Annotated in this window: 94 protein-coding genes, 3 tRNA genes and 2 pseudogenes (1 of these 99 running past the window's edge); 56 read left to right on the top strand and 43 right to left on the bottom strand. The window is 66.0% G+C overall.

What is annotated here, in order from left to right:
* Positions 1-155 precede the first annotated feature (155 nt).
* Positions 156-380: a hypothetical protein gene (locus DVS29_RS03570; protein WP_118179050.1), complete on the bottom strand. Its 225-nt coding sequence runs from the start codon at positions 378-380 to the stop codon at positions 156-158.
* 213 nt (positions 381-593) lie between these two features.
* Here DVS29_RS03570 and DVS29_RS03565 point away from each other — a divergent pair, with 213 nt between their 5' ends.
* The 10 genes from DVS29_RS03565 (at position 594) to DVS29_RS03525 (ending at position 7,847) form a co-directional block, all read left to right on the top strand.
* Positions 594-1,172 carry a hypothetical protein gene (locus DVS29_RS03565; RefSeq protein WP_118179049.1) on the top strand — a complete coding sequence of 193 codons (579 nt, stop codon included), beginning with the start codon at positions 594-596 and terminating at the stop codon, positions 1,170-1,172.
* A complete protein-coding gene (locus tag DVS29_RS03560; protein WP_118179048.1) occupies positions 1,159-1,569 on the top strand; it encodes a hypothetical protein in 411 nt (136 codons plus the stop codon). The genes DVS29_RS03565 and DVS29_RS03560 overlap by 14 nt, the downstream gene beginning before the upstream one ends.
* Before the next feature lie 116 nt (positions 1,570-1,685).
* Positions 1,686-3,806, top strand: a complete 2,121-nt coding sequence (locus DVS29_RS03555; RefSeq protein ID WP_118179047.1) for a phage tail tape measure protein — start codon at positions 1,686-1,688, stop codon at positions 3,804-3,806.
* 2 nt (positions 3,807-3,808) lie between these two features.
* Positions 3,809-4,684, top strand: coding sequence for a baseplate hub protein (locus tag DVS29_RS03550; protein WP_118179046.1), 876 nt, complete (start codon positions 3,809-3,811; stop codon positions 4,682-4,684).
* 136 nt (positions 4,685-4,820) lie between these two features.
* Positions 4,821-4,994 carry a hypothetical protein gene (locus tag DVS29_RS37190; RefSeq protein ID WP_164707838.1) on the top strand — a complete coding sequence of 58 codons (174 nt, stop codon included), beginning with the start codon at positions 4,821-4,823 and terminating at the stop codon, positions 4,992-4,994.
* 10 nt (positions 4,995-5,004) lie between these two features.
* The gene (locus DVS29_RS03545) at positions 5,005-6,024 is read left to right on the top strand and encodes a hypothetical protein (RefSeq protein WP_124800593.1); all 1,020 of its coding nucleotides are present in this window, start codon (positions 5,005-5,007) and stop codon (positions 6,022-6,024) included.
* 55 nt (positions 6,025-6,079) lie between these two features.
* The gene (locus tag DVS29_RS03540; protein ID WP_118179044.1) at positions 6,080-6,595 is read left to right on the top strand and encodes a hypothetical protein; all 516 of its coding nucleotides are present in this window, start codon (positions 6,080-6,082) and stop codon (positions 6,593-6,595) included.
* Positions 6,596-6,710: 115 nt separating this feature from the next.
* Positions 6,711-7,190 (top strand): hypothetical protein, encoded by a 480-nt coding sequence (locus DVS29_RS03535; RefSeq protein ID WP_124800592.1) that lies wholly within the window; start codon positions 6,711-6,713, stop codon positions 7,188-7,190.
* Positions 7,191-7,215: 25 nt separating this feature from the next.
* Positions 7,216-7,407 carry a hypothetical protein gene (locus tag DVS29_RS03530; RefSeq protein WP_118179042.1) on the top strand — a complete coding sequence of 64 codons (192 nt, stop codon included), beginning with the start codon at positions 7,216-7,218 and terminating at the stop codon, positions 7,405-7,407.
* Positions 7,408-7,628: 221 nt separating this feature from the next.
* Positions 7,629-7,847, top strand: a complete 219-nt coding sequence (locus DVS29_RS03525) for a hypothetical protein (protein WP_118179041.1) — start codon at positions 7,629-7,631, stop codon at positions 7,845-7,847.
* A 361-nt stretch (positions 7,848-8,208) separates the two neighbouring features.
* Here DVS29_RS03525 and DVS29_RS03520 read toward each other — a convergent pair whose 3' ends face one another.
* Complete coding sequence (locus DVS29_RS03520) at positions 8,209-9,939, bottom strand: ShlB/FhaC/HecB family hemolysin secretion/activation protein (protein WP_118179040.1); 1,731 nt, start codon at positions 9,937-9,939, stop codon at positions 8,209-8,211.
* A gap of 376 nt (positions 9,940-10,315) precedes the next feature.
* Positions 10,316-11,725 (bottom strand): collagen-like triple helix repeat-containing protein, encoded by a 1,410-nt coding sequence (locus tag DVS29_RS03515; RefSeq protein WP_118179039.1) that lies wholly within the window; start codon positions 11,723-11,725, stop codon positions 10,316-10,318.
* 659 nt (positions 11,726-12,384) lie between these two features.
* Here DVS29_RS03515 and DVS29_RS03510 point away from each other — a divergent pair.
* The 14 genes from DVS29_RS03510 to DVS29_RS03445 all read left to right on the top strand — a co-directional run bounded on the left by DVS29_RS03510 (position 12,385) and on the right by DVS29_RS03445 (position 26,570).
* Positions 12,385-12,597, top strand: coding sequence for a Flp family type IVb pilin (locus DVS29_RS03510; protein ID WP_118179038.1), 213 nt, complete (start codon positions 12,385-12,387; stop codon positions 12,595-12,597).
* Between the two features lie 90 nt (positions 12,598-12,687).
* Complete coding sequence (locus DVS29_RS03505) at positions 12,688-13,227, top strand: A24 family peptidase (RefSeq protein WP_118179037.1); 540 nt, start codon at positions 12,688-12,690, stop codon at positions 13,225-13,227.
* The gene (locus DVS29_RS03500; RefSeq protein WP_118179077.1) at positions 13,224-13,724 is read left to right on the top strand and encodes a TadE/TadG family type IV pilus assembly protein; all 501 of its coding nucleotides are present in this window, start codon (positions 13,224-13,226) and stop codon (positions 13,722-13,724) included. The genes DVS29_RS03505 and DVS29_RS03500 overlap by 4 nt, the downstream gene beginning before the upstream one ends.
* Positions 13,725-13,773: 49 nt before the next feature.
* A complete protein-coding gene (cpaB, locus tag DVS29_RS03495; RefSeq protein ID WP_420816065.1) occupies positions 13,774-14,754 on the top strand; it encodes a Flp pilus assembly protein CpaB in 981 nt (326 codons plus the stop codon).
* A 100-nt stretch (positions 14,755-14,854) separates the two neighbouring features.
* A complete protein-coding gene (locus DVS29_RS03490) occupies positions 14,855-16,243 on the top strand; it encodes a type II and III secretion system protein family protein (RefSeq protein WP_118179035.1) in 1,389 nt (462 codons plus the stop codon).
* 24 nt (positions 16,244-16,267) lie between these two features.
* Entirely contained in the window at positions 16,268-17,539 is a 1,272-nt protein-coding gene (locus DVS29_RS03485; RefSeq protein ID WP_118179034.1) for a fimbrial protein, read from the top strand.
* A 3-nt stretch (positions 17,540-17,542) separates the two neighbouring features.
* A complete protein-coding gene (locus tag DVS29_RS03480; RefSeq protein WP_118179033.1) occupies positions 17,543-18,910 on the top strand; it encodes a TadA family conjugal transfer-associated ATPase in 1,368 nt (455 codons plus the stop codon).
* Positions 18,903-20,003: a type II secretion system F family protein gene (locus DVS29_RS03475; protein ID WP_118179076.1), complete on the top strand. Its 1,101-nt coding sequence runs from the start codon at positions 18,903-18,905 to the stop codon at positions 20,001-20,003. Before DVS29_RS03480 ends, DVS29_RS03475 begins: the two co-directional genes overlap by 8 nt.
* 5 nt (positions 20,004-20,008) lie before the next feature.
* Positions 20,009-21,076 carry a type II secretion system F family protein gene (locus DVS29_RS03470; RefSeq protein WP_118179075.1) on the top strand — a complete coding sequence of 356 codons (1,068 nt, stop codon included), beginning with the start codon at positions 20,009-20,011 and terminating at the stop codon, positions 21,074-21,076.
* Positions 21,077-21,183: 107 nt separating this feature from the next.
* Positions 21,184-22,143, top strand: coding sequence for a tetratricopeptide repeat protein (locus DVS29_RS03465; protein ID WP_420816062.1), 960 nt, complete (start codon positions 21,184-21,186; stop codon positions 22,141-22,143).
* A 27-nt stretch (positions 22,144-22,170) separates the two neighbouring features.
* A complete protein-coding gene (locus DVS29_RS03460; RefSeq protein WP_118179032.1) occupies positions 22,171-22,539 on the top strand; it encodes a DUF3613 domain-containing protein in 369 nt (122 codons plus the stop codon).
* Position 22,540: 1 nt separating this feature from the next.
* A complete protein-coding gene (locus DVS29_RS03455; protein WP_164707837.1) occupies positions 22,541-24,328 on the top strand; it encodes a TadG family pilus assembly protein in 1,788 nt (595 codons plus the stop codon).
* A 24-nt stretch (positions 24,329-24,352) separates the two neighbouring features.
* Positions 24,353-25,741 carry a sigma 54-interacting transcriptional regulator gene (locus DVS29_RS03450; protein ID WP_118179030.1) on the top strand — a complete coding sequence of 463 codons (1,389 nt, stop codon included), beginning with the start codon at positions 24,353-24,355 and terminating at the stop codon, positions 25,739-25,741.
* A 61-nt stretch (positions 25,742-25,802) separates the two neighbouring features.
* Positions 25,803-26,570, top strand: a complete 768-nt coding sequence (locus DVS29_RS03445) for a DUF2968 domain-containing protein (RefSeq protein WP_118179029.1) — start codon at positions 25,803-25,805, stop codon at positions 26,568-26,570.
* Between the two features lie 51 nt (positions 26,571-26,621).
* Here the strand turns inward: DVS29_RS03445 and DVS29_RS03440 are convergent, their stop codons facing one another.
* Positions 26,622-27,842, bottom strand: coding sequence for a low temperature requirement protein A (locus tag DVS29_RS03440; protein ID WP_118179028.1), 1,221 nt, complete (start codon positions 27,840-27,842; stop codon positions 26,622-26,624).
* A 3-nt stretch (positions 27,843-27,845) separates the two neighbouring features.
* Positions 27,846-28,046 carry a hypothetical protein gene (locus DVS29_RS03435; RefSeq protein ID WP_118179027.1) on the bottom strand — a complete coding sequence of 67 codons (201 nt, stop codon included), beginning with the start codon at positions 28,044-28,046 and terminating at the stop codon, positions 27,846-27,848.
* A gap of 279 nt (positions 28,047-28,325) precedes the next feature.
* Here DVS29_RS03435 and DVS29_RS03430 point away from each other — a divergent pair, with 279 nt between their 5' ends.
* The gene (locus DVS29_RS03430; RefSeq protein WP_118179026.1) at positions 28,326-28,556 is read left to right on the top strand and encodes a hypothetical protein; all 231 of its coding nucleotides are present in this window, start codon (positions 28,326-28,328) and stop codon (positions 28,554-28,556) included.
* A gap of 7 nt (positions 28,557-28,563) precedes the next feature.
* Here DVS29_RS03430 and hfq read toward each other — a convergent pair whose 3' ends face one another.
* Positions 28,564-29,049, bottom strand: a complete 486-nt coding sequence (hfq, locus tag DVS29_RS03425; protein WP_118179025.1) for an RNA chaperone Hfq — start codon at positions 29,047-29,049, stop codon at positions 28,564-28,566.
* A 527-nt stretch (positions 29,050-29,576) separates the two neighbouring features.
* On the opposite strand from hfq, the gene DVS29_RS37185 reads away from it, so the two are divergent.
* From DVS29_RS37185 to DVS29_RS03400, 6 genes are all read left to right on the top strand, one after another.
* Entirely contained in the window at positions 29,577-29,741 is a 165-nt protein-coding gene (locus DVS29_RS37185) for a hypothetical protein (RefSeq protein WP_164707824.1), read from the top strand.
* 193 nt (positions 29,742-29,934) lie between these two features.
* Positions 29,935-30,477, top strand: a complete 543-nt coding sequence (locus DVS29_RS03420) for a sigma-70 family RNA polymerase sigma factor (RefSeq protein ID WP_118179024.1) — start codon at positions 29,935-29,937, stop codon at positions 30,475-30,477.
* A complete protein-coding gene (locus DVS29_RS03415; protein ID WP_118179023.1) occupies positions 30,474-31,283 on the top strand; it encodes an anti-sigma factor family protein in 810 nt (269 codons plus the stop codon). Before DVS29_RS03420 ends, DVS29_RS03415 begins: the two co-directional genes overlap by 4 nt.
* 341 nt (positions 31,284-31,624) lie before the next feature.
* Entirely contained in the window at positions 31,625-32,101 is a 477-nt protein-coding gene (locus tag DVS29_RS03410; RefSeq protein ID WP_118179022.1) for a hypothetical protein, read from the top strand.
* Positions 32,101-33,684: an FAD-binding oxidoreductase gene (locus tag DVS29_RS03405; protein ID WP_118179021.1), complete on the top strand. Its 1,584-nt coding sequence runs from the start codon at positions 32,101-32,103 to the stop codon at positions 33,682-33,684. Before DVS29_RS03410 ends, DVS29_RS03405 begins: the two co-directional genes overlap by 1 nt.
* A 62-nt stretch (positions 33,685-33,746) precedes the next feature.
* Positions 33,747-34,241 carry a hypothetical protein gene (locus DVS29_RS03400; RefSeq protein WP_118179020.1) on the top strand — a complete coding sequence of 165 codons (495 nt, stop codon included), beginning with the start codon at positions 33,747-33,749 and terminating at the stop codon, positions 34,239-34,241.
* Here DVS29_RS03400 and DVS29_RS03395 read toward each other — a convergent pair.
* The 11 genes and pseudogenes from DVS29_RS03395 to DVS29_RS38295 form a co-directional block, all read right to left on the bottom strand.
* The gene (locus DVS29_RS03395; protein ID WP_240655448.1) at positions 34,229-35,257 is read right to left on the bottom strand and encodes a DUF1571 domain-containing protein; all 1,029 of its coding nucleotides are present in this window, start codon (positions 35,255-35,257) and stop codon (positions 34,229-34,231) included. The genes DVS29_RS03400 and DVS29_RS03395 overlap by 13 nt on opposite strands.
* Before the next feature lie 304 nt (positions 35,258-35,561).
* On the bottom strand, positions 35,562-37,334 hold the full coding sequence (locus tag DVS29_RS03390; protein ID WP_118179072.1) for an AMP-binding protein: 1,773 nt from the start codon (positions 37,332-37,334) through the stop codon (positions 35,562-35,564).
* Positions 37,335-37,393: 59 nt separating this feature from the next.
* Positions 37,394-38,695 carry an acetyl-CoA C-acetyltransferase gene (locus tag DVS29_RS03385; RefSeq protein WP_118179019.1) on the bottom strand — a complete coding sequence of 434 codons (1,302 nt, stop codon included), beginning with the start codon at positions 38,693-38,695 and terminating at the stop codon, positions 37,394-37,396.
* A 72-nt stretch (positions 38,696-38,767) separates the two neighbouring features.
* Positions 38,768-39,682, bottom strand: a complete 915-nt coding sequence (locus tag DVS29_RS03380; protein WP_118179018.1) for a MaoC/PaaZ C-terminal domain-containing protein — start codon at positions 39,680-39,682, stop codon at positions 38,768-38,770.
* A 2-nt stretch (positions 39,683-39,684) separates the two neighbouring features.
* Positions 39,685-41,190 carry a 3-oxoacyl-ACP reductase gene (locus DVS29_RS03375; protein ID WP_118179017.1) on the bottom strand — a complete coding sequence of 502 codons (1,506 nt, stop codon included), beginning with the start codon at positions 41,188-41,190 and terminating at the stop codon, positions 39,685-39,687.
* Between the two features lie 111 nt (positions 41,191-41,301).
* The gene (locus tag DVS29_RS03370; protein WP_118179016.1) at positions 41,302-43,800 is read right to left on the bottom strand and encodes an acyl-CoA dehydrogenase; all 2,499 of its coding nucleotides are present in this window, start codon (positions 43,798-43,800) and stop codon (positions 41,302-41,304) included.
* 523 nt (positions 43,801-44,323) lie between these two features.
* Positions 44,324-45,271, bottom strand: a pseudogene (locus tag DVS29_RS38220) (TetR/AcrR family transcriptional regulator); the annotation flags it as partial.
* 72 nt (positions 45,272-45,343) lie between these two features.
* On the bottom strand, positions 45,344-45,529 hold the full coding sequence (locus DVS29_RS36800; protein ID WP_124800591.1) for a hypothetical protein: 186 nt from the start codon (positions 45,527-45,529) through the stop codon (positions 45,344-45,346).
* Positions 45,530-45,677: 148 nt separating this feature from the next.
* Positions 45,678-46,898, bottom strand: a complete 1,221-nt coding sequence (locus tag DVS29_RS03360; protein WP_118179015.1) for an MFS transporter — start codon at positions 46,896-46,898, stop codon at positions 45,678-45,680.
* A gap of 209 nt (positions 46,899-47,107) precedes the next feature.
* Entirely contained in the window at positions 47,108-47,725 is a 618-nt protein-coding gene (locus tag DVS29_RS03355; protein ID WP_240655437.1) for a LysR substrate-binding domain-containing protein, read from the bottom strand.
* 184 nt (positions 47,726-47,909) lie between these two features.
* A pseudogene (locus DVS29_RS38295) lies at positions 47,910-48,062 on the bottom strand (helix-turn-helix domain-containing protein); the annotation flags it as partial.
* A gap of 82 nt (positions 48,063-48,144) precedes the next feature.
* Between DVS29_RS38295 and DVS29_RS03350 the strand changes: the two are divergent.
* Complete coding sequence (locus DVS29_RS03350) at positions 48,145-49,356, top strand: serine hydrolase domain-containing protein (RefSeq protein WP_240655435.1); 1,212 nt, start codon at positions 48,145-48,147, stop codon at positions 49,354-49,356.
* A gap of 9 nt (positions 49,357-49,365) precedes the next feature.
* Here DVS29_RS03350 and DVS29_RS03345 read toward each other — a convergent pair whose 3' ends face one another.
* The 4 genes from DVS29_RS03345 to DVS29_RS03330 form a co-directional block, all read right to left on the bottom strand.
* Positions 49,366-51,138, bottom strand: coding sequence for a glycosyltransferase family 39 protein (locus DVS29_RS03345; protein ID WP_164707836.1), 1,773 nt, complete (start codon positions 51,136-51,138; stop codon positions 49,366-49,368).
* Between the two features lie 163 nt (positions 51,139-51,301).
* Positions 51,302-52,000 carry a phosphatase PAP2 family protein gene (locus DVS29_RS03340; protein ID WP_118179013.1) on the bottom strand — a complete coding sequence of 233 codons (699 nt, stop codon included), beginning with the start codon at positions 51,998-52,000 and terminating at the stop codon, positions 51,302-51,304.
* A gap of 304 nt (positions 52,001-52,304) precedes the next feature.
* Positions 52,305-52,391, bottom strand: a tRNA-Leu gene (locus DVS29_RS03335).
* Positions 52,392-52,650: 259 nt separating this feature from the next.
* Positions 52,651-52,737: transfer RNA gene (locus DVS29_RS03330), tRNA-Leu, on the bottom strand.
* A gap of 303 nt (positions 52,738-53,040) precedes the next feature.
* Between DVS29_RS03330 and rnr the strand changes: the two genes are divergently transcribed.
* The 5 genes from rnr (at position 53,041) to rpiA (ending at position 58,538) form a co-directional block, all read left to right on the top strand.
* A complete protein-coding gene (gene rnr / locus DVS29_RS03325; protein WP_118179012.1) occupies positions 53,041-55,494 on the top strand; it encodes a ribonuclease R in 2,454 nt (817 codons plus the stop codon).
* 166 nt (positions 55,495-55,660) lie between these two features.
* The gene (gene rlmB, locus DVS29_RS03320; protein ID WP_118179011.1) at positions 55,661-56,407 is read left to right on the top strand and encodes a 23S rRNA (guanosine(2251)-2'-O)-methyltransferase RlmB; all 747 of its coding nucleotides are present in this window, start codon (positions 55,661-55,663) and stop codon (positions 56,405-56,407) included.
* A gap of 34 nt (positions 56,408-56,441) precedes the next feature.
* Positions 56,442-56,825 (top strand): nucleotide pyrophosphohydrolase, encoded by a 384-nt coding sequence (locus DVS29_RS03315; protein WP_118179010.1) that lies wholly within the window; start codon positions 56,442-56,444, stop codon positions 56,823-56,825.
* Entirely contained in the window at positions 56,815-57,735 is a 921-nt protein-coding gene (locus tag DVS29_RS03310; RefSeq protein WP_118179009.1) for an N-acetylmuramoyl-L-alanine amidase, read from the top strand. Before DVS29_RS03315 ends, DVS29_RS03310 begins: the two co-directional genes overlap by 11 nt.
* A 110-nt stretch (positions 57,736-57,845) precedes the next feature.
* The gene (gene rpiA, locus DVS29_RS03305; RefSeq protein ID WP_118179008.1) at positions 57,846-58,538 is read left to right on the top strand and encodes a ribose-5-phosphate isomerase RpiA; all 693 of its coding nucleotides are present in this window, start codon (positions 57,846-57,848) and stop codon (positions 58,536-58,538) included.
* A 178-nt stretch (positions 58,539-58,716) separates the two neighbouring features.
* Here rpiA and DVS29_RS03300 read toward each other — a convergent pair whose 3' ends face one another.
* Positions 58,717-60,138: a glycosyltransferase gene (locus DVS29_RS03300; RefSeq protein WP_118179007.1), complete on the bottom strand. Its 1,422-nt coding sequence runs from the start codon at positions 60,136-60,138 to the stop codon at positions 58,717-58,719.
* Positions 60,139-60,436: 298 nt separating this feature from the next.
* On the opposite strand from DVS29_RS03300, the gene DVS29_RS03295 reads away from it, so the two are divergent.
* The 5 genes from DVS29_RS03295 to DVS29_RS37180 all read left to right on the top strand — a co-directional run bounded on the left by DVS29_RS03295 (position 60,437) and on the right by DVS29_RS37180 (position 65,437).
* On the top strand, positions 60,437-61,684 hold the full coding sequence (locus DVS29_RS03295; protein ID WP_118179006.1) for a glycosyltransferase family 4 protein: 1,248 nt from the start codon (positions 60,437-60,439) through the stop codon (positions 61,682-61,684).
* Between the two features lie 462 nt (positions 61,685-62,146).
* Positions 62,147-62,572 carry a helix-turn-helix domain-containing protein gene (locus DVS29_RS03290; protein WP_118179070.1) on the top strand — a complete coding sequence of 142 codons (426 nt, stop codon included), beginning with the start codon at positions 62,147-62,149 and terminating at the stop codon, positions 62,570-62,572.
* A gap of 214 nt (positions 62,573-62,786) precedes the next feature.
* The gene (locus DVS29_RS03285; RefSeq protein ID WP_118179005.1) at positions 62,787-63,524 is read left to right on the top strand and encodes a class I SAM-dependent methyltransferase; all 738 of its coding nucleotides are present in this window, start codon (positions 62,787-62,789) and stop codon (positions 63,522-63,524) included.
* Between the two features lie 247 nt (positions 63,525-63,771).
* The gene (locus DVS29_RS03280; RefSeq protein ID WP_118179004.1) at positions 63,772-64,947 is read left to right on the top strand and encodes a hypothetical protein; all 1,176 of its coding nucleotides are present in this window, start codon (positions 63,772-63,774) and stop codon (positions 64,945-64,947) included.
* Positions 64,948-64,957: 10 nt separating this feature from the next.
* Positions 64,958-65,437: a hypothetical protein gene (locus DVS29_RS37180; RefSeq protein ID WP_164707835.1), complete on the top strand. Its 480-nt coding sequence runs from the start codon at positions 64,958-64,960 to the stop codon at positions 65,435-65,437.
* Between the two features lie 82 nt (positions 65,438-65,519).
* Here DVS29_RS37180 and DVS29_RS03270 read toward each other — a convergent pair whose 3' ends face one another.
* The 10 genes from DVS29_RS03270 to DVS29_RS03225 form a co-directional block, all read right to left on the bottom strand.
* Positions 65,520-67,988, bottom strand: coding sequence for a polysaccharide biosynthesis tyrosine autokinase (locus DVS29_RS03270; RefSeq protein WP_118179002.1), 2,469 nt, complete (start codon positions 67,986-67,988; stop codon positions 65,520-65,522).
* Between the two features lie 21 nt (positions 67,989-68,009).
* On the bottom strand, positions 68,010-69,389 hold the full coding sequence (locus DVS29_RS03265; protein WP_240655434.1) for a polysaccharide biosynthesis/export family protein: 1,380 nt from the start codon (positions 69,387-69,389) through the stop codon (positions 68,010-68,012).
* 32 nt (positions 69,390-69,421) lie between these two features.
* A complete protein-coding gene (locus DVS29_RS03260; protein ID WP_118179001.1) occupies positions 69,422-70,369 on the bottom strand; it encodes a glycosyltransferase family 2 protein in 948 nt (315 codons plus the stop codon).
* Between the two features lie 66 nt (positions 70,370-70,435).
* Positions 70,436-71,821, bottom strand: coding sequence for an undecaprenyl-phosphate glucose phosphotransferase (locus DVS29_RS03255; protein WP_118179000.1), 1,386 nt, complete (start codon positions 71,819-71,821; stop codon positions 70,436-70,438).
* Between the two features lie 22 nt (positions 71,822-71,843).
* A complete protein-coding gene (locus DVS29_RS03250) occupies positions 71,844-72,578 on the bottom strand; it encodes a Crp/Fnr family transcriptional regulator (protein ID WP_118178999.1) in 735 nt (244 codons plus the stop codon).
* A gap of 655 nt (positions 72,579-73,233) precedes the next feature.
* On the bottom strand, positions 73,234-75,873 hold the full coding sequence (locus DVS29_RS03245) for a glycoside hydrolase family 2 protein (RefSeq protein WP_164707834.1): 2,640 nt from the start codon (positions 75,871-75,873) through the stop codon (positions 73,234-73,236).
* Positions 75,874-75,886: 13 nt separating this feature from the next.
* Positions 75,887-76,879 carry a DUF1839 family protein gene (locus DVS29_RS03240; RefSeq protein ID WP_420816064.1) on the bottom strand — a complete coding sequence of 331 codons (993 nt, stop codon included), beginning with the start codon at positions 76,877-76,879 and terminating at the stop codon, positions 75,887-75,889.
* Between the two features lie 47 nt (positions 76,880-76,926).
* Positions 76,927-77,973 (bottom strand): amino acid--[acyl-carrier-protein] ligase, encoded by a 1,047-nt coding sequence (locus tag DVS29_RS03235; protein ID WP_118178997.1) that lies wholly within the window; start codon positions 77,971-77,973, stop codon positions 76,927-76,929.
* Entirely contained in the window at positions 77,974-79,281 is a 1,308-nt protein-coding gene (locus tag DVS29_RS03230) for an acyl-CoA dehydrogenase family protein (protein ID WP_118178996.1), read from the bottom strand.
* On the bottom strand, positions 79,278-79,529 hold the full coding sequence (locus tag DVS29_RS03225) for an acyl carrier protein (RefSeq protein ID WP_118178995.1): 252 nt from the start codon (positions 79,527-79,529) through the stop codon (positions 79,278-79,280). The genes DVS29_RS03230 and DVS29_RS03225 overlap by 4 nt, the downstream gene beginning before the upstream one ends.
* Before the next feature lie 331 nt (positions 79,530-79,860).
* Here DVS29_RS03225 and DVS29_RS03220 point away from each other — a divergent pair, with 331 nt between their 5' ends.
* From DVS29_RS03220 to lepB, 12 genes are all read left to right on the top strand, one after another.
* Positions 79,861-80,397: a GNAT family N-acetyltransferase gene (locus DVS29_RS03220; RefSeq protein WP_118178994.1), complete on the top strand. Its 537-nt coding sequence runs from the start codon at positions 79,861-79,863 to the stop codon at positions 80,395-80,397.
* Positions 80,398-80,406: 9 nt separating this feature from the next.
* Complete coding sequence (locus DVS29_RS03215; protein WP_124800590.1) at positions 80,407-82,293, top strand: O-antigen ligase family protein; 1,887 nt, start codon at positions 80,407-80,409, stop codon at positions 82,291-82,293.
* A 35-nt stretch (positions 82,294-82,328) separates the two neighbouring features.
* On the top strand, positions 82,329-83,528 hold the full coding sequence (locus tag DVS29_RS03210; RefSeq protein ID WP_118178992.1) for a glycosyltransferase family 4 protein: 1,200 nt from the start codon (positions 82,329-82,331) through the stop codon (positions 83,526-83,528).
* Entirely contained in the window at positions 83,525-84,679 is a 1,155-nt protein-coding gene (locus DVS29_RS03205) for a glycosyltransferase family 4 protein (protein WP_118178991.1), read from the top strand. Before DVS29_RS03210 ends, DVS29_RS03205 begins: the two co-directional genes overlap by 4 nt.
* Before the next feature lie 216 nt (positions 84,680-84,895).
* Positions 84,896-86,410 carry an oligosaccharide flippase family protein gene (locus tag DVS29_RS03200; RefSeq protein WP_164707833.1) on the top strand — a complete coding sequence of 505 codons (1,515 nt, stop codon included), beginning with the start codon at positions 84,896-84,898 and terminating at the stop codon, positions 86,408-86,410.
* A 200-nt stretch (positions 86,411-86,610) separates the two neighbouring features.
* Positions 86,611-88,752 (top strand): serine aminopeptidase domain-containing protein, encoded by a 2,142-nt coding sequence (locus DVS29_RS03195; RefSeq protein ID WP_118178989.1) that lies wholly within the window; start codon positions 86,611-86,613, stop codon positions 88,750-88,752.
* Between the two features lie 182 nt (positions 88,753-88,934).
* Positions 88,935-90,293, top strand: a complete 1,359-nt coding sequence (locus DVS29_RS03190; protein ID WP_118178988.1) for a hypothetical protein — start codon at positions 88,935-88,937, stop codon at positions 90,291-90,293.
* A 238-nt stretch (positions 90,294-90,531) separates the two neighbouring features.
* Positions 90,532-92,154, top strand: a complete 1,623-nt coding sequence (locus DVS29_RS03185) for a mannose-1-phosphate guanylyltransferase/mannose-6-phosphate isomerase (protein ID WP_118178987.1) — start codon at positions 90,532-90,534, stop codon at positions 92,152-92,154.
* A gap of 7 nt (positions 92,155-92,161) precedes the next feature.
* Positions 92,162-92,743 (top strand): flavin reductase family protein, encoded by a 582-nt coding sequence (locus DVS29_RS03180; protein ID WP_118178986.1) that lies wholly within the window; start codon positions 92,162-92,164, stop codon positions 92,741-92,743.
* 349 nt (positions 92,744-93,092) lie between these two features.
* Positions 93,093-93,881, top strand: a complete 789-nt coding sequence (locus tag DVS29_RS03175; protein ID WP_118178985.1) for a FadR/GntR family transcriptional regulator — start codon at positions 93,093-93,095, stop codon at positions 93,879-93,881.
* A 97-nt stretch (positions 93,882-93,978) separates the two neighbouring features.
* Positions 93,979-94,986, top strand: a complete 1,008-nt coding sequence (locus DVS29_RS03170; RefSeq protein WP_118178984.1) for a Gfo/Idh/MocA family protein — start codon at positions 93,979-93,981, stop codon at positions 94,984-94,986.
* Positions 94,987-95,128: 142 nt separating this feature from the next.
* Complete coding sequence (gene lepB / locus DVS29_RS03165) at positions 95,129-95,830, top strand: signal peptidase I (protein ID WP_118178983.1); 702 nt, start codon at positions 95,129-95,131, stop codon at positions 95,828-95,830.
* A gap of 78 nt (positions 95,831-95,908) precedes the next feature.
* Here the strand turns inward: lepB and DVS29_RS03160 are convergent, their stop codons facing one another.
* The 6 genes from DVS29_RS03160 to DVS29_RS03135 all read right to left on the bottom strand — a co-directional run bounded on the left by DVS29_RS03160 (position 95,909) and on the right by DVS29_RS03135 (position 101,134).
* A complete protein-coding gene (locus DVS29_RS03160) occupies positions 95,909-96,568 on the bottom strand; it encodes an amino acid ABC transporter permease (RefSeq protein ID WP_118178982.1) in 660 nt (219 codons plus the stop codon).
* 35 nt (positions 96,569-96,603) lie between these two features.
* On the bottom strand, positions 96,604-97,401 hold the full coding sequence (locus DVS29_RS03155; protein WP_118178981.1) for a cystine ABC transporter substrate-binding protein: 798 nt from the start codon (positions 97,399-97,401) through the stop codon (positions 96,604-96,606).
* A 176-nt stretch (positions 97,402-97,577) separates the two neighbouring features.
* Entirely contained in the window at positions 97,578-98,609 is a 1,032-nt protein-coding gene (locus DVS29_RS03150) for a quinone-dependent dihydroorotate dehydrogenase (protein ID WP_118178980.1), read from the bottom strand.
* A gap of 156 nt (positions 98,610-98,765) precedes the next feature.
* Positions 98,766-99,596, bottom strand: a complete 831-nt coding sequence (locus DVS29_RS03145; protein WP_118178979.1) for an arginyltransferase — start codon at positions 99,594-99,596, stop codon at positions 98,766-98,768.
* A 96-nt stretch (positions 99,597-99,692) separates the two neighbouring features.
* Positions 99,693-100,466: a leucyl/phenylalanyl-tRNA--protein transferase gene (aat, locus tag DVS29_RS03140; protein ID WP_118178978.1), complete on the bottom strand. Its 774-nt coding sequence runs from the start codon at positions 100,464-100,466 to the stop codon at positions 99,693-99,695.
* Between the two features lie 122 nt (positions 100,467-100,588).
* The gene (locus DVS29_RS03135) at positions 100,589-101,134 is read right to left on the bottom strand and encodes an NUDIX hydrolase (RefSeq protein WP_118178977.1); all 546 of its coding nucleotides are present in this window, start codon (positions 101,132-101,134) and stop codon (positions 100,589-100,591) included.
* A gap of 259 nt (positions 101,135-101,393) precedes the next feature.
* On the opposite strand from DVS29_RS03135, the gene DVS29_RS36795 reads away from it, so the two are divergent.
* Positions 101,394-101,888, top strand: a complete 495-nt coding sequence (locus DVS29_RS36795; RefSeq protein ID WP_124800589.1) for a hypothetical protein — start codon at positions 101,394-101,396, stop codon at positions 101,886-101,888.
* Positions 101,889-101,951: 63 nt separating this feature from the next.
* On the opposite strand, the gene DVS29_RS03130 is transcribed toward DVS29_RS36795, so the two are convergent.
* The 5 genes from DVS29_RS03130 to DVS29_RS03110 form a co-directional block, all read right to left on the bottom strand.
* A complete protein-coding gene (locus tag DVS29_RS03130; protein WP_124800588.1) occupies positions 101,952-102,425 on the bottom strand; it encodes a hypothetical protein in 474 nt (157 codons plus the stop codon).
* 521 nt (positions 102,426-102,946) lie between these two features.
* Positions 102,947-103,276 (bottom strand): hypothetical protein, encoded by a 330-nt coding sequence (locus tag DVS29_RS03125; protein WP_118178975.1) that lies wholly within the window; start codon positions 103,274-103,276, stop codon positions 102,947-102,949.
* Between the two features lie 376 nt (positions 103,277-103,652).
* On the bottom strand, positions 103,653-104,270 hold the full coding sequence (locus DVS29_RS03120; RefSeq protein WP_118178974.1) for a type VI secretion system amidase effector protein Tae4: 618 nt from the start codon (positions 104,268-104,270) through the stop codon (positions 103,653-103,655).
* A complete protein-coding gene (locus DVS29_RS03115; RefSeq protein WP_118178973.1) occupies positions 104,260-104,784 on the bottom strand; it encodes a PAAR domain-containing protein in 525 nt (174 codons plus the stop codon). Before DVS29_RS03115 ends, DVS29_RS03120 begins: the two co-directional genes overlap by 11 nt.
* Positions 104,785-105,399: 615 nt before the next feature.
* Positions 105,400-105,476 (bottom strand) — tRNA-Met (locus DVS29_RS03110).
* Positions 105,477-105,860: 384 nt separating this feature from the next.
* On the opposite strand from DVS29_RS03110, the gene DVS29_RS03105 reads away from it, so the two are divergent.
* On the top strand, positions 105,861-105,927 hold the beginning of the coding sequence (locus DVS29_RS03105) for a heme-degrading domain-containing protein (RefSeq protein WP_118178972.1). 431 nt of this gene lie beyond the right edge of the window; the window shows 67 of its 498 coding nt (coding positions 1-67); its start codon is at positions 105,861-105,863; the stop codon falls past the right edge of the window.

Here is a 105,927-nt window from a genome sequence, read left to right as displayed (position 1 = left end):
AAAAGTCGGACGATCAACCTGATAGCAGGCTCTGCAGCCGATACGCCCGACGTGAAAAAAGATCGGCGCTCCGAGAACGTGTTGTGCAGACCTTCCCTAGAGTGCCAATGCCGGAGCAGGGCGCGGCGCGACCGTTCGCCGAATCCCCGCGTAGATCACCGGCATTGCGCACGCGGCCTCATCCCGCCGCCAGGAGCAATGGTGCGTATTCCCTCACTCTGTTCGGTCGGAATCACTCCGCTGTTGAGCATCATCTGAACGGCGCGGCGGATGTATTCGGACGACGTGATGTTGAGGGAGAACGCCACCAAGTCCATCCGAGATTTTGTCTCATCCGGAAGAATCACGCTCGTGCGAATGCCTTGCTGCCTCTTCGACATTTGTAGCTCCTATATCGATCCGGTGTTGACTATACGGTCGATCGTGTGAACTCGCGGCGCACACCAAATGGCGCGGTCGCTCGACCCGTCTGAACTAGCGTCGTGAATATTTTTGTGGCGATGTAGTCCGAACACCGATAGATACGATACTTGCTCCGTCCGTTTACAAATTCGGATAACGAACTAAATTTCATCGAAAGGAAACAGTTCACCATGAGCAAACTTCACTACCTGACGCACATCCGCCTGCGCGACGCTGCGGAAAATCAACAGGTCTTCCTGAAGCCGCAAGACTTTGCGGCGAAGTCGGTCGGTCGCGTCCTGCTCGATCCCATCCAGCGACACATGTACGCAGCGCTGCGCGTGCACGGCGTGACGGCGATGGAATCCTTCATCGCTTGTTTCGGCTACAAGCTGCTGGGCCGTCCGGAGCTTTTTGAGCAGGCGGCAACGCACTACGAAACGACCCGTCTGTACATCGATGAGGTCGAAGAGATCGCCAACGCGTGCGATGTCGAATACCTGGACGAAGAGCACCTTGCGCGTCTGGTCGAGTTTGTCAGTGCCAGCGTGACAGAAAAGGTCACGAATATGTATCCGACGCTGGTGCAGAAATACGATGCACCGGTTCACCGCACGCCCACCTCGCATGACGTGGAGCACTACAACGATCTCGTGAAGTCGCGGCTGCGCTCGATCCAGATCGAGCAGGCCGAAGCGCTCGGCAGTGACGGCGACCGGATCAACGTGCACCGCACGAACGACTCGAAGCGCGACCATGAAGAAGATTAAAGAAATGGGCGCTCGCGAAGCTTTGCCGTATGCACTCGAAGTGGTGCGCCTGAGGGTGCGCGGCATGTCGAACGATTGCGCCCGCCGTGTCGAGTTCGATTCAGTCGACCTGATGGCCGCATATGGCCGAATCGGGTTCTCCGGCTCGATTTCGCACAAGACGATTGGCCCGGTCCTTCTGGCCGCTGGGTTCGCGAGAACCCGGCACTCTGGCAACGAAAGCAGATCGTTCTACTTCCCAGCCGTCGCGACACGTATGGAGTTGATCCGATGCGCGGCCGCGAACATCGCGAAGCTTGAACTAGCGGAAGGCCCCGAGAGCCGGGTGTGGCGCGAACCCCTTGGGAAGGATGCTCACATCATCCGCTTCTACGAACGCGAGGGCTCAGATGATTAATTCAATCACTCAAATTTTCAGCGACGACCATATCAAGGCTGTCTGCATCGGCCTCTACTTGGCCATCGAAGTTCTGCACTTCATCAAATATTACTTCCATCTGGAGCAGCGCAAACATGGCTGACGATCTCGACAAGTTTGTTTTGCAGTACACCGTCGAACTCAAGGACAGTGTGTCGCGCCTCGAACGACTGCAGCAGAAGATGGACGGTGTAGGCGAGAAGACCGGCAAGGCTAAGGGTCACTTCAAGGACTTCGCCGCAGATGCGACGAACGAGATCGGCAAGCTGATTCCCGGCCTCGACAAGGTCAGCGCGGCGGTGCGCTCGATGGGCGCGGAGTTCGCTGTCGCAGGCGCGGCTATCGGCGCGCTCGCCATCGGCATCAAATCCGTTATCGATCTGCGCAATCAGTACAACGCGCAGCGATCTGACGCCATGCAACTCGGCGTCTCGGGTGTACGCCTTGAAAACTGGCAACGTCAGCTTGTTCGCAACTCCAACGGCTACGTCTCGCGTGACGCGGCGCTCGAAGGACTGAAGACGTTCTCCGGCATGACGAACGCCGCGTACACCGATCCGACACGCTACGGTCGCGAAGCGCGCATCATGCGCATGCTCGGGGTAAACGTCGGCGAGCGCGGCCAGGCACCGAACGGTCTTACGTCGGAACTCGGCGAACTCGCGGCCGGTCTGCAAGGCAAGTCTCGCGCAGACGTGCAGGGCATCGCGAAGGCAACCGGCATGAATCAGGATTGGTTGCTGACGGTGCAGAAGCTCGGGCCGCAGATCGAACACGTCACCGAACTGACCGACCAGGAAATCGGCGCGCGGCAGCAGGCGCAAGACTCGCTGTCGAAGTTCAACGACGAGCTCAGCCAGTTCAAGGAAAACATCAACGAGCTTGAGATCAAGCTCGGCCAGAACGTCCTTCCTGCAATGGACAAGTTCATCCAGTTCTTGTCGCGGATGACGGATATCTTCAACAAGGCGACGTCGGGACCGGCCGCGAACCCGGCAGGTCATTTCGGTCCCGGTCACACGTGGATTCCGGCACCCGGATACACAGCACCGTCGACCGCACCAACCTACAAACAAGGCCGGTACAAGATCGAGAACGGTCACCGCGTCAACCTGCCCGATATCGATCCGGATGCCGGGAAGAAGGCTGAAGCTGCGCAGAAGGCCAAGGAAGCTGCCGATAAGGCCGATCTGGCGAAGCGCGATCAGCAGGTGGCGAAAGAGGACGCAATCAATCAGCAAGGCATCCAGACCGCCAACCAGATGACGCTTGCGATCAACATGTTTGCCGGTGCCGTTCAGTCGTTCTCCAGCGCGATAGACGCGCAGCAGGCCATCGCGGCTTGGGCCGGGGAGGTCGGGAAGGACAATGGCCTGCCGGGGTCTTCGAACGACACAAGCAACGCACGTAGCGGAGCACGCGGCCTGCGCAACAACAACCCCGGCAATCTCGAATACGGGGCGTTCGCGAAGGCTCACGGCGCGACCGGCTCAGATGGTCGATTCGCGATCTTCCCGGACATGGCATCGGGCGTCGCGGCGCATCAGTCGCTATTGCAGCAGGACTATCTGGGGAAGGGGCTGGACACGCCCGCCAAGGTAGTCGCAAAGTACGCGCCCGCCAGCGAGAACGATCAGGGCAAGTACCTCGCGTATCTGAAGGAGCGCGGCTTTGATGCAAACACCAAGCTCACGGCCGCGAATCTTCCGCTGTTCTCCGCTGCGCAGGAAGCGTACGAATCCGGCTACGGGAGCGGTCACGGCATCGGGCAGGGCCGTGACAGCATCAATATCCGGCGCGTCCAACAGAACATCGCGGACTGGCTGCACGTTACGCTGCAACAGGTTCAGCAAGGAGGGGTGACAAAGGGTGATGCTGGTTGGGCTTTGTCGCAGAAAGAGGCAGGCATCAAAAACAACATCTACGACCTCCAGCGTCAATTGTCGGTCGGAGGCCTGCCGCAACAGACCTATTCCAAGCTCCAGAACGAGCTTCGTCAGCAGTCCATCGGCCTCGGCCTGATGCAGCAGTACGGTGCCGAAGCCGTGGCGAAGCAGAAGGACGGAGGGCGGCAACTGACCATCGGTGAGATGCCGATCATCATCAAGGTAAACGGCGCAACCGACCCGAAGGCCGTAGGGGAAGAGGTAAACAAGCAGCTTCGACAGTCAATGAACGATCTGATGACGCACTACTCAAGCACCATCAAGGGGTAACCATGCCATTAGGCCAACGCATCCTCAACCTAAACGTCCAGCTGCCCAGCGGCACGGTCACGCTTGACGCGTCGATGTACCTGCGCGTAAAGATCAAGAAAGACGCGCTGTCCATTCAGAACACGTGCAACGTGACGTGCTTTAACCTCTCGCGATCACTTCGCGAGTCGCTGCTGTCGCAGTTCAGCGCCTTCAACCAGCGCAACGTCGAAGCGGGCCAACCAGGCTTCGCGGCTGCATACATCAATGCGACCGTGGAGGCCGGGTACAAGACAAGTTCGCAGAGCGCCGTGCAGACCGTCTACAGCGGTCAGGTGACTGTCTGCGAGCCGGAAGGTGGGCCGCCCACTCTCGGCGTTCGTATCGGCCTCGCGTCACAGCAAATCTACAAGGGGCAGTACATCACCGGGCCCGCGCCGTCTCGCGCGACGTTCAAGCAGTACGTCACCTGGGCGGCGGGGCAGATGGGCATTCCGTACGTGTGCGAAACCTCATACGACAATCAAGTCATCACCAATCCGTCATCGCAGACGCTTTCCGTCGACTCGCTGTTGTGGGATATCCAGGCGTATTTCCGGCCGAAGGTGGCGGCGTGGATCGACAACAACACGCTCTACGTCCGCGACATCAACAAGGTTGTGAGCACCGCACAAATCGTTCCGATTAGCAACTTTGTCGGAACGCCGATGTGGACTGAATGGGGCGTCGAGTACCAGACGTTCTTCAACCCGCAAATTCAGTTGGCGGGCGGCACGATCTTGACGAGCCTCTTGAATCCGAGCCTCAACAGGACGTTCGTGACGGGCGGCTTGGAATACGACCTTACGAGCCGCGACGATCCGTTTTGGGTCAAGGTGACCGGCTATCCGCCCGCGTAGAGCTTGGCTTTGCGGTGAACGCTGCGCGGCGCTGCTGACGTGGCGTACACCGATAGATCGTATATTTCTTAATAACCGGTTCACGGTTTATCCGGTCTTTACAAGTTCGGAATCCTATTTAAAAGGAATATTTCAAATGAGCGATAGAAACGAACAAGCAGCGCAACCCGTCGATATGACCAAAGCGCCGCACTGCTACGCGAAGGCCGAGAAGGCCACGAAGTACACCGGCGGCCACGATCACAGGGTCAAGGGCGATTCGGCGCAGCACCGACCGGCTCTGGCGCACGAACAGCCTGCGGCGAAGTGAGGAGGCGGAAATGACCAACGCGGCAATCAATCCGACAGTAAATCTGGCAGGTATCGTCGACTTCTCCTCATCGCACTCCAGCGCGACCGCTGATGACAGTTCGTTCCCGGTGTTTGCCCCAGAGTCCGGAGAGCAACCTGCGAACCCCGGCGCCGTCGATTCGAGTGCGCGCCCGCTTTCCTTCTCGTATCAAGCGATGGATGCGGAGACGCGTGCGCTGCGCTCGACCGCATCGAAGAAGGCAACAACGGCGCGCGCTGCTCTTGCCCAGCGGCCGAGCCCCGTCACCCAGCACGTAGCCGTGGCGGATCAGTACGGTGGTGTTCTCGTCACCTTTACAAACAGTCGCAAGCAGTTCAAGGCGTTGACCGGCATCGAGTCGAAAGACGCAGCGCGCGGCGTTTGCACGGCCAAGTACACGGCCAACCACGGCGTGGTGGTCGGTGTGTTCGACGGAAGCCCGTTCACGCTGACGCACGAGTGCGTTCACGCTTCGCACGTGATCATGAAGACCGTTGGTATCGACGCGCGCAACGATAGCGGCGAAGCTCAGGCGTACCTGACTGAGTGGCTGTCGAAGGAAGGTGCGAACGTTCTCGTCGGTGGTGGTGCAGCGACAGCAACCGAGAAGACGGTTGCCGCGCCTGTGAAGCGTCTCGTTAGCGATCTCACACCGCGCGTGCTCAACCGTGCTGCAACTGATGTTTCGCCGGCTGTAAAGCCTGGGGTCGGCACGCAGACGCGAGATTTGATGTGTGCTACCGCCGACATCATCGCCAAAATCGTCAAGTACTTCGACGCGGAACTCAAAAGATCAGCGGACAAGGACACGAGCGGCACAAACAGCGCCTACACCGTCACGCCGGAGGAAGAGGCGCGCAACGAAGAACTCGAACGGCAACAGCGCGTGCAGCAGGCGGCGGGCGATTCGATGGACACGTATTTCCGTGATCCCGAAGTGCACCACAGCATGGACGACTGCTTCCGCGATTCGTCCGGCCTGTCGATGAACGACTACTTCGAGCGGTGAGCAATCGCGCCGCGCTCTGCTGACGGGCGCGGCTTACACAAGGAAGGCAACTATCATGGAATTTACCAAGCAATACCTGGCTGAAAAGCTCTTGCTGGTTCAACTCTTCAACACGGTTTATCGACCCGGCATCGGGTTTGCGCTGGACGTCGAGCAAACGGCGCTGCACGACAGCATGCTCCGCACAGAACACTCCGGCTGTCCGATCCTGTACAGCGGAACGTTCATCGCGAGGGGCCAGAAAACAATCCTTCCGTTCGCGTTGCCGTTCCGCGTTGCCGATGGCGTCAAAGGCATCAGCCTTCACTCGTTCGCCATCGGTGACAACACGGCCCGGTTCGGTGAGCGTGTGCTGTCGCTGCTTTCACTCGTCGACTACCTCATCACGACCAACCAACTGAGGTGCAGCAGCATCAGCGCGGCAATCAGGACGATCACGTGCAACGGCAAGCGGGATTCCATCCATGGGATCAGCGAAGGTTACCCCGCTTTCCGCGAGCGCTGCATTAAGCGCCTTCCGTACGACATGTCGCTGGCGCTGCTCGGCGAGTCGTCGGAGCAGGCGGCTTGATGGATACCCGCCGCGCGGCATTCCTGTCTGTCTACCTGTCGACGCGCTTCATGCTTTGGAAGGGCATTGAGCTCGTCGATCACGCTGCAAAGCGCATTCGGAATTGGAGGAAGAAGTGAAAATGCCATTGATCCGAGTCGAATCGAGTCTTGACGAGTCCATCAAGATGGAAATGTCTTTCGCTCGTCTCAAGCAGATTCAAATCAAGCTGTACGCAACCGTTATCGTGAACGAAGACGCACCGGCTGACAATAAGCTCGACGCTGCGCTGCACATCGCTATGTTGTCGGGCGGTATCGAAGGGTTCTCCGACAGCAAGGGCCGCACGCACCGCCGCGTGGACGACCGGATGATGCGGACGGTCGCGATGTTGTCGCGCTGGGAAGCGGAAGACGGCGTGTCGTACCTTGGCGACAGCCCGACGCATGCGTTGCGCGAAACGCTCGCTAAATTGACGCCTGCGCCGGTCGCGCCGGTCGATCCACGTAGTCCTCTTGAACGACGCGCTCTCGAACGTAGTGCGGAGTTGCGGAAGCAAACGGCATCCAAGACAGGCGCTGGTCGTGGCGCTCGTACGCGGCGTTGCCCGATTTAACCCATCTACTCAGGAGCAATTCACCATGATCGATATCGAACGTGTCCGCGAGGCGGCGGACGAGCAACTGACCAGGGCCGCGCTCAACGTGTGGGCCGCGTCGGCCTTCTCGACGGAGGAAGGGTTAGCGCGGGCGCGGCAACGTTATGAGAGCGAGGTTCGTGCCGTGGAGCAACGCAGCACAAACGCACTAGGGAGTGACCTTTCGGCCTCGTAGCCGATCCGAGTACCGAGACAAGGCCGCATGGGTCGGAAGGCTCCTGCGGCCTCTTTTTCATCGCGATTTAGACACTCGTTCCAAGTCCTGTTCGACCCGTCGGCTGTGGCCCAGTGTCCAAATCTGGCCCCAAATATGTTGCCGACATTACAAACCTTACAAGATAATCAAATTTGCTGGTTCGGTGAGCCAGCGAAACCCGAATCTTGAAGGAGTCGAACATGCTAGATCGCGTACGTGTCCCGCTCGTCGTCCGGGCGGCGGGAACCCGGAACGGCCGGGAGTTCAAGGGAATCGACGAGGCGAACCGGGAGATGGGCTGGGAGCTTGCCGTTCAGTCGCGCAAGTTGATCCGCCGCCTCGTCAAGCTCGAAGGGGCGGCCGTCGCGGAGATCGGCGGCACGACGTATACATTTAGTCAGCGCAAGGCCGCGCCGTGAAAGGGGACGCGAAGATGATCGCGCTGTTCGCAGCGGCAACTATCGTCTGCCTCGCGCTGATAGGCGTGGCATTCGTAGTGGTCGTGCGGTAGCGCTACAGACCCGCCCAGCCGGTCCAACCGGGACGGCTTGCGGGTAAGAATGCGGGGAATCGCCGGAGGAAATCCAGCGAACCCAATCCCGGCGCGGCTTTCCGGACGGTCTAGCGATTCGATAGTGGAACCTCTATTTCGAGATGGAACCACCGGCGTTCCGCACACAAGATCAAGCGATGGCGACGCGCTCCGATCGATTAGAGGCGGCCTTCGATTCACCGCGCGGCACACCGCACCGCACTGCACCACACGGCAACGCAGCACCCTCAATTGAGCTGATACGAGAACGTCGCATTGATCCGCGGGCTCCGTGACGCGCTCTCCACCGGCGCATCGCCGACGGGCTTCGCCACCGACAGATCGAGGCTGTAGTACTTCGCATCCGTGATGCGAAAGCCGAGCGCGACCGACGCGAGCTTCGACGGCGCCGGCGTGCCCGCATGCAGATAGACGCGCGCCGTATCGACGGCGACATACGGCGTGATCGACTTCAGATACGTGAAGCCCAGCCCGAACGCGCGATTGACCTCGAACGACGCGCCCCAGCCGGAGTCGCCGGACGTTTCGCCCGGCTGGTAGCCGAGCGCGAAGCGCTGCGCGCCGAACGAGATCTGCTCGGAGGTGGGCAGCGAATCGGGGCTGTACTGGCCAGTCAGCGACAGCGCGGTGCCGAAGCCATGCGGCCAGTCGTTGGTCTGCGTGAAGGTGGCGCCGGTGCGCACGAAATCGATCGACGCCGGATTGACCGTGACCACGCCCGGTACGTTCGAATCGCCGGATTTCGATGCACCGAGAATATCGAACGCCTTCGCGACGTTCACGCTCAGCTTGCGCACCTGGCCGGTCTGGACGCTCGCGTAGTCGGCCTGCAGCTGCAGCACGCGCACCTGCGACTGCAGCCCGATCTGCGCGCCCGTGATCTGGTTGCGGTAACGGTCCTCGTCGTGCGACGCGTAGGCCGTCACCGTGCCCATCAGGCTCTGCGTATTGCTGAGCAGCAGCGGATACGCGAGCGAGCCGCCGAGCTTGTCGTTGATCACCGTGCGCTGCACGTACGAGGGCAGGCCCGGATTGTCGACCGGATTGCCGCGGTAGTGCGACGCATCGAGCTTCGCGGTCAGGCCGTTGGTGCCGATCGGCAGCGCGCCGTCCACAGCCAGATAGGTCTGGTTGTCGCGCCCCTTCGGCAGCAACGCCGACACGCTCAGCTGCTCGCCGAGCGACGTGAGCCCGTTCTCGGTCGCGGTCAGGAGACCCTGCACGCCGGGGTGATTGAAGTCGATGCCGGTGCTGACGTTGAACGGCTTGCGGTCCACAGCGAGCGTCAGCGTGGTCGCGCCGTCGGTGTTCTTCGGCGGCTCGACGGTCGCGTTGACCTTCACGCCCGGCAGCAGGCCGAGCACGTTGATGTAACGCTCGAACGTGGCGCGCCGCAGCGGCCGGTCGGCGGTGATGTGCGCCGCGATGCCGCGGATCTTGTCCTCGGTCGCGCCGGGCCGGCCGGTGACCTTCACGTCGGCCACATAGCCTTCCACCACCGTCACGCGCACCACGCCGTCCGCGAAGTCCTGCGCCGGCACGAACGCGAACGACAGCGCATAGCCGCGTTCCTGATAGAGCTTTGTCACACCGTTGGCGGTGTCGATCAGCTGGCCGATCGTGATGTCCTTGCCGACGAGCGGCGTGAAGCGCGCGGCGACCTGATCGAACGGAAGCGTCTTCACGCCTTCCACCTGGATCTTCGATGGCGTCAGATGGCGCGCGAGCAGCGCCTGCAGTTGCGGCGCCTGCTGCTGGACCTGCACGGTCACGTTCGGGCCTTTTTGCGGCGCGTTGATCTGCGGCAGCGAATCGAGCGGATTACCGCCGACGGCTGGCGCAGGTGCGGGCGTCGGTGCCGGCGCGGGTGCGGGGCGCGACTGCGCGTGGGCGGCGCCGGCTGCGAGCGCCGTAAGCGTGGCGAGCCAAAGCGTCCATGTCAGGGAGCCGGATTTCATGCTGGTTGTCCTCGGAAGGCCTTGTTTGTTGTGCATTCGCGCCGCCTGGCCGGGCGTGCGTCGAATGTTGCGGATGGCATGCGCCTCCGCGTTACCGCTTTTCTGTGTTCGTTATCGCTGCATTGACGGCCGCGTTTGTCGAAAACTTGACCGTCGTTGTTACGTGCTACTACGCATTGCTGCGCGTGCGCCTACTGCGCTGCGCACTTTCAGAAAACCATCCCGCTGCCGCGAGCAACGCCGCTCGATCCCATCGCCGCGCGGCATTGCGTCGACCACGACTACCTGTGCGACGCGGGCCGCAGTCTGCTCAGCCGCGACGTCGCTCGCGCCCGACGACGAAGCGACGTCGTCGTTTCGCCGCACGCGCTGCCGCTCATTTCTTCGTCACGCCGCCGAGCAGGCCGCCGACGAGCGTCGTCACCGAGCCGAGCGGATTCGCGCTGCCGTTGCTGCCGCCCGTCGATGCAGTCAGCGCCGGCGCGCTGCCGCCCGACGAACTCGAACTCGCCGATGCCGAGCCGAGGCTCGCGGAGCCGCTGACCGCGACGCCGCCCAGCGCGCCCGTCACCGACGACACGAGACCCGTCACCGGTGCAAGCGGGCTCGACGAGCCGCCAGCCGCGCCGGAGAGCGCACCGGTCACGCTCGACAGCGCGGTGGTCACCGGCGCGAGCGGATTGCTGCCGCCCGTGCCACCCGCGAGGCCACCGAGTACGCTCGTGACGGGCGCGAGCGGATTGCTGCCGCCGCTTGATCCACCGAGGCCGCCGAGGCTGCTGAGACCACCCAGCGCGCTAGTGATCGGCGCAAGCGGATTCGAACTAGCGTTGCCGCCCGTCAGCAGTCCGCCGACCGAGGCGACCGTCTTGCCCGTGTCGGACACGACGCCGCCTACGCCCGTCGTCACCGGGTTGCCGTTGCCCGACGACGCGACCATCGCGCCAGCCTGGTTCAAGCCGCCGCCCACCGTCTGCAGCAGGTTGTTGACCGGCGCGCCCAGGCCGGTCGCGGTGCCGACCGTCTGCGTGGTCGATGCAACGGTCGAAGTGATCGGCGTGATCGCCGTGCTGAGCTGCTGCGTGACCTGCTGGACCGGGCCCGTCGAGAGCGCGGTGGTGAGCGTGCCGCCGCCGTTGGTCACGGCGCCGCCGAGCGTATCGATCGCGCCGCCGAGCGGCGACGTCACCGGTGCGAGCGGCGCGAGGGAACCGGTGCCGAGACTCGTCACGAGATTGCCCGCGCTCGTCACTGCGTTGCCGAGATTGCCGACCGCGCCGCCGGCGCTCGATAGCGTCGTGCCGACCGGATCGGTCGACGCGCCCAGCTGGCCGAGGCCGTTCGTGATACCGCTGCCGAGCGTCGACACCGCGGCGCCGACGTTCTCGACCACACCGGCCGCGGCCTGCGTCGTCTGCGAACTCACGCCCGGCACCGACTGCGAGCCGAGCGTCGAGCCGATGCCCGACACCGTCGAACCCGCATCGCCGACCACACCGCCCGCGTTCGCCACCACCTGTCCCGCCGCGTTCGCCGTGGCCGTCGTGCCGCTGCCGGTCGTGTTGCCCGAACCGCCCGACGAACTGCCGAGGCCGGACCCCGAGGTCGAACCCGAACCGCTGCCCGTCGTCGACAGCGCACCGCTGCCACCGTCGGCGCCGCTGCCGGTGCCGGTGCCTTGGCTGAGCGTGCCGGACCCTCCGCATGCGGCAAGTGACAGCATCGCGGCCACGCTGGCCGCGATCAGGGAAGTCCGTACCAGACCGTGTGTCGTTTGAATCTGCATGTCGCCCTCGCTTCGTAGGTGTAGTTGATCGTGCTGCGGGCCCCTATCTGCAACAGGTGTGCCATTTCGCATGAGGAATCGGCGAGGGAGCATTCGCGTGCTTTCGTGAAATCGCGCAGAGCCTTGTGCGGCAAGGCGGACGAACGAACGAATCAAACCGGAGGACGACCTTGGGAAGGGCAGGCGGGCGCGGCTTCGATGCGCGATGAGCGGCGCGTAACGTAACGGGCGGCGGCCCGCGTTACGGCGGCGCGCGTAACGCGGACACACACGGACGATTGAAACGGGCGGTTCAAACGGATAGTTAGTGCAGCGAATCTAACTCATGGAAACCCCTAGGTCGGTTCGCGCGATTCGCTGCCGATAATTCGGGCAACCCCGTCAGGCCATGCGGGGCAAGGGTTTCACGCAACACTCATTGCTTAAATCGAAGCATTGAGCTATAAGTTGCACCAGAGTCGTGGATGACGGGGGAGGTACGTTATCGAACAGACCAGAATGGGAAGCCAGTTGCAGCAGCAGCCGTAACATGACCGGACGTCGGCAACAGCACGAGAAAGGCGGATGAGAGAAACGCCTTCCGTGTGCCGGCCTGAAGCACCAGTCACACGGTCACACGGGTGCCATACAAACGATTAAAGCAATTCCGAGGGTTCACAATGAGAAAGTTCACCAGACGTTTCCTGAGAGACAACGAGGGCGTCACGGCCATCGAATACGGCCTGATCGCAGGGCTCATCGCACTGGCCATCGCCAGCAGCATGAGCGGCCTCGCCACCGAGCTGAAATCGGCATTCACCAGCATCACGAGCGTCATCTCGTCGGCAACGAGCACCGGCAGTTCCAGCGGCTCCAGCGGTACGGGCGGCTAGCGCACTTTTTCTGTCAGTCGGACAACTAAGCTTCATGCGAGCTGCGTCGCGGCTCGCGTGTGGTGAAGCTCGTCCGGCATTTTCAAGCGGATGAGTGCGCCCGTGGGTAGTCTTCTGTTCATCGCCTGGGCTGCGGCGGTCGCGCTGTGCGACTGCCGGAACCGGCGCGTTCCCAATCTTCTCGTCGCGGCGGGTCTGGCCACGGCGTGTGTCTGCGCGTTCGCGCAGCGCAGCCCGTTCGACGTGACGCCCTTGCGGATGATGGAGGGCGCGGCCGTCGGACTCGTCGCGCTGCTGCCGTTCTATATGGCGCGGATGATGGGCGCCGCGGACGTCAAGGTCTTTGCGGTGCTCGGCGCATGGTGCGGCGTGCACGCGCTGCTGGGCCTGTGGGTCGCGGCGAGCCTCGCGGCCGGCATTCACGCGGCCGTGCTGCTGATCGCTACCCGCACGCCGCTCGCGGCGCTGAGCGTGCCGGGCCGGCGCAGCGGCACGCCGACGCTCGTGCTCGGCACGCGTCGCGCAACGCCGTATGCCGCCTGTCTCACGGTGCCCGCGATCGTGTGGACGTGCATGCTCGCATGGCATGTCGTGCGGACCGCGCACGGTCTGGGAGGACTATGGCGATGAGCGCGCCTGGTACTCGCACGGCCGTTCGCCGCTATGCCAGCAAGCGGCGCATCGGCGCCCGCCATCGGGCGCGCGGCGCGACCGCGGTCGAGTTCGCGCTGCTGTTCCCACTGTTCTTCCTCGTGCTGTACGCGATCGTCACGTACAGCCTGATCTTCGTCGCGGAGCAGAGCCTGACGCTCGCCGCGGAAGAGGGCGCGCGCGCCGCGCTCGCGTACCAGGACGCGACCACGCTGAACGCCGCGCTCGATGCACGGGCGAGCGCCGCCTGCACCGCCGCGGCCAACGTGTCGTCGTGGCTCGCGAACCGCGCGAACTGCACCGCGACGCCCGCCGCGTGCAGCTACGACGCATCGCTCGACTGCATCGAAGTGACGATGAACTACGACTACGCGGCGAGTCCGCTCGTCCCCACGCTGCCGCTGCTCGGCATCGCGTTGCCCAGCACGTTGTCGAGCAGCTCGACGGTGCAGCTCAATCCGGAGAACATCCTGTGACCGTGATGCCGACCCCGCGCGATCGCGCGCCACACTTTCGCGGAGGCACATCGTGGCCACGCTGACCCGTATCGCCGCCGCCGTGCTGATCGTGCTCGCCGTGCTGCTCGGCATCTTCGCGTGGACGCTGTCGCGGCGCCCATCCGCACCGCCGCCATCCGCGACGCTCGCGCAGCGCTGGCCGATCGTCGTCGCGACGCGCGCGCTGCCGGCCGGCCAGCCGATCCCGCCCGACGCGCTCGCGGTGGAGTCGATGCCGGTCAATCCGAACGGCACGTTCAGCGACGCCGGCGCGATCGCGGGTCGTACACCGACCGTCGATATCGCCGCGCATACGCCCGTGTTCGAAGCCCAATTGCTGACCGGTATCGCCGAGCGCATCCGCCCCGGCGAGCGCGCGGTCGCGGTGCGCGTCGACGAAGCGAATGCCGTCGGCGACCGCGTGAAGCCCGGCAACTATGTCGACGTGTTCTTCACGCTGAAGCGCGACGGCAGCGCGGGCGGTCTGAATGCGGGCAACGCGGAGATCGCGCAAACCCAGGCGCGCCTGCTGATGTCGAAGGTGCGCGTGCTCGCGTTTGGCGATGCCGCCAGCGCGAGCAATACGAATGGCGCGCGCCAGCAGCGTTCGGCGACGAATGCGCCGCGCACCGCGGTGCTGGCGGTGCCGGTCGAGGACGTCGACAAGCTTGCGCTCGCCGAAACCTCCGGGCGCCTGTTCTTCGCGCTTCGGAATCCGAACGATGACGATGTCGTCGATCCAGCCGCGTTCGCGCCATATGGCGGCGTCGTGAAGACGTCGGCGTCGGGCGCCGCGATCAAAGGCAAGGACGGCGGCATGGACCCTGACCTGAACGGTTCGACACGTGCCGCCGCAGGCGTTGCGCTCGCCGAACTGTCCGGCGCGCAGAACGCGACAGGCCGGCAACCGGAACGCAGCGTGCCGAAAGCGCGTCCGGTCGTGACGGCGCAAAGCGGAGGCAACATTGAAGTGATACGAGGCGGGCATGCCGAAACGGTGGCCTGGTGATTGATTCAACGCTTGATTCAAGGCGCGATCCATCCAGCGCCCGACGGCACAAGCATTCAGCGGTTTCAGGGAGCGGGCAGCGGTCACTGCCCATCACAACATGACAAAACGATTTCTTTCGGCGGGAATCGCGCTATCGATCGGTCTCGCGACGGGCATCGGGTGGCTGCCGCTCGTGCCATGCGCAAACGCGGCGGACAGCGCAACCACGAGCCTCGGTCAACCGTCGCAAACCATCGACATCACGGTCGGCGCGCAGCAGACGCTCGCCGTCGGACACGCGCTCGCGCGCATCGCCGTCGGCGATCCAACCGTCGCGGACGTGCTGATCGTGAAGGGCGACCGGCGCGGCGGCGTGCTGCTGATCGGCAAGGCGGCGGGCACCACGGACGTGATGCTGTGGGAGCGCGGTCAGGAGATGCCGGTGCGCTACACCGTCAACGTGACGACCAACGCGGCCCACGCGCTGCTCGGCAGCGACACACCCGGCGTCAAGGTGCTGAGTGGCACGGCGCTCATCACCGGCAGCACGCCGACGATGGAGCAGCACCAGCGCGCGGTGGTCGCCGCGAACGGCTCGCTCGGCAAGGACGGCACCGTGTTCGACACGTCTACGATCGCGACGCGCCCCGTCGTGCAGGTCGACGTGCGGGTGGTCGAGTTCAGCCGCCAGGTGCTGAAGGAAGCGGGCTTCAACTTCCTGCGGCAGAACAACGGCTTCGCGTTCGGCTCGTTCGGGCCGAGCTCGCTGACGACTTTCACGCCCGCGCTGTCGCCGGGACAGACCATGAGCGTCACGGCGACCTCGCCGATCTCGTCCGCGTTCAACCTCGTCTTCAACTCGGTGACGCACGGGCTCGCGGCCGACCTGAGCCTGCTCGAATCGAACAACCTCGCGCGCGTGCTCGCGGAGCCGACGCTCGTCGCGCTGTCAGGGCAGAGCGCGAGCTTCCTCGCGGGCGGCGAGATTCCGATCCCGGTGCCGGAAGCGCTCGGCACCACGTCGATCGAATACAAGCCGTATGGCATCGGCCTGTCGCTGACGCCGACCGTGCTGAGCCCGCAGCGCATCGCGCTGAAGGTGGCGCCGGAGGCGAGCCAGCTCGATTTCGTGCATGCGGTGACGGTCAACGGCATCTCGGTGCCCGCGATCACGACGCGCCGCGCGGACACCACCGTCGAACTCGGCGACGGCGAGAGCTTCGTGATCGGCGGGCTGATCGATCGCGAGACCGCGTCGAACGTCGACAAGGTGCCGCTGCTCGGCGACCTGCCGGTGATCGGCGCGTTCTTCAAGCAGCTGAACTACCAGCAGACCGACAAGGAGCTGGTGATCATCGTCACGCCGCATCTCGTGTCGCCGCTCGCGAAGGGCGCGACCGTGCCTGCGACGCCGGGCGAGCAGGCCGAGCAGCGCAATCCGCCGGTATGGCGGTCGTTCCTCGGCGGCGCGGCGAGCAACGATGCGGCGCCGGGATTTTCGAAATGACGCGCCGCGCGACGGAGTCCGACCATGAATGCGAGAACCCAGGCCTTGACTGAGCCGGCCACCACTGACCGTTTCGTGTTCGCGTCGCCGGCGGCCGAGCATCTGAACTGGCTCGCCGATACGCTGATTGGCGCGGGCGCTGTCGAGCCCGCCACGCTCGAGCCCGCGCAGCTGACGCAGCGGATCGCGCGCGTGAACCCGTCGCTGGTGTTCGTCGATTTCTCCGGCGGTCGCGCGGCGGCCGCGAGCGCCGCGGCGAATGCGGCGCGCGCCGCGTGGCCGGAACTGCAGGTCATCGCGGTCGGCTCGCTCGCGGAGCCCGAGAGCGCGCTCGCCGCGTTGCGCGCCGGCGTGCGCGATTTCATCGACCTGTCCGCGCCGGCCGACGACGCGCTGCGCATCACGCGCGAGGTGCTCGACAATCTCGTCGAACCGGTGAGCCGGCATGGCCGCGTCACCACGCTGATCGGCGCGCGCGTCGGCATGGGCGTGAGCACGCTCGCCGCGAATCTCGCGGTGCTGCTGCAACGGCGCGACGCGCCGCACGGACGCCAGGCGGCGCTGCTCGACCTCGGGTTGCCCGCGGCGGACGCGACGCTGCTGCTCAACACGCGCAGCGAGTTCAATTTCGTCGAAGCGGTGCGCAATCTGCGCCGCTTCGATCAGACCTTCGTGCACACCGCGCTGTCGCGTCATTCGAGCGGTCTTGCGCTCACCACGTTGCCCGCGAACCTTGCCGAGATGCGCGAGGTGTCGTACGCGTCGTCGATCAGCCTGCTGAACCGGCTGCGCGCGTTCTTCGATCAGCAGGTGATCGATCTCGGCGGCTTCACGCACACCGAGTTCATCGCGCAGGTGGTCGAGGCCGCGGACGAAACGTGGCTGCTCTGCGATCAGGGTGTCGCGTCGATCGTGTCGGCGGTCGGCGCGCTCGATGCGCTGCGCGCCGAAGGCGTCGACACGAGCCGGGTGCAGCTGATCGTGAACCGCTTCGAGCCGGCGCTCGGACTGGCTGCCGCGCAGATCGCGGAGCGGCTCGAACTCGCGCTGCTCGCGACGCTGCCCGAGCGGCGCGTCGCGCTCGGTCAGGCGGTGAATCAAGGACATCTGCTTGCCGAGCGCGCGGAGCGCGACCCGTATGTGCGCGCGCTCGAACCGCTCGTGCGCCGCCTCGGCGGCACGGGCGGCACGGGCGGCACGGGCGGCGTGAGCAACGACACGCCTGCCACACCGCGTGCCGCGCGCGGTCTCGATGCATTGCGCCGTTTCATTCCCACTTCATCCAGACGGTCATAGACGATGGCAAAAGACATCGAATTTGCCGACGACTCGCCTTCGTTCGCGCACAGCCAGCAGTTCCAGGACATCAAGAACGCGGCGCACGAGCATCTGCTCACGCGGATCGAGGAACTGGGCGCCGAGTTCGGACGCTGGTCGCGCAACGCGATCAACCAGTTCGTCGACCTCGAGATGGACAGCTTCGTGCGGCTGCGCCGGATTCCGATCAACGAGAGCGAGGTGCGCCTGATTGCCGAGGCGCTCACGAAAGAACTCGCGGGCTTCGGGCCGATCGAGGATCTGCTCAACGACCCGGCCGTCGAAGACATCCTGATCAACGGCTATCACGACGTGTACGTGTCGCGTCACGGTATTCTCGCGCGCATTCCGGTGCGCTTCGCGGACAACGGCCACCTGCTGCGGATCGTGCGGCGGATTCTCGCGCCGATCGGCCGACGCCTCGACGAGTCGAATCCGATGGTCGACGCGCGTCTGCCGAACGGCGGCCGCATCAACGTCGTGATTGAGCCGCTGTCGATCGACGGGCCGGTGGTGTCGATCCGCAAGTTCCGCAAGGACCCGCTGCGTCCCGACGATCTGCTCGGCAACGGTACGTATAGCGAAGAGATCGGCGCGCTGCTCGAAGCGGCGGTCGAGGCGCGCTGCAACGTGCTGGTGTCGGGCGGCACGAGTTCGGGCAAGACGTCGCTGCTCAATGCGCTCGCGTTCCATATCCCCGAAGCGGAACGCGTGGTGACGATCGAAGATACCGCCGAGCTGTCGCTGAACCACCCGCACGTCGTGCGGCTCGAAAGCCGGCCGGGCGGCTACGACGGCACCGGCGTCGTGGCGATCCGCGACCTGCTGCGCAACACGCTGCGGATGCGCCCGGACCGCATCATCGTCGGCGAAGTGCGCGGCGGCGAAGTGCTCGAAATGCTGCAGGCGATGAACACCGGCCACGACGGCTCGATGGGCACCGTGCACGCGAGTTCGCCGCGCGAATGCCTGTACCGGCTCGAAATGCTTGCCGGCTTCGCGGGCTTCCAGGGTACGGAATCGAGCTTGCGCCGGCAGATCGCGAACGCGATCGACTTCATCGTGCAGATCGGCCGGCTGTCGAATGGACGTCGCCGCATCCTGTCGGTGACCGAAGTGACGGGTCTCTCGGACAACATCATCGCAACGCAGGAGCTGTATCGCTACGAGCCTGTGCTGACGCCCGAAGGCGACGAGCTCGATCAATGGGTGTCGCTCGGCATCCATCCGCATTCGCCGAAGCTCGCGAAGTTCCGCCAGCAACTGGGCGGCGACGCGGGGCACTTCGGTTTCCGCGGGGATGGATTTGGCGGTGGCGGCGGTGGCTTCGGCGGAGGTTTCCGTGGCTAGCGCGGCCGCGCTTATCGGCGCGCTCGCGCTCGTGTGCGTGGCGTGCGCGCTTTTCGTGTGGCAGCGCGGCGTGGTGCGGCAATCGCGTGTGAGCACGGAGCGCTTCATCGACAGCCGCACCGCGCGGGCGCAGACCGCGACGGCGGGCGCGCTGCCGCAGTCGCAGGCGCGTACAGGAATCGCAGGGCAAGCGGGCGCGCGGGGCGCGTCGGCGTTTGCATCCGGAGCAATGGCGGGCGCGACCGTGGGCGTTGCAGGCGCGCGTGGCCAGTCGAATGCAAACGCAAACGCGAGCCCAAACACCAATGCAAGCGCAAACGCCGCGCAAACACGCTGGCACGCATTCCAGGCGCGCGGGGCGTTGGCGCTCGAACACGCAATGATCCGCGCGGGCGTGACCGATGCGCGCGTGCCGGCGCTGCTCGCGCTCGCCGCAACGTGTGCCGCGTGCCTGTGGGCCGCGCGCGCACGCGGCGGGTTCGCCGCGCTCGCGATGCTCGTCGGGTGCGGCGCGGCGCTCGCGTTCTGGTTCTCGGCGCGTACGCGCCGCCGTCGCCAGAAGATCGTGCGGCAACTGCCGGCGTTTCTCGACGGCATCGTGCGGCTGATCGTACTCGGCAACAGCGTGCCGGCCGCGTTCCAGGCGTCGCTGCTCACCACTGACGCACCGCTGCGCGAGTGTCTCGACCACGTGTCGCGGATGCTGCGCACCGGCGTCGAGATCGACCGCGCGCTCGATCAGGTGGCGGCCGTGTACCGCGCGCGCGAACTCGAACTCGTCGGCGCGGTGCTGCGGCTGTCGGTGAAATACGGTGGCCGCGCGGACGTGATGCTCGACCGGATGGCGTCGTTCATGCGCGACCTCGAACAGGCCGAGCGCGAACTCTCCGCGCTGACCGCGGAGACGCGCTTGTCCGCGTGGGTGCTGACCGCGCTGCCCATCGGCATCGGCGGCATGGTGATCGCGACGAACCCCGAGTACTTCAACGTGATGTGGGCGAGCGAGGGCGGCCGCGATTTCATCTATGCCGCGTTCGGGCTGCAGGCGCTTGGCGCGTGGCTCCTGTACCGGCTCGCGAGGGTGAAGGGATGAACGCGTTGCAACCGAACCAGCTCGCCGCGCTGGCGCTCGTGCTGTTCGCGCTCGCGCTCTTGATGATCGCGGGGCTCGTGCTCGCGCGCATCGCGGCCGCGCGGCGCAGTGCGCGCACGTTGTCGAGCGCACTGGATCAGCGCGCGGTGGCGATCGCCGCGGCGGCTGCGGTCTCTGCTGCCGCCGGTGCCGGTGCCGGTGCCGGTGCTGGCGATGTGCGCGGATCTGGCGCCGGGTTGAACGCAGCAGGTCAAAGCGGTGCGGCCCGCGCGGGCGCCAACGCGTCGCCAGCGCGCAACCAAGGTTTCGCGGGCGCGCTGCAACGTCTCGGCGATGCCGGCGTGCGCTGGCTCGACACGCCGTTCGGCCGCCAGGTGGTCGCGGACGAGGACCGCCGTTTTCTGGAGCAATGCGGCTTCGTCGACGTTCGCACGCGCGGGCTGTTTCTCGTGGCCCGCGTGGCCTGCGCGCTCGTTGCTCTGGTGCTCGCGATCTGGCTTGCGGACCTGCATGGCGGCCGGCTCGTGATCGTGCCCGCGTGCGCGCTGATCGTCGGCTTCATGGCGCCGAAGTTCGCGATCCGGCGGCGTGCGTCGCAGCGGCGTCTTGCCGTCGTCGACGAACTGCCGCTGCTCGTCGATCTGCTGCGACTGTTGCAGGGCGTCGGACTGTCGCTCGACCAGAGCCTGCAGGTGATGGTCAACGACTTCCGCGGCATGCTGCCGGTGCTCGCGGGCGAACTCGAAATCGCGCAGCGTCAGTTCAGCGCAGGCCGCACGCGCGAGCAGTCGCTGCAACGTCTCGCTTCGAGCTACGCCAACGAGGATCTGCACGCGATCGTGCGGCTGCTCGTGCAGGTCGACCGTCATGGCGGCGCGGTGCAGGAACCGCTGAAGCAGTTCGGCGACCGGCTGCGCGAAGCGCGCCGCGCGATGCTGCGCGAACGTATCGGCCGGCTGACCGTGAAGATGACCGGCGTGATGATTCTCACGCTGCTGCCCGCGCTCCTGATCGTGACCGCGGGACCGGGTCTCATGACCGTCAAGCAATCGCTGCGCGCGATGCATCGTTGAGGACCATACACATGATGAACGACCGGACGAGCATGCGACGCGAAACTTACGAGACGTTGCGGGTGCAAGCGGACGAAAGAGCAGACGCAAGAGCGGACGCAAGACGCGTGAGCGGAAACGACGCGAGGAAGTCGCGCGCGTTCGCGCTGCTGCCGCTGCTCGCAAGCGTCACGCTGCTGTCCGCGTGCGCGATCAAGGAATCCGGCTATGGCGTGGGGCCGCAGGCCGAGCGCGAAGCGCAGCTGCAGCAGCAGACGCAGCACGATCCCGCGCCGGACACGCCGGGCATGTACCTGGGCCTGATCGACCGGATGCAGCAGCAGGGTCTCTACTACGCGTCGCTCGCGCATATCGATGCGTACGAGAAACAGTACGGCGTCACGCCCGACACGATCCTGCTGCGCGCCGACGCGTTGCGCGCGACGGATCAACCGGCGGCAAGCGCGGCCGCCTACGGCCAGCTGCTGCGGACGCCGCTTGCTGCGCGCGGCCACCGCGGGCTCGGACTGCTCGCGGGCGCGGCGGGCGATTTCGATCGCGCGGCGAACGAGCTGCACCAGGCCGTGCAACTGTCGCCGACCGATGCGTCGACGCTCTCCGATCTCGCGTACGCGCGGCTGCGCGACGGCGATGTATCCGGCGCGCGGATTCCGCTGATGAAGGCGGCCGAGCTTGATCAGAACAACCCGAAGATCGTCAGCAATCTCGCGCTGTTCCTGCTCGCGGACGGTCAGACGCAGCAGGCGCAGACGCTGATGAACACGCAGAAGCTCGCGCCCGACGTGCGCGCGGCGATTCGTGCCGATGCGGCGAAAGTCGATGCCGCGAGCCGCGCGCGGCAACACGCAGCATCGCACGCGCATGCGAATGCGAACGCGCGCGCGGCCACGCCATCGGTGCTCGCGGCGATTGCCGAAGCCGATCCGGATGCATTCGCGTCGGGCGCGGGGCAGCACGCAGCGCAGTCGCATATCGCGGCGACTGACAGCGCCAGCGCTACGGCTCCGATATCGACGATCAGCGGCTGGGACGGCGCGCCGCATCTGCTGCAACGCTTCTCGCAGTGACGGCGAGCAATGAACGGAGAACACGTAATGAACGACTACACGTATCGCAACGAGCGGCTCGCGACGAAAGCCGCGCTGTACATCATCTGCGCGGCCGCGTGCACGCTGCTATCGATCACGCAGGCAGCACACGCGCAGCAGTCGACTGTGCAGCCGTTGCCGCCGCCGGTCGCGATCGGCGATTCGACGAACGCATGGCTCGCGCTCCAGCGCAGCAACCGCGAAGCCGCACCGATGCAGCCGATGCTTGGCGCGGAAGCCGGGCTTGCCTATCAGCGCTACCTGGATTCGTTCAAGACGAAGATCCCCGCGTCGTTCACGTCGGCGACGGATGGCGGCAACGCGGCGAACCAGCTGCACGTCGACTACACCAACGGCAACGGCGCGCAGAACTGAGATGGTCGCGATCGCAGCGAGGCGGAGCCTCCGACGGCAGCGCGGCGCGATCTCGGTGGTCGCGGCGTTCTGGCTGCTCGTCGCGGTGGCCGCGCTCGCGGTGATCGACGTCGGTCATTTGTTCTTCGAGAAACGCAGCCTGCAACGCGTCGCGGATCTCGCCGCGATCGCCGGCTCGCAGCGTATCGCCGGCAGCTGTGCCGACGCGCAGGCCGCTGCGAACAGCAATGCGGCGGCCAACGGCTTCAGCACAGACGCGAGCGGCGCAACGCTGAACGTGACCTGCGGCCGCTGGGACACCAGCGCGAACGCCGCGCCCAGCTTCTTCAGCACGGCGGGCGCGCCGCAGAACGCGGTGCTCGTCGACATCGCGCAGACAGTGCCGTATTTCTTCCTCGGGCCGTCGCGCACGATGACGGTCGAGGCCACGGCGCAGGCCACCGACGTCGACGCGTTCACGCTCAGCACCGGCCTCGCGCAGCTCGATACGCAGCAGTCGGTGCTGCTGAACAGCATTCTCGGTGGTCTGCTCGGCACGCAGCTCGCGCTGAGTGTCGGTGACTATCAGGGGCTCGCGAACGCGCGCCTGTCGGTGCACGACCTGATGGTACAGCTGCATGCGACGACCGTGAACGAGCTGCTCGGCACGTCCGTCACCTACCAGCAGCTGACCGCGGCGATGGTGAGCGCGCTGACCGCGAACGGCGACACCGCCGACGCGACGCTGCTCGACACGCTCGCGGTGGCGGTGCCCGGCAACCAGAGCTTCAACGTCGGCGATGGCGGCACGTCGTCGCCGGGTCTGCTCGCGCTGTCGCTCGCGGATCCGCAATCGGCAGTCGACGCGACGCTGTCGCCGCTTGACGCGGTGTTCGTGGCCGCGCAGATTTCGCGCAGCGCGCCGGCGGGCTCGTCGTCCGCGCCGCCGATCATCAACGTCGACGCGAGCACCGCACTCGTCGGCGTGATGCCCGCGAGCCTGTCGCTGCAGATCCTGCAACCGCCCGCGCTCGCGATCGGCGAGGGTCCGGACGCGAACGGCAACGCGCGCACCACCGCGCGCACGGCGGTGATCACGGCGAGCCTCAAGCTCGCGCCGCCGGTGTTTTCGTCGTTCGGTCTGAATCTCGTGGTCGCAAACGTGACGGTGCAGGCGCTCAACAATCCGCTCGTGCTGTCGCTGACGAGCGGCGAAGGCGACGCTGCGCTGACCGATGTCGACTGCTCGACGACGAAGCCCGACAGCGCCGTGCAGATCGACGTGCAGCCGGTGGTCGCGAAAGCGTGCCTCGGCACCGATTCGAACTGCGGCGGTCCGATCAACGTCGTTGGCGTGTACGCGGGCTCGATCCTGACGGGCCAGACCAAGGTCGCGCAGATCGCGCTCGGCTCGACGGCGGGATCGGGCATCGGCTGGCTGACGGTGCAGCCCCCCGGTCCGCAGACCATCAGCTTCACCGGCGTGACGGGCGCGGCCGCCGATGGCGCGGACACGCAGACCGTCAACTCGAACCAGGTGGGCAGCGATCTGTCCTCGCTCACCGGCAGCGTGCTCGCGACCGTGCCCAACGCGTTGCAGGTCACGGTGCTGAATCTCAATCTGACGTCGGGCCAGCTCACGACGCTGCTGACCGGCGTCAGCAACGCGCTGACCACCACGCTGCAGCCGGTGTTCGCGTCGCTCGACGACGTGTTCGTGCCGGTGCTCGGCGCGCTCGGCGCGCAGGTCGGCACCGCGACGGTCCATCACAACTCGCTGACCTGCGGCGCTGCCCGCATCGTCAGCTAGCAGGCAAACCAGGCAATCCTGACGATGAGAACCCCCACGAAAATCGAAGAGCTCGACCTGTATGTCTGGGAAGGCAAGGCCGACATCGTCGAGCGGGTCGCGCGCTGCATGGCGAGCTTCGACGTCGACGTGATCCGTGCCGACGACATCGCGATCTCGCCCGAACGCACGGCGACGCGGCCGTCGCTCGCGATCATCAGCGTGTCGGCGATCGACAGCGGCGCGCTCGCGCTGCGCGACTGGCGCGCGCTCGGCATGCCGGTGGTGTGGGTCGGCGCGGCGCCGCGCGACCACGATCCGACGATGTATCCCACCGAGTACTCGCACATCCTGCCCGCGGATTTCACGGCAGCCGAGCTACGCGGCATGATCGTCAAGCTCGTGCAGCAGGTCCGCGCGCATTCCGCCCAGACGCTTTCGCCGACCACGCTCGTCGCGAACTCCGAAAGCATGCAGGCGCTGCTGCGCGAGGTGGACACCTTCGCCGACTGCGACACGAGCGTGCTGGTCGGCGGCGAGACGGGCGTCGGCAAGGAGCGCATCGCGCAGCTGCTGCACGAGAAGCACTCGCGCTACGGCGCGGGCCCGTTCGTCGCGGTGAATTGCGGCGCGATTCCCGATGGCCTGTTCGAGTCGCTGTTCTTCGGTCATGCGAAGGGGTCGTTTACCGGCGCGGTGCTCGCGCACAAGGGCTATTTCGAGCAGGCCGACGGCGGCACGCTGTTTCTCGACGAAATCGGCGACCTGCCGCTCTACCAGCAGGTGAAGCTGCTGCGCGTGCTGGAGGACAACGCGGTCACGCGGATCGGTTCGACCACGCCTTCGAAGCTCGACTTCCGGCTCGTCGCCGCGACCAACAAGAATCTGCCGCAGCTCGTGAAAGAGGGCGCTTTTCGCGCGGACCTGTACTACCGGCTCGCGGTGATCGAGCTGCGCATTCCGTCGCTCGAGGAACGCGGCGCGGTCGACAAGATCGCGATCTTCAAGGCGTTCATCGCGTCGGTGGTGGGCGCGGAGCGGCTCGCTGTGTTACCCGATCTGCCGTACTGGCTTGCCGAGGCGGTGGCGGACACCTACTTTCCCGGCAACGTGCGCGAGCTGCGCAATCTCGCCGAGCGCATCGGCGTGACCGTGCGCCAGGTCGGTGCATGGGACGCCGCGCGTCTGCACCGGCTGGTCGCGCTCGCGCGCTCCAGCCAGCCGGTGCCGGCCGAGAATGCCACCGAAGTGCTGGTCGATCGCAGCAAGTGGGACATGGCGGAGCGCGGCCGCGTGCTGGCCGCGCTGGAGGCGAACGGCTGGCGCCGGCAGGACAGCGCGCAGTACCTCGGCATCAGCCGCAAGGTGCTGTGGGAAAAGATGCGCAAGTATCAGATCTTCGATGAAGAGCCCGAAATTCGCGAAAGTGAGTAATAATGAGACAGCTTGCTTAAGCGATGAGAAGAAATTACTACAACGTTACGACGGGATATTCATGGACCGAAAGTCGACCTTTCGACAGGTGGCCCTTGCATTGCTGATCGGTATCGGGGGATCAGGTTGCACGTTCGCACAACCGACGCCGGCCGCGGCGCCGGTGCAGCCGGCTAGCGACGCAGTCGTCGCCACGCCTGCCGCCACCACCGCATTGCCGGTGGTGTCCGGCCAGACGCCGGGTGCCGATGCCGCTCAGGTCGCCTCACAGGCGGCCTCTCAGCCAGTGCTCAATGCCGACGAGGCAAAGCAGTCGACCGGCGGCAACGTCGCCGAACTGCAGCAGCTGATTCACGGCTCGGCGCTGACCGAATTTCGCACGACCTACAACGGCAGCTATGGCGCAAGCCTGCTGTTCGATGCGAAAGAGATGAACTACTGGGTCGCGCTGTTCCAGCAGAAGACCTTCTGGCGGGTGATCAAGACCACCGACGCGACGCGCGCCGAGCTGATCTACAAGGACTTCGCGCGGCAGACGCTGCAGCTTTCGAGCGTCGAGATCCGACGGACCCAGCTTGAAGCGCAGAAGGCGTTCACCGACCGGATGATCGCGCTGTCGCAGGAGCATGCGAGCCGTCTGCAGGCCGACCTGGCTGTGGCGCAGCAACAGCAGCAGATCGTCGCGAGCCAGCAGAAACAGAACCACGATCAGGCCGATGCGCTGCAGGCGCAGAAGATCGCTGCCCAGGCGCAGCTGCGCGACGCGCAGCGGCAGGTGCGCGAGCTTCAGCATCAGCTCGAGGGCGGACTGCCGGGCACGACGCGGTAACGTTCAACAAACGTTCGACGGGACGATACGATACGGAGCGCTAACGATCGCCTACTCGGCGGTCGCGCCCGTATCGGTTCTGTCATCGGTTCCTGCCCCAGCCATCACGCGGCGTGACACGGTCTCCCAGCCGGCCACGACGATCAGCGTGGCCATCGTCAGGCCGGCGGTCATCAGCAGGTCCGTGTGCAGCGCGAACGGCGCGATGAGCGCGAAGAGCGCGCAGCCGATCCAGTGCGACAGCGGAAACCAGCCGTACACGACGCGCTTGTAGAGCCCGGTGCCGATCACGTAGAGCGCGGGTCCGCCGGCGAGCAGCCACACCGTGGCGAGCGTCACGCGTTCGGGCGGATGCAGGATCACCAGATCGTCCGCGGCCGCGCTGACGATGATGCCCGCCACCAGAACCACGTGGATGTAATGGAAGTACGAGGCCATCAGCCCCGGCTCCTTCGATTCGACGATCGCGCGGCTGCCCGCTTCGCTGCCGGTGTCGAAGTAGATCCACCACATCGCGACGCTGGCCGCGAAACACACGAGGAACGCGATGACCGACGGCGCATCCCAGCCGCCGAGGTCGGACCACGTGCCGCCTGTGACCAGTACCGATTCGCCGAGCGCGAGAATCACGAACCCCTGGCAGCGCTCGGCGATGTGGCCGCCTTCGGCTGTGCGCCAGTCGGCCGCGCGCGACCGGCCGAGCCACGGCAGTGGAAAACCGAACATCGGCGCGACGTATTCGCACAGCACCGCGGCGGTCCACCAGCCGAAGCGCGCGGCGCCATCCGCGAAGCCGCCGGCGATCCACGCGATACCCGAGATCGCGAGCCAGCCGCAGATGCGCCGGAAATTCGCCGTCAGCCGATGGTCGCGGCCGAGCAGGAGCAGCACGACGATGCTGCGGCCCAGCTGGATCGTCACGTAACTGAGCGCGAACAGCAGGCCGCGCTCGCCGAACGCGAGCGGCAGGCTCGCAGCCATCGCCATGCCCGTCAGCATCACCGCGAACAGCAGCAGACGCACCGGTATGCGGTCCGGGTCGAACCAGTTCGTGACCCAGCAGGTGTACTGCCAGCCGAGCCACACCGCGAACCAAAGGATTAGCGTCTGCAACGCGCCTTCTAGACCATGATCGTGCATCAGCCGATGCGACAGTTGCGTGACAGCGAACGCATAGATCAGGTCGAAGAACAGCTCGATGTAGGTCACGCGCGCTTCTTCGCCGGTGCGCGCGCGCAGGTATCGCCCGTTGAGGGGTTGGGGCCCGGCCATGCGCTAGCGATGCTTGCCGTGGTGCGGCGCGGAAATAGCAGCGGGTTTGCCCGGCGGGCGTTTCGGCGCGTCCGGCGGGTCGACCGCGATCGGGTCGCTGGCAGGGAAGGTTTCCTCCAGCGCCTCGTCGAGCAGTTCGTCAGGCGTGTGCGGAGTGTCGCCGGATGGCGGCGGAGTGTGATGCGCGGGTTTCGACCTGGACATGGCGCGCTCCCATCGAAGTACGAACAGTCAGCATAGCGTAAAGGGGCCAGCGCCGGTCGTCGTCCGGATGGCCAACGTTCACTCCCGGTGCGTGAGCCTCGTACCAGTCACGCCAGCATGCGCAGTGCCGCGTTCGGGTTCGGGTTCGCCACGCACCGCACCGTACGCGGATTGCTGTCAGCCTTCTGAAAATTCATCAGGCGTAACTCGTTTTGAGGATGTCGCAGCGCAGTTGCCCAGCCGGGCGGCGCGCCGGCGCCGATCAGGGGTGATGCCGACATGAGTCCGAACGCCGCGGGTCCGAGGCAGCGAATCCACGCGTGGCATGGCGTGGTGGAGGCTGAGCTCGACCATCTCGAGTGGGCGACGCGACAGCCGATGAACGCGACGCTCAACGCGACCTACTGGCGGCGGCGCCTGCTCGACATCAAGATCGGGTTTGAGTTGACGCAGCAGCAGATCCAGCGGATCGAGACGCTGCTGCACCGGGTGGGGAGTCTGGGAAGCTAGCCGAAGTTCAGCTGTTGCCGTTGCCGCCGTTACCGGGGCCACTGTCGCCGTTGCCGCCGCCGAACAGGCGCCGGCGGCGCGTGACGATCACCGGGCCGTCGGACGATGCGCCCGACGAAGCCGGCCGTTCCGACGGCGCGGGACGATCTCCGGACGGCGCGCCATAGCTTTCGCGCGGCTCTCTCGGCTCGCGCGGACCATGCGACTCACGGGGACCGTGCGGGCCACGCGTGCCGCCGCCATGCTCGCCGTGCGCGCCCTGCGGGCGTGCCGTGCGCGGACGCGTTCCGGTGTCGTGCTGGATCGTGGAGATGGCGCGCTTGTAAATGCCCTGCAGACCGACGGGCGTGCGCAGCATCACCAGGTACTGATCGAACGACTCGATGCAGCCCGTCAGACGAATGCCGTTGACGAGATAGATCTCAACGCGCTTGCGTTCTTTGCGCGCTGCGTTCATGAAGTCGTTTTGCGGATGTGATTCTGCGGAAGGCATGGACGATTCTGGTTAGAAAAACAGTGGTTGGCCAGGATTCTACCCTGTGTCGGGCATCTTGCGCGGCGCGTAGCGGACCGTTCCACTATACCGGCTTGCCGCTCAGGAAGCATCCTTCAAGATGTGTAACGAGTCGTTACCAGCGCTGCCGCGGCGCTCGCGATCCATCGTTCGCGGCGGTGCGTTGCGCGGCATGACACGGCAATGCTCATTCAAACGCGTGCGGCAAGGCTCACAGCGAAGCGCGCGCCAAAACGTGACGAAATGCAAGCACGATGCGCGCCGGGGCACGCTCTGCGCGCCGCGGGTTGCTCGCAATCTGCCTGCCGTTGCCACGATTTCGACATAGTGCGCGCGCTTCACCCGGTCCCGCACCCTGGCCGGATGGACGATCCACATCATCACGTTAGCGCGCCAGAATCATTTGTCCAGTCGCGCGCAAAAAGGTTTTCACGGGGGCGGAATAAAACGCGACCGGGCTGCGTTATGAAGGCATCGTCGCTTTTCAACTCGCAGGAGAACGCTTCATGAAATCGATGCATGCGATCAAACGCAGCCACGCAAGCCGCGTCGTGTCGGCGCTGCTCGTCATCGTGGCGGTCGGGCTCGCGGGCTCGCTTGCCGCCTGTTCGTCGACGAACGGCGGCGGCACGTCCGGCAGCACCGGCAATTCGAGTACCGGTGGCTATTGATCGAACTGGCTGAACGGTACTCAACGAGCGTACCAACTGAGCGCGAGGAGACCCGCCGCGCCGCGCGCGCCGCGAAAGACGGGGAAAGGCAAGGGACCGCACCACCAGGCATGACAGCGCACCACAACGCACACCACAACGCGCAGCAACGCAGGACAACGCAGCATAACGAAAGCGGACGCGATCGAAGAGCGTGAGCAACCGTCAGGCGAAATTCGAGTCGGAAGTGATTGCGTGGCTGCCGCAACTGCGCCGCTATGCGCGCGCGTTGACGGGCGACCCGATGTGGGCGGACGACCTCGTGCAGGATACGGCCGAGCGCGCGCTCGCCCGCTGGTCGGCGTTTCGTCCGCAGACCAATCTGCGCGCATGGCTCCTGACGATCCTGCGGCACATCCATATCGACCAGTTGCGCGCGCGCCGCGAAATCGCCGTCGACGACGAAAACGCGCCGTGGCGCACGCTCGAGGCGCCGCGCGGCGACATCGACGGCCTCGTGCTGCGCGATGTGCAGCGGGCGCTGTATTGTCTGCCAGTGGAGCAGCGCGAGGTGATGCTGCTCGTCGGCGTCGAGGAACTGACGTACCAGGAGGCGTCGGGCGTGCTCGGCGTGCCGATCGGCACCGTGATGTCGCGGCTGTCCCGCGCGCGCGAGCACATGCGGATACTGCTGACGGAAGGCGACGGACCCGCGCGGCAGAGTCCGCCGCTCAAGGTAGTGAGAACCCAGCGATGAACCACGACGACCACGATTCCGATGCGGACCTGCAAAGGTTGTCGGCGTATGTCGACGACGAGTTGCCGGGACCCGAGCGCGACGCGGTGCACGAGCGGCTCGCGAACGACCCGCACGCCGCCGCGCAGGTTGCCGCCTGGCGCGCGCAGACCGCGGCGCTGAAGGCATTGTGCGGTGCGCCGGCCGCCGGCGAACGCGACAGTCGCGCAGGTGCCGAAACCGCGCCCGCCGCGATGATCCTGCGGGTGCGCGCGCCGCGCTGGCGGCGCATGGCGCTGGCCGCGTGCTGGCTCGCGGTGGGTGCCGGTCTGGCGCTGCTCATCGGGCCGCTCGTGCCGCGCCTCGGCGGCAGCGGCGAAACGCTCGCGCTCGCGCGCCGCGCGGACGTCGCGTACGCGGTGTACACGCCCGAGGTCCGTCATCCGGTGGAGGTGGCCGCGGCCGAGGAACAGCATCTGATCGCGTGGCTGTCGAAGCGGCTCAACCGGCAGCTGTCCATTCCGTCGCTGCAGGAATACGGCTACGCGCTGGTCGGCGGGCGCCTGTTGCCGGATGCGAGCGGACCGGCTGCGCAGTTCATGTACGAAAACCAGTTCGGCGAACGGCTGACGCTTTACGTCACGGCGATTCCGAAAGACGAGACCGCGTTCCGTCTGTTCCGCGACGGCAACCGCAGCACCTTCTACTGGGTCAACGACCGGATGGGCTATGCGCTGTCGGGGCCGATCTCCGAGAGCAAGCTGCGCACGATCGCAATCGACGTCTGCGCGGCGCTCGGCGGCAAGCCGGAAGCGTGGCAGCAGTAACGCGTCTGGCGCGCTGCCCGCTGGATGCCGCACCCACGTACCGCACCCGCGCGAAATCCATCGCCATTCCCGTGCGAACCGCGCACACTGCTGGAGTGCGAACCGTCCGCATCGGCCCGTTGAAAAATCGCGTAACGAATACTCCACCACGCCCGCATGACGCGGCGGAATAGGTCCGGCTGGCGGTTCGTTCTATCGTTGCAGGCGCGTGCTCGACACCGCCTGCAACGGCGCACGGATTTGCGCGCATGCATCACCGCATGCGTCGCGAGCCGTGCAGTGCGCGCAAAGCGTCGGCACAACCGCGCCTGTGCGCGAGGGCATCAAGGCGGGATCACATCATGCGCAAGATTCTCGTTTTAGGCGCGGTGCTCGGTGCGTGCGCGGGTTGCACGACACCGGTCGCCAACCAGACCGCCGCCGCTCCCGGCAGCGTCGGCACGATGAACGATCAGCTCGTCTGCCGGACCATCGTCGGGCAGGCGGACATCGACGGTACGCCGCAGCGGATTGTCGGCAACGCGTGCCGGCAGCCGGACGGCAGCTGGCAGATCGACACCGACGAAGCAGTGCTGTACCCAGCGTATCCGTACTGGGACCCGTGGTATTACGACCCATGGCTGATCTGGCCGACGGCCGTGATCGGCGGCGGGTCGTTCGTGTTCTTCGATCATTTCCACCACCATCACCACGATCATCCGGGTTCCGCCGGACCGTGGCACGGGCGCGGCGGCACGATGCACCACGCCGGCGGCGGCGCGACGCATGGCGGCGGCGGTGGAATGTTCATGAGCGCGGGCGGCGGGATGCGGCGCTGATGCCGGCGGCGCGCACGCTACCGCCGGGCGTGTCGGCCGCGCGCTTCGATCAGGCGCTCGCGCGCTGGCGCGCGATAGTCGGCGACACGAACGTGATCGCGTCCGGCGATGCGCTCGCGTCGTGGACGGACCCGTTCGCGCCCGGTCCCGATGCCGCATTCGCCGCGTCGGCGGCGGTGCTGCCTGTATCCGTCGACGAAGTGCGCGCCGTGCTGCACATTGCCGGCGAAGCGCGCATTCCGCTGTGGACGGTTTCGACCGGACGCAATCTCGCCTACGGCGGCGCGGCGCCGCGTCTCACGGGTTCGGTCGTGCTCGACCTGCAGCGGATGAACCGCATCCTCGCGGTGAACGACGAGTTCGCCACCGCGCTCGTCGAGCCCGGCGTCAGTTATTTCGATCTCCATACGTATCTGCGCGAGCACGGCCACCGGCTGTGGGTCGATCCGCCCGCGGTCGGGTGGGGCAGCGTGATCGGCAATACGCTCGAACGCGGTTTCGGCACGACGCCGTACGGCGATCACGCAGCGACGCAGTGCGGGATGGAAGTGGTGCTCGCGAACGGCGACGTCGTACGCACGGGAATGGGCGGCATCGAGATCGGCACCGCGTGGCAGCTGTACCGGCCGGGCTACGGTCCGTCGTTCGACGCGATGTTCCTGCAGTCGAACTATGGCGTCGTCACGAAGATGGGCGTGTGGCTGATGCCGGCGCCGCCCGCGTATCTCGTCGGCGAGATCCAGTTTCGCGACGAGGGCGATCTCACGGCGATCGTCGATACGCTGCGCGAGCTGCGGCTGGACGGCACGATCGCGCAGCACGCGGTGATCGAAGGCGCGATCCGGCGCGCGGCGGGGCTCGGCCCGCGCGCGCAGTGGTACGACGGCGCAGGCGCGATGCCCGACAGCGCGATCGACGCGATGACGCGGCAGCTCGACATCGGCCGCTGGAATCTGCACTACGCGCTGTACGGCGAGCCCGACCTGATCGAGCTGCAGCACAAGCGTGTGCGTCGCGCGTTTTCTGCGATTCCGCACGCGCGTTTCGCGTCGCAAACGTTGCGCGGCGACGAAGCGCCGCAAGGCGGAGCCGACCGCAACCTGGCCGGCATCCCGGCGATGACCGCGTTCCGGATGCTCGACTGGCTCGGCGGCTCGGGCGCGCACGTGGATTTCTCGCCGGTGTGTCCCGCCGCGGGCCGCGACGCGATGCGCCAGTACACGCTCGCGAAGCACCGGATGGCCGAGTATGGCTTCGACTACTACGGCGGCTTCACCGCGGGCGTGCGCCATCTGCATCACATCTGCGCGATCATCTTCGACCGTAACCGGTCAAAGCAGGCCGCCGATGCGGGCGACCTGCTGCGCGCGCTGATCAGCGACGCGCGCGCCGCCGGCTACGGCGAATACCGCGCGCATCTGCTGTACATGGATTTCGCGGCGGCGCAGTACAGCTTCAACGACGGCGCGCTGCTGCGCCTTTCGGAGACGATCAAGGATGCGCTCGATCCCGACGGGATTCTGTCGCCCGGCAAGCAGGGGATCTGGCCGCGCGCGTGGCGTTCGAAGCGGGGGTATACGTAGCGGCGCGTAGCAGCGCTTTGAAGTACGCACCCGGCGAGAGCGCGAGGGAAAAGGCAACGGTCATGCAACGACGCGATTTCGTGATGAGCGGGTTCTGGCTTACGGCGAGCGAAGCGCTGCCGCTGGCGCTTTTCACGCCGCGGGTTCGCGCGTCGGGCATCGGTGTGGATCGAACGGGTCACGCTTTGGCAGTCTTCGATTCGACGCTTCCGGTGTCCGTCGAATTCGCGCGCCGCATGCGGGCGGTGGATGTGCCGCTCTTCGATGCCGCCGACGATATCGGCGCGCTGTGGCATACAACGCTCGCATCGCGTCTGCGCATCGACGATTCACACGCACCCGATGTGCCCGTCACGCTGTTCGGCGTCACGCGCGCGTCGGACGGCTTCGTGCTGCAACGGCTTGCCTGCGCGCCGGGCTTCGCGTTGCATCACGCACTCAACTGCGGCAGAGACGACACGAGCGGAGAGCGCTCGCGCACAGCTGCCGCCATCGCCTTCACGCTCGAACGCACTGCGCGCACCACAGGCACCACGCTTCCAGCTCAAAACTTATAGGCGCGATTCTTCGGATCGAATGCACTGTCGTCCAAAGTCTGCGGCATGATCTTTTCGAACACGATCCGTTCGAACAGCTGCCCGTCGTTGCTGTACGACTCCACGGTGCGGAAATACGGATGACGCAGATCGAGGCCAAGCGTTTCCTTCTTCGCGTAGTACTGCGGCTGCCCGGTCGGCGTATCGAACGTGAAGGTGACGACGCGCACGCCGTCGATCGTTTTCACGTCGATGGTCTGCTGCGGCGCGTCGCCGGCTTTCGCGAGCTGTTTGCCTTCGTTCAGGTACTGCGTCGCGATGAACTCGGTGCCGAGGTCGCGCACCTGATGGTTCGACTGCGAGTGCGCGAGCGTGCCGGTGATCGACGTCCACAGCGGCATCATGCCGAGGATGCCGCCCAGATGCCCGTACATTTCGTCGCTGCGCTTCGTCTCGTCGTAGATGATTTCCTGGCCCGCGTGCGCGCCGTCAGGCAACCACTTCGCGTAGATCCTGAGCGGTTCGCGCGTCAGCTTCACGAGCATGTGATCGGGCTTCGACGGCCACTGTCCGCGAATGCGCTCGGACCGCAGCATCGTGAACGTGTACGACGGATAGCCGTTCGGTCCTTCGCGGATATAGCGCGGCACCGCGAGCGGATCGAGCGAGCGGAACAGGGAGGTGAGCGCGTCGTCGCTCAGTGTTTCCAGCATGCCGCTTTGCGCGGCGCGCTGCAGCCATTTCACCTGCTGGTCGAGCGTGAGCTTGCCGACCTGTTCGGGCGGCGTTTTCGGAGGCGACACGTTGGCAGGCGCGGCAGCGACGTCCGCCGCGGAGGCGGTGGCCGCGGCGGCGGAGGCGGCGCTCGCGGCATCGGTCACCGCGCTCGGCACGCCGTTGGTCTGTGCGGCGGCGGCCGGCGCAAAGGCGATCAGGCATGCGGACAGCGCGGCGACGGTGGTCAGGCCGGCAACGTTCGGAACGGAGGCCGATGCAAAGCGCGGCACAAAGAGCCGTGCAACAAGCGGTGCGGACAGGGGCGATAGCAGCAGCGAAAACAGCGACAAAATCTGCGGCGGCAGAAACCGGTGCGTCATCGGCAGGATCTCCAGAAACGTTTCAACCAGGGCGGGCGGCGGTTCATCGCGCGCGCGTACGAAGTGCAGCGAGGCAACTGCCGTGCCTACCGACGTACCTACCGCCGTGCCCACCGCCGCGACCGTCATTCTGCACGGTTCGCGGCGTGCGGCGCAGCGTCGCCACCTAAGGCTAAACGTTTGAAACCTGCATTTGTTCCCGAATGCCGTGCCGGTTCCGCGTCAGCGCGGCTTCGGTTCTACCTCAGTTCTGTGTCAGCTTGCGCAGTTCCTCGTCGCGCAGCGCGCGGCGCAGAATCTTGCCGACGTTGGTCTGCGGCAGCTCGCTCCTGAACTCGACGAGCTTCGGCACCTTGTAGCCCGTCAGATGCTTGCGGCAGTGCTGGATCACGGCCTCCGCCGTGAGCGTGGGGTTGCGAGCCACCACGAACACCTTCACGCGCTCGCCCTGCGCCGGGTCGGGCACGCCGATCGCCGCCACCTCGCGCACGTCCGGGTGCATCGCCAGCACGTCCTCGATCTCGTTCGGATATACGTTGAAGCCGGATACGAGAATCATGTCCTTCTTGCGGTCGATCAGCTTGATGTAGCCGTGCTCGTCCATCACGCCGATGTCGCCGGTTGCGAGCCAGCCGTCGGCGTCGATCACCTTCGCGGTTTCCTCCGGGCGGTTCCAGTAGCCCTTCATCACCTGCGGACCCTTTACGCACAGCTCGCCCGCTTCGCCGATGTTCGCCCACGTGCCGTCGTCCTTGCGAAAGCGCACCTGCGTCGATGGCGCGGGCAAGCCGATCGAGCCTTCGAAATCGCGCATGTTCGACAGGTCGACCGGATTCATCGACACGATCGGCGAGCATTCGGTGAGCCCGTAGCCTTCGACGATCGGTTTGCCCGTCACCGCCTTGAAGCGGTCCGCTACGGCCTTCTGCGTGGCCATGCCGCCCGCCATCGCGAGCTTCAGGTCGGAGAAGTCGCGCTTGCGGAATTCCTCGTTGTCGAGGAACGCGTTGTAGAGCGTGTTGACCGCGGTGATGCCCGTGAACTTCTCGTGACGGATGATCATCATCACGCGCTTCGTGTCGCGCGGATTCGCGATCAGGATGTTGCGTCCGCCGAGCCCCATGAAGATCAGCGCGTTCAGCGTGAGCGAATAGATGTGATAGAGCGGCAGTGGCGTGAGCACGGTCTCGACGTCGCCGGTGAGCTGGTCCGCGGACCACACCTTCGCCTGCAGCAGGTTCGCGATGATGTTGCGGTGCGCGAGCATCGCGCCTTTCGCGACGCCCGTCGTGCCGCCTGTGTACTGCAGAAACGCGATGTCTTCGGGATGCAGCGTGACGGGCGTAAGCGTGCGGCCGTAGCCGGCCTTCAGCGCGTCGAGCAGCGTCACGGCCTGCGGCAGCGCGTATTTCGGCACCATCTTCTTCACGTGGCGCAGCACGAAATTCAGCAGGCGCCCCTTCAGGTTCAGGCCGTCGCCAAGCAGGTCGCCGAGACCCGTCACGATCACGTTTTCGACGCGCGTGCCGGGCAGCGCGTCCTCGACGGTCTTCGCGAAGTTCTCGAACACGATGATCGTCTGCGCGCCGCTGTCTTTCAGCTGATGCGCGAGCTCGCGCACGGTATAGAGCGGATTCACGTTCACGACGACGGCGCCCGCCTTCAGCGTGCCGAACAGCGCGACCGGGTACTGGAACGTGTTCGGCAGCATGATCGCGACGCGCTCGCCGGGCTTCACGCCGAGGCTCTGCAGATACGCGGCGAACGCATTCGCCTTGCGCGCGAGTTCGCCGTAGGTCATGTTCTCGCCGACGCTCACGTACGCAACCCGCTCGCGGAACTGCTCGATGCATTCGTCGAAGAACTGCACGATCGACTGGTACTGCGTGACGTCCACCTCGTGCGGCACGCCGGGCGGATAGGACGCGTACCAGATGCCGTCGGTGTTGGGTACAGCGGATGACGAAGACGCGGGCGCGTCTGTCCGGACGGAATCGCCCCGGGCTGGCTGGTTCATGATCGTGTCTCCCTGTGTCTTTATGTGAATGTGCTGTGAACCGTTGAGCGCGTCGCGCATCAGCGCTCGAGTATCGCGACGACGCCCTGGCCACCCGCCGCACAGATCGAGATCAGCCCGCGCGCGGTGCCGTCGGGCTTGTCGAGCTGCGTCAGCATCTTCGCGAGGCCGGCTACGATGCGGCCGCCCGTCGCGGCGAACGGATGGCCGGTCGCGAGCGAGCCGCCGTTGACGTTCAGTTTCGCGCGGTCGATCGAGCCGAACGGACCATCGAATCCGAGCTGCGTGCGGCAGTATTCGTCGTCTTCCCACGCGGCGAGCGTGCAGAGCACCTGCGCGGCGAACGCCTCGTGAATCTCGAACCGGTCGAAGTCCGCGAGCGTCAGGCCCGCGCGCGCGAGCATTCGCGGCACCGCGTAGGCGGGCGCCATCAGGAGGCCTTCGTTCTTCTCAAAGAAGTCCACCGCGGCCGTCTCCGACCAGCTCAGATACGCGAGCACCGGCAGATCGTGCGCTTCGGCCCACGCGTCGCTCGCGAGCAGCACGGCGGACGCGCCGTCGGTGAGCGGCGTCGAATTGCCCGCGGTCAGCGTGCCCGCGTCGCGGTCGAACACGGGCTTGAGCGTGCTGAGCTTTTCCATCGACAGTTCTGCGCGCAGGTTGTTGTCGCGCGCGAGCCCGCGGTACGGCGTCATCAGATCGTTCATGAAGCCGTTCGCGTAAGCGTCGGTGAGCTTGCGGTGGCTCTCGTACGCGAGTGCGTCCTGCGCTTCGCGCGCGATGCTCCAGCGCTTCGCCATCCGCTCGCAGTGCTCGCCCATCGAAAGGCCGGTGCGCGGCTCGTTGTTGCGCGGCAGCAGCGGCTTGAACAGCATGTCGGGGCGCAGCTTCGTCAGCGCGCCGACGCGCTCGCCGGTGGTGCGGCTGCGGTTCGCTTCCAGCAGGATCTTGCGCATCCGCTCGTTGACGCCGATCGGCGCATCGGACGTCGTATCGACGCCGCCCGCGATCCCCGCGTCGATCTGCCCGAGCGCGATCTTGTTGGCAACGAGGATCGCCGCTTCAAGACCGGTGCCGCATGCCTGCTGCACGTCGTACGCGGGCGTTTCCTTCGCGAGCGTCGTCGACAGCACGGATTCGCGGGTCAGGTTGAAGTCGCGCGAGTGCTTGATCACCGCGCCCGCCGCGACTTCGCCGAGCCGCATTCCATGCAGGTTGTAGCGGTCGATCAGACCTTGCAGCGTGAAGGTCAGCATCTCCTGGTTCGATGCGGTCGCGTACGCGGTATTCGAGCGCGCGAACGGAATGCGATTGCCGCCGATGATCGCGACGCGTCGCACGGCTGGAGGCGGGTTGGGCATCGGAGGTCTCCCTGTCGGTTCGTGTGTCCTGATGTTTTGCGCGTCGCCGCGTTTGGCGCACGTAGCGCGCCGCTAGCGCAGCACCCAGTCGATCGTGCCGCGCAGATGCGGCTTCTCCGCGGCCTTGTCGCGCACTTCGAAGTCGCGCGTGATCAGCGACGGCGACGCGGTCCAGAAGCTCGCTTCGCCCGGCAGCAGCATCGGCGTCTTGAACTCGCCGGCGAGCGTCGCGCTCGCGAGCGGCTTCGGCGGCTGCAGTGCGGACGCGGCGCGCGCGAGCGTCCACATGCCGTGCGCGATCGCGCGCCGAAAGCCGAACGCCTTCGCCGACAGCGCCGTCAGATGGATCGGGTTGTAGTCGCCGGACACCGTTGCGTAGTCGCGGCCTAGTTGTGGCGGTAGCTGCCAGCGCGAATGGCGCCTCAGCGCGTCGCGATCGTAGTCGAGCGGCGCGGGCGCATCGCCCTGCGGGTTCGCGACACCGCGCTTCAGGTACAGGCTGTCGCCGTCCCACACCGCTTCGCCGCGCCGGTAGATGCGCGTCGCGAGCGCGAATACCTGGCCCTTGTCGTGACGGCGCCAGCCGTCGAACTCCACTTCGATGCGCAGCGTGTCGCCGATCGTGAGCGGCCGGCGCTGCTCGATGCGGTTCGCGATGTGCACGAGACCGAGCGCGGACCATGGAAACGCGGGGTCCGTCAGCAGCATCAGATGCAGCGGAAACGCGAGCAGATGCGGATAGGTGAGCGGTACGCCGTGGTCGGGAATGAAGCCGCACACACGCGCATAACGGTCGATCGCGAGGCCATCGAGCGGCACCGCCGGCCGCACGTAACGCAACGCCGGCAGTTGCAGCGGCCGGTTGCGCTTGATCACGCCGCTCGCCGCGCGGCCGTACAGCACGTACGGCTTCGGCAGCTCGGGCAGCACGACGGTTTTCGCTCGCGGTGCGCCGCCAGGCGGGACGGCATCGAACGGTTGGCGCATCGTCACGCTCCGATCAGGCTCTGTCCGCAGACCCGCACGACCTGGCCCGTCACGCCCGCGGAACCGGGATGCGCGAGCCACGCGATGGTCTGCGCGACGTCGTCGGGCTGACCGCCCTGGCTCATCGAGTTCATCCGGCGGCCCGCTTCGCGCAGCGCGAGCGGCATCTTCGCGGTCATCTGCGTTTCGATGAAGCCGGGCGCGACCGCGTTGATCGTGATGCGGCGTTCGCGCAGCGGCGCGGCCATGCTCTCCACGCGGCCGATCACGCCGGCTTTCGAGGTCGCGTAGTTGGTCTGGCCGAGGTTGCCCGCAATGCCGCTGATCGACGATACGCAGACGATCCGTCCGCCTTCGCGCAATGCGCCGGCGGCCAGCAGCGCATCGTCGATGCGTTCCTGCGCCGACAGGTTGATGTCGATCACGTTCTGCCACGCGGCGTCGGTCATCTTCGCGATGGTCTTGTCTTTCGTGATGCCGGCGTTGTGCACGATGATGTCGATGCCGGCTTCGCCGAACGCATCGACTAGAGCCGCGGGTGCGTCCGGCGCGGCGATATCGAGCGGCAGCGCGGTGCCCGAGAGCTTGCGCATCGTCGAATCGAGCGCTTCGATGGCCGACGGGATATCGACGCCCGTCACGTGTGCGCCCTGCGCGGTCAGCACGCCCGCGATCGCGGCGCCGATGCCGCGCGCCGCGCCCGTCACGACCGCGCGCAGACCGGAGAGCGGCAGCGTCCAGTCGAAGTTTGCGCCGAGGCCGTAGTCGTCTTGATGCAACGCGCTGGAGGAGGGCGCCGCATTGGTGAGGTCGCTGCCCGCGATGCCGGTCGAGCTGCCGTCGGCGGGCAGGCCCGCGTTCGCCTGCGCTTCGATGCGGATCACCTGGCCCGACACGTAGGCCGAACGCGGCGACAGCAGAAAGCGCAGCGTCGCCTCGATGCGCGCGTCGGCGCCGGGCTCCACGTAGACCAGATTCGACGTAATTCCGCGCCGCGCCTCCTTGCCGAGCGAGCGGGTCAGGCCTTCGAGCGCGCGCTGCGCGGTCCATTGGCGCGGGCTTGCGCAGGTCTCGGGCACGCGGCCGAGCACGACGATGCGTCCGCACTTGCCGAGCGAGCGCAACGTGTCGTGAAAGAACGCATGCAGCGGTTCGAGCTGACTGCTGTCGGCAATGCCGCTCGCGTCGAACACGAGCGCGCCGACCCGCCCCGTCTGACCCGGCTCGACGGGTTCGAAGCGGCCCGTCATCAGGCCGTGGCGTTGGGCGAGCGCGATCCACGGCGCGGCGCTCTCGTGCGCAACCGTCGTGATGCCGATGCGGCGGATCACGTCGGCGAAGCTGTCGAGCAGTTGCGGCTCGCGCGCGGCGCCAAGCGCGACGATGCCGTCGAACTCGGGCCGGTCGGCGCGGTAGCGCCGCAGCACCTCGGGCTTCGGCAGCCCGAGCGAGCGGACCAGCCGGCCGCCGAACGGCGAGTTGACGAAGTTCAGGTAGGAATCGTTCATCGTGCGGTCGCCTCGCGGGCCTCGCTTCGGATGTGCAATAGTCTCATGTCTGTATGACGCACCTGCAACTAACCGTCTGTCCCGCACCCGCCACCGAAGTGGCCGGGCGCGTCAGGCGGCGAGCTCCATCGCCTTGTCCAGCGCGTCCTGACGCTTTTGCAGGTCTTGCAGGAGACCGAAGTCGGCAGGGAAGTCGTCCACCTTGACGACCTCGGCGCCGTACCGCGCATAGTCATCGAGGATACGACGTTCTTCGGCGTCGATGAGTCCCTTGCCGAGCGCGATGTCGGTCCACGCGTCGAGCTGCGCGAGACTCTGCGGCATCGGTGCGAGGCGGCCGTCCTTCACGGCGGCGCGCAGCTTGTGCTCGATCTCAGCGACGCGCGGCGTCAGCGCGAACACGACCTCGCCATAGCCGAGCGCGTCGACGTCGACGTGCGGCACGTACGAATCGGCGATCAGCCGGTCGCGGGCGGCGCCGGGCGTCTGCATCAGCTCGGCGATCTCGCTGCCGAGCGTATCCGACGGCGCGCGATGCGGTATGCCGAACGGGAACGCGACGAGCCGCACGAACGCTGCCGCGGCACGGTTCGGATAGTTCGCGAGCACGCCGTCGAACGCCTGGTACGCCTGCAGCAGCGCGTCTTCCACGCCCCAGCGCACGAGCGGCAGATCGTCCTGCTGACGGCCTTCGTCCTCGAAACGCTTGAGCGTCGCGGAGATCAGGTAGAGCTGCGACAGCACGTCGCCGAGACGCGCGGAGAGGCGCTCGCGCCGCTTCAGCTCGCCGCCGAGCGCGAGCATCGATACATCGGCGAGCAGCGCGAACGCGGTGGACAGACGCGTGGCCGCGCGGTAGTACGCGACCATGCGCGGGTCCGCGCGCTGCGGCTTCGGAATCAGCAGGGCGCCGGTGAACGCATGTGCGATGCCGCGTACCACGTTCGACGCGGTGAAGCTCAGGTGCCCGAAGCATGCCGAATCGAAATCGATGAGCGCTTTCGCGCGATCGGCCTCCTGGGTCGCGGCCATCTCCTTCAGCACGTACGGATGGCAGCGGATCGCGCCCTGGCCGAAGATGATCAGGCAGCGCGTGAGGATGTTCGCGCCTTCGACGGTGATCGCAATCGGCACCTGCTGGTACGCGCGGGCGAGGAAGTTCGACGGGCCCATGCAGATGCCCTTGCCGGCCACGACGTCCATGCCGTCGTTGATGATCTTGCGCGCGCGTTCGGTGATGTGATACTTCGCGATCGCCGAGATCACCGACGGTTTTTCGCCGAGGTCGACTGCATGCGCGGACAGCCGCCGCGCGGCGTCCATCACGTACAGGTTGCCGCCCATGCGGCCGAGCGCTTCCTGCACGCCCTCGAACTTGCCGACCGGCGTGCGGAACTGGCGGCGCACCGCGGCATACGCGCCGGTGCCGCGCACCGTGAGCTTCGCCATCCCGACGTTCGACGACGGCAGCGAGATCGCGCGGCCTGCCGCGAGACACTCCATCAGCATGCGCCAGCCGTTGCCGACCTGCGTGCGTCCGCCGATCACCCAGTCGAGCGGAATGAACACGTCCTTGCCCGAGTTCGGGCCGTTCTGGAACACCGCGTTGAGCGGCCAGTGACGACGGCCAATGTTGACGCCCGGATGGTCGGTCGGAATCAGCGCGCAGGTGATGCCGGGTTCGTCGTCGCCGCCGAGCAGACGGTCCGGATCGAGCACGCGAAACGCGAGGCCGAGCACCGTCGCGATGGGCCCGAGCGTGATGTAGCGCTTGTCCCACGTCACGCGAAAACCGACCGTCTCGCGGCCGTCATGCATGCCCTTGCAGACGATGCCGGTGTCCGGAATCGCGGCAGCATCCGAGCCGGCGTACGGGCTCGTCAGCGCGAAGCAGGGGATATCGTCGCCGCGCGCGAGACGCGGCAGATAGTGGTTCTTCTGCTCCTCGGTGCCGTAGTGCATCAGCAGTTCGGCTGGGCCGAGCGAGTTCGGCACCATCACCGACACAGCCGCGGCGGAGCAGCGCGTCGCGAGCTTCATGATGACCTGCGAATGCGCGTACGCGGAGAACTGTTTCCCGCCGTAGCGCTTCGGAATGATCATGCCGAGGAAGCCCTGTTCCTTGATGTAGCGCCACGTTTCCGGCGACAGGTCCTGCCACAGTGCGGTGGTCTCCCAGTCGTTGGCGAGATCGCAGAGGCGCTCGCATTCGTTATCGAGGAACGCCTGCTCTTCGCCGGTGAGGCGCGCGGGTCCGTGCGCGAGCAACGAGTCCCAGTGCGGGCGGCCGGAAAACAGCGACGCGTCCCACCAGACGGTGCCGGCTTCGATCGCGTCGCGTTCCGTCGGCGACATCTCCGGCAGGATTTTGCGGAAGGTTTCGAGCACCGGCTTCGAGACATACGCGCGACGCAGTGGCTTCAGCGTGAGCGCAAGCGCGGGCAGCACGAACACGATGCCGAGCACGATCATCCCGGCCGTGCCGGTCGCGCCCGTGACGCGTGCGGCGGCCACCCAGACGACCATCCACGCGAGCCATCCCCATGCCGGCGCCTCGACGTATAGCAGCGCGAACGCTGCGATGAGCAGCGCAACGATGAACCAGCCCATGGTGTGTCCTCCCTTTTTCTGATGATCGGTGCACACGTCCCGCTCTCAGGTGCGGGGTGTGCGTCTCGTGTTTATCGTTCTGTTGCCCGGCTCGCTGTTGCATCCGTTGCAGCCGTTGCCTGCATTTCTGGCGTTACGCGACGTTCCGCAAAGGCGAGCACGGGCCGAGCCTCGTTCGGCCCATGCATCGGGTCTTGCTGTGTGGGGCGAGGCCGGTGCGCGCCGGGTGCCGCGTGCAACGTCGTGTGGCGATTGCGGCGGAAGCGGCCGATGCGCCTGCGCGTCCGCTTCCGTCACACGTTAAACGCCGCTGCCGCGATCAGGCGACGCGATGATGCGGGCGTTGCACGTCGCCACGAGACTCGCCGCGCGCTTCGTCGCGACGTGCCGCGTGGCTGTCGTCGTCGCGATGTTCGCCGCCTTCGTGCGATTCGAGCGTCGCGTTGAGCGGCGGATCGATGTCGCGTCGCGCGGCGTCGCGCGGTGCATCGGCTGGACGATCGGGCGGTGCCGCCTGGGTGCCTGCAGGTGCGCCAGCGGGTTTGCCAGATGAGTCGCTCGTGCTTTCGCTGTCGCCTGAAGCGCGCACCGAATCTGCATCGGAACCTGCCTCCATTACAGGTTTCGATGCGTCGCCCGGCGGCGGGTTCGTGGAGGATTCCTTCGGTTCGTCGGCACGGCCCGCGGTTTCCGCGCCGGCTTTCACCTCCGCGGCCACGGCTTCCGTGAGCGGGCAGTATTGCGCGGCCTCGTTCGCGTCGACGCCTTCCGTCGCATCGCCGAGCACCGCGGCGAACGCGGCAAGCTGGCTCATGTCGGGCAGCGGCGCCTTCAGTGCCGAGACCATCAGCGACGCGAGCCGCGCGATCAGCTGCAGGTCGTTCATCGACTTGCCCTGCGAGAACTCGGCGATCAGGCTCTCGGTGTCCGCGCCGGCCAGCACGCCCGACAGCGCGCCGATCGCGAAGTGGAGGCGCCAGCCGAGCTCCTCGCGCGGCAGATGCGGCAGCGCGCGCTGGAATGCCGTGAAGAAACGCTCGGCGACGGTCGCGTAATGCGCACCGAGAAAATCGCGGATGAACGACGATGGATCCGTATAGGCGCGGCCGAGCAGCCGCAGGAACGCCTTGCCGCCCACGTGCGAATCGCGCGACAGGCGCAGCGCAGGAATGAACATTGCGCCCAGTACGTGCTCGCAGGTGAGGCGATCGCCGAGCATCGTGTCGAAACGGTCGAGGAGCTTCAAACGCTCCTGATTGAGACGGTCCAGACGCCGCGAGAGCATCGCGTGCATCAGCGCTTCCTTGCTGCCGAAGTGGTAATTCACGGCAGCGAGATTGACCTCGGCGCGCGAGGTGATCTGCCGCAGCGACATCGCTTCGTAGCCGTTCTCGATGAACAGCGCCTCCGCGGCGTCGAGGATGCGTGACTTCGTATCGCCGGTGTGCCGGCCTGTTGTGCGAACTGCCATGTTGCGCCTCCCAGTTGCCGGTTCGACCGGCAAACAAGCGATTCAAATGGTCTTTTGAAACAGCCGTTTTCGTCAGGATAAAAAGAACAGGTAAGGTGCGGCAAGGGGACTTTCTGGATGGACTCCTCTAAAAATGTGAACAATGACCGCGATTGCTGCGCTGTCCGCGGATGCGCGGAAATAAAAAAAGGCCGTTCCGATGGTGATCGGAACGGCCTCGTACAGTTCTTGCTGGCCGACACGGGCGGCGCGTGTCACGCCGCCTCGGTCATCGACCGGTCTGTCGGCCAGCTCGCGCTGGCTCGCAGCCCGGTTCGTGGTTCGTTGATGCTGGACCGCGCGCTGGCTTGGCGCGCGGGTTTCGTTTCAGACGGCGGATCTCGCCGTTCGGTTCACTGCGGCAGTGTCAGACCTGCTCGCTCATCTGTTTTGCGGATTGTGTCATATCTATGCCGCGGCGTTCACGGCTGAACGGAATCAGCACCGCGATCACCACCGCGACGATGCCGATCACGATCGCCATCACCATCGCGTAGTCGTTGTGCATCTTCTCCGCGAAGCCGGCCTGGAGCGGACCGTTGACCGATGCGATCAGGTTGCCGAGCTGGTACACGAGGCCCGGGAAGGTCGCGCGGATCGTATCCGGCGAGATCTCGTTCAGGTGGACCGGAATCACGCCCCACGCACCCTGCACCGAGATCTGCATCAGGAACGCGCCGACGGCGAGCAGAAACGGCGTGGACGTGAAGGCCCACACCGGCAGCGCCGGCAGTGCGATCAGCGCGGCGATGCAGATCGCGCGCTTACGGCCGATCTTCTCCGACAGGTAGCCGAAGAACAGGCCGCCGACGATCGCGCCGATGTTCAGCGTGATCGTGATCGCCGACACCGTGTGCGGATCGAAGCCATGCTGGACGCGCAGGAAGGTCGGATAGAGATCCTGCGAGCCATGCGAGAAGAAGTTGAACGCGGTCATCAGGATGATCGCGTAGATCGACAGCCCGATATTCTGCTTGAGCGTAGCGACGAGGCCCGGGTGCTCGCGCTTTTCCAGCGTCTGGAACGCGGGCGACTCCGGCACGTGCGCCCGGATGTACAGCACGAGCAGCGCCGGCAGCACGCCGACGAAGAACATGCCGCGCCAGCCGATGTACTGATACACGAGGCCGAATACGATCGACGCGAGCAGATAGCCGCTCGGGTAGCCCGCCTGCAGCAGACCGGAGACGATGCCGCGCGATTTCGGCGGCACGGTTTCCATGGTCAGCGCGCCGCCCACCCCCCATTCGCCGCCCATCGCGATACCGAAGAGCGCGCGCAGCACCAGCAGGACCATCAGGTTCGGCGCGAAGCCGGAGAGCAGTTCGAGCAGCGAGAAGCAGGCGATGTTGACCATCAGCGTCGGACGGCGGCCGTATTTATCCGCGAGCCAGCCGAAGATCAGCGCGCCGAGCGGACGCATCATCAGCGTCAGCATGATTGCGAAGGCGACGGTCTTCACGTCGGTGCCGAATTCTGTCGCGATGTCCTTCAGCACGAACACCATCAGAAAGAAGTCGAAGGCGTCGAGCGTCCACCCCAGGTAGGCGGCGATCGTGACGTTTCTCTGTTCCCGGGTCCAGCTCATGTGGTTATTCTCCTAGTCTCCGTTGATTCATACGCCGGCTGGGCTGGCCCTGGCTGCGAAGGGCGTACCGCGCGGCGGACGGGCGCTTCGACCGGGAGTGTACGCCGACCGTTAAGCGGCTGCATGGTAGAAAGCCCGTTTATCCGTACTTATCCCTGGAGAAAGCGTGGGCTTTGCGGCGCGCCTGCAACGCGAAGCTGGCAGCGGCGTCAGGCGGGCGCGTTTGCGCCGTTCGTGCTATTCGCACCAGGCAGCAGCGGCTCGCGCAGGAAGTCGATGAACACGCGCAGCTTCGGCGGCATCAGCCGGCGCGCCGGGTAGTAGATGTAGAAGCCGGGCAACGGCGGCGTCCACGCTTCGAGCACGCAGACCAGCGTGCCGCGCGCGAGGTCGTCGATCACCATCGGCTCGAACTGTTGTGACACGCCGAGGCCGGCGCGGGTCGCGACGCGGGTCAGCCGGTCGTCGGCGAAGATCAGGCGGCCCTCCACTTCGAGTTCGCGCAGCCCGTTGTCGTCGACGAACTGCCATGTCGAGAGCCGTCCGCTGCCCGGGAAGCGGAAGCGGATGCAGTCGTGCGCCGCGAGATCCGCGGGCGTGCGCGGCACGCCGAAGCGGCGCAGATAATCCGGCGTCGCGACCACGAGCCGACGGTGCCCCGCGTCGACCGGCAGCGCGATCATGTCTTTCGCGAGCACGTGGCCGATCCGGATGCCCGCATCGAAACCGCCGGCGACGACGTCGGACAGCGCGTCGTCCGTGAAAAGCTCGAGCTTGAGCTGCGGGTAGCGCGCGAGAAATTCGGCGAGCCGCGGTTCGATCAGCATCGACGTGGCGAGCCGCGACACGTTGATGCGCAACAGACCCGACGGCCCCCCCCTGACTGCTGCGCACCTGCTGGATCGCGAGATCGATCTGATCGAGCGAGCCGTCGATCTGCTCGAGAAACGTGCGGCCCGCTTCGCTCAACGCGACCCGGCGGCTCGTGCGGTTCAGCAGCGCGACGCCGAGCCGCGCTTCGAGCGCGCGCACGCTTTGCGATATCGCCGACGCGCTGACGCCGAGATGCGCCGCCGCGCGGCTGAAGCTGCCGGCGCGCGCGACCACCCGAAAAACCGTCAGTCCGCCAAGCGGCTCGGGTTTGATCGTTAAGTTTTGCTTCATGTTACATGCAGCGTAGCACGCTTTTTCTTTTGAGCGCGGGTCGCCACAATCGTCGCCAGATTCACCTTCAACGGAGTCGACGATGAGCACGAGCATGACCGCAGTTTCTGTTTTGGATAACCCGGCGCGCATGCCGGCCCCGGCGCTTGCCGCGCGTGTCGATGCCGTGATCGACGCGGCGCTCGCGAAGCAAAGCCTGGTCGGCACCGTGGTGCTGATCGCCCACGACGGCGACGTCGTGTATCGCCGCGCGGCGGGCTTCGCGGACCGCGAGACGCAGCGCGCGATGCGGGAGGACACGGTGTTCCGCTATGCGTCGCTGACGAAACCGATCGTCACGGTCGCGGCGCTGCGCCTCGTCGAAGCGGGCGTGCTGCGCGCCGACGATCCCGTCACGCGCTGGCTGCCGGCGTTTCGTCCGCAACTCGCCGATGGCACCGAGCCGGTCATCACCGTGCATCAGTTGCTCACGCATACGTCGGGGCTCGGCTACGGTTTCCAGGAACCGCCCGATGCGCCGTATCGCACGTTTGATGTGCTGGACGGCATGGAGTACGTCCCGGGCGCGACGCTCGCGGACAACCTTCAGCGGCTCGCGGCGGCACCGCTTTTCGCGGCTCCGGGCAGCGGGTTCCGCTATTCGTTGTCGCTCGACGTGCTCGGCGCGGTGATCGAACGCGCGACCGGCAGTGCACTGCCCGAGGTGGTGGAGCGGCTCGTCACCGGTCCGCTGAAGATGGGCGACACCGCGTTTCATGCACGCGAGCCGGAGCGCCTCGCGGTGCCGTACGCCGATGCGCGGGCGGAGCGCGGCGAGACCGGGCCGCAGCGGATGAACGGCGATACCGTGGTGCCGATGCCAGAAGGCCTCGGCACCACGCTGCGCTTTTCGCCGGACCGCGCGCTCGATGCGTCCGCGTATCCGTCGGGCGGAGCGGGGATGGTTGGCACTGCGGAGGATTTCCTGCGCTTTCTCGAAGCCGTTCGCACGGGCGGCGCACCGTTCGCGGAGCCGTCGACCGCGAAGCGGATGTTCGAGCCGCATGTGGGCGCGGAGGCTGAAGTGATCGGGCCGGGATGGGGCTTCGGCTATGGCGGCGCGCTGCTCGTCGACCCCGCGCCCACCAGTGCGCCGATGAACGCGGGCACGCTGCTGTGGGGCGGCGTGTACGGTCACATGTGGTTCGTGGATCGCGCTGCGCGGCTATCGGTCGTCGCGCTGACCGATACCGCGTTCGAAGGGATGATCGGCGGCTTTACGGTCGAGATTCAGCGCGCGGTGTACGGGCGCTGAACCTGCCGCTTATTGTGCGAACTGCTGCGCAGACTGCGGCGCGGCTTGGGGTGAAGCCGCCGCGCCATCCGCGATGCGTTCGAGCGTCAGGATGCGCGTTTTGAACGGCGACAGCCAGCCTTCGGTATCCGCGCTATCGATCACGCGGTAGCCGGGCTGCGGTTTGAACTGCACGATGTAGCGGTCGTCGTGCACCCACCAGCTCTTCGCGTGCGGCGCGAGGTAATCGTAGTGCGGCACGTACATGTAGAGGCCGTTGAACTCGTAGCCGCCGTCGATCTGCGTGACCGGCACGCCGCGGTTGATCAGCGTGTCGAGCAGCATCCAGCGTGCGCGGTTCCAGCTCAGATAGTCGTGCAGACCGGCCACGCCGAACGCACCCGTAATGACGAGCGTCGCGATCGCGGCGATGCGCAGGAGCCGCGTGCGCGAGAACTGCGACGACGAGCGCGGCTCGGCCGGCAGCACCTGGGTTTCGAACGCAATCAGCGCGATGAACAGCACGATCGCCGGCATCAGGTAGCGGTCGTAGAAACCCGCGCCGATCAGCGGCGCGAGGTAGATCACACCCGCCGTCATCAGGAACATCCGCACGCTCAACGCGCTCGTGATCTGGCGCGCGCGCCATGCGGAGAACAGCGTCAGCGCCGTCAGCGCGATGTCGAGCAGCAGCAGTGCGCCGCCCGTCGTCGCGAGGAACGTGATGAACATCCAGAACGGCGCGGGCAGCGGCGCGACGTCGAGCGCGTAGTCGCGCGAATCGTGCATCCACACCGGGCCCGTGCCGCTCACGTGCACCGTGGTCCAGTTGAGCGGCATCATGTGATGCGTGCCGATCATCAGCACGCACCACGCGACGCTTGCGAGCAGCACGCTGGCCATGATCTGCCGGCCCCACGGGCGCGCGAGCCAGCCGCGGATCAGGCCGGGCACGCGCAGCATCAGGAGCGGAAACACGTACCAGCCGATCTGCTCGATCGCCGCGCGCGTGCCTTGTTCGATCTTCACGAGCAGCACCATCGGCTCCGACAGCAAACGCGACAGCCCCTGCGACGGCGAAAAGAACTCCGACGGAATCGCGTTGCGCGCCGCGAGCCAGGCCACGTAGCCCTTCAGCAGCGCGAAGCTCGCGAGCACCGTCAACGCGGCGACGCTGATCGCGCGCCAGTCGCGGCGGTTGTCGATCAGGAGCGTGAGCAGCATCGCGACCGGCAGGAAGATCGACAGCTGGCGGACCGACAGCGCCGCGATTGAAAACACGATCGCCCATACGTACGAAGTCGCGCGACGTTCGCGCAGATAGCGGCAGAAGAACAGCGCGGTGAACATGCACAGCGCCGCGAAGCCGACGTCGGTCATGAAGGTGCCGGCGAGCGTCACGTAGATCGGATTGAAGCCGACCGCGAGCGTCGCGATGATCGTCTTGCGGCGGTCGCAGCCGAGTTCGCGCAGCATCAGCGCGAATGCGCCGAGGCCGAGCGCGCCGGACACGATCGTCGAGATCCGCAGCACGTTGTACGAGAAACCAAAGAGCAGCGCGAAGAGCCCGCCCCAGTAGGTCTGCCCGACGAGCGTCATCGAGGTCCAGCCGTACGGGCGGAAGGTGCCGGTGTCGAGCAGACGCTGCACGGCGATCGCGAACGACCAGTCGTCGTCGAGCGGAAAATTGCCCCACGGGTGCGCGACGAGGATCGCGAGCACCCACAGCAGCACCGGAATGGCGAGTGCGGTGTAGTCGGTCGTCGCGCGAACGACGGGCCTCGATGCGATCGAACTGTCCATGGGAATCCCCCGGAGTGACACGGATGGTCTGGTTGTCGCCGGCTCGCGGGTGGCCGGCTCGTGCGGTCCTTCGACACGCACTGTGCGCGCGTGCCGCGCGGGCGTCTGCGGGGCCGCCAACATTTCGCGAAGGATCGCGGCGCCGCGATGCCGTGCGAGTGCTTTACAGATGCTTGAGCAGCGATTCGCTGAGCAGGCGGATCTGGTCGAACTGGCAGGTCAGCTCGAAGCTGAACATGAAGATCGACACGTAGAAGAGGCCCTCGTGCTTCTCCGCCATCGCAAGCACCGGCCGTGAAATCCACGCGCGCCACGATTCGCGCATCAGCGCGGCGCAGATCACGATGCCCAGCAGCGCGCCGCCGAGCACGTCGGTCGGATAGTGCAGCCCGAGATAGATGCGCGGGATGCAGACCATGACCAGCGCATAGAGCAGCGCGATCGTGCCGAGCGGCCGCGATGCGACGAAGATGCCGACGGCGAGCGCGCACCACAGCATCGCGTGATCGCTTGGGAACGAGCTCCAGGTGCGCAGCACGTGGGCCACGCCCGGGTCCGTCGGGAAGTGCAGACCAAGCTCCGGGTTCGCGAACGGCCGCACGCGGAACGGCAGCCAGTGCGCGAGTCCGCGCCCGACGAACAGTGCGACGAAGCTCGCGAAGATCGTCATCACGACGATCTCGCGGTCGCGCTTCGCGGCGGGCGTGTTGCCGTTGCGGAACCATACCCACCACAGCATCGCGACCAGCACGAGTTGCACCAGATATATTCCGGACACCAGATTGACGGCTTGATCGAAGCTCGTCGACCGGAACGCGATGCCGGCGAAGTACTGCTGGATAGTGTGATCGAACGCGTTCATCGCATCCCCGTCGTAACGCTGTTGTAAGAGCCGTCGTTATCGTTTTGTGACGGCAGTTCGTTGTGGTCCGGAGTATAGGTAGCCGATGTGGAACGCTTGGTGCGCCATCAGACGAAACCACGCGTTATGCGTACGGTGCTGCACGCTGGGCGGGAGGAATGCGGGAGTACGAAACGATGCGGCGAAATGCCGGGCGGGGAGAGGGTGCGAAGCGAAAGATACGTGAAAGGCGAGCGAAAACAAAAAACCCGCATGCGGAGCGCAGTGCGGGTTTCTGTCAGTACGTGAAGCCGAGCTTGAAGCGTGGTGCCCAGGAGAGGACTCGAACCTCCACAGTGTTGCCACCGCTAGGACCTGAACCTAGTGCGTCTACCAATTCCGCCACCTGGGCACGAATCAAGCTAGACAGCGATTATAACCCGAAGCCGCAATGTGTCAACGGTTTATTTATTGGTGGGGGTGGAGCGCGAGTAGATGCGATGTGCGTGTTCAAAAAATCCGGTTGTTCAGAAAGAATGAACACGCGGAAAACTTGAACGCGATCAGGGTAACGGGATGAGGTACGGTCCTTGGCCGTTGCCACCAGGCAGCCGAAAAACAAAAAACCCGCATGCGAATCGCAGTGCGGGTTTCTGTTACGACTTGAAGCATGGTGCCCAGGAGAGGACTCGAACCTCCACAGTGTTGCCACCGCTAGGACCTGAACCTAGTGCGTCTACCAATTCCGCCACCTGGGCAGGTGTGCGTTTGAAGCAAGACGGCAATTATAGCGAGACGCTTAATAGTGTCAAGCGTTCCGCGAATCGTGCGAAGCACGACACGATGAAGGCGCCTGGCGAAGTGCATCCGACGTGCATCCGCAGCACATCCGAAACCCCTCGCACCCGCGCCGAAAGCCTGCCTGACGGGCCGCGACGGGTCACAGCCGGGTGTTAGAATGGTTCGCTGAAGCACAGAGCCCGCAGCATAGAGCCCACCGAAGCGCCCACGTCCGACGCCAACGTAACGAGAACAACCCGAGAACAACCATCGACAAGCCCTTGAGCAAGTACCCGTACCCCATTCCGAGCCGGGAGGAGATTCTCGGCGTCTTGCGCACGAGCGAAACCCCGCTGGCCGCGAACGACATTGCCGAATCGCTTGCCATCAAGCGTCAGGAGCGCGAAGGGTTCTTCCGGCGTCTCGCGGCGATGGAGCGCGATGGGCAGATCCGGCTCGACCCGCGCGGCCACTATCAGTTGACGCATCCTTCCAGCTTCGTCGCCGGCCGCGTGCAGGGGCATCGCGACGGTTACGGCTTTCTCGTGCGCGACGACGGCCAGGACGACCTGTTCCTGCCCACCGGCGAAATGCAGAAGGTCATGCACAACGACCGCGTGCTCGCGCGGATCGTCGGCTACGACCGGCGTGGCCGGCCCGAAGGCCACATCGTCGAGGTGACGGACCGCGCGAACCGTCGCGTGATCGGCCGTCTGCTGAACGAGAACGGCGCGCTGATCGTAGCGCCTGAAGACAAGCGCATCGGTCACGACATCCTGATCGCCCAGCATCCGAAGAAGGCGAAGGTCGGGCAGGTGGTGGTGGTCGAGCTGACCGATTTCCCGAGCCGCCATTCGCAGCCGCTCGGCCGCGTGGTCGAGGTGCTCGGCGAGATCGACGACCCCGGCATGGAGATCGAGATCGCGGTGCGCAAGTACGGCGTGCCGCACGTGTTCAGCGACACGGCGCTCGCCGAAGCGGCGAAGTTGCCCGACGAAGTGCGCCCGGTGGATATCCGCCATCGCGTGGACCTGCGCGACGTGCCGCTCGTCACGATCGACGGCGAAGACGCGCGCGACTTCGACGATGCGGTTTACTGCGAGCCGGTGGCCGTGGGCCGCGGCGAAGGCTTCCGCCTGATCGTCGCGATCGCTGACGTGTCGCACTACGTGCACCCGGCGAGCGGCCTCGATATCGACGCGATCGAGCGCAGCACGTCGGTGTATTTTCCGCGGCGCGTGATCCCGATGCTGCCCGAGAAGCTGTCGAACGGGCTCTGCTCGCTGAACCCGGATGTGGACCGCTGCGTGCTGGTGTGCGACATGGTCATCACCGCGCGCGGCGAGATCAAGGCTTACCAGTTCTATCCCGGCGTGATGCATTCGGCCGCGCGGCTCACCTACACCGAAGTGGCCGCGGTGCTGAAGAACACCAAGGGGCCGGAGGCGCTGCGTCGCGCGGCGCTGCTGCCGCAGCTGCAGAACCTGTACGGCGTGTACAAGTCGCTGTTCGCCGCGCGCCAGAAGCGCGGCGCGATCGACTTCGACACCACCGAGACCTACATCGTCTGCAACGCGCAGGGCAAGATCGAACAGATCGTGCCGCGCCAGCGCAACGACGCGCACAAGCTGATCGAGGAATGCATGCTTGCCGCGAACGTGTGTGCGGCCGACTTCATGAAGCGCAACCGCCACCCGGGCCTGTACCGCGTGCACGCGGGGCCGACCGCCGAGCGGCTCGAGAACCTGCGCACCTTTCTGCGCGGCATGGGCCTGTCGCTCGGCGGCGGCGAGACGCCGCACGCGAGCGACTACGCGGCGCTGATGGCGCACATTCGCGACCGGCCCGACGCGCAGATGCTGCAGACCATGCTGCTGCGCTCGATGCAGCAGGCCGTCTACAGCCCGGACAACATCGGTCACTTCGGTCTCGCGTACGAGGCCTACGCGCACTTCACGAGCCCGATCCGCCGCTATCCGGACCTGCTCACGCACCGCGCGATCTACGCGATCCTGCAGGGCAAGAAGTACCAGCCGGAAGCGCCGGAAGGCGTCGTGCTCAACACGGCGCTGTCGCCGCGCGCCCGCGCGCTGCAGCAGGAAGACGAAGCGAAGCGCGGCCGCCGCGGCCGTTCGAACACGGCTATCTGGGAAGAGCTCGGGCTGCACTGCTCGGCGAACGAGCGCCGCGCCGACGAAGCGTCGCGCGACGTCGAAGCGTGGCTCAAGTGCTACTTCATGCGCGACAAGCTCGGCGAGGAGTACGGCGGGATGGTGAGCGGCGTGACGTCGTTCGGCATCTTCGTGCAGCTCGACGCGCTCTTCATCGAAGGGCTCGTGCACGTGACCGAACTCGGCTCCGACTACTTCCAGTACGACGAGATCAAGAACGAGCTGCGCGGCGAACGCACCGGCATCCGCTACCGGCTGTCCGATCGCGTGCGCGTGCAGGTGAGCCGCGTCGATCTCGACGCGCGCAAGATCGACTTCCGCCTCGTGCGCGATACGCCGGTGAAGCCGGGCGGCGCGCGGCTTCAGGCGGCGGAGAAGGCCACGAGCGAATCCGGCGGCGCGCGCGTTCGGCCGCTCGCGCAGGACGACGTGCGCCGCAAGAAAGCGGCGCCGGCGCAGAGCGCGGCCGTGAAGGAAGCGCGCGCGGCGCGCGGCGCAGCGAAGAAGCGTGGTGCGCCGCCGGCCAAGGCCGCGGCGAAGTCGGGGCGCAAGAAGCAGCGTTGACGCTTGCCCGCGCGATAGCGGGCGCGCGGGCCGAAGCACAGCACGACAGCCGTCGTTCTGTGCCCGGCCCGCATCGCAATCCCATTCGATGAGATCGCCACGCGCCGTCCTGCGGCGCGTGGCGGTTCATCCAGTTCCAGCAAAGCCAGCAAAGGTTGTTTTCATCATGTCACGTCTGAAGGTTCTCTACGGTTTTCATGCGGTCACGGCGCGGATCCGCCACGACGCGTCGACGGTCGAGGACGTCTATTACGATCCGACCCGTCGTGACCGGCGCATGCAGGAGTTCCTGCACATGGCAAAGGAGGCGGGCGTTCGTGTCATCTCCGCCGACGAAACCCGCTTGTGGGGCCTCGCGCATACCGAGCGCCATCAGGGCGTGGTCGCGCGCGCGAGCGACGTGCCGCTCGCGCAGAACCTCGCGGAACTGCTCGACGGTATCCAGGGCACGCCGCTCCTGCTGGTGCTCGACGGCGTCACCGATCCGCACAACCTCGGCGCGTGCCTGCGGGTTGCCGATGCGGCCGGCGCGCACGCGGTAATCGCGCCGCGCGACCGCGCGGTCGGCCTCAACGCCACTGCCGCGAAAGTCGCGAGCGGCGCCGCCGATACCGTGCCGTACATCACCGTGACGAACCTGGCGCGCGCGCTGCGCGAGCTGAAGGACGCGGGCGTGTGGATCGTCGGCACCGCGGGCGACGCAACCGCGAGCCTCTACGAAACGAAGCTCGACGGCCCGGTCGCGCTGGTGATGGGCGCCGAAGGCGAGGGCATGCGCCGGCTCACGCGCGATACCTGCGACGAGGTGATGAACATCCCGATGGCCGGTACCGTCGAGAGCCTGAACGTATCGGTCGCGAGCGGCGTGTGCCTGTTCGAGGCCGTGCGGCAGCGGGTCCCGACGTCGAAGTAACCGCATCCACCGCATCCACGAAAGAGGGCACGCGATGCAGCCGAACGAACCGCGCTCCGACCTCGCCGAACTGCGCGACGTGATCCGCGCGTTCGTCGACGAGCGCGACTGGCATCAGTTTCATACGCCGAAGAATCTGGCCACCGCGCTGTCCGTCGAGGCGAGCGAACTGCTCGAGCCGTTCCAGTGGCTCGTCGCCGGCGAACGCGCCGAGCTTGGCGAGAAAGGCTACGAAGCGGTCCGCCATGAAATGGCCGACGTGCTCACGTATCTGATCCGTCTCGCCGATCGCCTCGACGTCGATCTGCGCGACGCGGTGCTCGAGAAGATGGCGATCAACCGCCGCAAGTATCCGGCCGATCAGGTGCGCGGCGATTCGCGCAAGTACACCGAGTACAAGCATCACGATGAAACCTGAGCGCATCGGTGGGGCGTTGGCTGGCGGCAACCACTGCACGCGCAACGCGGCCCGCGCCGCGTTGATCGCGCTGGCAACCGCCACGCTCGGCCTGCTCGCCGCATGCTCGACAACGACTGTAGACCGCGGCAGCTACTTCGCCGACACCAGCCACCACGCGAAGGACGAAGACTCGCGCGTCCGCTTTCTCGTGATGCACTACACCGAGATCGGCGAGGCGCAGTCGCTGCGCACGTTGACCAGCGAAGGCGTGAGCGCGCATTACCTCGTGCCCGCGCATCCGCCGTTGAAGGACGGCAAGCCGGTCGTCTGGCAGCTGGTGCCCGAGTCGCAGCGCGCGTGGCACGCGGGCGTCAGCGAATGGCAGGGCACGACCGAGTTGAACGCCGCGTCGATCGGCATCGAGAACGTCAACGCCGGCCCGATCGACACACCGCAAGGCCGCACGTGGCAGCCGTATCCGCCGGAACAGGTGGACGCGATCATCCGGCTCGCGAAGGACATCGTCACGCGCTACCAGATTCCGCCCACGCGCGTGGTCGGTCACAGCGATATCGCGCCGCAGCGCAAGACCGATCCGGGTCCCGCGTTCCCGTGGAAGCAGCTGTACGACGCGGGCATCGGCGCGTGGCCCGACGCGGCGACGGTCAGCGCGGATCTCGCCGGCCGCGACCCGGCGGCGCCGGTTGACGTGCAAGGCCTGCAGCAGAAGCTCGCGCGTTACGGCTACGCGGTCGCCACCGACGGCGTGCTCGACGACAGGACGCGACGTGTGTTCGCCGCGTTCCAGATGCACTTCCGGCCGCGCGACTACTCCGGCAATCCGGACGCCGAGACCGACGCGATCGCGCAGGCGCTGCTCGACAAATACGGCCCGACGCTGCCGGCCGAACCCGCGCCGGCGCCCTGACGCCCGCTTGATCGAAGCCCGATCCGTGCCGCGGAAAAACCGCTGGCACGTGTCGGTGCTCCGGTAAACTGGCGGTTTCCGCTTCCCTTACTCAGCACCACCACACTCCGATGACTCAGGACGAACTCAAGCAACTGGTCGGCCAGGCCGCCGCCGACTATGTCGTGGCCAACGTGCCCGAAGGCGCCGTGATCGGCGTCGGCACCGGCTCCACCGCCAACTGCTTCATCGACGCGCTCGCCGCGTCGAAGGGGCGCTATCGCGGCGCGGTGTCGAGCTCGCTCGCCACCACCGCGCGGCTGCAATCGCACGGCATCAAGGTGTTCGATCTCAACGAGATCGATTCGCTGCCGGTGTACGTGGACGGCGCCGACGAGATCGACGGCAGCGGCGCGATGATCAAGGGCGGCGGCGGCGCGCTCACGCGCGAGAAGATCGTCGCGTCGGTGTCGGACGTGTTCGTCTGCATCGCCGATGCGAGCAAGCGCGTCGACGTGATGGGCACCTTTCCGCTGCCGGTCGAGGTTGTGCCGATGGCGCGCACCGCGGTCGGCCGGCGTCTTGCCGCGCTCGGCGGCGTGCCGGTGCTGCGCGTGACGAAGGAAGGCGCGCCGTTCATCACCGACAACGGCAACGAGATCCTCGACGTGAAGGGCCTGTCGATCACCGATCCGCGCGGCCTCGAAGCGCGGATCAACGCGCTGCCGGGCGTCGTTACCGTGGGGCTCTTTGCGGCGCGCGGCGCCGACCTGTGCCTGCTCGGCGGCGCGAACGGCGTCGAGCGCATTACTTACGGGAAGTAACCGGTCCGCGCAGGCTTCTGCTGCTGAAGCTGAAGTAAAAAACGGGTCGCATGGCATGGTTGCCAGTGCGACCCGTTTTTCTTTTGCGCTGCGAGGCGCTTCCAAAGCGCCACGTGCCACGTGCCACGCGCCACGCGCCACGCGCCACGCGCCACGCGCCACGCGTCGCCGCTCAACCTCAGCCGCGCGCCGAACGCGCCGCTTCCCCGATCGCGCGGTTCATCGAGTCCAGATAGCGTTGCACCGAAAAACGCGTGCGGGCGTCCTCGCGTGCCGCGAGCGCGAGCCGTTGGCGCAGCGCGGGATCGTCGCGCAGGGTTTCGATCGCCTGCACGAGCCCCGCGACGTCGCCCGGCGTGACGAGCCAGCCGTTGCGGCGATGCGAGACGATCTCCGGCACGCCGCCCGCCGCCGCGGCGATCACCGCGCGCCCGGCCGCCATCCCTTCGACCACGACGCGGCCGAACGGCTCCGCGCTCGTCGACGTGTGCAGGATCACGTCCATCGCGCGCATCCACGACGGTATGTCGTGCTGAAAGCCCACGAAATGCACGCGCCCCGCGATGCCGAGCGCTTCCGCCTGCTCGCGCAGCTGCCGTTCGTAGTCCTGCTCGCCGAACAGCGGCGTGCCGACCAGCACCAGATGCGTGTCCGGCAGGCGCGCGAGCGCGTCGAGCGCGACATGCTGGCCCTTCCACGGCGCGAGGCGGCCGAACAGTCCGGCAATCCACGCGTTCGCGGGCAGGCCGAGACGCTCGCGCAGCGCGCGGACATCGGTGCCGTCGGCTTCTGACGGCGCGGCGGCTGCATCAGCCTCGGCTGCGCGAGGCGGCAGGAACGCTGCCGAGTCGATGCCGTTGTGCACTACGCGGATCGATTCCGGCTTGCAACCCGTGAGCGCGACGAGCGAATGCGCGGACGCGCGCGAGTTCGCGATCACCTGGTCCACCGCGAGCCGCACCAGCCATTTGACAATCGTGAGCTGCATGCGGCCGAAGTGCTCGCCGCTCAGGATGTCGTGCTGATACCAGATCAGCGGACGACGATGCAGCGGCTTGCCGAGCGCCGCGAGCACGAGCGCCTTCTGGGTGTTCGCGAACACCACGTCGTGGCGCCGCGCGTCGCGCGCGAGGCCGATCGTCTGCCGCGCGAGCGCGGGCAGCGCGCGCAGCCAGCCGAAGCGCAGCGACTGGCGCGAGATGCCCGACACCCGCGCGTCCACCCGCATCCGCACCGTCACGCCGAGCGCCTCGAGCTTCGCGCGAAACGGGCCTTCCGACAGCAGCACGACCTCGCCGCTCGCCGCGTGATGTTCCGCGAGCGGCAGCAGCGCGAATTCGGCGCCGCCCAGCTGGCCGCTCTGGTCGACGAACAGCACCGTGGGCGCGGCGGCATCGTGCTGGGCGCGCCGCGTGTGCGTCGTGCGTGTCGCGTCGACGGTCTCGAAGAACGTATCGGAGATCGAAGCGGAGACCAAAGCGGAGCTCGAAGCGGGGATCGAAGCGCCGGCCGGCGCGTGCAGTGCAGTGGGCGCATCGGACGCATCGAGCGGCGGCGTTTCTGCGCGCGGCAGGCCGCGCGCGAATTCAGGGGCATTCATCGTGGTCTCGCAGTGTGGTTCGCGGTCCGGCCGCGCTCGTGGTCGCGGCCTGTCGATCCCTTCGCCGCGTCGCGGCAACCTGCCGATGCCGGCACCGAACCCCGTAAAACAGGGGCTTTCAGTTACACAACCGCCATCGGCAGGCCTGAGCGAATCGCGATCGGGCGTTGGCGCTCATTATTCGCGTGCTGTTGATTGCGCAGTGTGGGCGCGCGCACGCACGGTGCATGGATGCCGCCTTTACACTGCCTGGCAAGAGCAGTGGACCGAAACAATCAAAAACGACAGGTAGCAGAAGATGAAAGTGGCGATCGTGCACGACTGGCTGGTCGCGCCGGGGGGAGCAGAGAAGGTGCTCGAACAGATCATCCGGTGTTTTCCGGATGCGGATCTGTTCAGCCTTGTCGACTTCCTCGAGGATCGCGTGCCGGTGCATGGCAAGCCCGTCACGACATCGTTTCTGCAGCGCCTGCCGTTTGCGCGAACGCGTTATCGCTCGTATCTGCCGCTGATGCCGTTCGCGATCGAGCAGTTCGATCTGTCCGGCTACGACCTCGTGATCACGAGCTCGTACGCGGTCGCGAAGGGCGTGATCGTCGGTCCGGATCAGACGCACGTGAGCTATGTGCATTCGCCCATGCGCTACGCGTGGGACCTGCAGCACCAGTATCTGCGCGAGGCGCGCCTCACGCACGGGTTGAAGTCGCTCGCGACGCGCGCGCTCCTGCACTACCTGCGCGGCTGGGACGCGCGTTCGGCGAATGGCGTCGACCGCCTGATCGCGAACTCGCGCTTCGTCGCGCGGCGCGTGCAGAAGGCGTGGCGGCGCTCGGCGGCGGTGATTCCGCCGCCCGTCGACGTCGAGCGTTTCGACCTGCAGGCCGAGAAGGACGATTTCTATCTGACCGCGTCGCGGATGGTGCCGTACAAGCGCATCGACCTGATCGTCGAGGCGTTCGCCGCGATGCCGTCGCGCCGGCTCGTCGTGATCGGCGACGGCCCGCAGATGGATCAGGTGCGCGCGAAAGCCGGCCCGAACGTGACGATTCTCGGCTACCAGCCGTTCGACGTACTGAAGGACCACATGCAGCGCGCCCGCGCATTCGTCTATGCGGCCGAGGAAGACTTCGGGATCGCGATGGTCGAGGCGCAGGCGTGCGGGACGCCGGTGATCGCCTACGGCAAGGGCGGCGCGCTCGAAAGCGTCGCGCCGATCGGCACGCTGCGGCCGACCGGCGTGCACTTCGGCGCGCAGACGGTGGCGTCGCTCGTGGCCGCGGTCGAGCACTTCGAGCGGCATCGCGACGACATCAGCCCGGACGCGTGCCGCGCGAACGCGGAGCGCTTTTCCGCGGCGACCTTCCGCCGCGCGTTCATGACCGAGGTCATGCAGGCGATGGCGGAGACGGGCGCGCGTGCGCTGGAGCAGGACATGGAACAGGGTATGGCGCTTCTCGACGCGCCGCGTGCGGCCGCGCTCGCGTGGCCGGACGATACGGCGGGCGCGGCGCTGTGGCATGCCGACGCCGTGACGGCGCGGCAGTAAGCGGCAAATGAGCAGCAAACGAGCCGCGAATGAGCCGCGAATGAGCCGCGAATGAGCCGCGAATGAGCCGCGAATGAGCGGCAGTGAGCAGCCCTGAACGAATCGCAGCAGCGGCCAGCCAGTACGTGCTGGAAGTAGCGAGGCAGCAGAGGGAGTGGCAGGAGGCAGGAACACCTGCGGGCGGCTCGTCGTGCGCCAGCAGGAGCAGGAGAAGCACAACGAGACTTGAAAAGAGCGACGTGGAATCAGTGCGGTTTGCTGTGAGGCCGGAAGGAACGACCGAGGAGTCGGTGCAATACGATGCAGCGCGTAGCCGGGGTGCCGCGCGCGGCATGTCGTCCGTCCGGGAAGAGCCACTGAACTGAAATCGACAATCGTCAGTTACTACAGGCCGTGGTGGTTTTCCGCTACGAGCACACAACAATGGGGCGACGACCTGTGGACAAGGATGCAACCGACAACATGAACGGCGACCGTTTAATGCAGGATATTCCGGACATCGTCCGTACGTGGGAAGTGCTGCAGCAGCAGACCTTCCTGAAACCCATCCGCAGCGAGCTGGATCATCAGAAGATGACCCGGCTGGCGAAGGAGCTTGCCGGGCGGCTCAACGGCGATCGCGAGGGTCCGCTTGCGGACCTCGTCGGGATCGTCTGCGACCTGATACACGGCTGGGAGAAGACGCATCATCCCGGCGTGCCGAAGGACGAGCCGCGCGTCGTGCTGCGCCGCCTGCTGGAGACGCACGGACTGAAGCAGAAGGATCTGTCCGACATTGCGTCTCCGACGGTGATCAGCGACATCCTCGCTGGCCGCCGCGCGATCAGCAAGAACGTCGCGAAGGCGCTCGCGGAGCGGTTCCAGATGGACGTGAGCCTGTTCCTCTGAGGCGCGCGTTGCCACGGATCCGGCATGACCCTCGCTGCCGCGTGCGCGCGGCGGCGGGCGGATGCGTGTGTCCATGCGCGGCACGAACGGTGCCGCGGCATGGCGCAACGCCCTGAGCTGACTCGCATCCGCGAGCCGGCTGAGGGCGTTCGCGCCACGAAATTTTATAGACGATCCGCGCGATCAGCGCGGCGCTGCTACGGGGAGTGATTCGATGCAACAGGCTCAACAGGCACAGGAATTCTGGAACGGGATCTTTTCGGGCCGCAAGGAAGATGCGAGTCTCGTCGAGCTGCCCGACATGCAGAACCCGGTGTTCCAGCGCGCCGCGCGCCATTTCGGCGACGTGCGCGGCAAGACGCTGATCGATCTCGGCTGCGGCGCGGGCGCGTCGTCGCTGTTCTTCGCGTCGCTCGGCGCGAACGTGATCGCGATCGACCTCAGTACGGTCGCGATCGACAACCTCAAGCGCTACTGCGCGCGGCACGGCATCACGAATATCACGCCGCGCGTGCTGCCGGCGCAGAAGATCGCGAGCATCGAGAACGCGGACTTCGTGTTCGGCTCGATGATCCTGCATCACATCGAACCGTTCGACCAGTTCGCCGCGCAGCTGCGCCGTGCCGTGAAGCCGGGCGGCCGTGCGTTCTTCTGGGAGAACAACGGCGCGAGCGACACGATGATGTGGTTCCGCGATCACGTGATCGGCAAGCTGTGGGTGCCGAAGTACGGCGACCCCGACGAATCGCCGCTCGCACCGCGCGAGGTCGATGCGCTGCGCCGTCACTTCTGTGTCGCCGCCGAATTCCCCGAGATGATCTACGTGCAGATGGCGTCGACCTACCTGCTGCGCGGCAAGCTGCATGGCGCCGCCGCGCGCGTCGATGCGTTCCTCGCGCGCTTCGCGTCGCTGCGTCGCTTCAGCTACCGGCAGTATCTGTGTCTGTCGTGAACTGACTGGTTGCTTCGTAGCGGTTGGTTCTACATGACGCCGGCCGCATGAGCTTTCCTTTTGGGAGGTTCGTGCGGCCGGCGTTTCCTTTTCCTTTTCCGGCGCGTTTGCGGGACTGGACGAATGAGCGTGCGTCACCGCACACAGCGGCAGCGAAGCGGCTTTGATCTGGATCGCTCACTTCTAACATTGAGAGGCTTTTGGGAAGGACTGGCGATGTCGCTAAATGACCCGAAGGGGGAGTGCCATGCGCGAACAGATCGATTTCTCGCTTACGCCCGAATTTCAGGCGTTCATGAGCGGTCTGGCCTTTCTGGAGCAGAAAGCTTGCACGATCGTCCATGGCGTATTCATCGACCCGCATCCGGTATTGAAGACCTGGCAGGCTGCGTCCTCGCAGACGGGCATCGACTTTCCGGATGACTTCGACTGGTTGATCGACGGCGGCGGCAGCAGCGGCGGTCTGCTGCTGTCCGCGCTCGCGATGAATTCGCAGGCGCCCATGCCGTTTCGGCCCGACAGCATTCCGCCGGGATGGGGAACATTCTGCGAGCGCGCTGGCAAGCGCCACAGCCCGTTCCTCGTAAAGATCTACGTGGCGCCGACGACCCGCAATTCGTCCGCGCAGCGGCGCGTGGTGGAAGACTACGCGCGCCGTCAGCCGTTTTTCGTCACGGTCATCGATGCCGAGCAACCTTCGTTCGTCGCGAAAGTGGACGGCAGCGTACCGCTGACGGCGACCATCAGCGGCACGTTGGGCGGCTTCCTGAGGGACGGCACGGGCATCTGGGGCGTAACGTGCGGTCACGTCGGGCAGCTTGTGAATGGGCAGATCACGCTCGACGACGTGAACAACCAGATCATCAACAACGCGGGCATCGTCCATCACTCGACGTTCGATCCCGTGCCGGCCACCTGCGGCGCGGTGTGCAACCAGTATGTGCAGAACGGCCTCGAAGTCGATACCGCGCTCATCGAACTGTCGTCGCCGCACACCGCCACCAGCAGCGTGAAGCGGGTCGGCACGATCACCGACATCTACGACCGGACCCAGCTGAACTCGGGAAACCAGCTGGTCATGCGTGGGCCCCGATCGGGGAAACACACCTACGTGATCGGCGGATACGGCGTGACCTGCAAGATTGCGTTCGCGGGTCTCGGTGACTTCTGCTTTTCTCACCTGTTTGAATTCTCGGCGCCCTCGCATTCGGCCGGTGCCGTCGGCGGACGGGTTGCGCAGGCGGTGGCGCCGCGGCCGCTCGCAGGCGACTCCGGTTCCTGGCTCTGTTTTCATCTGTCCGGCAACGACTACGCGTACTTCGGCAATCTGATCGCGGTGTCGGGTGCGACGGGCATCGCGACCTTCGCGGACTCGGTCACCGGCTGGGCCAGCACGCTCGGCATGTCGTTGAACGTCCTCTAACGGAGCCGCCATGCAGATCATCAGGAACCGATTCGGGCGACTGGTCCAGCGGGTATTCGGAGGATTTTCCGACGGCGTCCAAGCCGCGGGCAACCGCGGCGATGCGGCTGCCGCGACCAAAGGCTGGATCGCACTGACGATCGGCGTCGTGGCTGCATCGGTTGCGCTCTGCTACTTCGTCAAGACCGGGCTCGGAGTCGAGGTCATCCTCGCCATCGGGTGGGGGCTGTTCATCGGGTTTTCGATGCTGATCTTCTGGCCTCCGAAGCTTTTGACGACGATCTTCGGGGGCACGCTCGGCGTGGCGGGCACGGGGCTGCCAGGCGTCGGCGATACGATCGAAAAGCTGGCGAAAGAGGTGGAGAAGATCGTGACCACGCTGAATGCTTCGCTGGCGGGCGCCTATCAGGTGCACTCGATCTCGGTGATCCTGTTCCTCGTTGCGATGGCGATCTGCATGCTGCCGGCCTACAGAACCTCCGACGAGTAACCGGCTTCGCGTGCATCGACCGCGACGGCATCGGCAGAGGAGGGCGCGGACTGCCGCCCCCGATTGCCTGCCTTGCGTCGCGTCAATGCTCCACCGGCGTCACATCCGCCGAATACGTGTACGCATACGCGTATTCGTACGTGCCGTAGCGCGAGCCGCGCTTCGGCTCGGTGCCGTTCATCACCGCGCCGACCACCCGGGCCCGCGCGCGGCGCAGCTTCTTCAGCGACTCGGTGATGTTCGCCTCGGTATGCGCGCCGGCGCGCATCACGAGGATCGTCGAGCCCGCGAGGTTCGCGACCACCGCGGCATCCGGCGCCGCGAGGAGCGGCGGCGTATCGACGATCACCAGATCGAACTCCTGCTCGAAGCGGTTCAGCATCTGCGTGAAGCGCGACGACGACAGGATCTCCGACGGATTCGGCGGATACGCGCCTGCCGAGATGAAGTGCAGCCCGTCTACACCGGTGGAGCGCGCCGCGACGTCGAAGTCGATCTGGCCCGTCAGCAGCTCGGTGAGGCCGCCCGCCGGCGACTTGCCGAAGTACTGCGCGAGACGTCCGCGGCGCAGATCCGCGTCGATCAGCACCACGCGCTGCCCGGCTTCGGACAGCAGCGCGGCGAGATTCGCGCACAGGAAGCTCTTGCCGTCCGACGGCGCCGGGCTCGTGATACACACGATCCGGTTCGGCGCATCGACGAGACCGAACTGCAGGGTGGTGCGCAGCCCGCGCACGCCTTCCACCGACATCGCGAACGGCGCGGTCTTCACCAGTAGCGGCCGGCTCGGCGCGTAGTCGTCGGGACCCAGCACGCGCGCGCGGGTGCGCTGCACGTTCGGCGTCGCTTTAGCCGTGCCTCTTGCAGCGTTACGCGCCGCGTCCGCTTCCTTCGCATGCGTGCTCGGCAGGCTCTGCAGGATCGGCATCACGCGCCGCGCGAGATTGAACGCGCCGCTCACGCCGCCGGCGCCTTTCGACGCGCTCGCGGCCAGCAGGCCACGCTTGGCCGGCGCGCCGAGCCTGCGGCCATTGCGCTCGTAGGCCAGACGGTCCGCCTGCGCCTGCTCGACGCTGAACGAGATCGCGCCGAGCACGGGCAGCCGGAAGCGGCGCTCCACTTCGTCAGGATCGCGCACGCCGGTCAGGAACTTGCGGCGCACGAATGCGAACGCGATGCCGAGGATGATGCCGAGCATCGTGCCCGCCGCGACGATCAGCGCCGCCTTCGGACGCACCGGCGACAGCGGCACCAGCGCCTCGTCGACGATATGCACGTTGCCGACCGTGCCGGCCCGCGTGATCGACAGCTCCTGGATGCGGTTGAGCAACGTGACGTACACCTCTTCGTTGACCTTCGCGTCGCGCTGCAGCGAAACCGCTTCGCGTTCGGAGCCCGGCAGTTCCTTGAAGTGATCCTCGAAGTTGCTCTTCTCGCGGCTCAGCGCGTTGATCTGCGCATCGATGGTCTGCACTTCCAGGCTGTCCGACGTGAATTTCTGCATCAGCTGCGCGCGTTCGATGCGCAGTGCCGCGATCTGCTTCTCGTACTCGAGACCGCCCGACAGATACACCTGCGCTTCCTGGGTTGGCTGGAACGTGCCCACGCGCGCCTGGTACTGCGACAGCGCCGTTTCCGAGCGCTTCAGCTCGTCGCGCAGATGCGGCACCTCGCTGTTCAGGAAGCTCAGCATCTTGCTCGCTTCTTCCTGCGCGCGCTCGGTTCGGGCCTGCAGATACGACTGCGCGACCGAGTTGACGATCGCCGTGATCTGCTTCGGATCGATGCCTTGCAGCGACAGCTGCACGACGCCGGTTTCGTGGCCTTTTTCGCTGATCTGCAGACCGTTCGCGAGATTCATCACCGCGTCGAGCTGATTCGCGCGCGTCACGTAGAACTCGGTGCCGGCGCGCGCGACGAGCTTGCTCACGAGGATCGACACGTCGTGCCCGGTGGCCGGCACGCCCGCGACGCCCGTGAGCAGCAGATGGTGCTTCGCGTCGAGCAGCTCGAAGCGTCCGTCGCCGAGCGCGCGCAGCATCAGCCGCGAGCCCTCGAGCGCCTTCGGCACCGAAATCGAATCGACCGTGAACTTCTCGCCGCCCCACGCATACGACGACAGGCCGAACCACGGACGTTGCGGCGTGCCTTCGGTCGCGAACAGCTTCGCGAGCGAGCCGAGGATCGGGAACTGCTTCGGCACGGTCTGGAAGTTCAGCTTGAACGCCTCGACCACCGGCTCGACGACCGTGCGACTGCGCATGATCTCGATCTCGGCGTCGGTGTGCGGCGCGTTGCTCGAGGTCGACGGCGCCGACAGCGCCGCGCTGCTCGACGTGCTCGACGTCGGCGTCTCGACCTGGATCAGCGCGTCCGCCGAGTAGATGTGCGTCGCCGTCTTCGCGTAGATGATCGACGCGAGGATGACTGCGCCGGCGATGCCGAGGACCCACCAGATCTGATCGAAGATCATCCGGAACAGGTCGTGCATCACCTCCTCGTCTTCGCTCCCCGGCTGGGGAGCGGGTTCGAGCATGTCGTACGTACTCATGTCGATGTCTCGCAAAATCGGTTAGCGGCCGAGTTCCTTCGTGAAGAACAGCGTCTGCAGGGTCGGAGAGATCTGGTCGAGCAGGCGGTTGAAGCGCGCCGAGCTCGCGACCTGCACGTACACGACGTCACGCGGTTGCAGTTCGAACTTGGTCATCAGCATCAGCGCGTCGACCTGGGTCATGTCGAGGCGGTAGACGCTCGGGACCGGCGTGTTGCCGTCGGTCTTCAGCGTGGCCGGCGTCGCGGCGGCCGGCGCGCCCGCCGTCGCGTTCGTCGAAACCGGCGTCGTCGCGGCGCCGGCGGACGTGGCGCCCGGATGCATCATCCCTTCGACGCCGCGGATCACGTAGATGTAGCGCGGGTCGCCCGTGCGCACGTCGAGACCTTGCGCGCCCGTCAACGCATCGGCGAGCGTCAGCTTGCCGCGGTTCATCGGCAGCGAGGTCGGCTTCATCACTTCGCCGAGCACGAACACGCGGCTGTTCGAACGGTCCGGCACGTCGATGATGTCGCCGTCCTTCAGCACGACGTTTTGCTGCGGGTCGCCGGTTTCGAGCAGCGCGGCGACGTCGACGCGATAACGCGTGCCGTCGCGCGTCACGCCGACGTTCTGCAGGTCCGCGTCGGGCAGCGCGCCGCCCGCGCGGTTGATCGCATCGATGACGGAGAGCGGCAGGTCGGTGATCGACTCGGCCGCCGGTTCCTTCACGCTGCCCGTCACCTGCACGACCTGGCTGTTGAAGCCCGACACGCGCACGTCGATCTGCGGATCGCGGATCGTCTTCGCGAGGCCGTGGATCAGCTGCTGCTGGATCTGCTGCACGTTTTCGCCGAGCACGTGAACGCGGCCGACGCGCGGGAAGTAGATCGTGCCGTCGGTCGCGACGCGCACCGACAGGCCGCCTTCCACGCCGCCGCCCGTGCTGATCGCCGTGCCGGCCGGCGTCGCCGCGTTGCCGAGCGTGAGGCTGCCGTTATTGCCTTGCGGCAGCGGCGGCGTGCCGGGCAGGCCGAGCGTGCCGTTGCCCGTGAGCTCGGGGTGATCCCATACGATCACGGTCAGCTGGTCGTTCACGCCGACGTGGTAGCTGTAGCTCGCGCGCACCGTCTTCGTCAGGCAGACGAGCGGGCACACCGACGGCAACGCGGCCGCGCGTTCCTGCGCGAAGTACGCGATGTCGATCGGCTGCACGTGGTATTTGTCCGCGGCGTTCGTCGCGGGCGTCGTGTCGTCGAGCCGGTCCTTGTCGAGATACGGTCCCGGGGCGAGCGAACACGCGCCAAGCAGCGTGGTGGCGAGCACGACCGCGATGGCGGCGGCGCTGCGCTTCGGAACGACGGCGGACAGCGGCCGCATCGCGAACGATGCCGGCAGCGCTGCAATGGTCTTGATGGTCATGATGGTTGGTCCCTCGCGCTTTTCGTAGCGCCTTAGTGCATCGCCTGTTGCCAGGCCGCGCGCATCGCCCGCAATCCGACCCGCCACTTGCGCAGTGCGAGCACGATGCCTTCGCCGCCGAGCGCCAGCAGCAACGCGCGGACGAACCCCGGGTCCGCGCGGTTGCCGATCAGCGACGCGTAAGCGACGAACGCCCGCCGCCCGATCGGCGACAGGTGCTCACACATGATGAGTCGAAGATTGAACGATGCGTTGTAAAACGCGTTGTCGTTGAACGTATAGCGCTGGTCTTCGTCACTACGTGGGGCAGGGTAGTGATCGACGACGAGCGCCGGGTCGTACACGAGCGTCCAGCCCCGGCGCAGCACGTCGAGACAGAACGCCATTTCGCAGTGAACCTGCGCGCCACCCCCGAGCAGACGCGCATCGAAGCGCAGCGTATCGACCGCTTCGCGGCGAAACGCCATGTTCACGCCTTTCAGCACCTGAACTTCACGCGGGCCACCGGTGCCGAGGTGGTGGTTGCCGATTGCGCGTCCGTACCAGCGCACCACGCCGACGACGCTGCGCGCCCCTTCGAGAATGGTGCCGCGCTCGTGCACGATGTCGCGTCCACCAAAACCGCCCAGCGCGGGATCGCGCATGAACGCGCGCACGATCCGGTCGATCCAGTCGGGTTTCGGCGCTGCGTCGTCATCGCAGAAGCACATCAGGCGGCCGGCCGCGGTATCGAGGCCGCGGTTGTACGCGGCCACCACGCCGGCTTCCTCGACGAGCGCAATCTTGAGCGCGGCCGCGGGCACCGACGCGCGGTATGCGTCGAGCCAGGCCAGCGTTTCGGTATCACTGGAACGTGCGACCACCACGATTTCGTCGGCACGTCGGTACTGTGCCTCGAGTGCGCGCAGACATCGCGCGAGATCGGTCGTACGCCGGTATGTCGGCACGATCACCGACACACTCACATTGCCGTTCATCATTGCCCCCCCGCGGGCGATCCTTCAAGCAGCGCTATATTGTTCGAAATTCACGCGCCGCTATGTTGTTCAGTACGCATTGCGTCCAACAAATCCCTTCACGAGCGTGATCAGCACGATCTTCATGTCGAACCAGAACGACCAGTTGTGGATGTAGAACAGATCGAACTTCACGCGCGCTTCCATCTTCTCGACCTTCGCGGTGGCGCCGCGATAGCCGTTCACCTGCGCCCAGCCGGTGATGCCGGGCTTGATCCGGTAGCGGAACATGTAGCCGTACACGAGATCCTTGTAGAGATCGTCGTGTTCGATCGCGTGCGGACGCGGACCTACCACCGACATCTGCCCGAGCAGCACGTTGATGAACTGCGGCAGCTCGTCGAGACTCGTGCGGCGCAGGAACCCGCCCAGCTTCGTCACGCGCGTGTCGTTGCGGGTCGCCTGGGTCACGCTGCCGGCGTGCTCCGCATGCACCGTCATCGAACGGAACTTCAGGATGCTGAAAGTGCGGCCATCCACGCCCTTGCGCTTCTGCTTGAAGAACACCGGGCCCGGCGAGGTCAGCTTGATCGCGACGCTGATCGCCACGAACACCGGCGCGAGCGCGAACAGCGCGGCGAACGCGAACAGTCGATCGAATACGAGCTTCGGCAGCATCTTCGGCGTGCTGCTGTCCACGCCGCCCAGGTTGATCGTCGGCAGACCGAGCAGATCGACCATCGAGTGATTCAGCAGCGACATGCCGCGCGTATCCGGAATGAAGCGCAGATTCACGAAGTCGTGGCGGAACGCGCGCGTGAAGCGGTAAATGGTGTGCTCTTCGGAGAGCGGCAGCGCGAGCCACACCTCGTTGATCTTTTCAGCGCGCACGCGCTCGATGAAGGCGTCGATGTCGGTCAGCACCGGCAACGAACCCATCCGCGCGCCGTATTCGTCCGGGTCCGCGCAGGTCGTATCGAGCATGCACGCCGGACGGAAGCCCGCCTGCGGCGCGCGTTCGAGATGCGCGAGCACGTTGCGCACGAAGCCCGGCGCGCCGGCCATCGCGACCGTGCGGTAGTTGAGCCCGCGGCGACGCACGTAGCGCAGCGACAGATGCGCGGCAAGCTTGGTCGTGACGATCAGGCCGCCTGAAATCAACACGGTGTAGCCGTACCACAGCCGCGACACGGCATCGAGCCGGTGCAGCGTGAAGACGATCAGCAAACCGGCCGCGACGGTTGCGAGCCACGCGAAGGTGACCTGCAGCAGCATCGCGGGCAACGATTTGCCGCGCCACGTTTCATAAACGCCGAGCGCCGGGAACAGCAGCAGCACCAGCGTGCAGTTGAAGGCGATCAGCAGACGCTGCGTGTCCGAGAAGTCGAACTGGAACGAGAAGCGCAGCCAGTGCGCGACCAGTGCTCCGGCGATCACGAACAGCGCGTCAAGCACACGCGCAATATGGTTGAACATGATCCCTGCCTCCGGGCAGGACTCAGACTACGGCTTCGGCTTGTTGCAGACGCGGCAGCAACCGGTCGAACTCGCGCTTCACGAGACCGTAGCATTCGCAGGCGCGCGCTTCGAGACCCTTGCGGTCGAGCACCTTGATATGGCCACGGCTGTGATGGATGAGTCCTTCGTCGTGCAGACGGCCGGCCGCTTCGGTGATGCCTTCGCGGCGCACGCCGAGCATGTCGGCGATCAGCTGCTGCGTGACCGTCAGATCGTTCGACGCAACGCGGTCGACTTCTATCAGGAGCCACCGGCACAGCTGCTTGCTGAGCGAGTGGTGACGGTTGCACGCTGCCGTCTGTGCGACCTGGGTGAGGAGGGCGTGCATGTACAGAAGCATCAGGCGGCGGAACAGGTCCGAGCGCGAGAAGTGTTGGCGCAGGGCCTGCGCGCTCATGCGATACGCGAAGCCCGAGCATTGCACCTGCACGCGGCTCGGCATCGTTTCGCCGCCCGTGAGGATCGGCACACCGGTCATGCCTTCGCGTCCGACCGCGGCGATCTCGACCGAGCCGCCGTCTTCCATCGTCGAGAGCAGCGAGATCACCGCGCTCGTCGGGAAGTACACGTGATGAATACGCTGGCCTGCATCGCACAGCAACTGCTCGGTCCGCAGATGGACGAGCTCGAGATGCGGCGTGAGTGCTTGCCACTCGTGCGACGGCAGTGCGCCCAGAAGATGATTGCCGTGCAGATCGGATTTGATGGTCAACATGATTCGGTCCTCGCAGAGCCGCGCCTCGCGCAGCCTCTCATTTTTGATCCGGTAGTGCGTCCCCTCCGACGTCGCCTGGCAAAGCGACGTGGACACAACACCGGCCCCGTTACCTGCGCGCCGTCCTGAGTTGACATCGTGTAACGGTCGCGCTGTTTTATTGCGCTTCCCATTTAGCGAGGACTGTGCCAATCACGCGCAAAACAAGTCCTGATGCGGCGCAACGTCTGTTACGCCACCTTCGTTCGGGGCAAATCGCCGATTTTTGTTTCAAATCTGCAAAACGGGGGGGCGCTGCGCATTCTGCGAAACTACTTTATTTGATGCGCTGCAAGTGGCTGACGGATATGGGGTTTTTTGCCTGCTGAAAGAGGCCTGGAGGGGTTGCTTCGATACTGAAACAGCAACTTGCCGACTGTTTGGCCGGCGGAGGGGTGTGGCGCAGAAACGATTCACTCATGCCACATGCGTTAGGTTGGCTTCCGCACAGATGCGAATTTCGGGTTCGGTTCGCAAGCCGTGAGAACGAGTGACTTCCGGTTTATCGGCAGCGGCCCGAAAAACTTTAAAGAGTGAGGAAACATGCGGGTCTCCACGCATTTGTCGGACGCATCGGCGGGTCGGCCGACGCTTCGGCGCCCGCGCGCAAAAATGTTCAGCGATAGAAGCACGGGCCGATTGAGTTGATCGCGCGCACTTCGCCGTCGGGTGCACGACTTGTATCGTTCGCGAGAACGGCCTCGTGAAATGGCCCGATGCTTGCTGCTGTGTGCGACCCCGCACGCACGTCGTCGCGACGAACGAGCGGCACGATGCGCGGCTGGTTCGGCGCGAGGTGAAACCAGTTCAAAGCGGCCCGGTAGTGCGCGTCTTCGATATGTACATAACGCGCGAAGCGTTTTGCCTCGATCACGAGCTGCCAACCGTTTGCGTGCTGCTCCACGCGCGCGGACAGTCCCAGATCGTGACGCTGCTCCGCGCGTCGGTCCGGCAGATGGAACGCTTCGCCGATCAATCCGCCCGTCGTTTTGTCACGTAGCGTCGCTATCGTGACTTCATGCGCGAGCGGACCGAAGCGGTACGCAAACGTGAAATCGAAGAACTGGCCGAGCACGTCCGCGGCCGACAGGCGCTGCGTGCTGCGCGCCGGCAGTTCGACTTCGCGCTTCGCCGACGCAACCTTGACCGCGCCATCGCGCAGGCACACGAGTTCGAGCTCCGCGTCGCGCGGCGTCGCGGTCTCGTTGATCAGATGCAGATCGAGGCCGTCGAGACCTTCGTCGGTGAACGCGAGCTGGACCGGCTGAAACGTTTGCGACAGCGCATGCCACGCGCTCTTCGGCCGCCCGAGCGCATCGACGAGGCCCCAGCCCGCGCCCGCGCGCAGATCCTGGAACTGCCAGACCAGCCCGCCCATGCAGCTCGAACTCGCGCGGCGCCATTCGGCGAACACGTCGCTCATCACCTCGGCGACCACGGCGCGCGACAGCGCCAGGTAGCGCGCGGGGTCTTCATAGCGCAGCCGCGCCGGCTCGACGCCATATAGCGTGCGCAGATAATGGTCGCGGACGTCGTCGAAGTCCCAACCCGCGCCCTGGTCGCGCGGCACGGCGGTCTTCCAGCGCGGATCGTGCGCGTGGACCGTGCCGAGGCCTTCGTGCAGCGTCGCGTCGTCGGGGATGTTCGCGAACGCGAGGCACTCGGCGGCGAAGCGCACGCCGGCGCGGCGCGCGTCGTCGAGCGGCCGCTGGTACGCGCCGACACCGTAATAGTGAGTGACGCCGGTGCGCGTGGAGAACGGCCACGCGCCGCCCGTCGGCGAATGCTCGACATACGGCACGTCCGGCCGCTGTTCCGCGACGATCGCGGGCAGGCGTTCACTGAACAGTGCCTGCCGCCGCATTTCGGGCGGCAGACCGAACATCGCGGCCTGCTGATCGATCTCGCTGCCGCCGCACAGAACGGCGAGCGACGGGAAGCGGCGTGTGCGCGCGAGGAACTGCGTCGCTTCGCGCGCAACCGATGCGGCAAACGCGTCGTCGTTCGGATAGTCGAAGTTCGCGAACGCGAAATCCTGCCACACCAGAACGCCGTGCTTCGCGGCAAGCGCGTAGAACGAGTCGGACTCGTACACCATCGTGCCGCCGACGCGCAGCATGTTCATGCCGGCTTCGCTCGCGAGCTGGAACGCGTGTTCAAGCTGCGCGCGGCTGCCCGTCAGCGTGACGAGATCGGCGCTGGTCCAGCACGCGCCGCGGCAGAACACCGGCGTGCCGTTCACGCGGATCGCGAAGCCGTTGCCATCGGCGCCGCGATCGATCTCCAGCGTGCGGAACCCGACCTCGCCGAGCGCGAACGCCGCGGTGCCAAGCCGCAGCGTCACGTCGTGCAGCGCGGGCGCGCCATGCGTATGCGGCCACCAGCGCTCGGCGTTGGGGACCCGCAGCGTGCCGGTCAGGGTGCGCGCATCCGTCCACGTGAGACGGGCTTCGTGGCCGCTGCAGATGAGTGCTGCGTCCTTTGCGTCCTGCGCGCTGCCGTCGTGCTGAGGGCGCACGAAGGTCAGCGTGAGCGCGACGATGCCGTCGTCGCCTTCGATGTGCGTCGCGAGGTCGACGGTATCGAAGGCGTGCGGCGCATCGCCCAGCAGTTCAACGGGACGCCATGGGCCCACGGCCTGCACGGCGGGACACCAGCCGGGCATATGGCCGAGCAGCGTCGTGCGGACATTGCGCAACGTGGGCGGCGATACCAGCCGCGGGCGCCAGCGCGCACGGGAGCGGCGCGCTTCGAGCAGCGGCGTGAGCGAGCGGAAGCACAGCGCGAGCGTCACGCTGCCGTGCACGTCGAGATCGAGATCGTGCGACTCGAACATTGAATCGGACGTCAGCACGCGTGCGTCGTCGATCCAGACTTCGCACAGCGTGGCGAGGCCATGCAGCCTCACGCGCGTGGGGCCTTCGAGCGTGACGGCAGTGCGGTACCAGTGATCCTGGAACGCGAACGGCGGCGCATGCTCGATGTCGAGCTTACCGGCGGCCCGCCACGCGGACGCGACGGTGCCGGGCACCTCGGCGGCGATCCAGCCGTCGCGAGGCCAGCCGGCAGGGTTCGCGCACGCGCCCGGCGCGGTGCTCACGCACTGCCAGCCGACCGTGAGCGGACGCGGCCAGACAGTCGCGGTGCGGTTCGCACTGGCGATCGCGCCGTCGTCGGCGGAAGCGCGCGGCGCAGGCGCACCCGAAGCGGATTCGGCGCCACCAGGGCCTCCCAGGGCCTGCAGAACGGCTTGCATCGGCACTGGCAGATCAGCGCACCAGCTCGACGAGCGGCGGCAGCGTCGCGTCGTACGCGGCTTCCAGCACGTCGAAGCAGTCGTCGCACAGGTCGCGCCGGCCGCGCGCCATCGCGCGCACGAGGCGGAACTGCATCACCATCGCTTCGGACGCGATCTGCTGCGCGGCGGCGGGAATCGCGGGCGGCATGTCGAAGCCCTGCGACTTCAGCCACAGCAGGTACTTCGACAGAAACTCGAAGTTCGCGCCGAGCTGTCGCATCAGGTTGAACGAGTACGGATGGAAGAATGGCTCGCCGCGCTCCAGCAGCTTGTCCAGATGCGTCGGGAAGGTCGCGCGCCATTGCGTGATCGGGTTGCGCAGCGGCCGGCGCGTCAGATGCGCGCACAACAGGTCCGCCGACGCCTCCGCGAGCTCCACGCCTTCCAGCGCCGGGCGCACCTGCTTCGCGAACTCGACGTACGGGAACAGCAGTTCGCTGCGGCCGCACAGCTCCGGCAGGCGGCGGAACACGCCGTCGTAGTCTTCGCCGTCGAGCCGGTGGTAGCCGGTGTTGTGGAAGTAGCCGAGCGAGCGGCTCACCGGATCGATGAAATCGACGCCGATCGTCGTCTTCGGATGCTCGCGGCGGTACGAGGTCGCGCGCGTGTTCGGCAGATAGAAGCCGTCCACCTCGACCAGCACCGTGTTGCCGCGCAGCGTCTGCGCGAGCACGCGGTCTTCGAGCGAGTCGTAGATCGCGAGCTCCTGCGCCTGGATGCCATACAGGCGGTCCAGATCCTCGAGCGGAAACTTGAAGAACGTGAACTGGTCGCCCTCGAAGTCCTGCGTCACCGTGAAGCCGAACGCCGCGGTCGGATCGAACCCGAGACCGTGCAGCAGCTCGATCCACATGTCGACGTAGCAGTTGGTCTCCTGCCACACGCGATCGCCCTGATGCAGCGCGTGCGACACGTGCGTGCGCGGAGTGCGCGGCATGCTCGGCGTGGTGGCGGGGCGGTTCATCGGCGAGGCGGGTTCGGGTTGGCTCTGGAGTGCGGAGGACGGCGGGTTCATGCGCCCGCTCCGGCGAGACCGCGCGCCACGCGCGCCTCGGTGTCGCCCCACAGCAGCGCGCGCACGTCGTCCGGCCATGCGTTCACGTCGAGGCCGTGATGGCGGAACAGCGCGAGCGTGATGCGCTCCATGCCGAAGCCGACGCAACCGGTGTGCGCGACGGCGCCGTCTGCGCATTCGAGCTTCCAGATCGCGCCGAAGTGCTCCATGTGATAGTTGAACGACAGGCAGGCCGTCTTGCCGTCCGGGTTCGCGACCTGGATCAGCAGTTCGAACTTGAGCGCCTGCGCACGCTGGCTGTCGGCGACGATCTTGCCGCCGCGGCCGAAGAACGGGTCGTTCGCGAGGTCCACTTCTACCGGCAACTGCAGCAGCGAAACCAGCAGCGAGCCGCGCTCGATCCACATCTGGCGGAACGCCATCACCTGCTCGGGCGTGCCGATCCGCACGTATTCGCGCTGGCGGAACATCTGCATGCGGGCTGGGTCGAGCGACGGCTCGTGCCGGAAGCAGTACGACATCACGTCGATGGTGCGGCCTGCTTCGGGCAGCGGACCACGGCGCGCGATGACCGGATACACGGGATAGCAGGCGGCCGGCGTCAGCACGACGCGGGTCGGCTTCTGCTGCGCCATCCATTCGTCGTCGCGGTCGTCGTCGCTCCTGTCCATCGCGTCGTCGAGGCAGCGCAGCAGGCGCTGATGGCCGCTGTCGTTGCCGCAGAACGAATGGATCGTACCGGCGAGATTCGGGAAGCTCTTCAGGTATTCGCTGTCCTCGAAGTCCGTGCGGCGCATCGCCGGCGGAAACCGCAGGAATTCGGGCGCCTGGTCTGCACCCAGATGCGTGATCGCGGCGTTCAGGCGGTCGATCACGTCCTCGAATACCTGGCTGCGGCCGTAGAGGCCGTTTTCGCCCGTATCGATCAGGAGCCCGGCGGCGAGCAGCTCGTCGCGGAACGTCGGCGCGTCACTACGTGCGTCGGTACCCGCGTCAGCTTCCACGCGGTGCTCGAGCACCGCGGTATCGGTCATCGTGTTCATTCATGCTCTCCCCGGAGCGGCCGGCCGCTGCGCGAGCAGCAGACTGGCGGTGTTTTGCGCGATGCGGTCGTTGTTGATCATCAGGGGTGCTGAATACAGATCGCGCAGGTGTCGTCCCACGCTGTAATCAGTGCCGTTCTTGTAGCCCGCCATCCCGCAGATCATCAGCACTTCCTGGACGACCTGGATGGCCGTCGTCGAAATGCTGGTCTTCAGCGTATTCATGTCCGACGCGAAACCGAGCATCGCCGACAGCGGCTGGTCCGCCTGGCATCCGCTCTGTCTCGTTTGATGCGCTGTCCGTGCGGCATCCAGCGCGATCGAGAGGCGCGCCTGCATCATCTGCAGCAGGCCGACCGCTTCCGCGAGCCGCATGCCCGACGGCGGCACCGTGCCCGGTTTCGCCCGCGCCTGGGCGCGGAAGAACGCCTTCGCGCGGTTCACCGCGTCCGTCGCGACGCCGGTCCAGACCGACGCCCACAGGATGTGCGAGACCGGCAGCATGGTCTGGTCCGCGATCAGCGCGAACGGCGTGGGCAGGATCTGCCCGGCGACGCCGTCGGCGGTGAGGCGAAAGCCCTCGCTGCAGGTGCCGCGCATGCCCATCGAGTCCCAGCCGTTGCGCTTTTCGAGGCGCACGCAGTCGGTTGCGCTGCCGGATGCCGCTTCCTGCATCGCGACGATCAGCACCTGATCGCCGGCGGCGGATTCGGCCGTGCGGCGCGACGTGACGAGAATGCCGTCGGCGTGCGCGCCATACGAGATGGTCGGCGCGAGCTTCTCGATGTGGAAGCGTCCGTCGTTCGTTTCGACGGCGCACGCGCTGGTGCGCATGTTGCCGCCGATGGTGTCTTCGGACGTTGCCGACGCAAGCAGCCATTGCTTCGCGACCAGCTCGGCGAGCAGTTCGCGCTGCCAGGGCACGTCGCTGCCGTGCTCCTGGATGCAGGCCACCTGGATCTGGTGCATCGCATAGACCATCGCGGTCGACGCGCAGCCTTGCGCGAGGATCTCGCAGATCGTTGCGACGTCCGCGAGCGACAGCCCGTCGCCGCCGAATTCGGCCGACACCAGCGTCGAGAGCAGCCGCTCGCGACGGATTGCATCGAACGCCTCGAACGGGAAGCGGGCCTCGCGGTCGACGGCATCCGCGTGCTGCGCGGCGACTTCGGCCACGCGGCGTGCGGCAGCGCGCCAGCCGGGCTCGATCTCGACCGCCGCGAGCGCCGCATTCACGGCGCCGCCGCTGGATGCGCGGGCAAGCGTTTCCGCGGACGCGTTCGCGTCCTGCTTCAACGGGGTGTTCATGCTGCCGCCTTGGCCTGCTGCAGTTCGGTCACGGCCGCGGCGAGCGAATCGATGCTGGAAAAGAGCCTGCGCGTGAGCATGCGGTCGGGAATCTCGATGCCGAATTCGTCTTCGATCGCGAGCATGATGTGGACGGTCGCGAGCGACGACAGTCCGGCTGCGTACAGGTCGGCGTCATCGGCGAGGGTATCCGGCGAAACGTCGAGACGAGCCGATTCGGAAAGGATGCGTCGCAGTGCAGTTTTCATGGAGTGGAACCCCTCGTGAATCATGAATCGCGCCACTTGGTGTTCGGCGCCCGCTGTGCGCTGGCGGGTCCGATGTGCAGCGTGCCGGGTGACGGGGTGCCGTCGATGGTGGCTGCACGAGTTGGACGTATTAAACGAATTGTCAAGCGTCAGCGTCGGTGCGTTCCCGCACGGAAATCCGACCCCCGCGGGAAGTACTGTTCGGTCATGGCTTGCAAGACCACAGGCCACGGCATGGGAAGCACCTGCGCCAACAAATTGCAGCAACCATCTTGCATGGGACCGGAACAAGCGTTGAAGGCCAACTCCGGTCAAAAAGGGGAGAGTCGTGATGAACTGGAAGACGCTGGAGTTTGACCAACTCACGGCGCGCGAGCTGTATCTGATCCTACGCGCACGCAGCGCAGTGTTCGTTGTAGAACAATCGCATGTCCACCTCGATGCCGACGGCCACGATGCCGACGCGCTTCATCTGTTTGCCGCAGAGGACCTGACCCGTCCAATGCCGATCATGGCCTACGCCCGCATCCAGCCGGGCGACCTCGAAGACCCGGAAGTGATCGTCGACAAGGTGCTCACGAGCCCCGTGCGGCGCGGCGACGGCACCGCCGAAATCCTCATCGAACGCGCGCTGCAGGCAATCGGCAACCGCTGGCCGTCGCGCACCGTGCGCATCAACGCGCCGGTCGGCCTGCGCGCGTTCTATGAGCAGTTCGGCTTTCGTAAGACGGATGGCCCGTTTCTCGAGCACGGCACGGCCTATATCGGCCTGCGCCGTCCCGCGCGCGGCACCGCGCAGCCGCTCTTCGGTTCGCTGCGGCGCGACCGGGGCCGGCTGTCGGTCGTCAACAGCTTCGAACTGCTGTGAGCCGCGGCAGTGAGCCCTGATTCCGGGCGCGCCACGGGGCGCGCCAACCCGCGCGACGGCGTGGACGACAGCGCTGCCGCGGGTTCTACCGGAAACACCGGGTCGAACCCAGCCCAGCACGCCGCACCCGAATCCCACCATCTGGAACATGGCCGGGCCTCGTCCGCCGAAGCCTCGTCCTCGCATGCGTCGCATACCGCGGACCCGGACGGTCATGCGGCGCCGCGGCGCGGCGGCGGCGGCGCGCTCGCGACGACGGGCGGGCGCCTGCACGTGGATGCGGTTGCGTCGAAGCTGCGCTGGCGGCCGCCGGTGGCACCCGCAGGGACGGTGGAGCGTTTTGTCGCGCGCCGGCCGAAACGGCGCCTGTTCGGCCCGGTGAGCGTGCCGATCGCGCTGTTCGTGCTGATGTTCGCGCTCGGCTTTGCGCATCAGGGACGGCTCGTCGAGTACGTGTTTCCGGTGCTGTCGCTCGGCATCGCGCTGTGGCTCTACCGCTGGCATCCCGCTCACTATCTGGGTTTCGTGTGCTGGGTGTTCTTCCTGACCCCGGAGATCCGGCGCATCGGCGACTACTTCGCGGGCGGCTTCAACCCCGTGAGCCTGACGATGACCGCGCCGCTGATCGTGTCGGCGATCTCGGGCTTCACGCTGATCACCAACTTCAACATGCTCGGCCAGCGCCGTGCGGCGCCGCTCGTGCTGGTGCTGCTCGGCCTGCTGTACGCGTATCTGATCGGCGTGACGCGCGCGGGCATTCCGGCCGCGACATTCGCGGCGGTGGGCAGCATGCTGCCGGCGCTGATCGGCTTTCGCCTCGTCGCGACGTGGGAAGAACACCCGAACTACCAGCGCGTGCTGCTGAAGACCTTCGTGTGGGGCGCGGCGCTGATGGGCGCGTACGGCATCTACGAATTCGTCAATCCGCTGCCGTGGGACGCGTACTGGCTGCTCGCGTCGGGCATGCATTCGGAAGGCGACGCGGTGCCGTTCATGATGCGCGTATCGAGCACGATGAACTCGTCGGGTCCGTTCGCGAATACCGCGATGATCTGCCTCCTGATGTCGCTCGCGGCGCGCCGCTGGCAGCGGGTCGCGGCCGGGCTCGCGCTGCCGGCACTGATGTTCACGTCGGTGCGCAGCGCGTGGGGCGGCCTCCTGATCGGGCTCATCTATCCGGTCGCGATGCTCGACCTGAAGAGCCGCATCCGCCTCTTTGCGAGCGTGTTCGGTCTCGTCGTGCTGTGCACGCCGGTGCTGTTCTTCAACGAGATCACCGACCACTTCACGAAGCGGCTCGAGACGGTGCAGAACCTGAACGACGACAACAGCTTCCAGGCGCGCGCCGATTTCTACAGCGGCTTTCTCTCCACCGCGCTCACCGACATCACCGGCCAGGGCTTCGGCACGACGGGTCTCGCGAGCAAGCTGGTGGACACCTCGTCGAAGACGATCGGCGTGTTCGACAGCGGCCTGATGGAAGTGCCGTACGTAATGGGCTGGCCGGGCTCGCTGCTGTACGTGTCGGGCGTGTTTCTCGCGCTGTCGCGCGCGTTCACCGCGACGCGCCGCCGTCCGGAGGACCGCTTCGGGATGTCGGGCGTCGGCTCGGCGTTCGCGGTGCTGACGATGATGGTGTTCTCGAACACGCTCGTCGCGGCGTCGGGCATGTTCTTCTTCATCAGTGTCGTGATGCCGGTCAACGCGCTGCGCTATGCGCGCGAGCGCGGGTCGAACGCCGCGTCGCCAGCGGGTGCGCGCGGCAGAAAAACGGCCGGCGGGCAGACGAAACAGCAGGGCATGCAGCCGGCGAGCGGGATGACCGTCACGCAGTACGGCATGCATGCGTCCGGCGCCACGCGGCCGCTGCAACGCACTACACAACCAACGATCTAGCGCACGCCGCCAGGCGCACAGCGCGGGGGAGCACCATGAGAATACTGATCGTCACCCATGTGGTGGGCAATCACGATGGGCAAGGGCGGGTCAACTACGAGATCGTGCGCGCGGCGCTCGATGCGGGCCACTTCGTGACCGTGCTCGGCTCGCGCGTCGCGCCTGTGCTGCTGCCGCATCCGCATCTGCGTTTCGTGCAGGTGCGCGAGAGCGCGCTGCCCAGTTCGCTGCTCAAGTACCAGATGTTCGCGCTGAAGAGCAGCGCGTGGATCCGCCGGCATCGTCAGGAGTTCGACGTGATCCACGTGAACGGCTTCATCACCTGGGCGAATGCCGACGTGAACTCGGTGCACTTTGTGCACGACGGCTGGTATCGCTGCGGCTTCTATCCGTTCAAGCCGTTGAAGCGCGCGTACGACACCTACCAGTGGCTGTTCACCCGCGTGAACATGTGGTGCGAACGCCGCGCGTTTCGCGCGTCGCGCGTGGTCGTGCCGGTGTCTCAGAAGGTGGCCGAAGAAGTGCGCGCCACCGGCGCCGACGAGCGCAGCCTGCGTGTGATCCACAATGGCGTCGACCTGTGCGAGTTCGCGCCGGGCCTCGCGCAGCGCGAACGCTTCGATTTGCCGAAGGACGCGTTCCTGCTGCTGTTCGCGGGCGACCTGCGGGTGCCGCGCAAGAATCTCGACGCGGTGCTGCACGCGTTGCGCACGACCCCGGACCACGTGCATCTGGTGGTGGCCGGCGCGCTGCGCAACAGCCGCTATCCGGCGCTCGCCGCCGAACTGGGCGTAGCCGACCGCGTGCATTTCACCGACTTCGTGCGCGACATGCCGGCGCTGATGCGCTCGGTCGACGCGTTCGTGTTTCCGTCACGTTATGAGGCGATGAGCCTCGTGCTGCTGGAAGCGCTCGCGAGCGCGCTGCCGGTGGTGACGGTGGCGACGGCGGGCGGTGCGGAAGTGATCGGCAGCGACTGCGGCGTGGTGCTCGACAACCCGGAAGACATCGGCGCGCTGTCGGCCGCGATCGGATCGATCGCCGGCGACCCGGCGCGTGCCCGCGCGATGGGCGAGGCGGCGCGCAAGCTCGCAGCGACGCTCAGCTGGGAACGGATGGCGGGCCGCTACCTGTCGCTCTACGACGACGTGGTCGCGGGGCGGCGCTCGCCGCAAGCCGTGCGCGCGGGTGATCCGGCGGTCGGCAAGGCCGGCACTGTGACGGCGGTGTCATGAGCGAGGCTCTCGATTCGCTGCAGATCGGCATGCACTGGTTCGGCGAGCGGCCGGGCGGGCTCGAACGCATGTTCAAGGCGCTCGTCGAAACGCTGCCTTCGCAGGGCGTGAATACGCGCGGCCTCGTCGCGGGCTCGACGGACGTCGAACGCGATTCGGGCGGCCGCGTGCTCGCGTTCGCGGAACCGGGCGCGCGCCTCGACCAGCGCATGTGGCATGCGCGCGCGCAGTCGCGGCGCCTCAAGCGCGCGCACGCGCCAGATATCGTCGCGTCGCACTTCGCGTTGTACGCGGCGCCGACGCTGGGCCTCTTCCGCAAGACGCCGCGCGTCGTGCATTTCCATGGACCATGGGCCGACGAATCGGGCGTGGAGGGCGGCAGCCGCGCGTCGCTGATCGCGCGCCACGCGCTGGAAAAATCCGTCTACCGGCATGCGACGCGGCACATCGTGCTGTCGCAGGCGTTCAGCAACGTGCTGCAGGAACGCTATGGCGTGAAGGAAGAGACGATCCGCATCGTGCCCGGCTGCGTCGACGTTTCGCGTTTCGCGATCCGCGTCGCGAAGGCGCGGGCGCGCAAGCAGCTCGGCCTGCCGGCCGACCGGCCGATCGTGTTCTGCATCCGCCGGCTGGTCGCGCGCATGGGCCTCGAAGAACTGATCGACGCGATGTTCGTCGTGCGCCAGGCAGTGCCCGATGCGCTGCTCGTGATCGCAGGCAAGGGACCGCTCGAAGACGCGCTGCACGAGCGGCTCGTCGCGCGCGGACTGGAGAACCACGTGCAGCTCGCGGGCTACGTACCCGACGCGAAGTTGCCGCTGTGGTACCGCGCGTCCGACATTTCGGTCGTGCCGAGCCTCGCGCTGGAAGGCTTCGGCCTCACGACGATCGAATCGCTCGCGGCCGGCACGCCGGTGCTGGTGACGCCCGTGGGCGGGCTGCCGGAGGCGGTCGCGCCGCTGTCGCCGGAGCTGGTGTTCCAGTCGATGGGCTACGACGCGATCGGCGCGGGCATCGCCGATGCGCTGCTCGGTCGCACGAAACTGCCGGACGAGCGCACCTGTACCCGCTATGCGCGTTCGAACTTCGACAATCGCGTGATCGCGGCGAAGGTCGCGGCGGTGTATCGCGAGACGGTCGTGACGGCCTGAACGCCCGGCCTGAACGCCCGGCCTGAGCGCGCGGATTGCCGCGATCAATGCCACCGTTGCGTCCGTGCACGGTTCGTGCGCGGACGCACGGTACCGGCCCGGCGTATTAAGCACAATCCTGTATCGCATGCGATTGGCACGCGGGCCACATTCGAAGGCCGCGGCCGCAGCGCACAGCATTGCCGTCACTCGGGGGAGCGGATGGACAGGCGGATCTTGAAGAATGCCGGCCTCACGCTGGCGGGAACACTGGTGCCTATCGGCATCTCGCTCGTCACCGTGCCGGGCTATCTGTCCGCGCTCGGCGCGCAGCGCTACGGGATGATGAACCTCGTGTGGACCGTGATCGGCTACTTCGGGGTGCTCGATCTCGGCATCAGCCTCGCCACCGAAAACCGCATCTCGATCGCCTGCGCGGCCGAACACGACTCCGACGCGCATGCCGACCGGCAAGGCCACGACCGCGCGCACGCGCAGCTCGAGGAAGTGTTTTTCAGCGCGGTCTGCATGAACTTCATCACCGGCGTGATCGGCGCGGTGTTGCTGCTGGGCGGCGCACTCGTCTATCTGACGTGGTTCGCGCATCTGTCGCCGGGTTTCAGCCATGAAATCTACGCGAGCCTGCCGTGGCTCGCGATCGCCATTCCGCTTGCCAATATCACCTGGGTCTTCGCCGGTTCGCTGACGGGCGCCGACCGCTTCGGCGTGTTCAACCTGAACCAGGTGCTCGGCATGGCGTCGTTCCAGTGCGTGCCGCTGCTGGCCGCGCACTTTATTTCGCCGACGCTGCCGGTCGTGATCGGCGCCGCGGTGATCACGCGCGTGCTCAGCGGGATCGTGCTGTGGATCTCGACGCGCCGTTCGCTCGGCCTGTCGCGCTGGCATACGCCGAGCGTCGCGATCGTGCGCCAGCTGTTCAGCTTCGGCGCGTGGGTCGTGATCGGCGGTGCGGCGGAAGCGCTCGCGACGAGTCTCGATCGTCTTTTCATCGGCGGCATGATGGGCGCGCGCGAAGTCGCGTACTACGCGACGCCTCAGAACCTGGTGAGCCGTCTCGCGGTGCTGCCCACGGCGGTGATGCGTTCGCTGTTTCCGCGCCTGTCGGCGTCGTCGCGCAGCGATGCGCATGCGCTGACGCGGCAGGGCATCGCGCTCGTCGCGGGCGTGCTGACGCCGGCCACCATCGTCGCGATCTGCGTGCTGCATCCGTTCCTCGCTTGGTGGGTCGGCAACGATCTCGCCACCGCTGGCGTTGCCGCGGGGCGCGTGCTCGCGCTGGCGGTGTGGGTGGGCAGCACGGCGAGCGTGGTGCGCGTGCTGCTGCAGGCACAGGCCGACCCGGGGCGCGCTGCGCGCATCAGCATGATCCAGCTGCCGCTCCTCGCGCTGATGCTGTGGCTCGGCCTGTCGACGCTGGGACTGGTCGGCGCCGCGCTTGCGGTGCTGTGCCGTTCGCTGGTGGATGGCGCGCTGCTGGTGCGCTCGGCGAAGCTCGGCGGCCGCACGCTGCTCGGCGTGCTGCTGCCGCACGCGGCCTGCCTCGGTGTCGCGATGCTGCTCGCGGATGCGCTGTCGGGCTTCCTCGAACTGGCCGCGGCCGCGCTCGTGATGGCCGCGGTGAACCTGGGCATCACGCTCGCGCTGTCGGCGCCGCTGCGCGCGTTCGTGCGGGAACTGCCCGCGCTCGCGATGCGCCGCACGCGTGTGCAGACCGGCGATCGCATGGTTTGACTGTGACGCATCGGCCTGCAATCGCACGCTTGTCACGCACGGCCTTGTAAGGCTTTGTGGGCCGACGAACGGTGTCCTTGCAACGGGCCTGCTTGAATACCACGGTCAGTGTGCCGCGCACCGGGTGGCACCCAGCACGCAGGGCAGGCGAATCATACGAATCAAACGAATCAGCAGCATCGAGGGAGGTTGAGCGGGGGATGGAACCGATCGTATTCGGCGAGTGCTTCGGCTGGCTGCATGCCGCGCGCGGCTCGCGCGGCGTGGTGCTGTGCGCGCCATTCGGCTACGACCAGCTGTGCACGCATCGCGGCTGGCGGCGTCTGGCCGCGCAGCTCGCGGCGAACGGACTCGCGACGCTGCGCTTCGACTATCCGGGCACCGGCGACTCGGCAGGCGTTGAGGAAGACCCAGGCCGTCTCGCTGCATGGCTCGACAGCATCAGCCTCGCGATCGATACGCTGCGGGCCCGCACCGGCGTTACCGAGATTGCGCTGTGCGGTTTCCGTCTCGGCGCGCTGCTGGCGGCGCGCGTCGCCGAGCGGCGCGGCGACGTGCATTCGCTTGCGCTGCTCGCCCCCGTCACCTCCGGTCGTCTCTATGTGCGCGAACTGCGCGCGCACCGTCAACGCTGGCTGACCACGCCCGCCGGTTTCGATGCTGATCCGCTGCCCGAGAACGCCGGCTATGTCGATGCCTATGGCTTCGGCATTCACGGCGACGACGTGGCGCGTCTGTCCGCGATCGATCTCGCGCGCGGCGAGATCAACGGCGCGCTGCGTCCGGCGCAACGCGCGCTGATTCTCGATTCGATCGATCAGGGGCGCGTGAAGGCGCTCGCTAGCCGCTACGAGTCGCTCGACTGCCGGGTGACGACGGGGCCGTTCGACGAATGCGACCGTTTCCTCACGGAAGCGCTGTACAGCGAGACGCCGCGCGAAGCGTTCGACACGCTCGTGCAATGGCTCGCCGACGGCGCGCGCAAAGCGAGCACGCACGAAGGCGATGCGATGCGCGGCGACCGCGCGCGCGGAGAAGAGGGCGCGGCCGGCGGCAGCCGGGTGCATGCGCTTGCTCCTGCGCTCAGGCTTGCCGCATCCGATGCGCGCGAGACGCCAGTGTCGTTCGGCGTGCCGTATCAGGCAGGCAATTACTTCGGCATCCAATGCATTCCGGACCGCACCGATCCAGAGCTGCCGGCGGTGCTGTTCTGCAACACGGGTGCGAGTCACCACACCGGCGACGGACGCATGTTCACGCTGTTCGCGCGGCGTCTCGCGCAGCAGGGCGTCGTATCGCTGCGGATGGATCTCGCGGGTCTCGGCGACAGCTCGCCGCTGTCGCCCGAGGTGACGCTCGATACGATCTACGCGGACGCGTCGGGCGCCGACGTCGCGGCGGGTGCCGCGTGGCTCGCGCAGCGCGGCCACCGGCGAATCGTCGTGATCGGCGTGTGCGGCGGTGCGTTCAATGGCTTGCAGGCGGCGCGTCTGCATCCGGCGATCGTCGGTTGCGTGGGCGTGAACCTGCAGAAGTTCGTGTGGGATGGCGCCGAACGTCAGCCGGGCGCGCCGGTGTTCGCGCAGAGCCGGCTCTACTGGCGCTCGGCGTTCAGCCTGCGCAAGTGGGGCGAGGCGCTGCGCGGCGAAGCGGATGCGTTGCGCGCGGCGCGCGCGGTCACCACACGTAGCTGGCAGTCAATGCATCGGCGGACCCGCAGCGCGCTCGCGCGAGTCGGTCTCGCGAAGCTCGACGGCAATCCGGTGCAGGCGCTGATGCACGAGCTGCACGAGAAGGGCGTGCAGGTGCGGCTCCTCTACGGCGCGTTCGATGTCGGTCTCGAAGAGCTGAAGATCCATTTCGGTCCCGAGGGCCGCGCATTGCGCCGCTATCCGGGCATGGAAGTCCGTCTGCTGCCGAAGCTCGATCACGCGCTTTTCACGCGCACGGCGCGTGAAAACGTGATGCGCGATACCGAAGCGTGGCTCTTCGAGGTCATGCGCGAGACGGCGGAAGAGAAGACCGAGCGCGCGACCATCGCGCAGCGTGCACGCGATGCGGCGCTGGACGCGACGTATCGCGCGCCTGACGGGGGCCGTGCGCGGGTTGCGTCGCCGGCGGGCGTTCCTGCTGCCGCCGCCGGTTCGGCGGCTCAAGCGGGTGGCGATCGCAGACCGCGCGTCGCGGTGCCGGATGGACTCGTCGCCACGCTCGCCGCGAGCGATGGCGATGGCGCGCACGGCGCCACGCCTGCCGCGCCAGTGACGCCGGAGCGGGAAGACGCCGTGCTGCTGCGTCTGTCTGACCGGCGCGCGGGCCGCACGCCACAGCGCCTGCATTGACCAGCAGCGCTTGCACTGACTCATTGACCCGCAGAAACACCGACCTTGCATCGGCATGCGTAGCAGTTTGCGATGTTCTGTGCACTATCGCACGGCGCGATGCGCGGATGTCTTCTAGCATCCTGTCATCGTCGCGCCATCGGGGTGGAGCGCGGCATCCAACGCTCTTCGGGGTCGAGCGCATGAAGCGTACTTATTCCTGGCTGGTGGTCCTGCTCGTCGGTCTGTCGGTGTCGCTCGTCTGGACCGTGACGCTGTCACATCCGGCGCATCTGAACTGGAGTCCGTGGGCCTACTCCGAGTGGCTCATCAACTACGACGGCGGCTTCATCCGCCGCGGCATGGGCGGCGAACTGATCGACATGCTCGTGCCGAGCGATCACGTCGCCGCGGTCAATCTGCTGGTATTCGCGAACTACGCGGCGCTGAGCGCACTGCTGCTGTGGGCCTGGCGCAAAACGCCGACGCGCAGCGCCGCGGCGATGGCGCTCGCGGTGCTGGTGCCCGGCGGTCTCTTTCAAATGGCGGTGGGTAACGCGTTCTTCTTTCGCAAGGAGATCGTGTTTCATATCGCGCTCGGCGTCGACTGTCTGCTGTACAGCCTCACGTTCGCCGCGGCGACCACGCAGCGTCGCAACGCATGGGCAGGTGTGCTGATCGCTTTCTTCGCGGCGCAAAGCGTGTTTCTGCCGCTCGTGCACGAAGCGTATCTGTTCATCTCGTATCCCGCTGCGTGGCTGATCGCGAACCGTGTGGCGCGGCTGTGTCCGGAGCGGCCGATGTATCGCCGCATCGTCGATGCGACGATCGGACTCGAAGTCGTGCTGTTCAGCCTCTGCGCGATGTTCAAGGGCAACGCGGACGTGGTGAATCACATGTGGCATGCGATGAGCGCGGCGGACCGTCTGCTGATCTCGCAAGGCACCGATGCGCTGCCGTCGGGCGGCATCTCGGCGATCGGCTGGAGCACGATGCTGAACCTGTCGGGCGTGTTCCAGATGTTTTTCGCGGGCGAATTCTGGATCTGGGGGCTTGCGGGCGCCGGCATCGCGGGCGTGCTGGTACTCGTCACCGCATGGAGCGTGGCGCGCACGGGCGCGAATGCGGCCACGGCGGAAGGCGCGGAACAGATTGCGCACGACGCCGGCCTGTTCGGCGCGCATCTGCGGCAGCTCGGGTTCCTGTTCCTCGCGTCGTCGCCGATGTATCTGCTCGGGATCGACTGGGGTCGCTGGCTGTCGTCGATGACGATCTCGTATCTGCTGATCCTGTTCGTCGATGCGCGCGCATCGTTGAGCCCGCCGGATCTGCTGCGCGTGCTGCCGCGCGCGGTGCGTGCGCGCATCGCGAAATGGCTCGAATTTTCTCCGCAGCGCGCGTCGCGCGCGCTGTTCGGAGCGGTCACGAGACGACGGATAACGTGCCTCGTGCTGGCGCTGTTCTTCTGTCTGACGTTCCGCTCGCCGGAGTGCTGCATGAAAGTGGGGAGTCCGTTCTATCGGCTGAAGCCGATGGTGATGGAAGTCCTCAAAGCGCGTTGAACGCGCACGCATTCTCGATGCGCGTGATGTGGCTTCGCCGTATGCGATGCTGGTTTCGTCGGGGGAATGTGTGTGTGCAGTCGAACAGAAAGGCGTGCTGAGCGTCTGGTTGAATCGCGCAAATGAGTCGGCCATGTGAGTCGACCAACCGGGTCAACCGACGCAGTGGAGGCCGTGTTGGCATCCACGGCGGACGCTGCCGAAAACGTGGAATCTTGAAGCATCAGGGGAGCAGTGCATGAACGATATGGCATTGGCCTTCGCAGGTGCGGCGCGCGGCACCGCGGGACATTGCGTCGTGCGGCCGGTGATTCTCGCGGGCGGCTCGGGTACGCGGCTCTGGCCGCTGTCGCGCGAGCATTGTCCCAAGCAGCTGATCGGTCTTCTCGGCGACGAGTCGCTGCTCGAAGCCACCATGCGCCGTATCGAGGGCCTGTTCGCGCGGCGCGACGATCCGCGCGATGCTCCACGTTCCGGCGAGACTGCATTTGCGATGCCACGCAGCACCTGCGAGACGCTCGCGCCGCTCGTCGTGTGCAGCGAGGAACTGCGTCTGCTGACCACTGAGCGAGTCGAACGCGTTGCGCAGAATGCGCGCATCGTGCTCGAACCGGCGGCCCGCAACACGGCGCCCGCGCTGACGGTCGCGGCGCTCGCCGCGCAGGCGGACCTGCCGCCCGTCGCCGCGAACGATCCGCCGATGGAAGACCCGGTGCTGATCGCGATGCCGGCCGATCATCTGATCGGCGATCGGATGGCGTTTCTTGCCGCGCTCGAAGAGGCGGTCGTGCACGCGCTGCGCGGCTCGATCGTCACGCTTGGCGTGCCGCCTTCGCGCGCTGAAACGGGATATGGATACATCCGCACCGGCACGCCGATCAGCCTGCTCGATGGCGAACCGGCGGCAGGCGGCCGCGCGCGCACGATCGGCGCGTTCGTCGAGAAGCCGGACGAAGCGACCGCGGCGGACTATCTCGCATCGGGCGAGTACTGGTGGAACAGCGGCATCTTCGTCGTACGCGCGTCGGTGTGGCTCGACGCGATCGCGCGTTGCAGCCCCGAAATCGCGCGCGCGTGCAACGACGCGTTTGCGGGCGCCAAGGTGCTGCCGCAAGCCGGCTGCAACGCATTGCAGCTCGCACGCGAAGCGTTCGCCGCGTGCCCGTCGGATTCGATCGATTACGCAGTGATGGAACACATCGGCACGGATCCGGCGCTGCAGGGCGTCGTCGTGCCGCTCGTCGCGGGCTGGTCGGACGTCGGCGCATGGGATGCGGTGTGGCAGGTCTCGGAGAAGGATCGCGCGGGTAACGTCGCGCGCGGCCGCGTGCTGTTCGAAGGCGCGACCGACAGCTTCGCGCACTCGGACGGCCGCCTCGTCGCGTGTGTCGGCGTGCAGGGCGTGGTGGTGGTCGAGACGGCCGACGCCGTGCTCGTGGCCGCGAAGGACCGCGTGCAGGACGTGAAGGCGATCGTCGGAAGGCTGAAGGCGCAGCGCGGAAGCGAAGCGCAGGAGCACCGCAAGGTGGAGCGGCCGTGGGGCTGCTACGACTCGATCGATCGCGGGGAGCGCTTCCAGGTGAAGCGCATCGTCGTGAAGCCGGGCGGCCGGCTGTCGCTGCAGATGCATCATCATCGCGCGGAGCACTGGGTCGTGGTGCGCGGCACGGCGCGCGTGACGCGCGGCGACGAGATCTTCCTGCTGAGCGAGAACGAGTCGACGTACATTCCGCTCGGCGTCATGCACCGTCTCGAGAATCCCGGCAAGACGCCGCTCGAGATCATCGAGGTGCAATCGGGTTCCTATCTCGGCGAAGACGACATCGTGCGCTTCGACGATCAGTACGGCCGGGCTTCGTGAGGCCGCGATGAACGCACGCGTGCTCCCGTTCGACGAATCCCGCCGCGAGGCGGCCCTGCCGGCATCGCCGCCGCATGCGGCGGCTCACGACGCCGCGTCGTTCGACGAGCGCCGTTTCCGGCATGCGCTGGGTCGTTTCGCGACCGGCGTGGTGGTGATTTCGTCAGGCACCGAAGAACGGCTGCATGCGATGACGGCCAACGCGTTCATGTCGGGCTCGCTGAAGCCGCCGCTCATCGTGGTCTCGGTCGCACATCGCGCGCGCATGCATCAGCGGTTGATGGACGACGACCGGTTCGGCGTGAGCGTGCTGTCGAACGAGCAGGAATCGCACAGTCGTCACTTCGCCGGCGAACTGCAGGCGCATCTGTCCGGCAGCGGCGCGCCGGCGTTCGCGACGGTGGACGGCATGCCCGGCGTCGCGCTGCTCGAGCGCGCGGTTGCACGTTTTGCGGCGAGCATCGTCGACCGGCATCCATGCGGCGATCACACGCTTTTTATCGGGGAAGTTTGCATGTTCGCGCTCGACGAGCACGCACCGCTGGTGTTTTTCGGTGGGCGGTATGCGTCGGTGGCATCGGGCAGCTGAAAAGCGACCAGGCGGGCACGATTGCGCGAGGTGCAACCGCGGCAACCGCGTGACGCGGGCAATGCCACAGAATGCCTCATGACCTGAACGATGCACGATACTGCGTAAAGGTCGTGCGCGATTAGTGTGCAGTGCTGGATAAATACCGAACATCCTCGCCGCGCCAATGTTACAGGGCGTTTCAGGAACGAAACAATTCTTCAGAGGGAATACCCTGTCAGGAGGTTTCCCAACTGGCATATTGAGTTGGATCGAAGCAACGTAGTGTAAACAGCAACAAATTTGCACATCGAGGGCCGCTGTTCGTCAACGCAAGCGCGGGCGGGAATCGCCGCATCGGGGAGGTGCCATGGAACAGGGCAACAAGGACCGATCACTCGTCAGCAAGGTGATGGACGGGCTGGTGACCGGGATCGTCGAAGATAGATATGGTGCTGTGCTGCCACCTCAGGACGTGTTGTCGAAAGACTTCGACGTGAGCCGCACAGTCATGCGTGAGGCGCTGTCGATGCTGCTCGCGCGCGACATGCTCGACGTGCGGCCGAAAATCGGCACGCGCATACGGCCGATGCGCGACTGGCGGATGATCGACGAGGACGTCGTGAACTGGCGTTTTCGCGCGAAACCCGATCCGCAGTTTCTGCGCGACGTGATCGAGTTTCGCGTGCTGATCGAACCGCGCGCCGCGGCGCAGGCGGCCGTGCGCGGCACGGCGGCCGACATCGCGGGCATTCGCGAAGCGTTCGAGGCGGTGCGCGCAATGCGCCCCGACGAGCCCGGCTTCCAGACCGCGGAGGAACTGTTGCACACGCGCATCGTGGTCGCGAGCGGCAACCAGTTCTTCCAGCAGATGGCCGCAATCGTGCGTGGCGCGCTGTCCGCATCGAATCCGATCGTATCGAGCGATCCCGTCGTGTGGCAGACGATGGTGGAGCGGCACGCGCGCGTCGTCGATGCGATCGAACGGCACGACCCGCGCGAAGCGGAAGCGGCGTCGCTTGCGCTGATCGACTTCATGGCGGACAAGATCGGCACCACGTTGCCGATGGAGCGTCCGCACGTCGGCGGCAACGGCGGCCTGCCGGGCCTTGGCGCGGCAAGTGCGCGCGATGACGCGGCAGGAGCGGCCGGCGTGTGAGCTGAAGCTCACGCGGGTGCAACCTCGAAGGGTGAGCGTGGATCGGCGACAATAGCGCGTCGCATCTTCGCTCCACCCGCAGAGGATTTCACCACCGATGAAGCACACGCAGTTCAGTCACGCCAGCACGATCCGTTGGGGCATCGTCGGCGCGGGGCGCATCGCGCGCCGCTTCGCGCAGAGTCTCGCGCACGTCGACGGCGCCACGCTCGCCGGCATCTGGTCGCGCCGCGCGGCGCCTGCCGCCGCGCTTGCCTCCGAATTCGCCGCGCAGTTCCACACTGAGACATTCGCCAGTGTCGATGCGCTCCTTGCGAGCGAACAGATCGACGCGGTCTACATCGCGACGATGCAGGACAGTCACGCGCATTACGCGAGTGCGGCGCTCGAAGCCGGCTGTCACGTGCTGTGCGAAAAACCCGCCACCGTGAACCGTGCGCAGCTCGAACGCGTGCTGAAGGTTGCGCATACTTCGCAACGGCTCTTCATGGAAGCGATGAAGCCGCCGTTCTATCCGCTCTATCGCAAGCTGCGCGAACAGCTCGCCGCCGATCCGATCGGCGACGTAGGGCTCGTGCGCGCGGGCTGCGCGATGTCGAACGTCGCGCCCGATCATCCGGCGTTCTCGTTCGAACACGCGGGCGGCGCGCTGCTCGATATCGGCGTGTACGAGATGTTTCTCGCGGTGGACTGGCTCGGCGCGCCGCTCGACGTGCAGACGATCGGCCGGCTCGGACCGACGGGTGTCGATACCTTTGCGAGTCTCAACAGCCAGCACGAACGCGGCATCGCGCAGCTGTTCTGCGGGCTCGATCTGCACGGCCGCGGCGATGCGCTGATCGCGGGCACGCGCGGTCACGTGACGATCCACGAGAACTGGTGGAACCCGGTGCGCGCGACGGTGCGCTATACGGATGGCCGCGTGGTCGAACTCGACGCGCCATTCGACGGCGGCGGGCTCAACTACGAGACCGCGCATTTCTGCGAGCTGATCCGCGCGGGCGCGCTGGAGAGCCCGGTGATGACGCACGCGAAGTCGCTCGCGATGATCGAGATGGCCGATCGGGCGCGCGCGGCACTGGGCTTGAAGTTCGCGTGCGAGTGAGTGTGCAAAATGAGCTTGAAAAATGAGCGTGCAAATGAGCGCGAGCAGTTCCGGAGCGCGCGCGGGCGACGGTGATAGGATGGCGCGCAGGCGGGGTGACGGTGCCCCGCGGCCTCTCTCAACTGTTCTCGCGGAGTAGTCCATGCGGCTTCTCAAACGCTTCTGGCGCGAATATCGCGGCCTGATCGCTTTTCTGTTCCTGATGACCCTGTTTCGCAGCGCGATCGCCGACTGGAACGTCGTGCCGACGGGCTCGATGCTGCCCACCATCCGCGAGGGCGACCGCATTCTGGTCGACAAGATGGCGTACGACCTGCGCGTGCCGTTCACGCACATCGCGATCGCGCATCTGCACGATCCGAAGCGCGGCGACATCGTGACGATCGATTCGTCGGCCGCGCACGATCTGCTCGTGAAGCGCCTGATCGGCCTGCCCGGCGACGTCGTCGCGATGCGCGACAACGTGCTCTACGTGAACGGCCGCAAGGCGGACTATCAGCCGCTCGCGATGAGCCCGGTCGAAGGCGATGCGAACTCGCCCGCCGACTACTACGTCGAGCACTTCGACGGCATCTCGCATGCGCTGCGTCTTTCCGAACTCGCGCCGAGCCCGCGCAGCACGTTCGGGCCGGTCACGGTGCCGGCGGGGGAATACCTGATGCTCGGCGACAATCGCGACGACAGCGCGGATTCGCGCTACTTCGGCTTTTTTCCGCGCAGCGAGCTGATGGGACGCGCGCGCCGCGTCGCGTATTCGCTCGATCCGGATCGTCACTATCTGCCGCGTTTCGACCGGCTGGGCGTAGCGCTCGATGGCGCCGCGATCGCGTCGGCGTCGCGTTGAGCGTGTGTAGTTCGAGGCGGAGCGGTTAGAAAAAAGCCAGCGGTGTTGCGCGCCGCTGGCTTTTTTTTCGATCAGTGATCAATGCCGGGTGGGCAGTGCGAGCCTTCGCTCGTACCAGTGCTGCACCCATTCGAGCACCTGACACAGCACCCAGTAGATCGCGGCGGCCGCGAGATAGAGCGGCAGCGGCTGGTAGGTCGACGCGATGATTTCCTGCGCGCTGCGCAACAGCTCGGTCACCGTGATCACGGACACGAGCGACGTGTCCTTGATCAGGCTGATGAGGCTGTTCGACAGGCTCGGAATCGCGATGCGCAGCGCCTGCGGCCCGATCACGTAGCGCAGCGTCTGCCGGCGCGACAGACCCAGGCTATACGAGGCGAGCCACTGTCCGCTATGAATGCCGAGGATCGCGCCGCGCATGCTCTCCGACAGATACGCGGCGACGTTCGCCGACAGCGCGATCACGCCGGCGGGCGTCGGGTCGAGCGAGATACCGAGGCTCGGCAGACCGTAATAGATCACGAAGATCTGCACGAGGAGCGGCGTGCCGCGCATCAGGCTCACGTACGCGCGCGCGATCCACTTGAGCGCGCTGTTGTGGCTGATGCCCATCAGCGCGAGCACGACGGCCGCGATCGATCCGAAGATCATCGACAGCACCGCGAACTTGACGGTCAGCACGGCGCCCTGCGCAAGTACCGGCAGCGACTGGATCAGCAGGGAGGTGACGGTCATGGGCGAACGGTCTCCGGCGTGCTAGCGCACGCGTCTTATTGCGAGATCGGCTTCGTCACGTCGATGCCGAACCACTTCTCCGAGATCTTCGTGAAGGTGCCGTCGGCTTCGAGCTGCGTCATCGCGTCGTCGATCGCCTTCGCGAACTTCGGGTTGCCCTTCTTGAACGGAATCGCCGACGGATTGCCGTTACCGACGGTCGAGCCCGTGCGCAGCGGCAGCTGCGAGTTCTTCAGCAGGTACGCGAGCATCAGGCGGTCGTTCAGCGCGGCGTCCAGACGCCCAGCGGCGAGGTCACGCAGATACTCCGGCGCGCCCGGGTAGGTCTTCACGTCGATGCCGGGCACCGACTTCGCCATGTCCATGTAGTTCGTGCCGAGACCGACGCCGAGCTTCTTGCCCTTGAGGTCGTCGAGCGACTTGAATTCGCGCGTGTCGTCCTTGCGCTGGATCAGCTGCGCGGCCGAGTACGTGTACGCCGGCGAGAAGTCGAGCACCTGCTTGCGCGCGTCCGTCACGCCGACCTGATTGACGATCACGTCGAACTTGCCGGCCTGCAGACCCGCGATGATGCCGCTCCATTCGGTCGTGATGAATTCGGGCTTCACGCCGAGCTTCGCGGCGACGGCCTTCGCGATGTCCACGTCGTAGCCGACCAGCTCGCCGTTCGGCGCTTTCGAATCGAACGGCGGGAAGGTGCCTTCGAGGCCGATGCGCAGCGTGCCGCGCGACTTGACCTGATCGAGCAGATCGTCGGCATGGGCGGCGACCGCGGTGAACGATGCGCCGATCAGACCGGCGACCAGGAGTTTCTTCAGCAACCCGAGTTTCATGGATGGAGTTCCTCTTTTTGTACGTCCCGAGATGGGCAATGAATCAGCCGCGAGAATAACGAAAAATCAATCGGCTGATAAATATCGTTTGTCTATGCCTATATGCCGTTGCAAGCAATGCGCCCGCGGGCGGCCTGCTTGTAGCGCTGGTGTCTCCTCCAGCGCGGATGCGGCGGTCAGCGGCCATTCGCCAGCGCTCGCGCGCATTCGGCCACGAGCGCCGGGCCGCGATAGATGAAGCCGGTGTACAGCTGGACGAGCGATGCGCCCGCGGCGAGTTTAGCGCGCGCGTCCTCGCCGGAGAAGATGCCGCCAACCCCGATGATCGGTACCGCGTCGCCGAGTTCCGCGCGCAGCCGGCGGATCACTTCGTTCGATGCATCGAACACCGGCCGCCCGGACAGACCGCCGGCTTCGTCGCCATGCGGCAGGCCCGCGACCGCGGTGCGCGACAGCGTGGTGTTGGTCGCGATCACGGCTTCGAAGCGATGGCGCAGCAGCGTGTCGGCAATCGACTTCACCTGCTCGTCGTCGAGATCGGGCGCGATCTTCAGCGCGAGCGGCACCAGCTTGCCGTGCAGGTCGGCGAGACGCTGCTGCTTGTCCTTTAGCGCCGACAGCAGCGCGTCGAGCTCGCCCGCGCCCTGCAGCTGGCGCAGGTTCTTCGTGTTCGGCGACGAGATGTTGACCGTCACGTAGCTCGCGAACGGGTACACGCGTTCGAGGCAGTACAGGTAATCTTCGGCGGCGCGCTCGATCGGCGTGTCCGCGTTCTTGCCGATGTTGAGGCCGAGCACGCCGCGATAGCGCGCGGCCTGCACGTTCTGCACGAACTCGTCGACGCCCGCGTTGTTGAAGCCCATCCGGTTGATCAGCGCGTTCGCCTGCGGCAGGCGGAACATGCGCGGACGCGGATTGCCCGGCTGCGCGCGCGGCGTCACCGTGCCGACCTCGATGAAGCCGAAGCCGAGCGCGGCGAGCCCGTCGATGCACGCGCCGTCCTTGTCGAGCCCGGCCGCGAGCCCGACCGGGTTGCGGAACGTGAGGCCCATCACGGTGCGCGGCGCGTCGGGCACGTGGGTGCCGAGCATGCCGGCAAGACCGGTGCGGCCGGCGGCGCACAGCGCGCGCAAGGTCAGGTGATGCGCGTCTTCCGCGTCCATGCGAAAGAGGCGGGCGCGTACGAGCGGATAAAGGGAGCTGAACACGGGAGGGACGAAGCCGGGCGGCGGAAAATGAGAACCCGCTATTTTACCGGCTTTATCGGGACGAACGGCTCGGCGATGAGGTATCTGGCTGGACGTGCGGTTTGCTGCGTGGTTCGCTGTGCGGTTTGCTGTGCGGTTCGCTTTGCAGCACCGTCGTCACAGGCGGGTCGGGCGGCGGCCCATTGCGGCGTCGACGGGCGGCGGTTCGGGCGCTTCGGGATCGAGCACCGCCCAGTTGCCGTCGAACAGCCCTTCCAGCGGCCGGAAATTCGCCTTGTACGCCATTTTCGGGCTCTCGCGGATCCAGTAGCCAAGGTACACGTAGGGCAGCTTCAGGCTGCGCGCCTGCTCGATCTGCCAGAGGATGTTGTAGGTACCGAAGCTCGCGTGCGCGTCGTCCGGATCGAAGAACGTGTACACGGACGAGAGGCCGTCGCCGAGGATGTCGATCATACTGATCATCCGCAGTGCGCCGCGCGCGGCGGGTTCGCCGTGCGGGCCGCCTTCGCGCGGCGGCTCGCGGAACTCGACGAGCCGCGAGTTGATGCGGCTCTGGAGCAGGAACTGTTCGTACTGGTCGCGGCTGTCGCGATCCATGCCGCCGCCCGCATGGCGCGCGGACTGGTAGCGCATGTAGAGCGCATAGTGCTCTTCGTCGTAGTGCAGCGGCGCGACGGTGGCGACGAGATCGCCGTGGCGCTTCCACACGCGGCGCTGTGTGCGGTTCGGCGTATAGCGTTCGACCGGCACGCGCACCGGCACGCACGCGCGGCAGCCGTCGCAATAGGGGCGGTACGTGAAGACGCCGGAGCGGCGAAAGCCTGCCTTGACGAGATCGGTGTAGACGTCGGAGTTGATCAGATGGCTGGGCGTGGCGACCTGCGAGCGCGCGATGCGGCCATCGAGATAGCTGCAGGGGTAGGGCGCTGTTGCATAGAATTGCAGCGCCGAAAGCGGTGAAAGCGGCAGCTCGTTGGGGTGAGTCACGTTAGCAGCTCTCGAAGCGTCCTGGGTTGCCGGTCCGGTTGCGCGCATCACGTCCGCTCAACTGGCCCGCTACGTAGGCCCGCTTTTAGTGCCCACTCAGCAGGCCTCGCGGATGGGCGGACCGGAACCGTCGTTCACGCCTCGCGTGACGATCTCGTGCAGCACGGTCTTGTCGAAGCGCCAGGGAATGGGCGAGGCATCGACCGACGCGCGCACATGCGCGATGAACGTCTTGCGTGCGATCTCGCGGCCGCCGAGCGACGCCAGATGCGACGTGTTCTGCTGGCAGTCTATCATTTCTATTTCGTGACGTCGCAAGTGGCAAACCAGCGCCGCGAGCGCGATCTTCGATGCATCGGTGGCATGCGCGAACATCGATTCGCCGAAGAACATCTTGCCGAGCGACACGCCATACAGGCCGCCCACGCGCGCGCCCTCGTGCCACGTTTCGATGCTGTGCGCATTGCCCGCACGGTGCAGCGACGAGTACGCCTCGATCACGTCGCCGGTGATCCACGTGCCGCGCTGGCCGCGCCGCGGCGTCTCGGCGCACGCGCGCATCACGGCGCCGAAGTTGTCGTCGACGCGGATTTCCCATGCGTCGTCGCGCAGCACGCGCTTCAGCGTTTTTCTCAGCGACGGCGACAGCCTGAACTCCGCGGGGCGCAGCACCATGCGCGGATCGGGGCTCCACCACAGCACCGGCTGGCCATCCGAATACCACGGGAAAATGCCGCGCTGGTAGGCGTCGACGAGGCGTGACGGCAGCAGGTCCGCGCTCGCGGCGAGCAGGCCCGGCGCGCCGCTCGTTGCGCCGAGCGCGCGCTCGACGGACGGAAACGGATCGTCGGGTCCGAGCCAGGGAACCATGCTGGGTGTCAGTCGATTTGATGCGGTGAAGAAGCTTGTGAAGCTTTGAAGCTTTGAAGCTTTGAAGCTTGAAAACCGGGCAATTTGAAAACCCGGTGGTGAACCTGGTAAAGACCGTGCGTTCAGCCGTCGCGCAGCGAACGGAGAATGTCGCCGGTGTGCAGCCCGTAATTGCCCGACTCGCGGTCGGCGAAGAAGAACCGCAGCGTCTGGCCGACGGTCGGAAACGCGATGTCGTCCCACGGAATTTCGTGTTCCTCGAAGAGCTTCACTTCGAGGCTTTCCTCGCCGGCTTCGACGTCGAGATCGAGCAGCCGCGCGAGATAGAACAGATGCACCTGGTGCACGTGCGGCACGTTCAGCAGCGAGAACAGGGTTTGCACCTCGACGCGCGCGCCGGCTTCCTCGAGCGTTTCGCGTGCCGCGGCTTCGGCGGTGGTCTCGCCCATTTCCATGAAGCCGGCCGGCAGCGTCCAGTAGCCGTAGCGCGGTTCGATCGCGCGGCGGCACAGCAGCACCTTGTCGTCCCACACGGGAACGGTGCCGACCACGTTGCGTGGATTCTGATAGTGCACGGTGCCGCACGACGCGCACACGAAGCGCTCGCGGTTGTCGCCGGGCGGAATGCTCAAGCTGACCGCGTTGCCGCAGACTGAACAGAATTTCATGGGAAGAGGGCGATGAACGGTGATGCGAGTGTATCACCGGGGGGCGGGTTGGCCGGGGTTTGGCGGTGGGGGCGGATACGGCCGGTTGGAATCGAGATGAATGGTAAATGTAATGTTATCCTCGTGAGGGCCGGATGAGAATCGCGCGAGCGCCTACCGCTCCGGTGAAGCTCGCAAACGCAGGATTCCCGTTCCTGTGCGTTTGCGTCTGCACCTTGGACATATTGCCGTCCGCTCATATTCGAGACCGCGAGCTACGATGCAACCCGTGAAGCAACGAACAGGGCGCCACGTCAAACGTCTCATCTTCGTCTTGAGTCATGATGCGGGCGTCATCTATCGATCTGCGATAGTGATGGTCCTCTGGACATTCCAACCTGCATACGCGGGCGATACCATTAACGCTTCGAATTGCATGGGGCATCTTGGTGGTGGCGGGCTAGCGGATTTCGATTGCTATGAGGCGAATTCAAAGCGCCTTGAAACAGACAGTCGGAAAACGGCAAACGCGATCAAGCAAGCGCGCGGTTTGAGCGATGCAAACAAGGCTGAACTTGACCGATATATGCGAAGGCAGGACGACGTCGTTGCATCCTGCGACATGGCCGTCGAATTTTCGTATGCGTGGAAGATTGATGTCCCACCTAAAACGCATCGAAATCGTTACGACGTGGTGACAACACGTTGCCACTATTCGATCCGCAAGCAGCAGAGCGAGTTTTTGCACGATCTCTATTCCATCAATACGGGTTGATTGAACGCGAGGGCGGGTCGCGTGCAGTCTTCCCGCCCGGTCTAGCAATTCGTCTCGGTGTTTCTATGCAGATTTGTTGCATGCCGCGCGCGCCCGCGTGCATCGCTTCTCCAGTTGCATGATGTCGTACTCGATTTCGACTTCTGCGTGCTTCGCCACGGTGCCGAGAGCGGCGATGACCGCATCCCGCACGGGGGGTGGCTGATCGCTCCGTGCCACCGCACTGGCGAGCACCCGGATTTGCATCAGTCGTGCGATCAGCCGCGCGCCGACTTCGGTAACGTGCTGGCTTGCTGCTTCGATGGCCGCGAGGCGTTGTGCGTTCAGGTCGTGAACTTGGGCAGCGGTTTGATTCCTCATGATCTGGGTGAACCTCCGTCCACGATGGATTGCGATCGTCGGATCGCGACTACGGCGAGCGATGATCAGTGTGTGGATGTCGTCTTTTTCGTTGCGCATGCGATTGGTGATTCGGCAAAGCTCTGCATTCCGTGATTCCAGCGAAAAAATTCGCCGTTGTCCTAACTTTGTTGTCATGTCTACGATCCGTTGATGCCGGTCTATCTGGGTTGGAGTGCAGCCCGCAGCACTGGACACAACGAGGGTGAGCGGGCACGAAGCGGGGTTGACAGACCGGTGCCACACCAAAACCGGTAGGCCCGAAGGCCTCCCCGCCAAGGGCCGCCCATTGTGGAATCAACAGACGCGCAAAGGCAGCGGCACGCTCATGCGAACGTGCGGGGTGTAGGGCTCCAGGCTGTCAAACCTGACTACCGTTGCGGCGGCAGCGATCAGAGTATATTCCGGCCGATACGCGCAACTGGACCCGCGAATGCGTTTCCGGAATTTTCGCATGCTGCATTCGGAACGCCTGATGCGGGAGGCATGAGGTGTGAGGCGCACGCGTTAGTTAGAAAGGTCGTCCACGCGCCTACTCATACTGCTTCGGTATATCGCCGGCCGCACGATAGTTCGTCGACTCCATCGCGACGTGCTTCACTTGATTTTCAAGGCTGGAATGAAGAAGCCCCGCGATTGCGGGGCTTCGTGCTGCAAGGTCAAGGCCATACAGCGACGTAGCAGACCGGATTGAAGCAGACCGTACCTAAAGCAAGTCGTAACGCCGTCCACGCTCGCGACGAGGTGCTGTTAGCTTGCCTGAATCCTGCAATCGCCCATGTCGCGCTCGGGGCAACGAGGAACGCGACGATGAAGGCATAGCCGAATGCCGACACGTTGCAATGCTCAATGTCCCAGCAATCATGCCAGTGCGTGCTGAACTGTGACCATGATCGCCACTGCGAAAATCGACTAATCCATACCGCCGATTGCCAAGACAAAACGACACCGATGCACAGGTAAGCGATGGACCACGCGATGTGCTTCATGTGATTTCCCAAGCTTGAATGAAGAAGCCCCGCATCTGCGGGGCTTGGGGTGCTGGCTAGCGAATGAAGAACGCACTACCAAAGTAAAGGGCGACAACCAGGCCAGTCATGGATGCCGCGTAGCAGGTCCAATGTTTCAGGCTCCATCGGTGCCATGCATACGCGTTAAGTGCCGCGCTCACCGTCGCTGGGCCGAGAATGAACGCGAAAACTATCGGCCAGTTATACCAGGGAAATGGGCAATGACCTAACTCAGTGCACCCGTGGGTGATCCGATGTGGATCGCGAAACCAATCCAGGCGGCTTAGTTCCACCAGACATGACCAGGTAATGAACAGTCCGTAGAGGAATCCACCCATGCCGACGGCGAAGCGCTTCACTTGATTTCCCAGAACAGAATCGACTTTGACCTGCGCAGATCGGAGTAGCCAACGTTTGTGCGCGGAACGTGAGCGCTCTGCAAGCCAATGCCACGCCCGATGACATCTAGAAGTCCTTGAGCGCTTGAAATCGTGAGGCGGCTTCCGTTCCATAGATCAATATGCCCGCCGCTGGCGTTCGCTGCGCTCTCGCCGTCGCGCGTCCAGTAGCGCGAGAACTCGATGATGCCTGTGCGGCCTTTGACCTTCGTTTGCCAGTCCACTCCTGTAACGTTCTCAGGCTTGGGCAAACCTGCGAACGGTTGCAACTTGAGCCATTGCGCCATTTCATCGGCACGCGTCGCCGTTGGTTTTCCGTCCAGCAGGATTCGCCCGATCTTGTCACCGTTCATTGGGCGAATCAGGTTCACCGAGAAAGACTTCATTTCGATCCCGACTCGACGAAGCGTCACGCTCATGCGAATCGCACATTGATTCGGGTAGGCCGGGTTGTTGTAGGGATTGCCGCTCGGATAGTTGTCCCACAGCTCGGCGAACGTCACGGCCTTGAGCGGCACTTCCTTGATCGAGCCTGGCGTGTTGTTCGTGCGTACAACGGTCTTCCTATTCGGCATGAGTCCACCCTTCATGGCTCAAGGCTTCCTCGCCCCAATGAATCGAGTACGCGTCTTCGTCGTCGGTGTAGACGCGAGGTAGGTGGCCGCTGCTATCTACTCGGCCGCAAGCGGTTCTTCCGTCCGTCATTTCGATCAGGTACGGGTAGCCGAACGCGGAAGCATGGGGGACGCTTACCACGACCTGCTGGTCGTAGGTCGCGCTTGATTCATCAACTGAATACGAGTCGAGGGTCGAGTCGTCTGCTTCGTCGATGTAGGCGACACTGCATCCGTAGCACGCCATGACGCGCGGACGGTGCTCGCAGTTGCAGAGGACGACATCGCCGTCGACTGCTTCGAATGCCCCTAACCGTTCGTCGTAGCCTCTGAGCGAATCCGGAATGCCTGCCCGAGCGATGATTGCTCCGGCCGACTGGCAGACGCCGCACCATGCTTTGTGGCCCAGATAAGCTCGTTGTCGTGGGCGACCTTCGTCGTAGTCGATGAGCGAAAATTCCGAGCCGGTCAGCACTTTACCGCCGTGCCCGTTGTCGAGCGGATCGCCCTCGACGATTGCGTAGTAGATCGTAATTGGGCTGATTTCTCCACGACGTTCGTGCGCGATGACTCGCTCGTATCACGAGTATTCAGGCAGTCCGACAGCCCGCAATCGTCAACGCGCCCGGTACGTGCGCCGCACATCGCGGACGCGCGCATCGTGTTTCTACCTTCCTGCTTGTCCCTCATCTCCATGCCTCCACGAACAAACCAAAACGACCGGCCGAACCGCGGCCGGCGACAAGTCGGGCTGTGCTCCAGCCCTAATTGACGATGCTTGCGTGGTGCTGGTGCTGTGCGCTATCGGACCAGTCTGAAAAGCTGGCGATTGCGCGTACGGGCGATAGGGGAGGCGTGGAGGAGTGTTGAGCGGGGTGAGGACGACCCTGGCTGGATCGGAGGAACGGCGCGTGTGGTTTTGTTTTGCTGGCGCGATCACTCACGCGCGGGGCGTGCGTCGCAGGCGAAGAAGGAAGGCGTGGCCGCACCGAATCGCAGGCGCGATCCGCGCGCGATGGATGCGATTCGCGCGAAAAACAAAAAACCCGCACGGAGGCGGGTTCATTGGTTCGACGGTGCTTTCAGGCTTTGGTTGCGGGGGTAGGATTTGAACCTACGACCTTCGGGTTATGAGCCCGACGAGCTGCCAGACTGCTCCACCCCGCGTCCGTCGAAGAAAAGATTATAGGATAAACACGGATGCGGTGCAACACTTTTCAATCGCTGCTTCATTTTTGCGTTCCGGGCCCGTCGAAGGCTGCCGTGTTCGCTACCTGCTTTCGTGATCCGTCGCGACGTCGCGTGCCTTCTGATCGCGTGTTCGCATCACACGCACGCGAGCACGTACGCATCTCATGCACGCCCCGGCACGTCGCGCGCGCACAAGTTGCAGTCGGGTGCGTAGCGGTGACATGAACTCGCTGCGCTAGAATCGTAAGCTCGTTCGCGTGGTTCATGCATTGCAGTGCAGGCGTCGATGCGATGTGACGATGCAATCCACTGCATGACCCGCGCGTTATCGTGCCACTTCCGTTTTCTCGTTCGCCGCTCATGGATATCGCTCACGATCTACAGTCGATCCTCGCCCAGGAAAAGGCGCTGGTGTTTCCGCGCTTCG

This window comes from Paraburkholderia phosphatilytica (assembly GCF_003443895.1).
GTDB lineage: Bacteria > Pseudomonadota > Gammaproteobacteria > Burkholderiales > Burkholderiaceae > Paraburkholderia > Paraburkholderia phosphatilytica.
The sequence above is the reverse complement of the archived record's forward strand: the minus strand, read 5'-3'. Positions and strand labels throughout refer to the sequence as shown.

Coding starts and splice junctions, on each gene's coding strand:
- DVS29_RS03570 (WP_118179050.1), bottom strand. CDS start 380: ATGTCGAAGAGGCAGCAAGGCATTCGCACGAGCGTGATTCTTCCGGAT.
- DVS29_RS03565 (WP_118179049.1), top strand. CDS start 594: ATGAGCAAACTTCACTACCTGACGCACATCCGCCTGCGCGACGCTGCG.
- DVS29_RS03560 (WP_118179048.1), top strand. CDS start 1,159: ATGAAGAAGATTAAAGAAATGGGCGCTCGCGAAGCTTTGCCGTATGCA.
- DVS29_RS03555 (WP_118179047.1), top strand. CDS start 1,686: ATGGCTGACGATCTCGACAAGTTTGTTTTGCAGTACACCGTCGAACTC.
- DVS29_RS03550 (WP_118179046.1), top strand. CDS start 3,809: ATGCCATTAGGCCAACGCATCCTCAACCTAAACGTCCAGCTGCCCAGC.
- DVS29_RS37190 (WP_164707838.1), top strand. CDS start 4,821: ATGAGCGATAGAAACGAACAAGCAGCGCAACCCGTCGATATGACCAAA.
- DVS29_RS03545 (WP_124800593.1), top strand. CDS start 5,005: ATGACCAACGCGGCAATCAATCCGACAGTAAATCTGGCAGGTATCGTC.
- DVS29_RS03540 (WP_118179044.1), top strand. CDS start 6,080: ATGGAATTTACCAAGCAATACCTGGCTGAAAAGCTCTTGCTGGTTCAA.
- DVS29_RS03530 (WP_118179042.1), top strand. CDS start 7,216: ATGATCGATATCGAACGTGTCCGCGAGGCGGCGGACGAGCAACTGACC.
- DVS29_RS03525 (WP_118179041.1), top strand. CDS start 7,629: ATGCTAGATCGCGTACGTGTCCCGCTCGTCGTCCGGGCGGCGGGAACC.
- DVS29_RS03520 (WP_118179040.1), bottom strand. CDS start 9,939: ATGAAATCCGGCTCCCTGACATGGACGCTTTGGCTCGCCACGCTTACG.
- DVS29_RS03515 (WP_118179039.1), bottom strand. CDS start 11,725: ATGCAGATTCAAACGACACACGGTCTGGTACGGACTTCCCTGATCGCG.
- DVS29_RS03510 (WP_118179038.1), top strand. CDS start 12,385: ATGAGAAAGTTCACCAGACGTTTCCTGAGAGACAACGAGGGCGTCACG.
- DVS29_RS03505 (WP_118179037.1), top strand. CDS start 12,688: ATGAGTGCGCCCGTGGGTAGTCTTCTGTTCATCGCCTGGGCTGCGGCG.
- DVS29_RS03500 (WP_118179077.1), top strand. CDS start 13,224: ATGAGCGCGCCTGGTACTCGCACGGCCGTTCGCCGCTATGCCAGCAAG.
- DVS29_RS03490 (WP_118179035.1), top strand. CDS start 14,855: ATGACAAAACGATTTCTTTCGGCGGGAATCGCGCTATCGATCGGTCTC.
- DVS29_RS03485 (WP_118179034.1), top strand. CDS start 16,268: ATGAATGCGAGAACCCAGGCCTTGACTGAGCCGGCCACCACTGACCGT.
- DVS29_RS03480 (WP_118179033.1), top strand. CDS start 17,543: ATGGCAAAAGACATCGAATTTGCCGACGACTCGCCTTCGTTCGCGCAC.
- DVS29_RS03460 (WP_118179032.1), top strand. CDS start 22,171: ATGAACGACTACACGTATCGCAACGAGCGGCTCGCGACGAAAGCCGCG.
- DVS29_RS03455 (WP_164707837.1), top strand. CDS start 22,541: ATGGTCGCGATCGCAGCGAGGCGGAGCCTCCGACGGCAGCGCGGCGCG.
- DVS29_RS03450 (WP_118179030.1), top strand. CDS start 24,353: ATGAGAACCCCCACGAAAATCGAAGAGCTCGACCTGTATGTCTGGGAA.
- DVS29_RS03445 (WP_118179029.1), top strand. CDS start 25,803: ATGGACCGAAAGTCGACCTTTCGACAGGTGGCCCTTGCATTGCTGATC.
- DVS29_RS03440 (WP_118179028.1), bottom strand. CDS start 27,842: ATGGCCGGGCCCCAACCCCTCAACGGGCGATACCTGCGCGCGCGCACC.
- DVS29_RS03435 (WP_118179027.1), bottom strand. CDS start 28,046: ATGTCCAGGTCGAAACCCGCGCATCACACTCCGCCGCCATCCGGCGAC.
- DVS29_RS03430 (WP_118179026.1), top strand. CDS start 28,326: ATGAGTCCGAACGCCGCGGGTCCGAGGCAGCGAATCCACGCGTGGCAT.
- hfq (WP_118179025.1), bottom strand. CDS start 29,049: ATGCCTTCCGCAGAATCACATCCGCAAAACGACTTCATGAACGCAGCG.
- DVS29_RS37185 (WP_164707824.1), top strand. CDS start 29,577: ATGAAATCGATGCATGCGATCAAACGCAGCCACGCAAGCCGCGTCGTG.
- DVS29_RS03415 (WP_118179023.1), top strand. CDS start 30,474: ATGAACCACGACGACCACGATTCCGATGCGGACCTGCAAAGGTTGTCG.
- DVS29_RS03410 (WP_118179022.1), top strand. CDS start 31,625: ATGCGCAAGATTCTCGTTTTAGGCGCGGTGCTCGGTGCGTGCGCGGGT.
- DVS29_RS03405 (WP_118179021.1), top strand. CDS start 32,101: ATGCCGGCGGCGCGCACGCTACCGCCGGGCGTGTCGGCCGCGCGCTTC.
- DVS29_RS03400 (WP_118179020.1), top strand. CDS start 33,747: ATGCAACGACGCGATTTCGTGATGAGCGGGTTCTGGCTTACGGCGAGC.
- DVS29_RS03390 (WP_118179072.1), bottom strand. CDS start 37,334: ATGAACCAGCCAGCCCGGGGCGATTCCGTCCGGACAGACGCGCCCGCG.
- DVS29_RS03385 (WP_118179019.1), bottom strand. CDS start 38,695: ATGCCCAACCCGCCTCCAGCCGTGCGACGCGTCGCGATCATCGGCGGC.
- DVS29_RS03380 (WP_118179018.1), bottom strand. CDS start 39,682: ATGCGCCAACCGTTCGATGCCGTCCCGCCTGGCGGCGCACCGCGAGCG.
- DVS29_RS03375 (WP_118179017.1), bottom strand. CDS start 41,190: ATGAACGATTCCTACCTGAACTTCGTCAACTCGCCGTTCGGCGGCCGG.
- DVS29_RS03370 (WP_118179016.1), bottom strand. CDS start 43,800: ATGGGCTGGTTCATCGTTGCGCTGCTCATCGCAGCGTTCGCGCTGCTA.
- DVS29_RS03360 (WP_118179015.1), bottom strand. CDS start 46,898: ATGAGCTGGACCCGGGAACAGAGAAACGTCACGATCGCCGCCTACCTG.
- DVS29_RS03355 (WP_240655437.1), bottom strand. CDS start 47,725: ATGCTGATCGAACCGCGGCTCGCCGAATTTCTCGCGCGCTACCCGCAG.
- DVS29_RS03350 (WP_240655435.1), top strand. CDS start 48,145: ATGAGCACGAGCATGACCGCAGTTTCTGTTTTGGATAACCCGGCGCGC.
- DVS29_RS03345 (WP_164707836.1), bottom strand. CDS start 51,138: ATGGACAGTTCGATCGCATCGAGGCCCGTCGTTCGCGCGACGACCGAC.
- DVS29_RS03340 (WP_118179013.1), bottom strand. CDS start 52,000: ATGAACGCGTTCGATCACACTATCCAGCAGTACTTCGCCGGCATCGCG.
- rlmB (WP_118179011.1), top strand. CDS start 55,661: ATGTCACGTCTGAAGGTTCTCTACGGTTTTCATGCGGTCACGGCGCGG.
- DVS29_RS03315 (WP_118179010.1), top strand. CDS start 56,442: ATGCAGCCGAACGAACCGCGCTCCGACCTCGCCGAACTGCGCGACGTG.
- DVS29_RS03310 (WP_118179009.1), top strand. CDS start 56,815: ATGAAACCTGAGCGCATCGGTGGGGCGTTGGCTGGCGGCAACCACTGC.
- rpiA (WP_118179008.1), top strand. CDS start 57,846: ATGACTCAGGACGAACTCAAGCAACTGGTCGGCCAGGCCGCCGCCGAC.
- DVS29_RS03300 (WP_118179007.1), bottom strand. CDS start 60,138: ATGAATGCCCCTGAATTCGCGCGCGGCCTGCCGCGCGCAGAAACGCCG.
- DVS29_RS03295 (WP_118179006.1), top strand. CDS start 60,437: ATGAAAGTGGCGATCGTGCACGACTGGCTGGTCGCGCCGGGGGGAGCA.
- DVS29_RS03290 (WP_118179070.1), top strand. CDS start 62,147: ATGAACGGCGACCGTTTAATGCAGGATATTCCGGACATCGTCCGTACG.
- DVS29_RS03285 (WP_118179005.1), top strand. CDS start 62,787: ATGCAACAGGCTCAACAGGCACAGGAATTCTGGAACGGGATCTTTTCG.
- DVS29_RS03280 (WP_118179004.1), top strand. CDS start 63,772: ATGCGCGAACAGATCGATTTCTCGCTTACGCCCGAATTTCAGGCGTTC.
- DVS29_RS37180 (WP_164707835.1), top strand. CDS start 64,958: ATGCAGATCATCAGGAACCGATTCGGGCGACTGGTCCAGCGGGTATTC.
- DVS29_RS03270 (WP_118179002.1), bottom strand. CDS start 67,988: ATGAGTACGTACGACATGCTCGAACCCGCTCCCCAGCCGGGGAGCGAA.
- DVS29_RS03265 (WP_240655434.1), bottom strand. CDS start 69,389: ATGACCATCAAGACCATTGCAGCGCTGCCGGCATCGTTCGCGATGCGG.
- DVS29_RS03260 (WP_118179001.1), bottom strand. CDS start 70,369: ATGATGAACGGCAATGTGAGTGTGTCGGTGATCGTGCCGACATACCGG.
- DVS29_RS03255 (WP_118179000.1), bottom strand. CDS start 71,821: ATGTTCAACCATATTGCGCGTGTGCTTGACGCGCTGTTCGTGATCGCC.
- DVS29_RS03250 (WP_118178999.1), bottom strand. CDS start 72,578: ATGTTGACCATCAAATCCGATCTGCACGGCAATCATCTTCTGGGCGCA.
- DVS29_RS03245 (WP_164707834.1), bottom strand. CDS start 75,873: ATGCAAGCCGTTCTGCAGGCCCTGGGAGGCCCTGGTGGCGCCGAATCC.
- DVS29_RS03240 (WP_420816064.1), bottom strand. CDS start 76,879: ATGAACCGCCCCGCCACCACGCCGAGCATGCCGCGCACTCCGCGCACG.
- DVS29_RS03235 (WP_118178997.1), bottom strand. CDS start 77,973: ATGAACACGATGACCGATACCGCGGTGCTCGAGCACCGCGTGGAAGCT.
- DVS29_RS03230 (WP_118178996.1), bottom strand. CDS start 79,281: ATGAACACCCCGTTGAAGCAGGACGCGAACGCGTCCGCGGAAACGCTT.
- DVS29_RS03225 (WP_118178995.1), bottom strand. CDS start 79,529: ATGAAAACTGCACTGCGACGCATCCTTTCCGAATCGGCTCGTCTCGAC.
- DVS29_RS03220 (WP_118178994.1), top strand. CDS start 79,861: ATGAACTGGAAGACGCTGGAGTTTGACCAACTCACGGCGCGCGAGCTG.
- DVS29_RS03210 (WP_118178992.1), top strand. CDS start 82,329: ATGAGAATACTGATCGTCACCCATGTGGTGGGCAATCACGATGGGCAA.
- DVS29_RS03205 (WP_118178991.1), top strand. CDS start 83,525: ATGAGCGAGGCTCTCGATTCGCTGCAGATCGGCATGCACTGGTTCGGC.
- DVS29_RS03195 (WP_118178989.1), top strand. CDS start 86,611: ATGGAACCGATCGTATTCGGCGAGTGCTTCGGCTGGCTGCATGCCGCG.
- DVS29_RS03190 (WP_118178988.1), top strand. CDS start 88,935: ATGAAGCGTACTTATTCCTGGCTGGTGGTCCTGCTCGTCGGTCTGTCG.
- DVS29_RS03185 (WP_118178987.1), top strand. CDS start 90,532: ATGAACGATATGGCATTGGCCTTCGCAGGTGCGGCGCGCGGCACCGCG.
- DVS29_RS03180 (WP_118178986.1), top strand. CDS start 92,162: ATGAACGCACGCGTGCTCCCGTTCGACGAATCCCGCCGCGAGGCGGCC.
- DVS29_RS03175 (WP_118178985.1), top strand. CDS start 93,093: ATGGAACAGGGCAACAAGGACCGATCACTCGTCAGCAAGGTGATGGAC.
- DVS29_RS03170 (WP_118178984.1), top strand. CDS start 93,979: ATGAAGCACACGCAGTTCAGTCACGCCAGCACGATCCGTTGGGGCATC.
- lepB (WP_118178983.1), top strand. CDS start 95,129: ATGCGGCTTCTCAAACGCTTCTGGCGCGAATATCGCGGCCTGATCGCT.
- DVS29_RS03160 (WP_118178982.1), bottom strand. CDS start 96,568: ATGACCGTCACCTCCCTGCTGATCCAGTCGCTGCCGGTACTTGCGCAG.
- DVS29_RS03155 (WP_118178981.1), bottom strand. CDS start 97,401: ATGAAACTCGGGTTGCTGAAGAAACTCCTGGTCGCCGGTCTGATCGGC.
- aat (WP_118178978.1), bottom strand. CDS start 100,466: ATGGTTCCCTGGCTCGGACCCGACGATCCGTTTCCGTCCGTCGAGCGC.
- DVS29_RS03135 (WP_118178977.1), bottom strand. CDS start 101,134: ATGAAATTCTGTTCAGTCTGCGGCAACGCGGTCAGCTTGAGCATTCCG.
- DVS29_RS36795 (WP_124800589.1), top strand. CDS start 101,394: ATGCAACCCGTGAAGCAACGAACAGGGCGCCACGTCAAACGTCTCATC.
- DVS29_RS03130 (WP_124800588.1), bottom strand. CDS start 102,425: ATGACAACAAAGTTAGGACAACGGCGAATTTTTTCGCTGGAATCACGG.
- DVS29_RS03125 (WP_118178975.1), bottom strand. CDS start 103,276: ATGAAGCACATCGCGTGGTCCATCGCTTACCTGTGCATCGGTGTCGTT.
- DVS29_RS03120 (WP_118178974.1), bottom strand. CDS start 104,270: ATGCCGAATAGGAAGACCGTTGTACGCACGAACAACACGCCAGGCTCG.